The 81,644-nt window shown below is 66.9% G+C and carries 74 protein-coding genes, 4 tRNA genes and 4 pseudogenes; 43 read left to right on the top strand and 39 right to left on the bottom strand.

Going from position 1 to position 81,644, the window contains the following annotated elements; all coding sequences use genetic code 11:
• The 3 genes from NV1_RS36570 to NV1_RS36560 all read left to right on the top strand — a co-directional run.
• On the top strand, positions 1-2,138 hold a 2,138-nt coding region (locus NV1_RS36570; protein ID WP_157117609.1), incomplete at its 5' end, for an enoyl-CoA hydratase-related protein.
• Positions 2,139-2,552: 414 nt separating this feature from the next.
• Complete coding sequence (locus tag NV1_RS36565; RefSeq protein WP_245714107.1) at positions 2,553-3,656, top strand: terpene synthase family protein; 1,104 nt, start codon at positions 2,553-2,555, stop codon at positions 3,654-3,656.
• A 133-nt stretch (positions 3,657-3,789) separates the two neighbouring features.
• Positions 3,790-5,064, top strand: a complete 1,275-nt coding sequence (locus NV1_RS36560) for a sensor domain-containing diguanylate cyclase (protein ID WP_067902437.1) — start codon at positions 3,790-3,792, stop codon at positions 5,062-5,064.
• Between the two features lie 6 nt (positions 5,065-5,070).
• Here NV1_RS36560 and NV1_RS36555 read toward each other — a convergent pair.
• Positions 5,071-5,824 (bottom strand): annotated as a pseudogene (locus tag NV1_RS36555) (SDR family oxidoreductase).
• Between the two features lie 231 nt (positions 5,825-6,055).
• Between NV1_RS36555 and NV1_RS36550 the strand changes: the two are divergent.
• Positions 6,056-6,922 carry an oxygenase MpaB family protein gene (locus tag NV1_RS36550; RefSeq protein ID WP_067902384.1) on the top strand — a complete coding sequence of 289 codons (867 nt, stop codon included), beginning with the start codon at positions 6,056-6,058 and terminating at the stop codon, positions 6,920-6,922.
• A gap of 5 nt (positions 6,923-6,927) precedes the next feature.
• On the opposite strand, the gene NV1_RS36545 is transcribed toward NV1_RS36550, so the two are convergent.
• On the bottom strand, positions 6,928-8,724 hold the full coding sequence (locus tag NV1_RS36545; protein WP_067902380.1) for a hydroxysqualene dehydroxylase: 1,797 nt from the start codon (positions 8,722-8,724) through the stop codon (positions 6,928-6,930).
• A gap of 573 nt (positions 8,725-9,297) precedes the next feature.
• Positions 9,298-9,723 (bottom strand): MerR family transcriptional regulator, encoded by a 426-nt coding sequence (locus NV1_RS36535; protein WP_067902369.1) that lies wholly within the window; start codon positions 9,721-9,723, stop codon positions 9,298-9,300.
• A gap of 72 nt (positions 9,724-9,795) precedes the next feature.
• On the opposite strand from NV1_RS36535, the gene NV1_RS36530 reads away from it, so the two are divergent.
• Positions 9,796-10,410: a class I SAM-dependent methyltransferase gene (locus NV1_RS36530; RefSeq protein ID WP_067902368.1), complete on the top strand. Its 615-nt coding sequence runs from the start codon at positions 9,796-9,798 to the stop codon at positions 10,408-10,410.
• A 29-nt stretch (positions 10,411-10,439) separates the two neighbouring features.
• Here NV1_RS36530 and NV1_RS36525 read toward each other — a convergent pair whose 3' ends face one another.
• The gene (locus NV1_RS36525) at positions 10,440-10,883 is read right to left on the bottom strand and encodes a response regulator transcription factor (protein ID WP_067902367.1); all 444 of its coding nucleotides are present in this window, start codon (positions 10,881-10,883) and stop codon (positions 10,440-10,442) included.
• 446 nt (positions 10,884-11,329) lie between these two features.
• Positions 11,330-11,947, bottom strand: coding sequence for a TetR/AcrR family transcriptional regulator (locus tag NV1_RS36520; protein ID WP_067902365.1), 618 nt, complete (start codon positions 11,945-11,947; stop codon positions 11,330-11,332).
• A gap of 364 nt (positions 11,948-12,311) precedes the next feature.
• Here NV1_RS36520 and NV1_RS36515 point away from each other — a divergent pair, with 364 nt between their 5' ends.
• From NV1_RS36515 to NV1_RS36475, 9 genes are all read left to right on the top strand, one after another.
• The gene (locus tag NV1_RS36515) at positions 12,312-13,118 is read left to right on the top strand and encodes an SDR family NAD(P)-dependent oxidoreductase (RefSeq protein ID WP_084526355.1); all 807 of its coding nucleotides are present in this window, start codon (positions 12,312-12,314) and stop codon (positions 13,116-13,118) included.
• Positions 13,115-13,729 (top strand): carboxymuconolactone decarboxylase family protein, encoded by a 615-nt coding sequence (locus NV1_RS36510; RefSeq protein WP_067902361.1) that lies wholly within the window; start codon positions 13,115-13,117, stop codon positions 13,727-13,729. The genes NV1_RS36515 and NV1_RS36510 overlap by 4 nt, the downstream gene beginning before the upstream one ends.
• Before the next feature lie 2 nt (positions 13,730-13,731).
• Positions 13,732-15,015 carry an aromatic ring-hydroxylating oxygenase subunit alpha gene (locus tag NV1_RS36505; RefSeq protein WP_067902358.1) on the top strand — a complete coding sequence of 428 codons (1,284 nt, stop codon included), beginning with the start codon at positions 13,732-13,734 and terminating at the stop codon, positions 15,013-15,015.
• Positions 15,016-15,020: 5 nt separating this feature from the next.
• Entirely contained in the window at positions 15,021-15,356 is a 336-nt protein-coding gene (locus NV1_RS36500; protein ID WP_067902432.1) for a hypothetical protein, read from the top strand.
• 15 nt (positions 15,357-15,371) lie between these two features.
• Positions 15,372-16,211, top strand: coding sequence for a TauD/TfdA dioxygenase family protein (locus tag NV1_RS36495; RefSeq protein WP_067902345.1), 840 nt, complete (start codon positions 15,372-15,374; stop codon positions 16,209-16,211).
• A gap of 48 nt (positions 16,212-16,259) precedes the next feature.
• Positions 16,260-17,531, top strand: a complete 1,272-nt coding sequence (locus NV1_RS36490; RefSeq protein ID WP_067902343.1) for an aromatic ring-hydroxylating oxygenase subunit alpha — start codon at positions 16,260-16,262, stop codon at positions 17,529-17,531.
• Positions 17,528-17,863 (top strand): hypothetical protein, encoded by a 336-nt coding sequence (locus NV1_RS36485; RefSeq protein WP_067902342.1) that lies wholly within the window; start codon positions 17,528-17,530, stop codon positions 17,861-17,863. The genes NV1_RS36490 and NV1_RS36485 overlap by 4 nt, the downstream gene beginning before the upstream one ends.
• Positions 17,860-19,104, top strand: a complete 1,245-nt coding sequence (locus NV1_RS36480; protein WP_067902341.1) for a metal-dependent hydrolase family protein — start codon at positions 17,860-17,862, stop codon at positions 19,102-19,104. The genes NV1_RS36485 and NV1_RS36480 overlap by 4 nt, the downstream gene beginning before the upstream one ends.
• Positions 19,105-19,244: 140 nt before the next feature.
• A complete protein-coding gene (locus NV1_RS36475) occupies positions 19,245-20,717 on the top strand; it encodes an aldehyde dehydrogenase (protein WP_084526354.1) in 1,473 nt (490 codons plus the stop codon).
• A gap of 188 nt (positions 20,718-20,905) precedes the next feature.
• On the opposite strand, the gene NV1_RS47255 is transcribed toward NV1_RS36475, so the two are convergent.
• From NV1_RS47255 to NV1_RS44145, 5 genes and pseudogenes are all read right to left on the bottom strand, one after another.
• Positions 20,906-21,205, bottom strand: a complete 300-nt coding sequence (locus NV1_RS47255; protein ID WP_067902338.1) for a zinc-binding metallopeptidase family protein — start codon at positions 21,203-21,205, stop codon at positions 20,906-20,908.
• Between the two features lie 53 nt (positions 21,206-21,258).
• Positions 21,259-21,528: pseudogene (locus NV1_RS47250) on the bottom strand (amidohydrolase); the annotation flags it as partial.
• A gap of 99 nt (positions 21,529-21,627) precedes the next feature.
• On the bottom strand, positions 21,628-22,752 hold the full coding sequence (locus NV1_RS46140) for a DUF4913 domain-containing protein (RefSeq protein WP_245714106.1): 1,125 nt from the start codon (positions 22,750-22,752) through the stop codon (positions 21,628-21,630).
• 428 nt (positions 22,753-23,180) lie between these two features.
• Positions 23,181-24,422: a type VII secretion-associated serine protease mycosin gene (gene mycP / locus NV1_RS36455; protein ID WP_245714105.1), complete on the bottom strand. Its 1,242-nt coding sequence runs from the start codon at positions 24,420-24,422 to the stop codon at positions 23,181-23,183.
• Between the two features lie 580 nt (positions 24,423-25,002).
• A complete protein-coding gene (locus NV1_RS44145) occupies positions 25,003-25,185 on the bottom strand; it encodes a hypothetical protein (RefSeq protein ID WP_157117608.1) in 183 nt (60 codons plus the stop codon).
• Here NV1_RS44145 and NV1_RS36445 point away from each other — a divergent pair.
• The 6 genes and pseudogenes from NV1_RS36445 to NV1_RS36420 all read left to right on the top strand — a co-directional run.
• A pseudogene (locus NV1_RS36445) lies at positions 25,184-26,080 on the top strand (helix-turn-helix domain-containing protein); the annotation flags it as partial. The gene NV1_RS44145 and the pseudogene NV1_RS36445 sit on opposite strands and share 2 nt — an antisense overlap.
• A gap of 19 nt (positions 26,081-26,099) precedes the next feature.
• Complete coding sequence (locus tag NV1_RS46135) at positions 26,100-26,348, top strand: Scr1 family TA system antitoxin-like transcriptional regulator (protein WP_307631050.1); 249 nt, start codon at positions 26,100-26,102, stop codon at positions 26,346-26,348.
• Complete coding sequence (locus tag NV1_RS36440) at positions 26,338-26,544, top strand: DUF397 domain-containing protein (protein ID WP_067902323.1); 207 nt, start codon at positions 26,338-26,340, stop codon at positions 26,542-26,544. Before NV1_RS46135 ends, NV1_RS36440 begins: the two co-directional genes overlap by 11 nt.
• Before the next feature lie 667 nt (positions 26,545-27,211).
• The gene (locus NV1_RS36430) at positions 27,212-27,817 is read left to right on the top strand and encodes a hypothetical protein (protein ID WP_157117607.1); all 606 of its coding nucleotides are present in this window, start codon (positions 27,212-27,214) and stop codon (positions 27,815-27,817) included.
• Between the two features lie 124 nt (positions 27,818-27,941).
• A complete protein-coding gene (locus tag NV1_RS36425; RefSeq protein WP_067902314.1) occupies positions 27,942-30,965 on the top strand; it encodes an alpha-mannosidase in 3,024 nt (1,007 codons plus the stop codon).
• Positions 30,966-31,265: 300 nt separating this feature from the next.
• Positions 31,266-32,888 (top strand): class I adenylate-forming enzyme family protein, encoded by a 1,623-nt coding sequence (locus tag NV1_RS36420; RefSeq protein ID WP_067902423.1) that lies wholly within the window; start codon positions 31,266-31,268, stop codon positions 32,886-32,888.
• Between the two features lie 17 nt (positions 32,889-32,905).
• On the opposite strand, the gene NV1_RS36415 is transcribed toward NV1_RS36420, so the two are convergent.
• Complete coding sequence (locus tag NV1_RS36415; RefSeq protein ID WP_067902312.1) at positions 32,906-33,691, bottom strand: acyl-CoA thioesterase domain-containing protein; 786 nt, start codon at positions 33,689-33,691, stop codon at positions 32,906-32,908.
• Positions 33,692-33,814: 123 nt separating this feature from the next.
• On the opposite strand from NV1_RS36415, the gene NV1_RS36410 reads away from it, so the two are divergent.
• Together NV1_RS36410 and NV1_RS36405 are read left to right on the top strand one after the other, a co-directional pair.
• Positions 33,815-34,252 carry a MarR family winged helix-turn-helix transcriptional regulator gene (locus NV1_RS36410; protein WP_245714103.1) on the top strand — a complete coding sequence of 146 codons (438 nt, stop codon included), beginning with the start codon at positions 33,815-33,817 and terminating at the stop codon, positions 34,250-34,252.
• 55 nt (positions 34,253-34,307) lie between these two features.
• Positions 34,308-35,723 carry an MFS transporter gene (locus NV1_RS36405; RefSeq protein ID WP_218027320.1) on the top strand — a complete coding sequence of 472 codons (1,416 nt, stop codon included), beginning with the start codon at positions 34,308-34,310 and terminating at the stop codon, positions 35,721-35,723.
• On the opposite strand, the gene NV1_RS36400 is transcribed toward NV1_RS36405, so the two are convergent.
• Genes NV1_RS36400 through NV1_RS36390 form a run of 3 tightly spaced genes read right to left on the bottom strand, consistent with a single transcriptional unit; the run spans position 35,639 to position 38,360 of the window.
• Positions 35,639-36,874 carry an alkaline phosphatase family protein gene (locus NV1_RS36400; protein ID WP_307631044.1) on the bottom strand — a complete coding sequence of 412 codons (1,236 nt, stop codon included), beginning with the start codon at positions 36,872-36,874 and terminating at the stop codon, positions 35,639-35,641. The two genes, NV1_RS36405 and NV1_RS36400, sit on opposite strands and share 85 nt — an antisense overlap.
• Positions 36,871-37,701, bottom strand: coding sequence for an aminoglycoside adenylyltransferase domain-containing protein (locus tag NV1_RS36395; RefSeq protein WP_067902307.1), 831 nt, complete (start codon positions 37,699-37,701; stop codon positions 36,871-36,873). Before NV1_RS36395 ends, NV1_RS36400 begins: the two co-directional genes overlap by 4 nt.
• On the bottom strand, positions 37,701-38,360 hold the full coding sequence (locus NV1_RS36390; RefSeq protein ID WP_067902304.1) for a hypothetical protein: 660 nt from the start codon (positions 38,358-38,360) through the stop codon (positions 37,701-37,703). Before NV1_RS36390 ends, NV1_RS36395 begins: the two co-directional genes overlap by 1 nt.
• Positions 38,361-38,378: 18 nt before the next feature.
• On the opposite strand from NV1_RS36390, the gene NV1_RS36385 reads away from it, so the two are divergent.
• A complete protein-coding gene (locus tag NV1_RS36385) occupies positions 38,379-38,558 on the top strand; it encodes a hypothetical protein (protein ID WP_067902302.1) in 180 nt (59 codons plus the stop codon).
• On the opposite strand, the gene NV1_RS36380 is transcribed toward NV1_RS36385, so the two are convergent.
• Together NV1_RS36380 and NV1_RS36375 are read right to left on the bottom strand one after the other, a co-directional pair.
• Positions 38,546-39,229 (bottom strand): arsenate reductase/protein-tyrosine-phosphatase family protein, encoded by a 684-nt coding sequence (locus NV1_RS36380; protein ID WP_067902418.1) that lies wholly within the window; start codon positions 39,227-39,229, stop codon positions 38,546-38,548. The genes NV1_RS36385 and NV1_RS36380 overlap by 13 nt on opposite strands.
• A gap of 88 nt (positions 39,230-39,317) precedes the next feature.
• Positions 39,318-40,220, bottom strand: a complete 903-nt coding sequence (locus tag NV1_RS36375; RefSeq protein ID WP_067902415.1) for an alpha/beta fold hydrolase — start codon at positions 40,218-40,220, stop codon at positions 39,318-39,320.
• A gap of 194 nt (positions 40,221-40,414) precedes the next feature.
• Between NV1_RS36375 and NV1_RS36370 the strand changes: the two genes are divergently transcribed.
• On the top strand, positions 40,415-41,617 hold the full coding sequence (locus tag NV1_RS36370) for a DUF5005 domain-containing protein (protein ID WP_157117606.1): 1,203 nt from the start codon (positions 40,415-40,417) through the stop codon (positions 41,615-41,617).
• A gap of 23 nt (positions 41,618-41,640) precedes the next feature.
• On the opposite strand, the gene NV1_RS36365 is transcribed toward NV1_RS36370, so the two are convergent.
• Positions 41,641-42,165, bottom strand: a complete 525-nt coding sequence (locus NV1_RS36365; protein ID WP_067902300.1) for a hypothetical protein — start codon at positions 42,163-42,165, stop codon at positions 41,641-41,643.
• A gap of 93 nt (positions 42,166-42,258) precedes the next feature.
• Here NV1_RS36365 and NV1_RS36360 point away from each other — a divergent pair, with 93 nt between their 5' ends.
• Positions 42,259-42,867 (top strand): TetR/AcrR family transcriptional regulator, encoded by a 609-nt coding sequence (locus tag NV1_RS36360; RefSeq protein WP_067902297.1) that lies wholly within the window; start codon positions 42,259-42,261, stop codon positions 42,865-42,867.
• 412 nt (positions 42,868-43,279) lie between these two features.
• Here the strand turns inward: NV1_RS36360 and NV1_RS46130 are convergent, their stop codons facing one another.
• From NV1_RS46130 to NV1_RS36330, 7 genes are all read right to left on the bottom strand, one after another.
• Positions 43,280-43,396, bottom strand: coding sequence for a hypothetical protein (locus tag NV1_RS46130; protein WP_245714108.1), 117 nt, complete (start codon positions 43,394-43,396; stop codon positions 43,280-43,282).
• A complete protein-coding gene (locus tag NV1_RS36355; protein ID WP_067902295.1) occupies positions 43,383-44,594 on the bottom strand; it encodes an NADH-ubiquinone oxidoreductase-F iron-sulfur binding region domain-containing protein in 1,212 nt (403 codons plus the stop codon). The genes NV1_RS46130 and NV1_RS36355 overlap by 14 nt, the downstream gene beginning before the upstream one ends.
• The gene (locus NV1_RS36350; RefSeq protein WP_067902410.1) at positions 44,591-45,157 is read right to left on the bottom strand and encodes a ferric reductase-like transmembrane domain-containing protein; all 567 of its coding nucleotides are present in this window, start codon (positions 45,155-45,157) and stop codon (positions 44,591-44,593) included. Before NV1_RS36350 ends, NV1_RS36355 begins: the two co-directional genes overlap by 4 nt.
• Positions 45,154-46,137, bottom strand: a complete 984-nt coding sequence (locus tag NV1_RS36345; protein ID WP_067902292.1) for an FAD:protein FMN transferase — start codon at positions 46,135-46,137, stop codon at positions 45,154-45,156. Before NV1_RS36345 ends, NV1_RS36350 begins: the two co-directional genes overlap by 4 nt.
• On the bottom strand, positions 46,134-46,457 hold the full coding sequence (locus NV1_RS36340) for a hypothetical protein (protein ID WP_067902290.1): 324 nt from the start codon (positions 46,455-46,457) through the stop codon (positions 46,134-46,136). Before NV1_RS36340 ends, NV1_RS36345 begins: the two co-directional genes overlap by 4 nt.
• A gap of 174 nt (positions 46,458-46,631) precedes the next feature.
• On the bottom strand, positions 46,632-47,855 hold the full coding sequence (locus NV1_RS36335; protein ID WP_067902288.1) for an oxygenase MpaB family protein: 1,224 nt from the start codon (positions 47,853-47,855) through the stop codon (positions 46,632-46,634).
• A 113-nt stretch (positions 47,856-47,968) separates the two neighbouring features.
• Positions 47,969-48,829 carry an oxygenase MpaB family protein gene (locus tag NV1_RS36330; RefSeq protein ID WP_067902287.1) on the bottom strand — a complete coding sequence of 287 codons (861 nt, stop codon included), beginning with the start codon at positions 48,827-48,829 and terminating at the stop codon, positions 47,969-47,971.
• Positions 48,830-49,175: 346 nt separating this feature from the next.
• On the opposite strand from NV1_RS36330, the gene NV1_RS36325 reads away from it, so the two are divergent.
• Together NV1_RS36325 and NV1_RS36320 are read left to right on the top strand one after the other, a co-directional pair.
• The gene (locus NV1_RS36325; protein WP_218027319.1) at positions 49,176-50,702 is read left to right on the top strand and encodes an acyl-CoA synthetase; all 1,527 of its coding nucleotides are present in this window, start codon (positions 49,176-49,178) and stop codon (positions 50,700-50,702) included.
• Positions 50,703-50,919: 217 nt separating this feature from the next.
• The gene (locus NV1_RS36320; protein ID WP_067902284.1) at positions 50,920-51,585 is read left to right on the top strand and encodes a TetR/AcrR family transcriptional regulator; all 666 of its coding nucleotides are present in this window, start codon (positions 50,920-50,922) and stop codon (positions 51,583-51,585) included.
• Positions 51,586-51,622: 37 nt separating this feature from the next.
• Here the strand turns inward: NV1_RS36320 and NV1_RS36315 are convergent, their stop codons facing one another.
• Positions 51,623-52,435 carry an SAM-dependent methyltransferase gene (locus NV1_RS36315; protein WP_245714102.1) on the bottom strand — a complete coding sequence of 271 codons (813 nt, stop codon included), beginning with the start codon at positions 52,433-52,435 and terminating at the stop codon, positions 51,623-51,625.
• Positions 52,436-53,120: 685 nt separating this feature from the next.
• On the opposite strand from NV1_RS36315, the gene NV1_RS36305 reads away from it, so the two are divergent.
• Together NV1_RS36305 and NV1_RS36300 are read left to right on the top strand one after the other, a co-directional pair.
• Complete coding sequence (locus NV1_RS36305) at positions 53,121-54,194, top strand: FO synthase (RefSeq protein ID WP_218027318.1); 1,074 nt, start codon at positions 53,121-53,123, stop codon at positions 54,192-54,194.
• A complete protein-coding gene (locus NV1_RS36300) occupies positions 54,187-55,656 on the top strand; it encodes a flavin-containing monooxygenase (RefSeq protein WP_067902280.1) in 1,470 nt (489 codons plus the stop codon). Before NV1_RS36305 ends, NV1_RS36300 begins: the two co-directional genes overlap by 8 nt.
• Positions 55,657-55,823: 167 nt before the next feature.
• Here NV1_RS36300 and NV1_RS36295 read toward each other — a convergent pair whose 3' ends face one another.
• Together NV1_RS36295 and NV1_RS36290 are read right to left on the bottom strand one after the other, a co-directional pair.
• A complete protein-coding gene (locus tag NV1_RS36295; protein WP_373864696.1) occupies positions 55,824-56,834 on the bottom strand; it encodes an oxygenase MpaB family protein in 1,011 nt (336 codons plus the stop codon).
• Between the two features lie 361 nt (positions 56,835-57,195).
• Positions 57,196-58,564: pseudogene (locus tag NV1_RS36290) on the bottom strand (MFS transporter).
• A 133-nt stretch (positions 58,565-58,697) separates the two neighbouring features.
• Between NV1_RS36290 and NV1_RS36285 the strand changes: the two are divergent.
• From NV1_RS36285 to NV1_RS36270, 3 genes are all read left to right on the top strand, one after another.
• Positions 58,698-59,636, top strand: a complete 939-nt coding sequence (locus NV1_RS36285) for a LysR family transcriptional regulator (RefSeq protein WP_157117605.1) — start codon at positions 58,698-58,700, stop codon at positions 59,634-59,636.
• A gap of 174 nt (positions 59,637-59,810) precedes the next feature.
• Complete coding sequence (locus NV1_RS36275) at positions 59,811-60,584, top strand: 3-hydroxybutyrate dehydrogenase (RefSeq protein ID WP_245714101.1); 774 nt, start codon at positions 59,811-59,813, stop codon at positions 60,582-60,584.
• A 102-nt stretch (positions 60,585-60,686) separates the two neighbouring features.
• Positions 60,687-61,193, top strand: coding sequence for a hypothetical protein (locus NV1_RS36270; RefSeq protein WP_067902399.1), 507 nt, complete (start codon positions 60,687-60,689; stop codon positions 61,191-61,193).
• 56 nt (positions 61,194-61,249) lie between these two features.
• Here the strand turns inward: NV1_RS36270 and NV1_RS46125 are convergent, their stop codons facing one another.
• On the bottom strand, positions 61,250-61,405 hold the full coding sequence (locus NV1_RS46125) for a DUF6131 family protein (RefSeq protein ID WP_245714100.1): 156 nt from the start codon (positions 61,403-61,405) through the stop codon (positions 61,250-61,252).
• Between the two features lie 428 nt (positions 61,406-61,833).
• Positions 61,834-62,061: an alpha/beta hydrolase family protein gene (locus tag NV1_RS44140; protein ID WP_067902272.1), complete on the bottom strand. Its 228-nt coding sequence runs from the start codon at positions 62,059-62,061 to the stop codon at positions 61,834-61,836.
• 461 nt (positions 62,062-62,522) lie between these two features.
• On the opposite strand from NV1_RS44140, the gene NV1_RS36260 reads away from it, so the two are divergent.
• A complete protein-coding gene (locus tag NV1_RS36260) occupies positions 62,523-64,145 on the top strand; it encodes an alpha/beta hydrolase (RefSeq protein ID WP_067902269.1) in 1,623 nt (540 codons plus the stop codon).
• 108 nt (positions 64,146-64,253) lie between these two features.
• Positions 64,254-64,403, top strand: a complete 150-nt coding sequence (locus NV1_RS44135) for a hypothetical protein (RefSeq protein ID WP_157117604.1) — start codon at positions 64,254-64,256, stop codon at positions 64,401-64,403.
• Positions 64,404-64,843: 440 nt separating this feature from the next.
• On the opposite strand, the gene dmpG is transcribed toward NV1_RS44135, so the two are convergent.
• The 3 genes from dmpG to NV1_RS36245 are packed head-to-tail and all read right to left on the bottom strand — an operon-like array spanning position 64,844 to position 67,657.
• Positions 64,844-65,893: a 4-hydroxy-2-oxovalerate aldolase gene (dmpG, locus tag NV1_RS36255; RefSeq protein ID WP_067902266.1), complete on the bottom strand. Its 1,050-nt coding sequence runs from the start codon at positions 65,891-65,893 to the stop codon at positions 64,844-64,846.
• Positions 65,890-66,837 carry an acetaldehyde dehydrogenase (acetylating) gene (locus NV1_RS36250; protein ID WP_067902264.1) on the bottom strand — a complete coding sequence of 316 codons (948 nt, stop codon included), beginning with the start codon at positions 66,835-66,837 and terminating at the stop codon, positions 65,890-65,892. Before NV1_RS36250 ends, dmpG begins: the two co-directional genes overlap by 4 nt.
• A 28-nt stretch (positions 66,838-66,865) precedes the next feature.
• On the bottom strand, positions 66,866-67,657 hold the full coding sequence (locus NV1_RS36245) for a 2-keto-4-pentenoate hydratase (RefSeq protein ID WP_067902262.1): 792 nt from the start codon (positions 67,655-67,657) through the stop codon (positions 66,866-66,868).
• 47 nt (positions 67,658-67,704) lie between these two features.
• On the opposite strand from NV1_RS36245, the gene NV1_RS36240 reads away from it, so the two are divergent.
• The gene (locus tag NV1_RS36240; RefSeq protein WP_084526341.1) at positions 67,705-68,478 is read left to right on the top strand and encodes an IclR family transcriptional regulator; all 774 of its coding nucleotides are present in this window, start codon (positions 67,705-67,707) and stop codon (positions 68,476-68,478) included.
• A gap of 224 nt (positions 68,479-68,702) precedes the next feature.
• On the opposite strand, the gene NV1_RS36235 is transcribed toward NV1_RS36240, so the two are convergent.
• The 6 genes from NV1_RS36235 to NV1_RS36210 form a co-directional block, all read right to left on the bottom strand.
• Positions 68,703-69,455 (bottom strand): slipin family protein, encoded by a 753-nt coding sequence (locus NV1_RS36235; RefSeq protein ID WP_067902393.1) that lies wholly within the window; start codon positions 69,453-69,455, stop codon positions 68,703-68,705.
• A 2-nt stretch (positions 69,456-69,457) separates the two neighbouring features.
• A complete protein-coding gene (locus NV1_RS36230; protein ID WP_067902260.1) occupies positions 69,458-70,018 on the bottom strand; it encodes a hypothetical protein in 561 nt (186 codons plus the stop codon).
• Entirely contained in the window at positions 70,015-72,243 is a 2,229-nt protein-coding gene (locus NV1_RS36225) for a nitric-oxide reductase large subunit (RefSeq protein WP_084526356.1), read from the bottom strand. Before NV1_RS36225 ends, NV1_RS36230 begins: the two co-directional genes overlap by 4 nt.
• A gap of 785 nt (positions 72,244-73,028) precedes the next feature.
• Positions 73,029-73,100: transfer RNA gene (locus tag NV1_RS36220), tRNA-Val, on the bottom strand.
• A 17-nt stretch (positions 73,101-73,117) separates the two neighbouring features.
• Positions 73,118-73,188, bottom strand: a tRNA-Cys gene (locus NV1_RS36215).
• A gap of 23 nt (positions 73,189-73,211) precedes the next feature.
• Positions 73,212-73,284, bottom strand: a tRNA-Gly gene (locus NV1_RS36210).
• Positions 73,285-73,788: 504 nt separating this feature from the next.
• Here NV1_RS36210 and NV1_RS36205 point away from each other — a divergent pair.
• From NV1_RS36205 to NV1_RS36170, 7 genes are all read left to right on the top strand, one after another.
• Positions 73,789-73,860 (top strand) — tRNA-Val (locus NV1_RS36205).
• A 573-nt stretch (positions 73,861-74,433) separates the two neighbouring features.
• Positions 74,434-75,828 carry a TrpB-like pyridoxal phosphate-dependent enzyme gene (locus NV1_RS36200; protein ID WP_067902254.1) on the top strand — a complete coding sequence of 465 codons (1,395 nt, stop codon included), beginning with the start codon at positions 74,434-74,436 and terminating at the stop codon, positions 75,826-75,828.
• Positions 75,829-75,865: 37 nt separating this feature from the next.
• Entirely contained in the window at positions 75,866-76,501 is a 636-nt protein-coding gene (locus NV1_RS36195; RefSeq protein ID WP_067902251.1) for an AAA family ATPase, read from the top strand.
• Positions 76,502-76,730: 229 nt separating this feature from the next.
• On the top strand, positions 76,731-77,315 hold the full coding sequence (locus tag NV1_RS36190; RefSeq protein ID WP_245714099.1) for a DUF4291 domain-containing protein: 585 nt from the start codon (positions 76,731-76,733) through the stop codon (positions 77,313-77,315).
• Between the two features lie 999 nt (positions 77,316-78,314).
• Complete coding sequence (locus NV1_RS36180; RefSeq protein WP_157117603.1) at positions 78,315-78,554, top strand: WD40 repeat domain-containing protein; 240 nt, start codon at positions 78,315-78,317, stop codon at positions 78,552-78,554.
• Between the two features lie 221 nt (positions 78,555-78,775).
• The gene (locus NV1_RS36175) at positions 78,776-80,029 is read left to right on the top strand and encodes an alpha/beta hydrolase (protein WP_169813496.1); all 1,254 of its coding nucleotides are present in this window, start codon (positions 78,776-78,778) and stop codon (positions 80,027-80,029) included.
• Positions 80,030-80,082: 53 nt separating this feature from the next.
• Positions 80,083-80,640, top strand: a complete 558-nt coding sequence (locus NV1_RS36170; protein WP_067902233.1) for a hypothetical protein — start codon at positions 80,083-80,085, stop codon at positions 80,638-80,640.
• 13 nt (positions 80,641-80,653) lie between these two features.
• Here the strand turns inward: NV1_RS36170 and NV1_RS36165 are convergent, their stop codons facing one another.
• On the bottom strand, positions 80,654-81,445 hold the full coding sequence (locus NV1_RS36165; protein ID WP_218027317.1) for an SMP-30/gluconolactonase/LRE family protein: 792 nt from the start codon (positions 81,443-81,445) through the stop codon (positions 80,654-80,656).
• 7 nt (positions 81,446-81,452) lie between these two features.
• On the opposite strand from NV1_RS36165, the gene NV1_RS45280 reads away from it, so the two are divergent.
• A partial coding sequence (locus NV1_RS45280; RefSeq protein ID WP_218027316.1) for a hypothetical protein occupies positions 81,453-81,644 on the top strand: 192 nt, incomplete at its 3' end.

Below are 81,644 nucleotides of genomic sequence, written 5' to 3'. Positions count from 1 at the left end.
GCGCGCCCGACAACGTGCCGCGGGCCGTCGCGCGGCGGATCGGCGCCGACCCGGCCCGGGCGATCCTCGGCCCGACCGGTGGGCAGAGCCCACAGCAGCTGCTCAACGAGTTGTGCGGACAGATCGCCGAGGGCCGCTGCGGCGCCGCGGTACTCGTCGGTGCGGAGGCGATCTCGACCGTCCGGCATCTGACGAGCCTGCCGCCCGCCGAACGCCCCGACTTCACCGAGTCCGACAGCGGCCCACTCGAGGATCGCGGATACGCCATCCAGGGCATGACCCCGTTCTACGCGGTACGCCATCACCTCGTCGAACCCGCGGTCACCTACGCGATGCTGGAGAATGCCCGCCGCGCCCGGACCGGGGCTTCCCGAGCGGAATACGCGCAGGCGATGGGTGAGCTGTTCAGCCGGTTCAGCGCGGTCGCCGCGGCCAATCCGCATGCGGCGGCCCCGACCGAACGCGATGCCGCCGAACTGGCGCGCGTGGACGAGCGCAACCGTCTCATCACGGATATCTACCCGCGTTTCATGGTCGCCCGCGACCAGGTCAACCAGGCCGCCGCGGTCCTGGTCACCTCCACGCGAACCGCCGACCGGCTCGGGATTCCGCAATCGCGGCGGGTCTATCTGCACGGATACGCCGACCTCGCCGAACGGGAAGTGCTGGCACGACCCGATCTCGATCGCAGTCCGGCCGCCGTCGCGGCGGTGCGGCACGCACTGGACATGGCCGCCATCGGCCTCGACGATCTGACCACCCTGGACCTGTACAGCTGCTTCCCGATCGCGGTGTTCAATCTGTGCGACGGCCTGGGCCTGGACCCGGCTGATCCGCGCGGCCTCACCGTCACCGGCGGGTTGCCGTTCTTCGGTGGTCCGGGCAATGACTACACCACCCACGCCATCGCCGAAACCGTTGCGCGACTGCGCGATCGGCCCGGCAGCTACGGTCTGGTGTCCGCGAACGGCGGTGTGCTGAGCAAACATTCGGCGGGCGTCTACTCGACCACGCCGGCTCCCTGGCGCGTGCGGCCCACCACGGCCCTGCAGGCCGAGCTGAACGACGCGCCGAGCGTGCCGGTCGCTTATCACCCGGACGGCTGGGGAACGATCGAAAGTTTCGTTCTCCGTTACGGTTCCGGCGGGGGTGCCCCCGCCACCGTGGTGGGCCGGCTGGACGACGGCCGCCGCTTCCTCGCCACGCCCGCGGATCAGGAGACCACCGCTATCCTGACCGATACCGAACAGCCGGTCGGGAGACGGGTGTTCGTCCGCTCCGGCGTTGCGGGCAATCATGTCGCGTCGAGCCGCGAGGCGATGGATACCGCACTGGCACAAGGTAATCCAACCTTGCGACCGGAATACGGCACGGTCTCGGTCACGACCTCCGGACATATTCTGGAGGTGACGATCGACCGGGCCGCGCACGGCAACACCCTCGACGGCGACACCTACCGCGAACTCGGCGAAATCCTCACCGCCTTCGCCCACGACGACGACCTGTGGGTCGCCGTACTCACCGGCGCGGGGAACGAGGCGTTCTCGCTCGGCGCGGATCTGCGCGGCGTCCGGTCACCACTACAACTGATGCTCCAGCCGCACAATGGGTTCGACGCCTCGCCGCTGGACGCCACACCGGCCAAACCGGTGATCGCCGCGATCAACGGCCGCGCGGACGGCGACGGTCTGGCCCTCGCGCTGGCCTGCCATCTCAGCGTCGCGGACGAGACCGCGACCTTCGCCGTCCCGGAAACCGCCCTGGGCATGCCGCCGGGAACCGGAATCCTGCTGCGGCTACCGCATCTGGTCGGCCGGGCGATCGCCTACGACATGATCCTCACCGGACGCCGCATCGACAGCGCGGAGGCGCTCTCGGCCGGGCTGATCACTCGCACCGCACCGCAGGGTAAGGCTCTGGATCTGGCCCGGGAGATGGCCGCGGATATCGTGACCCGCTCCCCCGTCGCCACCCGCGCCGCGCTGACCTTCCTGGCCCGGACCGAAACCCTGCCCGATTCCGAGACCACCGCGCCGCACACCGCCGTCCTGGCCGACGCACTCGTCGCACACCGCGACCCGGTCGAAGGAATGACCGCTTATCATGAAGGGCGAGAACCGCATTGGCGGAACCGATGATCGTTCGCCCGGTACCCGACGACCAGCGCTGAACGGTGCCGCCGCGGCGGGCCGGGCCCGAATGCGGCCCGTACCATGCGGCCGTTCTGGGCGGTACAACGACCGCCCGCATGTCGCCCCTGAACACCGCGAAGATTGCTGTAAGGTTGCCGCACTGTCGATTTGCGCATGGTCACCGCGGTCGAGGTCCGCTCTCTTCGTCCCGCCCGAGTGATACTCAGCACACTCGAGATCGACGATGCGACCGTCGACCGGCGGTCCGCCCGGCTACCCCCACCAGCACGAAGATCTGACAGGCTGTTCGATTCGTCCTTATTGCTTACTCTTTAAGCACCGACTGGAATGTGTATCACCAGTCGGTCCGACCGTCTCGAGGGATGGTTGGTGGATCGGATGGGCCGGGGAGGCAATCCCGTGGTGAATGAACAAACGATGGTGGAAACGGCGCTGGTCGCAATGCGATCGGAGTACGACGCACTGGTGGAAAAGGGCGAGCGATGGTCGTTGCGAGCGCTGCTCAGCACACCGGATCGTGACATCGAGGACTACTGCCGGGAGTTTCGGCCCAACAGATTCGGCGAGTACGCGCTCGCCGAGGTGGAGCGCTTCTGTCGCAAACATCAGATCTGGCTGGAATCCGGAGGCGCACACTACAACAGCATGACGCCCTATCTGCATCCGAACGCGGTTACCGCCGATCGGATGACGATCATCGGGATCTTCAACGCAATCCTGTTCTGGCTCAACGACACCGTCGGCCGGGAGAAGTTCGCGCATCTGTCCGAGGCCGAGCGCTTACGTGCCTCGCACACCGCGGAACGATTACGCGACATGCTCGAATCCCGAAACCCGGCGGCGGATCCGACCCCGGAGGAGGTCGCCACCGCCGAATTCCTCGAACTGCTGGCCCGCGATGCCGAACCGGACTGGCTGGAGCGGTTCCTCCGCTCGACGGCCGAACATCTGCGCACCGCGATCCGCGACCAGAACACCGACGCCCGTGGCGGATTGCTGAGCGTCGCGGACTACATCGATCTGCGGTCGGAGGTTTCCGGCATGTACCCGGCCATCGCGATGTGCGAATTCGGCCGCGACGAGTATCTGCCCTGGCACCTCATTCCGGCCGAGGAAGCGGCCGCCGAACTGCGCAGACTGCAACAACTGACCGCCGAGATCGGCGCTCTGATGAACGATATGTTCTCCTTCGAGAAAGAGTGCATCGCCGACGGCGCCGACTTCAATCTGATTCCGGTGTGGCTGTTGAACACACCGGGAGCCACGCTCGCCGACGCCGTACACGGCTCCGCGGCGATCGTGCGTGAGCGGCTCACCGAATTCCACGTCCTGCGCGAGCGGGTCCTGGATCGATACGCCGGCTCCCCCGATCGACGAGCCGCCGAATCGGTCGCCGCGCACGTACGGGACCTGGACGGATGCGTGCAGGCGACGTGGGCCTGGCAGATCGTCACCCCGCGATACAAGGGGGTCTCGATTTTCGACGAGAACCATGCCGCATGATCGTTCCCACCAGCCGGAAATATTCCGCGCGACAGCTTCTCCCGGCTTTGATCTAGTGTGAGAGACAAGACTGCGCCCGAACGGTGAGGGGTATGCCGATCGGTCGCCGGACATCGAGGGGGTGCTGGAGGGTATGGAACCGAACGCCCTGGTTACAGCCTGGTGGCGGGAACTGTCCGCCACGGGCGAGGGCCCGGTGGAGCCGGCGGCGTGCCGTGGGCTTCTGACCGAACTGTTCCATAACCTCCGGTCCGCACTCGCGGCGCGGGGATTCGACCCGGACGCGGGTGCCTCGGTCGGCGCGGCACTGGCGGAGGCGGGATGGATCGATACCGCCGTCCCGATTCGCACCGTCCAGGCGCTGCAGCCTCTGATCGACGACTCCGATCGCCCCGATGCCGGTGCCCGGTTCGCCGTTCTGGCTGCGACTCTGACGCAGGGCCACCAGATGTTTCTGACCCGGCAGCAGCTCCGGCGGGATCAGAACGCGCGGTTTCGGGTCGTCTTCGACAGCACCGATATCGCCATCGCCATCGGCGATACCGACGGGACCCTGGTCGACGCCAATCGTGGCCTCGCGGACATGATCGGCGTTCCGGTCGAACAGCTTCGCGGAATCTCGGTCTACGACTTCGCCCACCCGGAGGATCGGGCCGAGATCCGCGCTCTGGTCTACGACAGACTGGTACCCGCCGGGGAGGGCTCGGTCAAAATGGAACGCCGCCTGCTGCGTTCGGACGGCAGCGTGGGCTGGGTGGCGTTCTCCATCACCTATGTCAGAGGCACCAGGGAGCACGGTGACTATCTGCTCGCCGTCGGTGAGGACGTGACCGAGCGGTATCGACTGCAGCAGGAACTGCACTGGCAGGCCCGGCACGATCCGCTCACCGGCCTGCCGAACCGCCGCAGTCTGCTCGAACGCATCGAGACCGTGTCGTCGGGTAGCGGCAGCGACGACCATGTCGGTCTGTGCTTCGTCGACCTGGACAGATTCAAGCCCATCAACGACATGTACGGTCACGGCACCGGCGACCGCGTGCTCACCGAGGTCGCGACGCGTTTCGGAGACAGTGTGCGCGAACAGGATTGCCTCATCGCCCGCATCGGGGGCGACGAATTCGTCGCCCTGATCCCGCCGCCGGCCGAGAACGACGTGGTCACCACGATCGTCGACCGCCTGCAGTCGGCCCTGGTCGAGCCGATCGCCGTCGACGGCCACCAGTTGCACGTCTCCGCCAGTATCGGAGCCATCGTCACCCCGCTGGCCGGCTCCGACGCCGAATCACTGCTCGATTCGGCCGACACCGTCCTGTACCTGGCCAAGGCCAACCACAAGGGCCGCTCGGTGCTGCGTACCTCGCACCGGACCACCGAGCGGCACAGCCACCCCCTGACTCCCCCGTCGTGATCCGGGCTACCCGCTGATTGCCGCGACCACCCGCAGCGGCAGCCAACGCAGCGCCGCGCCGATCGGAATCCACGGCCAGGCAGGCACTTTCGCCGACGCCACCTCACGCTCGATGGCGCGAACCATGGACCGCACGCCCTTCTCGGTGGACACCTGCAACGGGGCGCGACCGCTCGCGGCGGTCATATCGGATGCGATGAATCCGGGGAACAGCGTGGTCACCGCGATCGGGGTGCGCAGTGTATCGGCCCGGATCCCCTCGGCCAGGGTGGCGGCCCCCGCCTTGGACGCGGCATAGGCGGTCCGGTTGCCGGGCATTCCGCGCATTGCGCTGATCGAGGAGACGACCACCAGATGTCCGGCATCGCGCGCGGAAGATCTCCATCGCCGCCTCGCACTGGGCCAGTACGGCAAGGAAGTTGGTGGCGGCGGTCTGGGCGTTCGCATGGAACCGCCCGGACCCGATCGGCTGTCCCTTGCCGAGACCGGCGTTGACCACGACTCGATCCAATCCGCCCAGCTCATCGGCGAATTCGCGGAACACCGTGAATACCCGATCGTGGTCGTTGACGTCGAGTTGCGCGATCGACACGGTGATCCCGGGGTGTGCCGCCAGCAGTTCGGCGCGCAATTGCCCGAGACGATCCAGACGACGCGCACACAGGGCGAGATTTCTTCCGCGGGCGGCGAATTCGCGTGCCATCTGCGCGCCCAGGCCCGAACTCGCCCCGGTGATCAGGATATTTCTGCGCTCCGGCATCGGCCGCATTCCTTCCGTTCGCACGATGGTTCGCCCCGGCGCGCACGGGTGTGCGACGGCGGCCCGAATCTACCTGAAGCGCGCGACACTCGGGGTGGGTGGCGCCGTCCGTCGTGACCGGCCACAACGGCCGCGCAGGATCGTCGCGACGGGTGCGTCGCGCGCCCTCTGAGAAGGTGGGTAATATTTCCTCTCACGATATCTTTTTCTCGGCAAGGAGGCTGCGGAATCGTGGATCCGGACAACCAGACTGCCGTCGCGACCGCCGAGGAGCCGGCCCTTCCCGGTGCGCCGATCGGCCCCGGCTCGCTCACCTGGAAGTATGCGGGCGACTGGCGGAATATGCTGTTTCTCGGTCGCACGGGCATCCTGCAGAATATGCATCCTGCGGTGGGCGCCGCGCTGCAACAGCATTCGAACTTCTTTGACAATCCGTGGGATCGGCTGGTGCGGTCGGTGCCGCAGATCCAGGGCATGATCTACGACGCCGACAACCGGGCCCAGGCCGAGCGGGTCCGCGATTATCACAAGCCGCTCAAGGGAATCGACTCGCGCGGGGAGCGGTATCACGCCCTGAACCCCGAGGTGTACTGGTGGACGCATGCCACGTTCATCGAGCTGAACATCGCGATCAACGAGTACTTCGGCACACCGCTGAGCGATGCGGAGAAGGATCAGCTCATCGCCGAGGGCGTCACCTGGTGGCGGATGTACGGACTGTCCGATCGCGTGCTGGTCTCGAATTACGCCGAGTTCCAAGAGTATTGGAACAGAACCATCGACGAGGTGCTCGAGCGCAACGCGACCACCGATTTCGCGCTGGACCTGAACCGCACCCGGATTCCGGCGCTGCCAGGCATCCCGGAACCGCTGTGGTCGGTGATCTGGCGGCCGGTGATGGCGTTCAACCTGTGGCTGGCCAACGGACTGATGCCCGAGCGCGCCCGGCAGATCCTGGGCATGCGGTGGCGGGGCGCGGACCAGGTCGCGTTCGGCGCGGTCTGCACGGCGATCCGCTGGACCTGGCCGCTGCTGCCGGATCGGCTGCGGTACATGCCCCGCGCCTATGCGGGCGTCGCGCGCGAGCGCGGGGCCTGACCGCCTCACGCCAGGACGTGCGGTAGACCGGCGCGATAGCGGGCCGCGTCGACCTGTTTGAACGGCTCGAATTCGGGCGGTTCGACCATCGGGAAGATCCCGGCCCGCGGGCCGGGATCGCCCGCGGCGTCCATGATCGCGTTCGCGGCGGCGCGCCCGGATTCGTTCGCACCCTCCATCGTCGCCAGGTCGATGTGACTGCGCACGTGGTCGCCACCGAAGAACAGATTCCCGATCGCGCAGTGCGCCTCGGGCCGATGGTTGTACGAGCCGATCGTGTTGACCAGCAACGGCGTTTCGTTGTGGGTGGTACCGCCCGACCACGTCAGGCCCGGGTCCAGGTGCCAGGACGCGAGATCCTCGTCGCGCAGCCAGTCGGTGGAGGTGTTCAGCCACGTCTTCAGTTGCGCCCAACACTCTTTCGCCACCTCGTCGGCGGTGCACTGCCGGGCCGGTTTGCCGTACAGGATGCCGGGCGAATCCCAGTCCGAGATATCGGCACTGAGACATTCCACGATCCGGCCGTCACCGTATTTCGCCGCGAAGTTCCCACGCCACATGGGCGCCTGCCGCAGCGCGGTGATCGCCCACGGCGTGCCGAGCGCGGCGACATGGCCCTCGGGCAGTTCGGTGGGCCGGGTCAGATAGAACTGGATGCCGATCATCCAGTCGGTCATCAGCTCCCGCATCCCCGCCAGGGATGGATCCGCCTCCAGCACAGGCCCGTTCAACAGCGCGGTCGCCTTGTCGACCGGCATCGCGCAGACGTACCAATCGGCCGTGACGGTCCCGTCCGCCCCGCCCCCGGCGACCCGAACACCGGTGATCCGGCGATCCGCGATGTTCAAACGTGTTGCGCGAGCGCCCATCACGAACCGCACGCCGAGCGAACGCAGATACGCGACCCACGGATCTATCCACGCCTCGTTGGTGGGACCGCTCAGGATGCGGTCCGCCCCGCCCTGATACTGCGGGAACAATCCGGTGCCCGCGAGCACGAGCCCCTGACCGATGGTGCCGATCGTGCGCGCGGAGCTCAGATGCGGTTTGGCCGCGACGGTGATGCGGGTCAGCGCGGCGACGAGATATTCCCGGTACGCCTCGGATTTACCCTGCGCCTGCAGCATGTCCTCCCACGAGATGTACTCGAACTGCCCGAATCGCCGCTCGGTGCAGCTGGTGAACCACATGGCGACCTGTTTGCCGAAGAACGCCAGTTCGACGGGCGGCAATGCGGGAATGAACGAGAATGCCGACACCACAGAGGATTCCACCAGCTGCGGGGTGAGCTGGGTCAGGCCACGGAATCCGACCGGCGAGAAGATCGGCGGGCGGTCCTTGAACCCGACGACCGCGGATTCGACGCGAATCAGGTTGTCCCGGACGCCATTCGGGTTCCCCGGAAACGGAATCCGGGCCATCGTGTCGGGGACGTGCTGATAGCAGCCGGGGAAGAACCGGAACCCGTGTTCGCCGGGCAGATCCAGGCGTCCGCCCCGGCCGGTGCCGGGCACGCCCATACTGCGCGCCTTACCGCCCAGATAGGACGGCTCGTAGACGGTCACCCGATATCCGCGTTCGGCGAGTTCGTGCGCGGCCGACAATCCCGACATCCCGCCGCCGAAGATCGCCACCTCCCGCCCCGGTGTACTCGCCCGCGCGGCGATCGGACGAGCCGAGGCGCGCGGCGGATGTGCGCCCACGGCGGTGGCGGCCAGCGTGGCCCCGGCCAGGGCCGCGCCGCGCAGCACGGTGCGGCGGCCCACGCCTGTCGAATCGGAAGGGTCGCGATCGTCTTTCATGCCAAACTCCGGTGTTCGGTACAGCCCGAGGCCGCGGGAGTGCGAAGCAGTCGGATCAGCCGGCGGCGATGCGCGCCGACGAGCCGAGAGATGTCCGCGTGGACGGCGAGGGACACGATCGGATGCCCCGTCCGCACGCGAGCGCCGATGCGCCATCGAGGAGAGCGGTGGCGGCGACACCCACATGCTGGGCTGCGGCTGCGGAGTCCATCGAACTCTCCCCGGTCACTATGTCTCGGACACTATGTCCGATGTTGGGATGGTAAGCCGTACGGGCCGGTCGTGTCCGGGAAATCGCGACGCCGGGCACACCGGCCAAAAGCTTCGGACCGAACCCGGCGACTCGGCGGCGCAACAACCCCGGTATCACCCGGTCGACCGGCCGCCGACGCTTGCTGGTCGCAAACCGGCCGCTGATCCGGATGCCGGCCCGGTCGGCCGAGACCTGTTCCGATGCCGCCACGTCCCCCGATATCGGAGCATGGGCACCGCGGGCTCCTGAGCGGAGCTCGGACTCAGGGTCTGCGGTTCTCGGACCGCCGAAGTCCGAGCGGCGTGCGAATCTTCACGCGCTCAATGGTTTTCGTCCATGAGCTCGGTTACCGGCGTTCCGGCGAGGAGTTCGTCGAGGCCGCCGATCATCGTCGGGCACTCGCGGGCGGGATGTTCGGACGGACACCGCACGGCGTGCGCCAGAAAGGCCTGGGCGATGCGGGCCCGCGCGATGACCTCTTCGAGTTCGGCGATCTGCCGCTCGAGCGCCTCGCGCCACCGCGAACTCGGCGAGTCCAGCACTGCCGCCGCGGTATCCAGCGGCAGTCCCAGACTCTGCGCCACTTTGATGAAGGCGAGCCGACGCAGCTGTTCCCGGTCGTACATCCGCTTGCCACCACGCCGCGCGGCCGGGCGCACCAGGCCGCGCTCGTCGTAGTACCGCAGCGCGGAGGTCGCCATGCCCAGTTTCGCCGCGGCCTCCCCGATCGGGATCAGGTCGTCCATGGCGACATTTGACCTCCAGTCGGCTTGAACTTGCAAGGTGGTGGCACCAACCGTTCGTGAGAAGGACGTCCGATGAATCAGCCGCAGACCCTGCCCGTCAATCACCACGCCGACCACCCCGGATTCTCCGGCCTCACCGGGCTCGCAGCGGGCGCGTTGATGTTCGCCGCCGGGCGGCGGCGCGCCCGCAGGGTGATCACGGCGGCCGCGGTGAGCGAATCCGATCGGGTCGTCGATATCGGATGTGGTTCCGGTGCGGCGGTGCGGGCGGCTGCCCGGCGCGGCGCCCGGGTGACCGGAGTCGACCCGTCGCCGGTGATGTTGCGGCTGGCCCGCCTGCTCGTGCGCGGCCGCTCGATCCATTGGGCCGAGGGCGCCGCGGAGCGACTGCCGCTACCGGACGAGGCGGCCACCGTGGCGCTGGCCGTAGCGACGGTGCATCATTGGCCGGATGTCACGGCCGCCCTGGCCGAGGTGGCGCGGGTGCTGGTCCCACACGGCCGGTTCGTCGCGGTTGAGCGCTGGTCACCAGTGGGCGCCACCGGCGTGGCGGCGCACGGCTGGACCGAGGAGCAGGCGCGCTCGTTCGCCGAGCTGTGCCGCACCGCGGGATTTGCGGAGCCGCGCATCGAGCGAAACACCTTGGGGCGGAACGATTTCTGGATCGTCTACACCAGTCGCGGCTGATCCGTCAGGTCCGGTGAGCCGGGCCCGGATCAGCCGCGCAACACATTGCCCGCCAGACGCGATTCGATCCGGGCGAGCAGGTCCACCGTTCGGAACGGCTTGCGCACGTAATCCGACGCACCGCAGGCCATGGCCAGCTCGGCGGCCTCCGGATCGGATTCGGTCGATACGGCCAGGATCGGGGCCGACACCATCTCCCGCAAACGTCGGCAAACGTCCGGGCCGGGCAGGTCCGGCAGGTCCAGATCCAGGAGCACCAGATCCGGATGCCACTGTGGGGCGGCGGCGAGCACCTGGCGGCCGGTGACGGTGCGCAGGGATTGATAACCGGCGTGTTCGAGAACCAGGACGACCATCTCCGCCGCGGCCGGATTACCCTCGGCGACAAGCACTTTGGCCGTCGCGAGGTTGTCGTCGCCCAGCTGGACGGCGGTATTGGGCACTGTGGACATCGGATGCGGATATCGGTTCATGGCACAGTCCTCGCTTGCGGGATCCCCCGACCCCTCTGCTGCCCCGCGTCGTGATCGACCTCGCTGCGGCGCGAGCCTCGCGATGCCGGTTGTTCGATCGTCGGACCTCGACGCTATTCCTGGTAGCAATCGTTCAGCAATGAAAGTGCGAAGAAATTTCGCCCGGAAGGTCGATTGCGACCGTTTCGTGACCTTTCATAGATCTGTCGTTAACCGAAGTAGCGGCGCCATACCCAGCCGAGACGTCCGTAATCGACCGGCGACGAGCGAACTCGGCCGTGATCGGAGCGTATGCGACCACGCGAGTTGCTGTCGGGAAACTCCGCAAAGAGGGGGTGAGCCGGTTGCCGCCGCCCGCCATCGGATCGCTCTCATCCGTCGAGCCGAGACGATCATTCCGGCCGTCGGCTCGGTCTCAGCCCATTTCCCGGACGAACGGGCCGTGATCACCCGGATTCCCCGGGACCGGCCGTCCGGGCGACGAGTTGCGGCTCGCCCTCGAGTTCCCGCAGCAGCGTCTCGAGCAGCGCGGTCACGTCGCGGTGACCCGCATCCACGCCGAACGCCTCCTCCATTCGCAGGAAACGGGAGACGCTGGACATCAGCAGCACCACCGCGGCCGGGGTGTAGACCTCCGAGCGATAGCCGTAGCCGTCCAGAACCCTGGTGACCTCGTCGAGCTGCAGGGCGCGAAATCGCTTGGAGGAGTTGGCGATTTCGGCGCGAATGGTTTTGCGATGGTTGGCCAGGGCGACGAATTCCATGGTCAGCGCGGTGTGCGATTGGTCGTGGATCGCCTCCCACAACGCCCACAGCGGCTGCGGGGAGTTCAGCGCCTCGCTCTGTCGCTGGTAGCTGCGCTCGGCGCCCCGCCGGAACAGCTCGATGAACAGATTGTCCATGGTGCCGAAGTAGTAGTACACGAGCGCGGAATTGGCTCCGGCCCGAGCCGCGAGCCGACGGGTGCTCACCGCGGCGTAGCCCTCCTCGAGCATGATCTGCTCCGCCGCGTCCAATAGCGCGGCGCGAGTCGGGGAGCCTTCGGGCCCCGTGCCCGGCTTCATTCGATGACCTCCTGCGGGCGCGCGACGCGCCGTCGTCGGTGGGTGCGGCGGCGAACGCCCGGCAACGGCCGGGCTGTTCGCCCAGTGTACGACCGCCGAGACCGGGCGCCCGCAGCGGAAGCGCCTCCCCCCGAAGACTATTGACAGCCCTGACGGCCCTGCCGTATATCTTAGTCACTCGCCTAATTAGGCAGTCGATTAATCGTCGGGAGCCTCTGGTCCCGCAGTGATCCGAAAGCCTCGCGACGGGCCCGATCCGCCGCGGCCGATCCGAGAATGTGGTGCTGCGCATGGCATTGACCCCGGCCTTCGACCGATCACCCGCCCGATCCGCCCGTGAGCGCGGTCTACGAACGGAGCTGCGATGAGCGATACGAACGATGCCGGTCAGGGCAGGTCGCCCGATTCGGGCACGTCGCCCCCGCGTGGCGGCCGGGTGGCAGTGGTGACCGGCGGCGCATCCGGAATGGGCCTGTCCATCTGCGAATCCTTCGCCGCGCACGGTTATCGGACCGTGGTCCTGGACATCGACGGCACCGCCGCGCACGAGGTCGCCGAGAAGCTCCGGGCCGGGGGCGCGATGGCGCTGGCGCACACGGTGGACGTCACCGATCGCGAGGCGGTTTTCGCCGCGATGCGGCAGGTCCGCGCCGAATTCGGACCGATCGACATCCTCGTCACCAGCGCGGGACTGGTCGGATTCGCCCCGTTCACGCAGATCACGCCGGCGGACTGGAACCGGATCATCGAGGTCAACCTGACCGGGACCTACCACTGCGCACAGGCCGTGATCCCGGATATGCTCGCCGCCGGCTGGGGCCGGATCGTGACGATCTCCTCCTCCAGCGCGCAGCGCGGCTCACCCGGCATGGTGCACTACACCGCGTCCAAGGGCGCGGTCGTCGCGATGACCAAGGCACTGGCCCGCGAATACGCGGCGCACGGCATCACCGTCAACACCATTCCGCCCTCGGGCATCGATACGCCGATGTCCCGCAAATCGCAGGCAGCCGGGAACCTCCCCGACAACGCCACCATGGCCGAGGCGATCCCGGTCGGCCACCTCGGCGCGGGCGAGGATATCGCCGCGGCCTGTCTGTTCCTGTGCTCCGAGCAGGCCGGATACATCACCGGCCAGGTACTCGGCGTGAACGGCGGATCGGTCATATGACCACGACCGACACTCCGCGGCTGGCCCCGCTGCCGCCCGAGCAGTGGGACGCCCGGGCGCGCGAGATGTTGCGCGGGCGAGTGGGCCTCGCGGACCGCTATCTGTCCGGCGCGCCCGACGCGCCTCCCATGCCGAACGTGCTCGGAATTCTGGGGCATCACATCGAACTGGGCTCGGCCTGGCTGGCCTACAACGGCGCGCTGCTCGAGCGGCCCGCCATCGAGCCGCGGTATCGAGAACTGCTGATCCTGCGGGTGGCCTGGCGCAGCCGCGCGGTCTACGAGTGGACCCAGCACGCGCGGCTGGCCCTGGACTGCGGCCTCACCGCCGCGCAGGTCGAGGCGGTCGCCGATGGCCCCGAGGACCCGATCTGGTCACCGGTGGAGCGGTTGCTGTTGTCCGCGGCCGATCAGTTGCTGGACCGGTACCGCGTCGAGGACGAGACCTGGGCGGGACTGGCACACCATTTCGACGCCCGTCAGCTCATCGAGATCCTGTTCGTGGCCGGGTCGTATCTGTGCCTGGCACTCGTATTCAACAGCGTTGGCCTGCAACCGGATTCGGATGTGGATCGGCGCGCGCCGTTCACATCCCCGGAAATCAAGGAGTAACCGTGACCGCGACCGCGACCGTCAGGCAATGGCGCAAACCCGACGAGGGCAGCTGGACCCAGCACTACCCCGACCTGGGCACCGGAGCGATCTCGTTCGAGGATTCGGTGTCCCCGGAGTTCTTCGAACTCGAGCGTGCGGCGATCTTCCAGCGCGCCTGGCTCAATGTCGGCCGGGTAGAACAACTTCGGCGCACCGGCAGCTATTTCACCAAGGAGATCGACGCCGCCCGCGCATCGGTCATCGTGGTGCGCGACCGCGACGGCAACATCAACGCCTTCCACAACGTCTGCCGCCACCGCGGCAACAAACTCGTCTGGACCGACGATCCGCGTGCCGAGACCTCCGGTGTCTGTAGGCAGTTCACCTGCAAGTACCACGGCTGGCGGTACGGGCTCGGCGGGCAACTGGAATTCGTGCAGCAGCCGGAGGAATTCTTCGACCTCGACACGCAGAATTCCGGACTCGTCCGGGTTCATTGCGATGTCTGGAACGGGTTCATCTTCATCAACCTGGCCGACGAGCCCCGCCAGACGTTGCGAGAATTCCTCGGCCCCATGGTGACCGCGTTGGACGGCTACCCGTTCGACCGGATGACCGAGTGGTACGAGTTCACCGCGGACAACCGCAGCAACTGGAAGCTGTTCGCCGACGCGTTCCAGGAGTACTACCACGTCCCCGGACTGCATCCGCAGCAGATCCCGAATCCGGTGCGCACCGGAAAAGGCTTCGAGTGCGCGCACTTTCAGCTCGACGGCCCGCACCGGATGGTCAGCACCGGCGGCGCGCGCCGCTGGACGCTCCCGGCGGAGTTCATGTACCCGATCGAGCGGATCACCCGCAGCGGCCTGGTCGGCCCCTGGGAATCGCCCGACCTCGGCGAGATGCCGCCGGGCCTGAATCCCGGGAAGGTCGAGCCGTGGGGCATCGACAACTTCCAGATCTTCCCCAATATCGAGATCCTGATCTACCGCGGCTGGTACCTGCTGTACCGCTACTGGCCGACCTCCTACAACACCCACCGCTTCGAGGGCATGCTGTGCTACCAGCCCGCCAAGACCGTGCGGGAGCGCGTGGAGCACGAGGTGGCCTCGGTGGTGTTCAAGGAATTCGCCCTCCAGGACGCGGGCATGCTCACCGGCACCCAGACCGCGTTGGAACAGGCATACCGCAGCGCCGGAATCACCAGCTTCCCGGTCAACGATCAGGAAATCCTGGTGCGGCACTTCCACAAAGCGGTCGCCGACTGGGTCGAGGAATACCAGCGCGAAACGGCGAGGGCGTGAGCGCCGTGGCCGAGAATCTATTGCCGCCCGAATTCGCCGAATTCGAGGCGTACGCACCAATCTGGTGCCTGCCCACCGAATCCGAACGATGGGATCGCCGAATGGCCACTCCCATGCCGGATCTGGTGAAATTCCACGACGCATTCCTACCGCGCCTGGAAGAGGCGATCGAGCACTGCGACAAATATCGTCTCGACGATCTGCCCGATGACGCGCTGAACCTGCTGTACCTGGTGTATTCGCTGGTGATGGTCGCCATGGCGGTGGAGATCTTCCAGCAGCACGCGCCCACCGACAGCGCCGACGCGGAGTTGTACCGCGTCGCCGAGCCGACGCCGTAAGCCGAGGAACATCCCATGACGATCACCATCGAGCCACTCGGCACGGAGGTCGGCGCACAGGTGACCGGCGTCGAGCGGGAACAACTGCTCGACGACGACACCCTCGCCTACTCCGTGCTGCGCGCTCTCGAGGAGTACGGGGTGCTGGTCTTCCGCGGCCTGCATCTCGACCCGGAGACCCAGGTGGCGTTCTGCCGCACGCTCGGGCAGATCGACACCGAACCGGGGCACCACCCGGTTGAGGGCATCTACCGCGTCAGTCTCGACACCCGCAAGAATTCCTCGGCGAACTATCTGCGCGCGACGTTCGACTGGCATATCGACGGCTGCACTCCCCAGGACGACGCCTACCCGCAGAAGGCCACCGTGCTCACCGCCGAAGCGGTGGCCACGTCCGGCGGTGAGACCGAATTCGCCTCCACCTACAAGGCTTTCGACAATCTCACCGAGTCCGAGCGCACTCGGCTGGCGCCGCTGCGGGTGGTGCACTCGCTCGAGGCCTCACAACGCCCGGTCACTCCGGACCCCACCCCCGAGCAGCTGGCCGCCTGGCGGCGTCGCCCGACCCGCGAGCATCCGCTGATCTGGACGCACAGGTCCGGCCGCCGTTCGATGGTCCTGGGCGCGTCGGCCGATCACGTGGTGGGCATGGACCCGCACCAGAGCCGCGCACTGCTGGACGATCTGCTGCGACGGTGCACCGCGCCCGAACGCGTCTACCGGCACGAGTGGTCGGTCGGCGACACCGTGATCTGGGACAACCGCGGGGTCATCCACCGCGCGGCCCCGTACGAATCCGGCTCGCCGCGAGAAATGCTGCGCACCACCGTACTCGGCGACGAACCGATCCGATGACGCAGTCATCCCGATACCGCAGCCACACCACATCTCAGGAGTAACGCCATGCCCCGTTGGCCCAAGCCCGCCGAGGGCAGCTGGACCGAGCACTACCCGGAACTCGGCACCGCGCCGATGTCCTACGAGGATTCGATCTCGCCGGAATTCTTCGAACTCGAGCGCGAGGCGATCTTCAAGCGCGCCTGGCTCAATGTCGGCCGGATCGAACAACTTCCGCGCACCGGCAGCTATTTCACCAAGGAGATCCACGCCGCGCATTCCTCGATCATCATCGTGCGAGACCGTGACGGACAGATCAACGCCTTCCACAACGTCTGCCGGCACCGCGGCAACAAGCTGGTGTGGGACACCATCCCCGCCGACGAGGTCTCGGGCACCTGTCGCCAGTTCACCTGCAAATATCACGGCTGGCGTTACGGTCTGGACGGCGCGTTGAATTTCGTTCAGCAGCCGGAGGAATTCTTCGACCTGGATCAGAGCCAATACGGGCTGGTGCCGGTGCACTGCGAGGTGTGGTCCGGATTCATCTTCGTCAATCTCGCCCCGGAGCCGCGGCAGTCGCTGCGAGAATTCCTGGGCCCCATGGTCACAGCGCTCGAGGGGTACCCGTTCGGCGCGCTCACCGAGCGGTTCTGCTACCGCTCCGAGGTCGCGGCGAACTGGAAGCTGTACATGGACGCGTTCCAGGAGTTCTATCACGCGCCGGTCCTGCACGGAAAGCAGACGCCGGACAACTACTCCAACGCCGCGCAGCAGGCCGGTTTCCAGGCGCCGCACTATCAGCTGGACGGGCCGCACCGGCTGGTCAGCACCTCGGGCGTGGTCACCTGGGAGCTCGACCCGTCGATGCGCAAACCTATGGAGGACATCACCCGCAGCGGACTGTTCGGGCCTTGGGACACACCGGATCTCGGGCCGCTGCCCGCCGGGGTCAATCCCGCGAAATGCGATCCGTGGGGCCTGGACTCGTTCCAGCTGTGGCCCAACTTCGTGATCCTGATCTGGTCCGGTGGCTGGTATCTGACCTATCACTACTGGCCGACCTCGCACAACACCCACATCTTCGAGGGCAATCTGTATTTCCCGCCGTCCCGGACCACGCGGGAGCGAGTCGCGCACGAGATGGCCGCGGTGACGTTCAAGGAATACGGACTGCAGGACTGCAGCACGCTGGAGGCGACACAGATGATGCTCGAATCGCGTGCGGTGACCGCGTTTCCGTTGAACGACCAGGAAATACTGCTGCGTCATCTGCACAAGGTGGCCGGCGACTGGGTCGAGGACTACAAGCGCGAGCAGGCGGGAGCGGCACGATGAGCGAGACGCTGTTGCCCGCGGAATTCGCCGACCTCGAGCCCTTTGCCGAAACCTGGTGCCTGCCAACCGAATCCGAACGATACGCGAGACGCCTGGCCAGTACGGTCCCGCAGATGCAGGAGTTCTACGACGCGATCACTCCACGCGCCGAGGCGGTGATCGCCTACTGCGACCGCTTCCCCCTGGACGATCTGCCCGAACAGGTGCGAAACCTGCTGTATCTGCTGTATTCGATGATCAATGTGTCCTTCCCCGTGGAGGTTTGGAGCCAGCCGTGGGTGCCCGACAGCGGCACGACGAGTCTGGACTGCGTGGTGGAGCCGATACCGTGAGCCAACAGAGCACAGTGCTGCGCGCGGCCCGCCGCGTCGACGTCGAGACCGGAAAAGTGCACTCCCCCGCGACCGTCGTGGTGGACGGCACCACGATCACGGCGGTCGATCCGCCGCAGGAGCCCGCGGGCGCACGCGTGGTCGACCTGGGCGATCTCACGCTGCTTCCCGGTCTGATGGATATGGAGATCAACCTGCTCATCGGCGGGCCCGACACCCCCACCGGACTGCCGAACCCGATGCACGGCGTACAGGACGACCCGGTCTACCGCACGTTGCGTGGCACCGTGAACGCCCGCACCACCCTGCACGCCGGATTCACCACCGTCCGCAATCTGGGGCTGATGGTCAAGTCCGGGGGCTATCTGCTGGATGTCGACCTGGGCCGCGCCATCGAGCAGGGCTGGGTGGAGGGGCCGCGCATCGTCGGGGCCGGGCACGCGATCACCCCGACCGGCGGCCACCTCGATCCCACGATGTTCCAGCGCCTCGCTCCGCACATCATGCCGGTCAGCCTCGAGGAGGGCCGCGCCAACGGCGTGCCGCAGGTGCGCGAATGCGTGCGCTACCAGATCAAGTACGGTGCGGGCGTGATCAAGATCTCCGCCTCGGGCGGGGTGATGTCGCACGGGACAGTCGCAGGCGCGCAACAGTATTCGGACGAGGAACTCGAAGCGATCGTGGACGAGGCGCATCGGGCCGGAATCCGGGTCGCCGCACATGCCCACGGCGACGCCGGAATTCGCGCCTGCATCCGCGCGGGCGTGGACTGTATCGAGCACGGGTCGCTGGCCAGTGACGACACCATCGAGATGATGGTCGAGCACGGCACGTTCCTGGTGCCGACGAGTTATCTGTCCGAGGGCCTGGACATCTCCAAAGCCGCTCCCGCACTACAGAAGAAGGCCGCCGAGGTGTTCCCCCGGGCACGCGAGACGCTGCGCAAGGCGATCGCGGCGGGCGTCAAGATCGCTTGTGGCACAGACGCTCCCGCTGTCCCGCACGGCGATAACGCCAAAGAACTGTGGGCACTGGTGGATCGGGGTATGACACCCGCTCAGGCACTGCGCGCCGCCATCATCACCAGCGCCGAACTCATCGACGTCGACGACCGGGGACGACTGGAGGCCGGCCTGCTCGCCGATATCATCGCCGTACCGGGCGACCCCACCGCCGACATCACCACACTGCAGGATGTGCGCTTCGTGATGAAGGACGGGCGCATCGTCAAGCATCAGTGATCCCCGCACCGCCGCTACCACGGACAGGACAGCAGACCGATGGCCGAGAGCTTTCGCGACAGCCCGAACCCGCCCGAAAAGCCTGCCGTACACCATGATCGGCACCGCATCCGGGCCATCGGACTCACGAGGAGGTAACCGTGCCCGCTCATCGACATCTGTTCATCGGCGGCGAATGGGTCGCGCCCACCGGCGGCGACACGTTCGAGGTGATCTCCCCGCATACCGGGCAACCGGTAGCCGAAGTGCCCGCGCCGACCCTGGCCGACGTCGATCGCGCGGTCTCGGCCGCGCGCAACGCGTTCGACGAGGGCCCGTGGCCACGGCTGGACCCGGCCGAGCGGATCGCGGTGATCCGGGAGTTGGCCGCCCGGTATCAGCCGCGGCAGGAGGAACTCGCCCGCTTGATCAGCACCGAGATGGGCGCGCCGATCACGTTCTCCCGCTCGGCGCACGCCCGCCTGCCCGGCGCGATGATCGGCGCGTTCGCCGACGTCGCGGCCCGGCATCCGTGGCACGAGGTCCGCGCGGGCGCGTTCGGGGGCGAGGTCGCCGTGCACCGTACGCCCGTCGGCGTGGTCGCCGCGATCATCCCGTGGAATATGCCGATGTTCCTGACCGTCGCGAAACTCGTTCCGGCGCTTCTCGCCGGATGTGCGGTCGTGCTCAAACCGTCCCCGGAGACAGCGCTGGACGCGTATTTCACCGCGGAGTTGCTGACCGGGCTGGGCCTGCCGCCCGGGCTGGTCAGCATCCTGCCCGGTGATCGCGAGATCGGCCGGTATCTGGTCTCGCATCCGGGCGTGGACAAGGTCTCCTTCACCGGTTCCACCGCCGCGGGCAGGCAGGTCGCCGCGGCATGCGGTGCCGCGCTGCGACGGGTGAGCCTGGAGCTCGGCGGCAAATCCGCCGCGGTCGTCCTGGACGATGCCGATCCGGAGACGGTCGCCGAGGGCATGACCGTGGCGGGCTTGATGAACAGCGGGCAGGCATGCGTCGCTCAGACGCGAGTCCTGCTGCCGCGCAACAGATATCGCGAGTTTGCCGAGGCACTGGTGAGTACCGTGGAAGGCCTCCGCGTGGGCGATCCGTTCGACCCCTCCACCCGGATCGGCCCGATGGTCTCCCAGCGCCAGCAGCAGCGCGTACACGGCTATATCGACCAGGGCGTCCGGGAGGGGGCGCGCCTGCTCGTCGGCGGGCCCGGACTGCCGGCGGGGATCGACCGCGGCTGGTACGTGCGCCCGACACTGTTCACCGACGCCGACAACGCCATGCGCATCGCCCAGGAGGAGATCTTCGGCCCGGTGCTCACGCTCATCGCGCACGACGGCGACGATGACGCGATCCGCATCGCGAATGCCACCGAATACGGCCTCTCCGGCTCGATCTGGACCCCCGACATCACCCGCGGAACCGCCGTGGCCCACCGAATCCGAAGCGGCACACTGGGAATCAACGCGGCCTACAGCATGGACCCGGCCGCGCCGTTCGGCGGCGTCAAGGCCAGCGGCATCGGCCGCGAATTCGGCCCCGAAGGATTGGACGGCTTCCTCGAGACCACCTCGGTGTCGATCGCTCCGACGCCCCCAGCCGGCCCGCACCGGCCCTGACCGAGGGCCGATTCGGGCTCGGCCGCGCACCAAGCCATCTCGACCCCATCGACGGCAAACCTGCCGCGCCCCTGCATACATCCGGCGCATGACCAAGAGTCGAGGCGTAGCGGCAACACCGCATCGCCGCCCGACGCCACAGCGATGACCTGGCCTCCCGAATCATGTTGCCGGGCAAGGTTTTCAGGTCAGCTGGTTTCACCCAGCCAGGTGCGAGCCGCGATCACCAGCGCCTCGACGCCCGCGCTGAGGGTGGGTTCGATCTGCGGCGCGAATTCGGGGGAATGGTTGGCGGGTACCTCGTCGAGGTCTCGGCCGGCGAGATCTATTCCGCCCCAGAACCAATACACGCTCGGCACGCCTGCGGACGTGCCGAGGACGCCCGCGTCCTCGCTCGCGTTGACCTGGGGCATGAGCAGGATGCGCTGATCGCCGAAGTGCTCGGTCAGGGCGGAGACCGTGCTCGCGGTCGCCGCCGGGTCGTTCACCAGGACCGGTGCGCTGAGATTCCAGTCGAATTCCGGCTCGCGCTCGGCCCCGACGGCAGCCCGGTCTTCTCCTCGACCGGCAGCGCGTCGAAATCGGCGCGCAGCAACACCACCGGCCCGGCCCCGTTCCGCAGCACCCCGACCACCCCGGTTCCCCCGACTTCCGTGGTCACCTCGAACCCCGCCGGCCCCAACGCCTCGGCCACCCGCTGCGCGGTCCGGAACTCCTGCAACGACAACTCCGGATGCCGATGCAAGTCACGATAGAAATCGGCGAGTTGCTCACGCAGTCCCGGACTGCGGTCCCACGGTAACGCAGCCATTCCGGACTCCTTTCGACAGGGTCGTTATGCCGACTGTACCGAGGAGGACACCCGCGGCCCCTGATTGCCGAAGTACCGGCACAGGCGATCGTGCAGATGTCACCGTGTCTTTTCGTCGGGCGACTCCGAGAATCCGGGCGAGTTCGGAGGCCGGAGCGGAAGGGGAGCGATACCGTCTCGATGTCCGTTGCGGGCACTACAGTATGCGAACGGGCCGCGGTGATCGAACAGTTCGTTCATATGCGGGTCGGCGTGGTCGAGAAACCATACGCTCATACCTTTCCCACTATCCCGTCCGAGAACTTCCCAGGTTCGCCACAGGGAATCCAGGCGTATAACCGCTTCGGAGTGCCTCCACCATTCAGGGCACCATACGGCGTTGTTCAGATCGATGACCTGCCGTCGATAGAGCGGGCTCAAATAGTCTTCGACGAACCGAACGAGACTTCCGAAATGACTGCCACCGCTTGTTGCGATACTTTCAGCGGCGGTCTCAGCGAACAGGCCATCGGGCGGTGGAATCACGGGCAGCGGTTCGAGAACATCCCGGTGACCGTTCCGGGCGCTGCAATACATGAAGGGTCCACGCGGGCCGAAAAGCCTGTTCATCTGACGGTCGGCATGGTCGATGAACCACAGACTCATACCTGTCCTGCCGTCCTGTCTGAAATATTCCCAGGCCCGCCACAGGGCTTCCAGACGTAGAACCGCCTCGGCATGCTTCCACCACTGGGGGCACCAGACCGTATCGTTCACATCACTCACCTGTCGTCGATAGACAGGGCTCACATAATTCTCGACGAACTGACCCACATCGGCATGAACCCGAGGAGCGGCGTCGCCTCGAGCTGGTTCGGCGAAGCCGGGTGAATCCACCGACAACGTCTCGGGAGATTCAACAGGTAACGGCGCCAAGAGTTCTCGGTGCCCTTTCTGAGCACCGCAATAACGGAAGGGGCCCCGCGGGTCGAACAACCGGTACATATGCGGGTCGGCATGTTCGAGAAGCCATGTACTCATGCCCGCGGTGCCATTCATTCGTGAATGTTCCCAGGCCCGCCACACGGCTTCCAAGCGTATGGCCGCCTCGGCATGTCTCCACCATTCAGGGCACCACACAGTGTCACTGCGATCTTCCACCTGTCGCGCATAGACGAAGCCCAGATAGTGCTCCACGAACTCGCCGACGCTGCCATAGACCGTCGAGGCCGACCGCTCGTCCAACGTGGTACCTCCCCCTGACTGATTCCGCGACCGCCACGGAACCGATTGGGGCAAGCGTACTCGCGTCGGCGGACCGCTACGGGCCCTGCGCGAACGAAGGGCCGGATACCGCACGCAGGCGCAGACGCGCCCTCGGTTCAGAATTCGTATCGGGCGACGCGCATCGCATCGCAGTGCCGAGATTCGGTTGAGCAGACGGCTGCGGCGATATGCCTTGTCCACCTTGACCATTGCGGGCAGCGCCAGTTATCTGACAGACACGCCTGCCGGCGCGAAGGGTTCCCGCGCGGGAAGCGTGACCGCGCCGGCCGGTGGTTTCGCCGGGCGGCGTCCGGTGCCGGTAATCGTAACCGGCGCGCGCTGGTGATCCGGTTCGAAAATTGTTGCCACACTCGGATTCTGTGGTCGTCGGCCTCTCGATACCTCGCTCACGCCGGCCGGGAACGCCGACGGCGGAAAGGAATCCGGACGGCGAGCCCGATGACCAGTGCTGCCAGCACCGAAATGACCGTTATGGCAACGACATTCGTCGTGTTCGCGGGAGAGTGCGAGCCGAGTGCGGCGATCGGGTCGACGGCGCCGTATCCGACGGCATCGTCGCGACCGGAGCCGGGGTGCTTCGCCGTCTTCTCGATTCGCTCGATCACTTGCGCGGCGGTCAGTCCGGGGAACCGGGCGCGCACGAGTGCGGCGAGTCCGGCGACATATGCGCTCGAGAAGCCGGTGCCCTCGATCGGAGCTTGTCCCCCGGCGGTCTGCGCGGTATTCACCAACCCGGTGGCGCCCGGTGCGCTGTCCAAGGAGACGACGTTCTGTCCGGGAGCCGCGACACCGACCCAGGGGCCGTGGAGTGAGTGGGGCGACACCGAGCCGTTCGCATCGGTCGACGCGACGGTCAGGACGTTCGCCCCGAACCATGCGGGGCTTGCGACGGTCCGCACAGCCTTCCATCCTGTTCCGTCGTTCTGGACCGCACAGTGGCCTTCGGCCTGCACGTCGCCCGCGGCGGTCACGACGACGACGTTCCGATCGAAGGCGTACCGGACCGCCGCGCCCAGGGCTCCGTCCGTGAATGGACCGTCGGCAGCTGCGCAAGCCGGCTCGGGAATATCGATCACCGTTGCGCCCATGTCGACAGCGCGCACCACGGACGCCGCCAGCGTCAGCACACTGCCGTAGCCGCCGTCGTACATCTGCCCGGGCGTCGCGCCGGTACCGTTCGCCGCCTGGTATGCGAGGCTGAGCTGCCGGATCGACAGGATCGTCGCATCGGGGGCGATACCGGCGAACGAATCTTTCGAACTCGGTTGTGCGGCGATGATTCCGGCGATGAGCGTGCCGTGAGCGTCGCAGTCGGAGGTGCCGTCGGAGTTCGCGACGAAGTCGCCGCCGGCCTGGAGCTTCGGCAATCGGGGATGCCGGTTCACCCCGGTATCGATCACGGCGACCTTCTGTCCCGCACCGCGGCTGAGCCGCCACAGCGCGGGCAGATCCCGGGTCTCCTGCGGCGGCGTACCCGACAGTCCCAATTCGGCGCACATCAGTCGCTGCACGGTCGGGTCGGGTGGCCCGCCCTTGGCGTTCAGCGCGATCGCCGCGTTCAGTGCGCCCGGATCGATACCCGGCGGCTCGATGGCTTGCGCCGGTACCGGCATGGTGAGCCCACTCATCCCCACCACGATCGCCGCGCTCATCGAACGCAGTGCCATCCAACCGGATCTGCGCACACCGCGCGACCGTGACGAGGACGAGGACGGATGGTGAAGGGTGTCGAGCGGCGGCATCGCGGTTCCCATACTCTTGTGGTGCTTGTTCTCCGACACCCTCGCCGCCGGTCCTTGACAACTCCTTGGCATCCACCCGGCGGGCGTGGCTCTCCGGAATCCTCATCCACGTACGGGGAGATCGATGACGTCCGAGCCGCCTGCCTGCGATCGGTATCGCCGAAGACACGCGAAGCTACAGAACACGCGGTCGTCGTGTCGCAGGACGACCTGATTGGGGCCCCCGCACCAGTCGCACCACAGATCGTCCTCGCGGCTCATCTGGTCGGCCTCACATTCCGAAGTGGGGTTGATCCGCGGGGACTATCCGATGCGCCTGCATCAATCTCGCCTTCGCCTGCCGCTTGACCGCGCAGACCGTCACCGGACAGTCGATGTGCCACTGCATGATCCAATGCGCAAGCTCGATCGACATCACCGCCAAAGGTGTGTGATCGGTCGGCGGAAGCATCTCGGCCACCGCTCATCACCCGACCGAGGTATCGGTAGAAACCCACGTGCGCAACGCATCTCGAACACGCAGCAGGAGATCCGTGGTGGGTTCGTCCACCTCCGCCAGATCACGCACATCCGGACAGATCGCGAACCGGACCCGGGAGGCGGCGGGTACTCGCCGCGGCAACTCACCCTCCGGAGCAAATCTCAACATGGTTCCGCCCCTTCATATTTCATGGTATTCAATGAGGATTCCGCCGAACCGAGCGGCGGGATCAGCGCCCGACCGAGAGCGGGGATCGCGACGTGATCCCTTCGGGCGCTGGGTATATGATACACCCGCGCTACCCTCGAGTCACGCCGAAACGGAGTCTCCGAAGGAATCTCTCCGAAGCGCCTGCGCTGTCTCCGCACTGGACGAGAACATTCCCCCGATCCGGAGATTCACACATCCCCGAAACGGAGATCACATGCCAGAGATACCCAACGTCGGCTCGACGCTGCCGAGGCGGCAACTCGGGCGTTATCTCGTGGACTGGCGCACCCGCGCCGGTTACACACAGGTCAAGGCGGCACAGCTCCTGGAGATGGGCGCCACCAGCCTGAACCGTCTGGAGAAGGGCGAAACGGGCCGGATCAAGAATATGGTCATACAGGCCATCTGCGACTTGTACAACGTCCCACCGGATCTCGCGGAGGCGTTCAAGGGACTCGCACAGCAGGCCAATGTGAAGTCATGGTGGCATCAGTACGGCGATCTCATCCCGAAGAACTTCGACGTCTACGTCGGATTGGAAACGGCCGCAACTCAAATCATCACGTACCAACCGGATCTCATTCCGGGATTGCTCCAAACCGTCGACTACAACCGGTCTTTGGTCGAATTGGCCTGGCCCGATGAGACGTTCGAGCAGTGGGAGCAGCGCGTCCAGATCAAAACGCAGCGCCAGAGAATCGTCACCAGGAAGACTCAACCTGTCCAGTTGAATGTCGTAATCGGCGAAGCCGCTCTGCATCGCGTCGCGCGAAGCCGAGCGATCATGGCTGACCAGCTTCGCCATCTCGCCGACGTCAGTACGAGGGACAATGTGACCGTGCGAGTGCTGCCGTTCGAGGCCGGTTTTCCGGATGGGGCATCGGGCATCCATGCCGCCCTACGTCATCCTGAGCTTCGGGCACGACCAAGGCGGCGCTCACGTCGAACCACCGGTGGTCTTCCTCGAAGGAGTCGTCGGCGATATGTATCTGGAGAAGGAAGACGACGTCCTGCACTACTATCGTCGGCACGAGAGTATCGGGGCGGCAGCCTTGGACGAGACAACGAGCAGAGGCCTGCTTCGGCGGGTGGCAAGGGAGCATGAGCAACGTGAGCGCTGATCTGTCCGGGGCGAAGTGGCTCAAGAGCAGCCGCAGCCAAGCAGGTAAAGAGTGTGTCGAGGTGGCCTTCCTGGATCGCGATGGCGTCGGTGTTCGCGACTCCAAGAACCCAACCGGCCCAGCGCTGATCTTCACCCCAAGTGAATGGGACGCGTTCACCGCAAGCCTCGAAAGCGGCGAGTTCGACCAAGCTTGACCACTGATCGTCCGTGACGGCCCGGGCTTCGACATCCCGAAACCGGGCCGTTCGTGTACGCCTCTCCGCCACAATCTCGTTCGGCACCAAGGCCCGATCCGAACCATCACCGCGATCGCGTACATGCGCTGATGGCCGAACAACGCGTACTCGCCGTCCTTCTGTTCCGCAGGACGGCACATCTCTCCGCTCCGAGACCCGCCCGGCTATCTGCTGGGAATTATCGGCCCTTGACACAGCACCTATCACAGATTTGACTTACCGCAAGCTTGTGTTACCTCATCCGACAGCGCTTCGAGAGGTCGACATATGCACTTCACGTGGTCAGCGGGCGCAAGATATCGGCCCGGATCGTCCGGCCGCTGCGGAACGATATCGATACCGGCAGTGATCGGTACGTGCCCGCTCGCCTCGGCGGCCAGCCGGACGGCCAACGGCGAACCGGTGGCGAATACCGCTGACACCGGGTGCGCTGTCCCGTTCACCGGCGCGCCCGCCTGCGAACAGGCCGCGCCGACGCAGAGGACGGCCCGGAACCAACTCGATCAAATCTCCTTCGGCAACTACGCGTCCTACTTCCGGTGAGGCCCGTCGTTCCGCCGCGCGTGTTCGATAACCGATCGCCAGAAAGCTGTTCCCAGTCGAATCCAGCGAGAGGGTGTTCCGCATGACTCGTCGGTCCAGAGACTCCCACACCAGTGCGTTGCGTCGCGCCATGCTGCCGATCGTCGGCGCGATACCGGTGGCCATCGTGGTGACCTGCGCCGCGGGCAACGCCGCGGCACAACCGAGCGTCCCGGCTCCCGCGCCCGTCGGGCAGCACTGGACCGCCCCGGTGCGGCACGGCATCACTCCGCGCAACCCCCACATCGGACCCGTGCCGATCGGCGGGCTGCACCCCGTGGACGACAACTACTCGGACAGGGTCACCCAGCAGACACTGAATGGCGGAACTGCCGGCGCCATCATCGGCACAGCTGCGACGGCGATCCCCGCCGCGGCGTTCGGGGCGGTGCCGGGAGCGCTCATCGGAGGTGCGATCGGTGCGACTATCGGTGGGATCGCGGGCGGTGTCGCCCTGGCCGTTCCGACCGTGGGGATCGGCGCGCCCGTGGGAGTCCTGGGGGGCGCCCTCGTGGGGGCGGGCGTCGGCGCCGCGGCAGGCGCAGTGGTCGGCGCGGTGGCTGCCGCTGTTCCCACCGGCATCGCGGGCGGAGTCTTCGGTTACGAACTCGGCGCGGCTACCGGGAACGGCAACGGTCAGCAGGGCTGAGCAAAAGCACCGGAACTCACTGGCGCTCAACGGAATTCACCATGTGACACGGGAAATTCACCATCCCGCCGGACAATGAGGACGCACGGTTCGTCACGTCCTCGGTCCGATGGGAGCCAGCGCCATGCACGATGACCGCCTGCTGATCGAGGGCCGCCTCGCGCGCGTCCTCACCGAACGGATCGTCCCGGCGATCCATCCGGCGTCGACGCCGCTCACCGCGAGCATCTGGGTGGCACCCGATGAACCCGTTCCGGTCGCCGAGGGTTTGGCCGCACCCCGCACGCCGGTCGAGTCCGGCGCTCGGTGGGGCGCGCCGTGGGGAACCAGCTGGCTCACCGTCGAGGGGACGGTGCCCGGCGCATGGGCCGGGCGAACCGTCGAGGCGATCATCGATCTCGGCTTCGACTCGGGCATGACGGGCTTCCAGTGCGAGGGGCTGGTCTATCGGCCGGACGGTTCGCCGGTGAAAGGGCTACACCCACAGAACAACTGGGTTCGCGTGGCAGCGCCCGCGGTCGGCGGGGAGCGTGTCCTGCTGCATGTCGAGGCGGCCTCGAATCCGGTCGTCCCGTTTCCGGGGCCGACGCCACTCGGCGACCGGACCACCTCCGGCGACGAGCCGCAGTACCGGCTGGGGCGGCTGGATCTGGTGGTCTTCGACGAGGAGGTCTGGCAACTGGTCCAGGATCTCGAGGTGCTCGGCGAGCTGATGCACGAGATGCCCGACAATCCTGCCCGGCGCTACGACATCGTCCAGGCCATCGAACGGGCATTGGACGCAATCGATCTGCAAGACGTCAACGCCACGGCAGCCGCGGCCCGGACCTGCCTGACCCAGGCGCTCGCCGCCCCGGCCGTGCCCTCGGCGCACACCGTCTGCGCCGTCGGGCACGCGCATATCGACACCGCGTGGCTGTGGCCGCTGCGCGAGACGGTGCGCAAGATCGCCCGCACCGCCGCGAACATGTCCGCGCTGCTGGCCGACGAACCCGAGTTCATCTACACGATGTCCCAGGCCGCGCAGTACGACCTGCTCGCCCGGCACCGGCCCGAGGTCTACGAGAAGGTGCGCGCGGCCGTCGCGGAGGGGCGGTTCGTGCCGACCGGCGGCATGTGGGTCGAGGCCGATACGAATATGCCGGGCTCGGAAGCGATGGCGCGACAGTTCGTGTACGGCAAGCGATTCTTCCTCGACGAGTTCGGCATCGAGAGCCGGGAGGTGTGGTTACCGGACACGTTCGGATTCGCGGCCGGGCTGCCGCAGATCATTCGCGCGGCCGGATGTACGCGGCTGCTCACACAGAAGATCTCCTGGAGCCGGACCAATCAGTTTCCGCACCACACCTTTTCGTGGGAGGGGATCGACGGCACCCGGATCTTCACCCATTTCCCGCCGGTCGACACCTACAACTGTGCCATGACGGGACGCGAACTCGCCCATGCCGCAAGGAATTTCAAGGAGAAGGGCCGCGCGTCGACATCACTCGCACCGACCGGCTGGGGCGACGGCGGCGGCGGGACGACGCGCGAGATGGTCGCCAAGGCCGCTCGCATGCGCGATCTCGAGGGTGCGCCGAAGGTCGTGTGGACCGAACCCGCCGCCTTCTTCGACCGCGCCGAGGCCGAATACGCCGATCCCCCGGTGTGGGTCGGCGAGTTGTATCTCGAGCTGCACCGCGGCACGTTGACCAGTCAGGCCGGGACCAAACAGGGGAATCGGCGCAGTGAACATCTGTTGCGCGAGGCCGAACTGTGGGCCGCCACGGCAGCGGTCCGCGCCGGTGCGGCCTACCCGTACGAGGAGCTCGAGCGGATCTGGAAGACGTTGCTGCTGCACCAATTTCACGACATCCTGCCGGGATCGTCCATCGCGTGGGTGCATCGCGAGACCGAAGCCGCGCACGCACGGGTGGCACGGGAACTGTCGGCGATCATCGAGCAGGCGCAGTGGACGCTCGGGGGCCGGGAGGCCGGTCCGAATCTCTTCAATCCCACTCCGCACGAATGGTTTTCGATACCGGCGGGGGCGGCGGGCCCGGTGCGGCAGCACCCGCCGTGCGCGGTGACCAAGCGCGCCGAGGGCGGATACGTCCTGAACGACGGCTTGCTCCGGGTCGAGGTGGATGCGCGCGGGCTCGTGATCTCGGCATACGATCTCGCAGGTCAGCGCGAGACGATCCCGCCCGGCGCGGCCGCGAATCTGCTGCAACTGCACCCGGACCTGCCCAACGCCTGGGACGCCTGGGATGTCGATGTGTTCCACCGCAACCGCGTCACCGATCTGACCGACGTGGATTTTCTTGCGGTACAGCCGGATTCGCGGGTGGGCACGGTGGTGCGGATCGGTCGTTCGTTCGGTTCCTCCACCGTCGAGCAGACCCTGTCATTGCGTGACGGCGCCCTGCACATCGAGACCCACGTCGAATGGCACGAGACCGAGAAATTCCTGAAACTGGCTTTCCCACTGGACATTCACGCCGACCGCTACGCCTCGGAGACCCAGTTCGGGCATATGTTCCGGCCGACCCACACCAACACCAGCTGGGAGTACGCGAGATTCGAGGCGTGCAATCACCGTTTCGTCCATCTCACCGAACCGGGCTGGGGCGTCGCCCTGGTCAACGACGGCACCTACGGTCACGACGTCACTCGCACGGTCCGGCCCGATTCCGGGACCACCACGACCGTACGAGCCTCGCTGCTGCGCGCGCCCCGCTTCCCGGATCCCGACGCCGATAAGGGCCCACATCGCTTCGCGCACAGGCTGATTCCCGGTGCGACGATCGGCGATGCGGTGCGCGAGGGCTACCGCGTCAATCTCACCGCACCGCGTCGCGGTGTGGCCGAGCCCGTGGCTCCGCTGTTCAGCATCGATAACGACGCCGTCGTCACCAGCGCGGTGAAACTCGCCGACGACCGGAGCGGCGATATCGTGCTCAGGGTCTACGAAGCGCACGGCGGCCGCAGCACAGCCCTGCTGACGCCCGGCTTCGAGTCCCCGGGATTCCAGATCTGCGACCTGCTCGAGCGGCCCGTCGTCGACGAGACCTCGGCAGCCGCCGAAGATACCCGAGTCCGCCTGCGGCTCAGACCATTCCAGATGATCACGCTTCGCTTCCACCGATCGCCGAACGCCACCGACTGAGCGAACGACTGCGCCGGAACACCCGCCGCCCGACGTCACCCGACGAGGAGCTGTTCCGGCGAACCATCCGCTACTTGCCCGACCACCGAGTCCGGCAGGGCGCGCGGCGGGCCCTGATATCGCAAGCGACAGGATGACCGCGACTACACAACCCCGATGCGACAACGTGCGCCTCGGGCGGCCGGCAAGGTCAGCGGTATCGTGCTGGACGGTGATCGTTCGGCATCCGAACGGATCGCGGCGGCCCCGGCGGAATGCTCCAGGAGGGCGGTGCGGCGCTGATGGAGTGAGGTGATCGTGATGACCGACGGCGAAGTACGGGCGGATTCGCTCCGTCCGGGCGGGTTCGCGCGCACACCCGAGCTGTACGCGGATCTGTCCGTCAGCGAACTCGTACACGCGTGGGCACGCCAGATCCCGGACGCCGCCGCATTCGTGACCGCGGAACGATCGATGTCGTGGCGCGAATACGACCGGTTCGCCGAGGGCATCGCCGCGCGACTCCGGGAGACCGGTGTGCCGAACTCGCGCGTGGCCGTGCTGCTGCCCGACACCGGCGTCATCCATGCCGCACTGTGCGGGGCATACCGGGCGAACCGGATCGCGGCGGCGATCGCGATCCGCTCCGGAGTGCGCGAGATCGCGCACGTCATGGGCCGGGCGGGAGCCTCGACACTGGTCACCGTCGATTCGATTCGCGGACGTTCGTGGCGTGAATTACTCGCCGAACTACGGGAATACGAGATCGCGCCGACGAATGTCGTGGTGCTCGAGGAGGAGTCGGCCGGCATCACCCGATACCGGCTCGCCGGCAACGAGGCTCCGCACCAACCCGCCGAACCTTTCACCACCTCGGACGTCACGATCCTCAACTCCACATCCGGCACGACCGGACTACCGAAGGTGGTCACCCACACCGAACGCCGCTGGGTGGCGTTCGCCCGGGAAGCCATGTCGGGCGGGCGGATCGGCCCCGAAGACGTGATCTGCTCGGTCGTCCCGGCTCCGTACGGATTCGGACTGTGGTCGGCCCACTTCCTGCCCGCACTGCTCGGCCTCCCGGTCGTGCTCACCGCCCGGTTCGACGCGGCCGAGACCGCGATGCTGATCGAACGCGAACAAGCCACCGTATTATGTTGCGTCAGCACGCAATTCAAGATGCTGCTGCGCTCCGAGGCCGCGGGTGAGCACGACCTGTCCAGTCTGCGAGTCCTCTATACCGGCGGCGAGCCGGTCCCCTATCACGACGCGCTCGCCTTCGAACAGCGCACGGGCGCGAGGGTGCTGCAATTCTACGGATCCAACGAGTCCGGCGCGGTCAGCCGAACCACACTGAACGACGATGTCGACACCCGCCTGCGCACCTGCGGTCACATCCTGCGCTCGATGGACGTGCGAATCCTGAACGACACCGGAACGGATGCCACCGGCAGCCCACGCCGCGGCCGACCGGCGGTGCGCGGGCCGCTCGTCTCGCCCGGCTACTGGGACGATCCGGCCGCGAATGCGGAGCTGTTCACCGACGACGGCTGGATGCTGCTCGGCGATATCGTGGAGGTCGACGACACCGACCGGCTCCGAGTGGTAGGCCGCACAGCGGATTTCGTCATCCGCGGCGGGAAGAACGTCTCGATCGTGGAGATCGAACAGCTGGTGCGCGCGCACCCGGCGGTGTCCGATGTCGCGGTCGTCGGCGTGCCCGACCCGATCTTCGGCGAACGCGTCTGCGCGGTAGTCGTTCTCGGCAACGGCGCCGACCTCACCACCGAAACGCTGGCGAGCTGGCTCCGCGCCGAGGGCGTCGGCGCGGAGTACCTACCCGAGTACGTCGTCCCGGTCGATCAGCTCGAGCTGGGGCCGGGCGGCAAAACCGACCGCCGGGCCGCCCGGGACGCCGCCTCCCGGATGCTGCGCCTCGGGTAGAGCACCGGAAACTGCTCCTATTTGTCTCCCGAGAAGTCGATCTGCGCCGCCGCGTTCGACACCGCGGTCACCATCCCGGTGCCGATCGGCCCGGTCGAATCGAACAGCGTGGCCGTGCCGACGGACAGGCCATTGGCCGTCAGATGCGTCTCGGCGCGCAGGCCGATCCGATCTCCCACCGGGAGCCGATCGAGCCCGACCGTCAGATCCGCGTTGATGTACCCGACGCCCTGGGAACCCCAGTTGGTCGCCAGGCTGGTGGACTCCGCGGCGGTCACCGCCTGTACGAACGGACTGCGCGCCTCGCCCTCGACCGCGTTCAACGGCACGATCCACAGCCTCTTGCGCCCGGCGTTCTGATGGTCCGCCATGCTCGTCGACCAGTCGTGGTCACTGCGATGCCACCAGTCCAGGCCCGCATCGGCCGGCGGATCGAACGAATGGTCCGGATGCCACTCCTTCCCGGGAGGCGCGTCGGCGGCGCGCAACTGCACCAGCCGTGCCTCCGCGACCTCGACTTCGCCCTGCAACACCGTGGCCGCGGCGACGTGGACCCGGCGGCCCGCGCGCACCACCTCGGTCCGCACCTCGAGCGGCTGCCCCTTGGCCGCCTTGAACAGATCGATGGTGAATCGGGCCGGGATGAAACCGTCCAGACCGTGTGCTCGCTCGAGCGACCGCGCCGCCGCGGCACAGATCGCCGGGCCGTTGAGCATGTCCGCTCCCCAGCGGCCGTACGCCCATTTCTGCGGGACGTAGCGCCCGTCATCGTCAACGGTGAACAGGGCGGGCATATCACTCATGCGTCCCATATTCCCGTATCGCCGAATCACGCCGCGCACTGACCGTGCCCCGATTCGGTCCGAGACCATCGTCACCCGCCACCGGAATCAACTTAGACACCCTAATGAGGTAAACTAATAACTGTGGGTGGAAGGACTTCCGAGGGCGATCTCGCCACGGTGACCACGCTTCGAGCGTCGGTCATGCGGCTCGCTCGCCGCCTGCGTCATCAACGGGTCGAACACTCCCTGAGCTCGACCGAGATGCAGGTACTCGCAACGCTTTCCCGCACCGGCCCGGCTACCCCGGGCGAGCTGGCCCGCCAAGAGCACGTCCAGCCGCCGTCGATGACCAGGATCATCGCGCTGCTGGAGGACAAGGGGCTGGTCCGGCGCGAACCACATCCGCAGGACCGGCGGCAGGTGCTCGTCATCGCCACCGAACCCGCGGCGGAGATCTTGGAGCAGAGCCGCCGACTGCGGGACGCCTGGCTGGCGGACCTGGTCGGCGAGCTCACGGATGAGGAGTGGGCGCTGGTGCGTTCGGCCGCTCCGGTGCTGGAACGTCTCGCGCAGCTGTGACTGCCCGAACTTCCGGCACCGCGAGCGAGCGCATCGCGCCCCGGAGAGGCAGTACGTGACATCGAGCGACCCCGACGAGAAGGACCTCACCGACAACACCCGCACCCCTGATCCGGCCCACACCGAGCTCGTGCCGCCCTCCCGCTCCCGGGTGGGCATGTTCACCTCGCTCCGAGTCCGCAACTACCGCTACTTCTTCCTCGGACAGGTGGTCTCCAATACCGGCACCTGGATGCAGCGCATCGCTCAGGACTGGCTGGTGCTCAGCCTCACTGGAAGCGCTTTCGACGTCGGCATCACCACCGCGATGCAGTTCCTGCCGATGCTGCTGTTCGGCCTCTACGGCGGGGTCATCGCGGACCGCTTCCGCAAACGCCGGCTGCTCATCCTCACCCAGGCCGTGATGGGCCTGCTCGCCGCAATCCTCGCGATCCTCACCCTGACCGGCGCGGTGCACGTGTGGCACGTATATCTGCTGGCCCTGCTGCTGGGCATGGTCACGGTGGTGGACAATCCGACCCGGCAGACCTTCGTCTCGGAGATGGTTTCGCGCGGGCAGCTGCGCAACGCGGTCAGCCTCAACGCCGCCAACTTCCAGACCGCCCGGCTGATCGGGCCCGCGGTGGCCGGTGCGGTCATCGCCGCGGTCGGCTCGGGCTGGGCCTTCGCGATCAACGCCCTGTCCTTCGCGGCCGTGATCGGCGGGCTGTTGCTCATGCGACCCGCCGAACTGCACGTCATGCCGCGGGTGCCGCGAGAGAAAGGCCAACTGCTCGAGGGCCTGCGCTATGTGCGGGCGCGGCCGGAACTGATCTGGCCGATCGTGCTGGTGGGCTTCATCGGGACGTTCGGATTCAACTTCCCCACCGTGCTGTCCGGGTTCGCGTACAACATCTTCCACATCGATGCCGGGCGATACGGACTGCTCAACACGGCTCTCGCGGCCGGTTCCCTGGTCGGCGCGCTGCTGGCGTCCCGGCGTACCAAGACGCGACTGCGGATGATCGTGCTCACCGCGGTCGCCTTCGGCATGCTCGAGGCGGTCACCGCGTTCGCACCGGAGTACTGGGTGTTCGCCGCGGGCCTGACGATCGTCGGCCTGATCGGGATGACGTTCAACACCTCGAGCAATTCGATGGTGCAACTGGCCACCGAGGCGTCGATGCGCGGGCGGGTGATGTCGCTGTACATGATGGTGTTCACCGGCGGCAGCCCGATCGGCGGACCGATCGTCGGCTGGGTCACCGAACGGTACGGACCCCGGATGGGCCTGTTCGCCTGCGGTGCGGTCTCCGCGCTCGCCGCACTCGTCGTCGCGCGAATCCTGTCCCGCCGCAGCGGTTTGCGCCTCCAGGTCTCGCGGCGCGGCGTCGCGTTCGTCCCCCGTCAGCTCGTGGTCGTGCGCCCGGACACAGCGCCCGCTGTGGTGATGAGGGGCACCAGCTGCTCATCGGCGGTCCAGGCTCCGTGATGTCCCAGTAGCGTCGACTCGAGCGGCTCGGATCCGGGACGCACCAGCACGGCGCCGCCCTGCGCGACGGCGATCAGATCGCCGATGCGCGCGGTGATGACGTCGTCGGGCGGAGTCGGGCCGAACCAGTGCTCGTCCAACGCCTGTTCCCGGCCGACCACCTGTGCGTGCGTCGACAACTCACCCGCCCACCGGTCCCGCACGTCGGCCAGCGCCGCGGGCCGGTCCAGGTAGATGTGCCGCACCCGCGCCTCGCCGCCGATCAGCCGCACGTCGCGGTGCAGTTGCTCGCGGGAGTCCAAGTCGATCACGTTGTCCGCCAGAATCATTCCGTGATCGCCGGTGATCAGCAGCGAGCACGTCGGGGGGAGATCGCTCAGCAGTTCGGCGACGCGGGCGTCGATACGGCCCAGCACCTCCAGCCACTGCGCCGATTCGGGGCCGTGCAGATGTCCGGTCGCGTCGAGATCGGCGAAATACGCGTAGGCGAACCGGGATTCGGCGCCGGAATGATCGGCGACCGCGAAGATTCCGGTCCGCAGCTCGTCCAGTGTCGCGGCCGGGTGCACCGTTCCGGCGGCGCGGAAGGCGGCCCTGGTGAGACCCGAATCGCGCTGGTACCCGGGAACCACGTAGTGCACCTCGACGCCGTGCGCCGCGAGCTCCTGCAGCCGACTGGGCCGCTGTTGCACGGTCTCGGGCGGGTGGGTGTGCAGCGCGTCGTCTCCGGTGGCGGTATCGAGCCGCCAGCGCAGCGAATTGAGCAGGCGGGGACCATCGGTGTCCGGCACGGCGAAGCTGTAGCCGATGACGCCGTGGGTGGCGCAGGGCGCGCCGATCGCCAGGCTGGTGAGGCTGGTCGAGGTCGTCGCGGGAAATCCGGCGGTCAGGGTCGCGGCGACGTGATCGGCGAGCGTGGGCGCCACATCGCGGTGCCGCGCAAGCAATTCGGCCCCCAGACCATCGATCAGCAGCACCACGACATCGCGATGCGGGACCAGCTCCAACGGGGCGGCGGCCAGCCCGAAAGACGCTGCGACGGACGGCAGAATATCGGCGAGGGTGTACGGCATCGACGTCCATGCTGCCCGATCGCCCCGGCCGACGCTCGTATCCGCCTGTCCCGCAGCCGGATACCGATGCGCGGTCATGCCGGGTCGCCGTCGTGCGTGGTGACGGTCCCGCGTCCGCCTGCCGGGCGGGCCGTTCGTTCGACGATTGCGCGGACCCGGTCCAGAAAAGCGCGCACCTCGTCCGGGGGCAGGTCGAATGCCTCCGAGCGAGGGCGCTCGAAACTGCGCAACGCGCGGTCGACGAGCGGCCGGAAGCTAGGCTCGGCGTTGGCGAACTCCTGTCCGGCATCATATTTCGCGACCCATCGACCGGTCCGGCAGAACACGACTGCCCGGCAGCCGTTCAGAACCCGGTTGTCGGCCAGATGCCCCTCGCCCCGCGAGTGGTCGCGGACCGACTCCAGCACCGCGGCCAGCTGATCCTCGCGCGACGGCGCGGCGAGCACCTCTCGCACCGGCCTGCCGAACAGCAGCCGCCCGGACTGATATCCGATCGCCCGATCGATGACGAACCAGAACGCCGGTGACCCCGATGCCTCGTAGGCCGCCTGATAGCGCAGCAGCGGCCCGGTGTTCAGATTCAACCGGAATCCCGCCGCGGCGGAAGGCCGAGCGGCGAAATCGGCGTCGTACAGGACCAGTTCCAGGCCCGCGGCCGGGCAGGTCGAATCCGTGAGCGCAGCCGCCAGATCCCGCACCGCCGGTTCCGGCAACGACGGATCCGCCACGACGGTGACATCGACATCGCTACGGCCGTGCCGGTAGTCTCCCAGGGCGATCGACCCCACGGCGAACACGCTCACCAGATGTGGTCCGCACACCTCGGCCGTTCGCCGCACGAGTTCGGCGAGATACGAACGCACCTCGGCGGGCACGGACTCCGGATCGGCGAGAACACCGCTCATCAGCTCTCCGGAACGTCGATCGGGATTTCGCCGCCGAGGTGATACCCCTGCTCGAGCCGCAGCGTATCGCCACTCCAGAACCGGCCCGGGTCATACCAATTCGCGCGGCGCTCGGGCAGCAGGCCCATGGACTGATAGGTCAGAGCGACGATCTCGGCACAGTAGGCGCTGCTCAGATCCTGTCCCGGCACCGAATCGCTCTGCGCCACACGCCTTCTCCCCCGGACCCTGGCCAACCGGCCGCCGAACCAGCGCGCGGCCAGTGTGGAGGTCGACGGGAACGGCAGCCCGTCCAGGCGGGCCACCGTGCGCAATGCGGCATCCTCCATCTCGCGCGTCACCGGGCGGTCCAGCTGACGCAGCCAGGCGCGCTGACCGTACCGATTCGCCCAGACCAGCACCGCATCTCGCAGATCGTGCAACTGCGCGCCGCGCTGATGGTGGCCGGACCACATGTCCGGCAACGATCTACCGAGTTCGGCATGCCAGATCAGCACCGGTAGATCGTCCGCCGCGATCACCATGCCGACGTGATTCACCGGACTGTTCGTGGTCATCCGAATCGCCCGGTCCGCCGCCGAACGTCCCCGGAACAACCACAGATCGCCGGTCCCGGTGAGTTCGAGTGCCCGGTCCAGGTCGATGCTCTTACCCGCCATACGCAGTAGCCTAGGCACATGCGCTGGTGGAAGGTACTCGGTTTGGCGGGGGCGGCGGGCGTCGCCGCCACGGGAGTGGTGATCGTCCGGGCCGAACGCAAACGACGGTCCTACACACCGGATCAGATCCGCAGCCGGTTGCACGAGCGAGTCGCCGAACTCGAATCCGGTGGCGACAGTGCCGATCAGGCTACGTGAAGATCCAGCCTCGACAGCAGATCGCGCACGCGGCGGCCGATCTCGTCGCGAATCGGGAGCACCTCGGCGACCGACAGCCCGGCCGGATCGTCCACGATCCAGTCCTCGTACCGGATGCCCGGCACCAGCGGGCACATATCCCCGCAGCCCATGGTCACGATGACGTCGGCGGCGCGGATGATCTCATCGGTCCAGCGCTTGGGGAATTCGTGGGAGATATCGATGCCCGCCTCGGCCATGGCCGCGACGGCCGCGACGTTCAGACCGCCGCTCGGCTCGGCTCCGCCGGACCAGGCCAGTGCGCGTCCCCGCGCGTAGCGTTCGAAGAAGCCCAGCGCCATCTGTGAACGTCCGGCGTTGAACGTGCACAGGAACAGCACCACCGGAATCGCGTGTTCGATTCGTCCCTCGACGCGGGCCCGCGCGTACAGCCGCTGTCGGGCGAAACGCTCGGCCAGCACCGGCAGATACAACTTCACCGAGGCCTGCGTCCCGAGTTCGGCGTAGGAGTCGAAGAGATATTCGTGAATCGTATTGGCCTCGAACAGAATCGTGAACTCACAACACAGGCGCCGTTCGGCGCGCGCCAGCGCCGTACTCTGGACGATGTCCAATAGCCGGTAGGCCGGGGTGATTTCGGCGTATCCGGCCCCATGAGTCCGCTCGGGCATGGCCACGATATTCACGATCGCACCGGCAACCGAACTCGTGATGAATCCGGTTGAACCTTCCAGCAACGAACGGCCGTATCTCCGACTGCTACGTCCCCGCCGCGCCGATGTACTCGGCGATCAGGTCGCCCACCAGCACGGGTTGTTCGAGGTGCAGGAAGTGCCCCGCTCCGGATACCGGGACGGTGCGGCTGCCGCTCGCCAGCCTGCCCCGGGCGATATCGAACAACTGCGGTCGCAGACATCCGTCGGAAAGCCCGTGCAGTTGCAGGGTCGGCTGCCGCGGTGCGGCCATCACGTAATTCTGGAAGGCGGCGTGCCGATCCGAGAGGCGGTGCGGCCGAACGAAACTCCGATAATAGCCGATGACCGCGCTGCGTTGCGCCGAGTCCTGTACGGATTCGGCCAGGTACCGCAGATCCTCGCTCGCGTCGTAACCCGGCGACCAGGTCCGCCACAGGAATGCGGTCATCCGCTCGAACACCTTCTCCGGCAACACCGGCAGCTGATTGACCATGATGTACCAGCTGTTCACGGACTGCAGCAGGATCTGCGGAAGCTGCGCGGCGCGCCGGCCGCGTTCGGGGGTGAGCGAGCCCAGCGGCGGCACTGCCAGCGCGACGATCCGGCGGAACGGCGAATCACGCATCGCCGCAATGGTGTTGGCGGTGATCGCGCCCCAGTCGTGGCCGATCAGAACCGCATCCGCCGAGCCCGCGAGCGAGGCCAGATCCAACGCGTCGGCGACGAGTGCGCCCACCGAGAGATCGCCGGTGCGGGGGATCGTGGACGGCCCGTAGCCACGGGTGAACGGTGCGAGAACGTAGTACCCCTCCCCCGCCAGCCGCGGCGCCAGATGCCGCCACGTCCACGCCGTGTCCGGATAGCCGTGCAGGCACAGGACCAGCGGCGCACCGGGATCACCCCAGGTGAGCGCATGGATACGGACGTCATCGAGGTCGAAGGTCCGCCGCCCGGACACCGCGCTCACGACAGGGCCGCCGCGGTGTGGCGGGGGAACCCGCACAGCCGTAGTCTCGCCACTGGTTTCGACAAACTTCGGCCTCGATTCGGGAGGAAGTGAACTGTGTTCACCGACACCGTAATTTCGGCCGGCGGGCACTGGCAACCTCCCACCCGGCCGGAACTCCGGTGCGGCCGGCTGACGTCCCCGGTTCCGGCCCCGTGACCGCGTCCGGACACATGCCGGTTGGGCCGCGCACGGCGACAGTGGCTCGACTACTCGTCCTCCTCATCGTCACGGCCGCGGGACTCGGCGTGTTCGTGTCCTGGCCGGCTCGCCCCGAAATCGCGCCGGTGCTGGTCGGCGCGCGACCACTCGTCTGCCTCGACGATTCCCTCACCGCCTACGGCGACGCGGGCCGCGGCTGGACCGGCGGGGATTCGACCTGGTCGGCAGCGCTGCCCGGCGGCCGGGAGGTGTTCGCTTTCTCCGATACGTTCCTGCCGCCGATCACCCCGCCCGCACGTCCCGCGGACGCCGGATTCGTGCACAATTCCCTCGTCCTGCGTGATGCCCGCGGAAACCTGTCCACTATCGTGGGAGGTACCGTGGCGCAACCGGATTCACTGCTGTCCCCACCCGATCCAGCGCACTGGTACTGGCTGGGCGCGGCGACGTACCTCGATGGCGCGCTGCAGATTCCGCTCACCGAATGGCGTACGGCCGGGCCGGAGGCGCTCGATGTCACATTCGTCGGCTCGGCACTGGCCCGCCTCGACCCCGGCAACCTGCATGAACCCGCATCGATCACGCCGTGGCCCCGCGCACGCGGAATCCAGTGGGGGCAGTGGGTACAGCCGCAGGGCGCGTGGACGTACATCTACGGCATCGAACAGGTCGCGGACGGTAAATACCTGCACATCGCACGCATCGCGGGAACCGATCTGCGGCAACGTTTCTCGTACTGGACCGGCCACAGCTGGTCGAATTCGGAAACCGATTCGGCGCGGATCACCGGCCGCGTCTCCGCCGAATTCTCGGTCCATCGGCTCAGCTCGGGCGTGTACCAGTTGGTCACCATGCAGGACGGCGCACTCGGCAATCGACTCACCGCGCGCTACGGGCCTACACCGATGGGCCCGTTCGGTGCGGCGAGCACGCTGTACATCGCACCCGAAGCGGGCGTTTCAGGCTCCTATCACGACCCCGCGGTCTACGCCTACAACCCGCACCTCCATACCGAATTATCCACTCCCACAAGCCTTGTGGTCTCCTACAACGTCAACAGCCTGAACACCGCCCCCGGCAGCGCGGTATACCGGCAAGCGAGCATCTACCGCCCCCGCTTCATCGTCGTCACCCTCGGGGACGAGGGTCGACCTCACCCCCGGCCCGATGGCTCCCCACGTCCGGCCTGTCCATGACATCGAAAGTGACGCACCGCATCTCACCCACGGTCCAACGTGACGCGCTGCGTATCGTGGGTGTCGAGGAGACGAAGGCCGTACAGGACCGCGACGTCCGGGTCGAGATCGCCGGACCACCAGGTCGCGGATCGGACCGGGAGGCCGCGGGATCGGTATTTGTTCATGATCTCGGTGTGGTCGGGCAGCTGCATGAACGCCCCCAGTCCGGCGGGGTCGGCCCAGACCGACAACGATCCGGTCTGCCGGGCGCGGGCCGGGCGGATGTAGGTCGTCACGCCGACCGCGTGCTCGAGCCGGACGAGCTGGGTGGCCAAGCTCGTCGCGGCGAACCAGATCGCCGGTATGTCCGTGATCCGGGACGGACTGAACTGGGTGAGGCTGAACATGTACGGTCCGGGCACACTCGCCGCCGAACCCGGCCGCCAGCCCAAGGTCAGCGTGAAATCGGGCGCCCGGGCTCCGACGGACCGATGCCGCTCGAGGCTATGCCGCGTGAGCTGCGGCAAGTGGCCGATGTCGGTCCACGGTATCTGTCGTACAGCCATCGTGAAGTTCCTCTCGATCGTCGGATTCAGCCCGACGTCAGTATGCGAGGAACAAGTATGTGATTACCAGCAGGAATGTTACATACTCAGAGTATGGACCCACGCGTGATGTCCCGCCGGGAAGAGAACGCCGCCGAGACCAGGCGAGCGCTCGTCGAGAACGCGGCGAAGCTCTTCGCCGGCCAAGGCTACGCGAAAACCTCGCTGGATCAGGTCGCCGTCCTCGCCCGCGTCACGAAAGGCGCTGTATACCACCACTTCACGAATAAACAGGCGCTGTTCGGCGCAGTCCTCGAACTCGTCGATGAACGAACCGTGGCCGCCATCGCCACCACCGCGAGTTCGGCGAACTCCCCTTGGGATGCCGCACTCGCGGGCCTGGACGCCTTCCTGGACCGTTGCCTCGATCCGGACTACCAGCAGATCTGTTTCCGTGACGGCCCCACCGCACTGGGCTTCGTGCAGTGGTGGGAACACGGCGAACGCCACGTCGAAGGTGTGCTGACCGCAGCCCTGACGGCCCTTCGTGCGGACCGATCGATCGTCACCGCCGACGTCGATGCCCTCGGCACCGCCCTGTATGGCGCGCTGACCGCCGCCGCTCTCACCATCGCCCGCGCCGAGGACGCGCGGGAAGCACGAAATACCATGGGCCGCACGATGCTCGAACTGCTCGCGGGCCTGCGTCCGGCTGCCTCGTAATCGATCACCACGGACTTCTTCACGCAGAGGACGCCGCCCACCGATCCCCCTCTCGACTCCTCGTCGATGTTTCCGGAACATCCGACGACTCGTTCGCCGATGGGCAGCGCACCGCGGGCCCGGCAAATACGACACCACCCGACACGCGCAGCGGCACAGGCGGTTCGGGTGCCTCCGGGCCCGGTTTCGGACCGGACAATGACATCCGGTCCGAAACTTGCGCGCTCACTCCAGGTTTCGAGAACCCGTGAACGTCATCGGTGCGGCGCTGCCGATTCCGGCGGACCCCAGGTCCAATTGGTTGAGCAGGTTCTGAATCGCGACCCAGATGTCCATCGTTCACTCCTTGTCTTCGCGGCCTGCTGTCGGCCGGAATCTGTTCACTACGTTGCCGCGCCGATCGGCGCGGAATTCATCGCCGCTGCCAGCGCAGCGCGCGGGACGGGCAGAGTTTGATCGCCTCCGCGGCGAGCCCCGGATCGGGGGCGGCGGTGCGGAGGATCGGATAACCCCAGTCATCGAGATCGATTGCGCCGGAAAGAATGTGGGCGCAAATCCCGTGCCCGGTGCAGGCGATGCGATCGACGGCGAGAACGCTCGAATCCGAGGGTGCGGCGGTGCCGAGGAGGCGGTTCATCGGTGACATGGGGGCGTCCTGTGGAGGTGGTGGGCAGCGATCTTCCGGCGGGTTGCGAAGCGGTGCCGAACACCTCGAGCGCCGAGGTGAGGAATCCGGCGATCCCGTCGGGAAAACCGCACGCACCCCGGCCGGTCACCTGCGCGAGCCTGCGGGCGAGGCGATCGGCCGCGCCGACGGGCGGGCGCGGGCGCAGGGCACTGGTCAGATCCTCGAACACTCCGGGCAAACCGAACATGCACGGCCCGCACTGCCCGGCCGATTCCCCGACCGCGTAGGCCAGAACCTCCAGCAGACCGGCCCACGGGTCGGTCCCGGACTCGATGATCCGCAGAGTCGCGACGGCGGGGCGAATCCCATACCGCGCCAAACTCTCCCGCGACCACAGGGCGTCCTCGGCATCGGCGGCGGACAGGAATCCGCCGCCGAGCCCGCCGAGCCACACCGCCCGCATCGGCGCGGTGAGTCCCCCTGCGCGATCGAGGATCTCGTGCAGCGGCAGCCCCGCCTCGACCGGGTGAACACCGGGCGAGCCCACCCCGTTGGCGAGTGTGATCAGCTGCGGTCCCGGCTCCTGCGCGGTCCCGTACGAGCGGAACCACTCCGGGCCGTTCTCGATGATCTGCTGTACGCGCCACACGGTTTCGGCATTCAGCACGAGCGTCGGCGGCAACCGCCGGCCGTGCGGATCGCGGCTGCCCGCGGCGACGGGCTCCGAGCGCATGAGTGGTCGCGCCGGGCCGCCGTACGCCAGCCGGGTCAGCGCCGACTCCTCCGACGAGACGTACCGGCGCGGCGCGACCACGGTGTCCACCCGCGCGGCCCGCAACACCGCGAGGGTGGCCGAATCCCGGTGCGCCGCAATCCTGATATGCCTGCGCGTGAGATGCCGCGCCCCTTCCAGCACCTCGGGCAGATGATGGGCGATCACCCAGGCGTCCTTCTCCGAATCGAGTTCGCCGTCGCAGGCGTTGACGATCAATTCGGCGTTGTGCCGTTCGGCCAGTTCGAGTTTCACGCCGGTGGAAAACCCCGCGCCGCCTCGCCCGGTGAGTCCGGCATCGAGCAGTAGTTCGGACAGTGCGCTCATGACCACTCCTGTGCGGCGATCTCCGCGCGGCGGCGGGTGTCGGGATTGCGTCCGAGCCAGCGCCATGCCGCGACGGCCGACATGGCCGCGGCGCAGGTGGCGGCGACCCCGAGCAGCACCGGATTGTCGGGAGCGGCCGTGGTCAGCGCATGCACGACCGCGATGGGCGCCATCGCGTAGGACAGATAGTGCACCGCCCGCCACGCCCGCACCGGCAACCGATGCCGCAGCAGCGAGGTCAGGTTCAGGGTGAGGACGATGTCGAATGCGATGGCGCCCAACGCCACCCACTCGCGACGATAGCCCGAGGCGAACGGCACGATCGCGGACGCCCAGCCCAGATGTACATAGGTGTCCGTGATCGCGGTCAGGATGTGCACCGCGAGAAATACGACCGTGCCGAGTGCGAGCGTGCGGTGCACCCCCATCGCCACGGCCGTCACCGCGCTGTGCGGGCGCGGACGCGCGGTGGTCAGCATCCCCAGCAGGACCACGAGTGTGAGCAGAATGAGGGCGATCACACCGGCCGCTCGCGACAGATACCACAGCCACGGACTGGTCATGACGCCCACCGCCGCACCCGCCGGGCCGGTGCGGGCCACCCCGGCGTCGTCACGATCTCGTGCTCACCGGTGGAAAGCCTTGCCGGAACGCCACGTTCGGTCAACCACTGCGGCGCCTGGTCGTCCAGGACGATCGCGGCGGTCGAAGCGGCGTTCGCCTGTACCGCGTCCGGACCGGCACAGGTCACCTGGGCCCACCGGGTGCGCGCCGGTCGCCCGGTGCGCGGATCGATGATGTGATGCTGCACGCTGCCCCGATGCGTCCAGGTGCGCAGCCGAGTCGAGGAGGTGGCGAAGGCCTGCCCGGTCGAGCGGACCACCTGCTGTACACCGCCTTCCCAATCCTGCACTCCCACAGCCCATCCGCCCGGCGGCGGCGTGCCCGCGCACGCGATGTCACCGCCCAGGTTGACCAGGAATCCGCCCGAATAGCGCGCGGCCAACTCCGCGGCCAGCGCATCGGCCGCCCACGCCTTGGCGCTCGCCCCGAGATCGAGCATCGTCCCCGCCGGGACGACGACCTGCCAACGCTCCTCGTCGAAGGTCGCCGTCGCCCAGGGTCCCGGATCGACCGCGGCCGGGCCCGGTGTGCCCGTCGCGCCGCGAGCGCGGACCGCATCCAGGTCGTCGTCGTAACCGCACGCCGCCAGCATCGCACCGAGCGAGGCGCACACCAGGCCATCGGTCGATCGTTCGACGTGCATCGCCGCGCGCAGACACGAACCGAGGGTCCAGCCGACCGGAATCCGCAACCGGGCACACTCGCCGGTGCGCGCCGATTCCGCACTGCGCACGTTGATCCGCCATAGTTCCGAATCGCGCCGGAACCGCGAGGCGGCCCGGTCGAGTTCGTCCAGCCGAGCGCGGACCAGCCGGGTCGCGAAGGCGAGTTCGCGGGCGTCGGTGCACACGATCACGACGGTGGTTCCGATGGCGGACAACGTCGTCGACGCGCTGACGGCCGCCCGCGCGCGGGTCATGACCCGGCCGTCGTCGCATGCGGCGGCCGATGTGTGTTCCGGACCGGCGGTGTCGGCGTCCAGGACGGCGGCGCGGTCTGCTCGCCGACGGTCGAGGACTGGCTCAGCTGTTGCGGGACAACAGTATTCGCCAACGCGACCGTCGCCGGAGCGATGAACGGCGCCGTCCGCGAGATCCCGGCCGCCTCGGTGGATCTCGGATTGAAAGCGCCTTCCTCCCAGGCGGTTTCGACGGTCAGTCCGGCGACCGCAAGACTCGCGGCAACGGAGATCCCGGCCGCGACTCGGCGGATGCGCCGCAGATTCGGACTGTTGTTCATGGCTGTGTCCTTCTCCAGAGTCCTTCTCCAGAGCCTCGGCCGCGAGCCGCGCGGGCCCGGCGGTCGCCACTGGCAGGGTGCACCGGCACGAGGCGACGATGACGTCGAACCCCGTGCGCTGCTTGGTATTTCGAATCCGCCCGAACCGGTTCACCGCTCCGGGCGGATCGTTTCTCATCGGTTGGTTTGCGGGATCTCGATACTCAGCGGCATCCGGAGTTCGGACAGGTACCACATCGCGAACTGGCGCAGGAACTCGTCGAACATCCAGTAGGCATCCTTGGCCGGCGGCACGGCGCCGACGATGCCCTCCCGCACGGCCAGGAACGGACCCCAGCTGAACTGCAGCAGCGGTCCCCAGACCGGTTCACGCGCGATGTACAGCTCATCGGCGATCTTGTCGCCCAGGATGTATCGGGTGAACGCGCCCAGGATTCCCCTGCTGAGCAGGGTCAGATCCAGGTCCGCGCCCAGATTCAACAGCTCGTTGGCCAGCCATCGGCCCTCCGGCGTGGGCTCGAGGATCGGGTCCAGCACCTGCGCGGCCTGGGCGTTGGCCTGGTCCCACGACACCGGGATGTATTCGTCCCGGATGCCGAGCAGATGACCCGCCAACTGCCAACTGTGCAGGTAGCCAATCGATTCGTCGGCCGGAATGGGAATCTTCCATGAGGTCAGGACCCGCATGATGGTGGTGCCCAGGCTGTGCCAGGTGACCATCAGATCGTCCTGGCTGATCGGGACGTGCCCCTTGGGCCAGACCGGTGCGGTCGGCAGCAAATGCCGCACGGCGGCATGGATGATCCTGGTCTTGACGCAGGTCACGATCATTTCCCCGCCGGGACCGTAGGCGTTGACCGCACCGATGTCGTAGCCGAATTTCGCGGTCTTGGCGATCCGTTCCTTGAGGTGCGATCCACCGCGGGAGTAGTACACCGCGAGCGCCTCGTGCGGGATGACGTTCGACATCATGCCGCTGGCGAACGCGTAGAGCACACCGAGATAGGTTCCACGCTTCTGCTGGAACTGAAATGAACTGGCCAGCTTGCCCTGATCGGCCCACGACGGCAGTTGCCGCGCGTACTCCATGAAGTCGGCCAGATTCTTCGGCAGTCCGGCGGGAATGGGCTGGTCGTTCTTGATCCAGGTCGCCAACAGCCGATTGACCTGGTGCACATCGCCGTTGTCCATGATATCGGCCACGACCGGATCGGCCTCGGAGTCCCACACCGTCATCGGGTCCGCCCCCTGACCACTGCCGAGGATCGACCCACTGGGCGACCAGGTCCAGGGTTGCGCCCTGGCCGTTCGCGCCCCTAGCGCGAGTGCGCCCGCGGCTCCCACGAAGCCGCCGCCCACGCGCAACGCGTCACGTCTGTTGAGTCCGAGTCCATCCATGCCACGTTCCTCTTCGTCGAGTCACTGATACAGAGATACAAAGTCTGCATCTGCGTATCTCCATATCAGCACACTGTGTCTGCCATCACAAGCGGAGGAACCGAATTTTCCTGCTAGACGAGCGGTTTGCCCTGAGCGTGCCGCGCTCGCATCTCGCGCAGATACGTCTCGAACGGGTACAACCGGAAGCGCTCGGGCAGGACGGTGCAGACCGCGCCGATCGTCCGCATCACCAGTTCGAAAGCCCGCTGTCTGCCCGGGCCCCAGCCCAGCCCCAGCTCGTCCCGGAACTGCTGGGGCAGATAGCCCGTGGTGAAGAACCGGTTGACCCGCCGGAGCAGGGTCCGCTCGAGAACCGTATAGGGTCCGAGATCGACGACCTGCTCGAGCAGATACCGGCGCACCTCGTCGTCGAAGGACATCGCGCGCACGTGCGTATCCCAGTACTCCGCGAACGCGGCCCGATCCGGCGGCCACATCTGCGGGCGCACCTGCAGCGTGGTGCCGAACCGCGCGGCCTCGCGATAGAGCTCGTCGGCGGATTCGTCGTCGATACCGCCGTAGAGGAAGATCAGCGAATCCACCGTGCCGCGATACAGGCATGCGGCCACCCAGAGCTGCAGTTCGGGGTCGAAAGCGTTGTAGGACACCGGACTGGCCGCATCGGAGCGGACCTGGCGGTGCGAGGTGTTCACCGCCGCGCGGTAGATCGCGCGATCCTCCTCGGTGCCGAGCATCGCCACAGCCAGGTAGGTCAGGGTCGTGCGGCCGCGTTTGCGCGGGTGCAGATCGAAGCGGCCGCTGTCGACCTTGCTCTCGATCACGCCCCGGCCCACCGGCGGCAGACCCAATTGCATGATCACGTTCGCCGGGCCACCGAGCAGCGCCGCGGGACCGGCCATGAACCGGGTCCGATCGGCCGGTGAATCGGCTGCCGGACCGTGCCGGCGCAGGAAGCGAGCGGGAAGGGACATGGGTACTCCACGAGTCGATGAGACGCTTTTCACAACATCATGTCAGCGCCGATGTCGGCTGACAATGCGCCCGAGGCCGTCTTCGCACCCCGGCACCGAATGTTGTATGTTACTCACCATTCTTATTCACCTGTTGCGGCCCGCACAATGCGGTAGCGTCAGTAATATACTGATCCAATAGGTGAATTCACTCATGCCGACGATCGATCAGGAGTGGTAAGTGAGTGCACCATCGAGCTCTTTGCGAGCAGCGGCGAAGGCGATCACGGAACCGTTCGCGGCCTTGTCGGTGCTTTTCAGGCGCGGCGTCATCGAGCCCCAGCACCCGATCGAACTGATACGGACGATGCATGACTCGGACATCTACGGTCCCTTCGTCACCGTACTGCGGCACGCCCGGCGCACCCGCGGCGCATCGGACGCGCTGATCGACGAGCGCGGCACACTCACCTTCGACCAACTCGACGAGCAGTCCGACGCGCTGGCCCGCGGCCTGGCCGCATCCGGCATCGCCCCGGGAACCGTCGCCGCGTTGCTGTGCCGCGACCATCGCGGCATGATGCTGTCGCTGCTCGCCGCCGGTAAGATCGGTGTGCGAATCGTGTTGATGAACACCGGATTCGGCGGTCCGCAACTCGCCGCGGTCGCCGACCGTGAGAATGTCGGCGCGATCCTGCTCGACGAGGAATTCCTGGGCCTGCTCGACGACGTCCCCGACGCCGTCCCCCGATTCCTCACCTGGGTCGAGGATCCGGACGCCGCACCCGGTGAGATCAGCACGGTCGACGCCCTGATCGAGGCGCATCCCACCGGCGCGATGCGGGCACCGAAACGTCCGGGCGGCATCGTCATTCTCACCAGCGGGACCACCGGAACACCCAAAGGCGCCCCGCGCGACAAGGTTTCACCCCTGCAGTCCGCGCAATTCCTCGATCGGATCCCGCTGCCGCGCGATTCGGTCATGATCATGGCCGCGCCGACGTTCCACGGCACGGGCCTGTCCCAGCTGACGCTCGGCTGGGCGCTGGGCAATGCGATCGTCTGTCGGCAGCGGCGCTTCGACGCCGAGCGCACGCTCGCCGATATCGCGAAATACGGTGCGGCGGCGCTGGTTCTGGTACCGACCATGTTGCAGCGGATCGTCGATCTCGGCGAGGAGGTGCTGTCCCGATACGACACCTCCACACTGCGCGTCGTCTTCGCCGCCGGATCCTCGCTGTCTCCCGACCTGAGCCGGCGCACCGAACAGATCTTCGGCGAGGTCCTGTACAACCTCTACGCCTCCACGGAGGTCGCGGTCGCCGCGGTGGCCACTCCCGAGGACATGCGCCTGGCTCCCGGAACCGTCGGGCGTCCGCCGGTGGGATGCCGGGTCGCGATCTACGACGCGCAACGTCGCCTCGTCACCGAACCGGGTGTGATCGGCACGATCTTCGTCTCCAGCGGCCTGAGCTTCTCCGGCTATACCGACGGCAGGCACAAGGAGATCGTCGACGGTCTGCTCTGCAGCGGCGACCTGGGCCATTTCGATTCCGCCGGAAGGCTTTTCATCGACGGCCGCGAGGACGACATGATCGTCTCCGGCGGCGAGAACGTCTATCCGCTCGAGGTCGAGAATCTGCTCGTCGACCGGGCCGACGTACTCGAGGCCGCAGTCGTTGCCGTGGACGACCACGATTTCGGCAAGCGGCTGCGCGCATTCGTCGTCCCCGCCCCCGGGGCACGCGGCGACGCGCAGGTGATGATGACCTACGTCAAAACCCATCTGGCCAGGCACAAGGTGCCGCGCGAGGTGATCTTCGTCGAGGAACTGCCGCGCAACGCCACCGGCAAACTGCTGCGCCGCGAACTCGAACAGCTCGACATCGGCTGATCGCGGGTCGCCTTCCCCGCAATCCGGCGATCACCGCCGCGGTCCGCGCCGCTCCGGCATATTCTCTCGCACCGAGTCGGGCAAACCGGGTGATACGCTGAATCGAACGTCGTATCTCGGTACCACTCGACGAGCACCGTCGGCATACGTCACATATCTTGTCGTCTCACTCTTGTCGTTTCATCGTGTGCGGAGATCGCGCGGGTAGGAGGAGATCGTGGCAGATGCGGGATCGCGAACGGCCTCGGGCGCGGAGCGGCTGATCGCCCGCGCCTACATCGAGGCGCTCGAGCAGGTCGACGAGGTGGACGAAATCCGTTTGCGCCTATTGGATTCGGCCTACGAACAGTTCTGCCGGATGGGCATCCAGCGCTCGACCATGGAGGACGTCGCCCGCCGCGCCGAGGTCTCGCGGATCACCGTCTACCGCCGCTTCGCCACCAAGGACACCCTGGTCGAACAGGTGATCCTGCGGGAATTCCGGCGCTATTTCGACCAATTCCTGCTGGATATCCGCCAGGCGCACACCGTCAGCGACCGCGTGGTGATGGGCTTCGTCAGCTCGCTGCGGGCAATTCGCAGCAATCCGCTCATCGGCGGCCTGCTGGCCACCGACCCGGACCTGCTGGTCAGCATTCTGATGCGCGACGAGGGCCGCACCGTGGCCGCGGTCCGCCAGTTCGTCGCCGGTCAGCTGCGCCGCGAACAAGGCGCGGGCAATATCGGCCCGGCGGTCGACACCGATATGGTCGCCGAACTGATGGTGCGCGTCTGCGCATCCTTCCTGGCCATCCCCAGCCGGCTCCTCGACCTGGACGACGACGCCCAGCTCACCAGCCTGGCCCAGCGCTTTCTGGTGCCGATGCTGCAGGCGCCGGACTGATCGCCACCAGCCGGTCAGGGCAAGGTGGCGATACCGCTCAGGCCTTGCGGCCGATCGCGCCCCACAGCGAAACCTGCTTGTCGTGGCTCGGCGGGTGCTCGATGCCGTCGTTACGCCAGCGATGGATCACCTCGACGCCGGGCTCGAGCAGTTCCAGGCCGTCGAAGAAGCGGGACACCTCGGCGCGGCTGCGCGGGCGTACCGGAATGCCGCGGTCGATATAGACCTGAAGCAGCCGCATCATCCCGTCCGGATCGTCCGGCCCGTTGTCGAAATCCGTTGTTACATGGGACATCGCGAGATACGAGCCCGGGGCGAGCGGTGCCATCAGCGCCTTGACGATCTCATAGACGTCGCCCGGCACGAAGTGCAGCAGCGCCATCAGCGAGACCGCCACCGGCTGAGTCAGATCCAGCGTCTCGGTCAGCTCGGGGGCGGCCAGAATCGCGGCCGGATCAGCGGCATCGGCCTGGACGTAGGCGGTGCGGCCCTCCTCGCTGCTCACCAGCAGCGCCCGCGCGTGCGCCAACACGATCGGATCGTTGTCCACGTACACCACCCGCGCGTCCGGCGCGCCCTCCTGGGCGACCTGATGCAGATTGGGCTCGGTCGGGATGCCCGTACCGATGTCGAGGAACTGCCGCACGCCTAGGCCGACCAGGAAACGCGTGGCATGCCGCATGAAATCGCGATTGGTGCGAGCGGTCACCCGGACCGCCGGGAAATCCTGTAGCGCCTGCTCCGCCGCGGCCCGGTCGGCGTCGTAGAAATCCTTGCCGCCGAGGAAGTAGTCGTACATCCGGGCGGGATGCGCTACATCGGTGCGCAGATCGATCGGGCCGTCGGCCACGGCGAACTCCTTGTCAGGTCGAATCTTTACCAAGCGGTTGTACCCACCGCAGATATACCCCATGCGGGCAAGTAGCCCAACATATTCGGCATACCGACCCCGAGTCGATGCCTACCGGCCACCCGGCGCTCGCCTCGCGCTCGTGACCGGACCGTTTCCACGCCCTGACCGGAACCGTTGCGCACCTTGGAAGTTCACCTGACGACCGGCCGGTACGCGGATCACTGTCCGGTTGCCGCTCGCGTGCGAGCCAGTCCGGCGCGGCGACGGTGGGCGCGTGCACAACCGCATCCAACCCGGGTCGCGGCACGGGCGCGCAGCGGGGACTGCGTTTGACCGGAATGCACTGTGGCGCAGTTACTTTCGCATGCTTCCCGGGCATACAGGGTCGGGATCGGTTCCGTCGGCGCCCCGGGTCTGCGGCCGGTCCACCGCCATCGTGGCCATCACCACCGGAGATCGCGGCCTGTGGCGCGGAGCCGTGCGCACCGGGTCCGCGCGGCATGATCTCGGGACCGTTCGCGGCGGACCGGAACGGTCCGGCGCGGATGCCGTCCGATAACCGTCGCACTCGTGGTCATGACGAGATCCTTCCCCGCGACGGAGCCGGTGGACGAAGAGCCGGTACAGCGTCTCGCCGGCTACGGCCCGAGGCATGTCGGCGCGCGGCGGTATGGTTGGGCTCGTGGGTGATGTTGTTGTCGCCGGATCCGGTTTGCCCGATGCGGGCTTGGTGCGCAAGTGGCTCGACGAGGCGTCCGGCGCCCCGGCTGCCCTGCCCGACGAGGGATATATCGCGCTGCTGGGCGCCGACGGGCCGGAACTGGACGAACTGTGTCGAGTGGCCGATCTACTACGTCACCAGGCCACCGGTGACATCCTGACCTACGCGGTGAATCGCAACCTGGACACCGCGGCGGTATCCGGCACCGGCGCCGCCGCCCGCTCCCGCCTCGCCGCCCTGGTGGCCGAGGCGCGCGAGCTCGGCGCGACCGAGATCTGCATGCAGGGGCCGCTTCCGGCCGACAGCGATGACGACTATCTGGCGTTGATCGCCGCCATCGCCGAGGCCGGGCCGATCCACCTGCACGCGTTGCGCGTACCCGAACTGCTCGACGGCGCCGCGCGACGGCAGATGCCGCTGGCCGACTTCCTGGCCGCGGCCCGCGAAGCCGGCCTCGGCTCGGTCCCCGGCACGGCCGCGCGCATCCTCGACGATGAGGTGCGCGCTCGCCTGCTCGGCGCCCCGGACCTGCCGGTGAGCAGCTGGACGGAGGCGATCGAGACCGCGCACCGCGCGGGCCTGTTCTCCACCTCCACGATGGTCTACGGCCACATCGAGACGCCCGCACAACAGGTCGCCCATCTGCGGCTCATCGCCGAGATCCAGGACCGCACCGGCGGTTTCAGCGAATTCATCGCGATGCCCTTCACCCCCGGCCCGGTGTCACCCGGCATCGGTTCGCTGCCCGGCCCATCCTGGCGGCAGACACGCGCGGTACATGCCGTGGCGCGCCTGGCGCTGCACGGCCGGATCGCGAATATCCAGGCCGCCTGGCCGAAATTCGGATTCGACGCGTCGATCGCGCTACTGCGCGGCGGGGCCAACGACCTCGGCGGCCTGCTGCTGGACGGACGCCTGGCACCCGATTCCTTCGCCGAGGCGGGGCTGACCCTGACCGCACGCGAGGTCGAACGGGCGGCCGCCGCCCTGGGCCGGACCGCCAAGCAGCGCACCACCGGATACGCCGATGTCTGAACTCACCCCCATCGACGTGCTCATCGTCGGCGCCGGTTTCGCGGGAATCGGCATGGGCGCGCAGCTGGCCCGGCGCGGGCGCGAATCGTTCGTGATCATCGAGCAGGCCGACGATGTCGGCGGCACCTGGCGGGACAATCGCTATCCCGGTGTGGCATGCGATATTCCGGCCCATCTGTACTCGTTCTCCTTCCTGCCGAATCCGCGCTGGAAGCGAATCTTCGCCGAGGGCGCGGAGATTCACGAATATCTGCGATCCTGCGTGCGGCAGGAGGGCCTGGAACCGCATCTGCTGCTGAATTGCACCCTGCGCCAAGCGCATTGGCGCGAGTCCGACGGCCGGTGGATCGTGCACACCAGTCGTGGCAGCTTCTCGGCCGCCAGCCTGGTCGTGGCCACCGGACGACTCACCGAACCGAAAATTCCGGAGGTGCGGAATCTGCGCGAATTCCGCGGCAGGCGTTGGCATTCCGCACGCTGGAATCCGCGGGTGTCGCTGGTCGGCAAGCGGGTCGGGCTGGTGGGTACCGGCGCCTCGGCGATCCAGATCCTGCCGCGGCTGGCCGGCGAGGCCAGCGAGGTCGTGGTCTTCCAACGTTCGGCGCCCTACGTCCTCCCGCGCGGCGACCGCCTGTACAGCCACGAGGAAATGCTTCAGTTCGCCGCCGATCCCGCCGCCATCACGACACTGCGGGACGAGTTGTTCGCCGAGGCCGAACGCAGCATCCCCGCCCGCAAACGACGTCATCCCGAGATCGACCTGCTGCAGCAGCGAGCGCTGGACCACCTGTCGAGCCAGGTGCGCGACCCGGAGCTGCGCCGGGCGCTGACACCCGACTACGAGATCGGCTGCAAGCGAATCCTGTTCTCCGACGACTACTACGCCACCCTGCAACTCGAGCACGTCCGGCTCGAGCCGACCGAACTGGTGCGGGTGACCAGCGAGGGCGTCCAGGCCGCGAGCGGAAACGTCTACGATCCCGAGATACTCGTGTTCGCAACGGGTTTCGACACCACGCGGCTGCCGATCGCCCAGCAGATCCTGGGCCGTGGGGCATTGCCGCTGGCCGAGCGGTGGAGCGACGGCATGGTCGCGCACGCCTCCACGACCGTCGACGGTTTCCCGAACATGTACGTCCTGGACGGGCCGAACGCCGCACTGGGGCACAATTCGGCGATCTACGTCATCGAGACGCAGATCGACTACGTCCTGGGCGCTCTGGACCATCTGGCCTCCACCACCGATACGGTCCTGGAAGTCACTCCCGAGGCGGTGCAATCCTCCACCCGGCTGATCGACGAGTTGGCCCGCGACACCGTCTGGACCCGCGGCGGCTGCACGAACTGGTACCGCGACGAGCGCACCGGCCGCCTCACACTGCTGTGGCCGGATTCCGCGACGTCGTTCCGCCGGCAGAACGCGACGTTCGACATCACCGCCTACCGGGCGTCGGCGAGCTGAACCGCGCGCCTGCCGCTGGTCAGCGCGGGCACGAGCGTGGACGGCTGCCGCACCGGCCCGAACCTCGTGCGCGAAGGGTCGCGGCGTCGAGCTGGACGGCATGGTCACGACTGTGCTCGCGGTAGCCGCGTGGTCGCCGGTCGGTCACTCGGCGACCGTCGTTGCGTTCACTTCGGATTCGATGTGGTCGCGGCCGGACGCAGCGCTTGTTTCGGGCGGACCCGGTAGGCGGCCGACTTGTCCTCCCGGCGCTTCATCGCCTGAATGCATTCGTGGTGTTTGCGAGCGTGATACGCGAGGGGGAAGTAGGTGAGCCGGTCGGGCAGGATTCGGTAGGCGGTCCGCACAGCACCGAAAATCAAACGCACCTGGGCCTTTTCGCGTGCGCTCGGCTCGACGCCGAGCATCGCGCGCACCCGCGGGTCCATGGCGGCGATCATCGCCAGATACGTCATCCGCAGGGCCGGGCGCGCGGTGAGCGCCACCAGCGGACGCAGCAGGGCCGGCACCTTTTCCAGGGCTTCGGGCTGGGGCCGGCCGCTGCGTAGCTGGCCGACCGACTCCAGCACGTCCGGGCTCGCCTGCAATGTCGTATCGATCATCCGGGTGAAATAGTCGTCGAACTCCTCCCGGGTGATCGGGTAGCCCTTCATCGGCACGCGTAGCAGGCGGGCGAGACGGCAATTGTCGCGCAGCAACTCCTGCTGTTCGGCGTCGGTGAATTCACGGCCGATCAGCAGCGGTCCGGCGTTGACGGTGGTGATGTACGCGGTGGCGATCACCCACTGGTATGCACCCGGATCGAGGGCGCTGATGTGTTTACCCTCGGCGTTGCGCATGGTCAACGGCTGATGCAGCGACCGCAGCCGCCGCCCTTCCTCGACGGCCTCGATCCCGCCGTAGGTCCAGCGCAGCACGGAGTCCACCGAACGGATGGCGCGCCCGCCCGGGTCGGTCCGCGCGATCGAATACTCGCCGGTGACATCGGCGATGACCGGATGCATGCCCTGCATCAGGAATGCGGCCGCCTCCAGGATCAGGTAGGTCCAGTGCCCCACCATCTCGGCGGTCAGCGAGTCGGGTGAGATGAGCTCGACCGGTTCACCGTCGACGGTCAGCTCCGGCTCGGGCGCGAGACCCGTTGGGGGACGGCCGGATTCGTGCGGGGCGATGGTCACGATCTGTTCCTCCGAAAGCTGACGATGCCGAACCAAGTTGCTCTCGGTTCTGCCTTCTGGACGGACATTCCGACTTCTCTCCCCGAATCGATCGAGCGGTTCGAGGTGATAGAAGTGCACTGGTTCAACTATCACAAAGTGTGCCACAGCTCGCGACAGTTTGATAGAGAACACATGAATTTCTCTCGTATCCGCGGCTTTTGAGCACGACCTATCGATATCCGTGCCCACCCGCCAGGCATACGACCATCAGCCGTTGGACCCGGAAACGTGCTCGATCAGCTACACCACAGCCGAGCAGCGGGTGCGAACCATCACCAAGAAGTGACCGCGCGTTCTTCTACCGTCGATTTTCCGGCGATCATGCGTGCTGCCGCTCGGCCGCAGTCGGCCGCAACGCATCCGCCTCGTCGATCGATCGCAGGTCGAGGCCGCGGGTTTCCCGGGTGAACGCGACAGCCACCAGCGTGATCGCCGCCGCACCGGCGAGATACCAGGCGATCGGCACCGATGATCCGTAGCTGTGCAGCAGACGTACCGCGATGATCGGCGCGAGCGACCCGGCGACGATCGAGGTCGCCTGATAGCCCAGTGACACACCGGAATACCGCATCCGAGTGGGGAACATCTCGCGGCTGCGGAGCGTACATGAACGCGTGGAACACCAGTCCGACGACGATGGCGGACATGATGACCGCGTCGTGGCCGCTGTCCATCATCGGGAAGGCGAAGAATCCCCACGTCGCCGTCGCCAGCGCGCCGATCAGATAGACCGGGCGCCGCCCGATGCAGTCGCTGAGCCGACCGACCTGCGGGATGATCACGAAGTGCACCGCGTGCGCGGCCAACAGCCACCACAGGATCACCTGGGTGTCCGCCTTGACGTGCACTTTCAGATAGGTGATGGAGAAGGTGACGACCAGGTAGTACATCACGTTCTCGCCGAACCGCAGTCCCATGGCGGTGAACACTCCGCGCGGATACCCGCGCAACACCTCGACCACACTGTAGGAGGCCGCCTTCGCCCGCTCCGCTTCCTGCTGCGCCGCAAGGAAAATCGGCGCGTCGGTGACCTTCGTGCGCACGTAGTAGCCGATCAGCACGATCAACGCCGACAACCAGAACGCCACGCGCCAGCCCCAACTCAGAAACGCCGCGTCGGACAGGGTCGAAGTCAGCACCAGCAACACCACGGTCGCGAGCATGTTGCCCGCCGGCACTCCGGCCTGCGGCCAGCTGGCCCAGAAGCCCCGGCCGCGACTCGGACTGTGCTCGGCCACGAGCAGAACCGCCCCGCCCCATTCCCCACCGACCGCGAAACCCTGCACGAACCGCAGCGCGACGAGCAGGGCCGGCGCCCAGTATCCGGCCTGGTGGAACGTGGGCAGACACCCCATCCCGAAGGTGGACAGGCCCACCAGAAGCAGACTCGTCTGCAGCAATTTCTTGCGACCGAATTTATCGCCGTAATGCCCGAACACGATGCCGCCCAAGGGCCGCGCCGCGAACCCCACCGCATAGGTGATGAACGCGTCCAGCACGCCGTCGAGATCGCTACCGCCCGCGGCGAAGAACACCTTGCCGAACACCAGCGTCGCGGCCGTGCCGTACAGGAAGAATTCGTACCACTCCACGACGGTGCCGGCCATCGACGCGGCCCCCACCCGCCGCAGCCCACCGGCGACCGTGCCCGTGGCGACACCGCCCGGCGGCGTGTTGCGTACCCTCATCGCATTGCTCCTTCATAACCGCAACATCGGCCGTGTGACGACCAACACACCTTTCGTGACGAATGAGTATTGGCGCAGATATTCGCGGGGAGCAATGCCCAGTTGCGCAGTCCGGTTCTGCGATGATGCAGATATGCCCGATGGTCCAGTGAGCCGGCGTCCCAGTGCGGACGACCTGTTGGTGCTGCTGGCGGTCGCCCGATCGGGGCGGTTCGTCAGCGCCGCAGAGGAACTCGGCCTCAACCACACCACGATCTCGCGCCGGATCGCCGCCCTCGAACAGACGCTCGGGGGCCGCGTGCTGACCCGGGTAGCCGGTGGATGGGAGCTCACCGAGTTGGGCCGCGAGGCGCTCGCCGCGGCGGAAGCGGTGGACTCGGCGGTCCGGTCCCTGTCCGCCGACGCGGACGGCGACCGCATTCTCGAAGGGGTGGTACGGCTTTCGGCGACAGACGGGTTCAGCGCCTACATCGCCGCCCCGTCGGCCGCACGTGTACAACGCCGTCACCCGAAGATCGCCGTCGAGATCATCGCGACCACGCGCAGGGCGTCCATCCAGCGGTCCGGGCTCGATATCGAGGTCGTGGTCGGACGGCCGAATGTGCGGCGCGCCGAGGCCATCCCCCTGGGCGACTACTGCCTGGGCCTTTACGGTTCCCGAGATTACCTTGCGGCACACGGCATCCCACGGACACTCGATGATCTGACGAACTACTCGCTGGTGTACTTCATCGACTCGATGTTGCAGGTCGACGATTTGGACCTGGCCTCCAGCTTCGCGCCCACGATGCGCGAATCGGTCACCTCCACCAACGTTTTCGTCCACGTCGAGGCAACCCGGGCGTCGGCCGGACTGGGGCTGCTGCCGTGCTTCATGGCGGACCGGCACTCCGACCTCGTCCGGGTCCTGCCCGACAAGGCCGACGTACGCCTCACCTACTGGCTCGTCGCCCGCGCCGAAACCCTTCGCCGTCCGGAGGTTTCCGCCGTCCTGCAAGCCCTCCGGGCCACCGTCGCCGAACAGCGCGACCGGATGCTGGGCTCGAACGCGACAGGATCCAGCGGTACCTGACCCCAGATCTGCATACATGCAGATCTGGGGTGCGGAACTCGCCATTGATTCGCCGGTCGATGTGCACGAATACTCTTTTCGATCGTATTCGTCTGCCGGGCCCGTCGAACCGGGCCCGATGGTCATCGTTTCGGTGGTCCCGACGCTGCCGTCCGGGCCGAAAGTGAGTGCCGCGTGCGTACCTCGACCCCTGCTGTGGCCGACCCCGCCGGTCGCGGGCGTTCGGCGCTGGTGACCGGTGCCGCCAGTGGTATCGGCGCGGCCTGCGCCCGCGAATTGGCCGCCGCGAACATCTCGGTCACCGTGGCCGACATCGACGGCGCCGGCGCGAGGCGGGTCGCCGACGAGATCGGCGGAACCGCCTGGGAAGTCGATCTCTGCGATGTCGACGCACTCGACTCACTGCGACTGGACTGCGACATTCTGATCAACAACGCCGGCGTGCAAACGGTCCACCCGATTCCCGACTTCCCGCTCCGGCGATTCCGCACCATGCTGACCCTGATGGTCGAGGCTCCGTTCCTGCTCATCCGTGCCGCGCTGCCGCAGATGTACGAGCGCGGCTACGGGCGCATCATCAACATCTCCTCCGTCCACGGCCTGCGCGCCTCGCCCTACAAATCCGCCTATGTGACCGCCAAACACGCTCTGGAAGGCCTGTCCAAAGTCACCGCGCTCGAAGGCGCCGAACACGGCGTGACCAGCAACTGCGTCAGTCCGGGATACGTGCGAACTCCACTGGTCGACCGGCAGATCGCCGAACAGGCCCTGGCGCACGGCATTCCCGAACAGGACGTCGAGCAGCGGATCTTGCTGAGCGAATCCGCGGTGAAACATCTGATCGAGCCCGACGAGGTCGCCTCCCTGGTCGGATGGCTGTGCACCGATTCGGCCCGGTCGGTGACCGGCGCCAGCTATTCCATGGACGGCGGGTGGAGCGCCCGATGACCGCACGCGCCACCCGCAACGCGGACGAGGCGCATGCATCCGGTTATCTCGAAATTTGCTGAATAACGCGTGGTGAATGTCGGGCCGGACGACGATGGGGTGATGACCGATCGAGAGTCGCGCCGCGCCCTGGCTACCGCGCAGCATCGGGTCCGCGAGGTGCGGCGGGCGTGGACGGAGACACTGGGCCCCGGCGAGCGGTCGGCGGTATGGGCGTGGGCGGCGTTCACGACGACTTTCGGGGTCACACGGGTGCTCACGCATTGGATCCGCGCCGGACACGGACCCACCGGTGGTGGATTCAGGCTGGGGGGCAGGCATTTTCACCACTACAACATCGGCATCGCGATGCTCGCCGCGGTGGGATTGGTGGCATTGCGAGGAACCGAGCGGGCCCGCCGCCACCCGGTGGTGGCCACCTCATACGGCGCCGCTTCCGCGCTGATCATCGACGAGCTGGCACTGTTGCTGGATCTCGAGGACGTCTACTGGGCGCGTGAAGGGCGCACCAGCGTCGACGCGGCGATCGTGGTGATCGGCACGGGCGGCGTCGCGACCGCCGGCTTCGAATTCTGGCCGCGCGCACATCACGCCCTGTGGGGACGTTGACCCGAGCGCGGGAGTCGCACGCTTATCGCGCCCGTGCGGCCGGTTCCGGGACCGCGTCAGAAGTAGTGCCGTCGCCCGCCGACGGCGCGACCCATCGACCCCAGGGCCAGCAACACCAGGCCGATCACGAGGACCGCGATGCCGATGATCCAGAGGATCTGGCTTTTCAACAGAAAACCCACGACGAGAAGAATGATTCCGAGAATGATCATGATCGATACCCGATTCGCCGAATGAAGCGACCGGCCTGTGTGATGGAATTCCGACGGCCGGCGAAAGTATCTGCTGGCAACAATCCTGCGAATTCACTCAACCACCGCGCACCGACCGTGTCAACGGGTGTGGCAGCGGCGGCGGCCCGCCCCGGCAGTGAGCGCGCGCCCCCTCGGCGCCGACGCATCGTGCGCCGACGCGGTCGGCCCCGGTCATTGCCGGGGCCGACCCGTGTTGCCGTGTCGGCTCCGGACCCTACTTGGTCGCGCTGAAGGGCTGGTTGATGGTGCTGAAGTACTGGATCGCGGCGCCGATCGCCACCGGGGCGGTGATCAGGATCTGGCCCGCGAGGGTACCGATCGCGACGACTCGATTTCGTGGCTCGCGGCCGGCCGGCCGGTCACTGGGCGAATTCGGCGCGCCGAAGCTACGGGGTTGCCAGGTACTGTCCGAAGAATTCGATGGCCGCGCCTGATGCCTTGTCGAACTCGTCGTGGTACGGCGCGTAGTGATCACCGGGCATGAGCACCAACTGCTTGGGCTGCCGCGCGCTTTCGAACGCGTCGAGAGCGATCGCCGTGAGCGTCAGCGTGTCGTCCTCGGCAACGATCATGAGCAGCGGTGTCGGGCTGATGCGCTCGACAAAGGAGGTCACGTCATAGTCGAGCGCCCAACCGAGCGAGCGCAGCGTGATCTCGTTGCTCCAGTCCGGGGACTTGCCGCTATTGGGGCTGTGATTGAGATATCAGTGCGTCCGCGCACCGGGAAGGGCATGTGGTTGGGCGGGGTCCTCGCTCGAGACCGGCATCGTCGCCGGCGCTACGCCGCCGAACCTTGCCCTCTTTCGAGGTCGAGTTGGCCCTGCAGCGCGGTCAGCCCGTCAGCCGGCAACAGTGCGGCGAAGTTCCTGAACCCGCTGACCATCGGAACCTGGGACACTACGCAGCGTTCGTGCGGTCGGAGCTGAAGTAAGCCACCACGCCGATCGGTCGGCGTAACCCGGCATTTGCTCAGTGATCGGCTACGGTGGGCGAAGTTTTCTTGCAGCACAGCCACGCACTGTCCCCGTGACGATAGCGAGGATCCGTGTCGAACCGCCCGCATCCCCCTCGACGTGTGCTGACCTCCATCATGGTGGCCGCAATCGTGGCCTGCGGCGCCGCACCTGCCACGGCCCAGCCGCCGGACCCGACACCCGTGGTGCCGCCCACTCCGGTCTGGACCGAGTGCCCCCGCGCCGCCGGTTTCGAATGCGCCACCGTGACCGCACCGTTGGACTATCGGCATCCGGAACTGCGCACGATCGAGCTGGCGGTCATCCGGCACCGAGCAACCGACCCGGCGCATCGGATCGGCAGCCTGCTGTTCAACCCCGGCGGGCCGGGACCAGCGATCGACCTATTTCCCATCGCATATCGGTTCATTCCCCGGGAGATGCGGGAACGGTTCGACATTGTCAGCTGGGACCCGCGGGGGTTCGGGCGCTCGACCGCCGTCCAGTGCTTCGCGCGTTCCGCGCAGTACGCAGCCTGGTCCGCGCAGTTGCCCACAGGGTTTCCGGTCGGCCGCGAGCAAGAGCAGCAGTGGATCGAACGCAATGCCGAACTGGGTCGGCATTGCGAGCAGCGTGACCCGGAATTGCTGCGGTTCGTCTCGACCACAGACCAGGCACACGACTTGGATCTGCTGCGCGCGGTCCTTGGCGACGAGCGGTTGACCTACCTGGGGGTCTCCTATGGGTCGCTGCTGGGCGCCACTTACGCCAACCTCTTCCCCGACCGGGTGCGGGCGATGGTGCTCGACGGCAATATCGATCCCACCGCCTGGTACGACGACAACCCGGCGCTGCCCACCTTCCTGCGCGAAAACTCCGACCTGGGGACGGCCGAGACACTGACACAGTTCCTCGACCTGTGCGGCCGAGCCGGCCGCAGCGGCTGCCCCTTCGCGGCCGACAACGCGTCGGCGACGCGCGACAAGTACGAACTGCTGCTGGACCGCCTGCGCACCCACCCGCAGGGCATATTCACCTACGCCGTCACCGCCTCCGCCGTTCGCGCGGCCCTGTACCTCGTCCAATTCTTCATGGTCGGAGCTGCGAACTGGTTGGCGCTGGCCGAGCTGCTGCAGGCCCTGTGGCAGGGCAAGTCCCCGCAGAGCACCACACGGTTGGCCATGCTCCCGACGATGCCGAGCGAGGTCATTCCCTACCCGCTGGCCCACTCGTCGCCACCTGCCCCCGAGCGGGAGCAGCACTACCTGGGCATCGAGCAGTTCTATGCGCTGGTGTGCAGCGAGAGTCCCAACCCACGCGATCCATACTTCTACGACGACCTGGCCGAATCCAGCACCCTTCGAGCCGGGACCATCGGGCCTACCTGGTCATGGACGACCGAAGCGTGTTCCACCTGGCCGGGAAGAGCAGCCCACCGCTACACCGGTCCCTGGAACCGGTCCACGACACCGATCCTCACCCTCAACAACACCTACGATCCCGCCACCCCGTATCGAGACGGCCAGGCCATGACAGCCGAGCTGGGCAACGCTCGACTGCTCACCGTCGCCGGATACGGGCACACCACACTGATCAACCCGAACAATTGCGCGATTGCCCACGAAAACAACTACCTCGTGCGCGGCGTGCTGCCCCCGCCCGACACAGTCTGTCAGCCGGACACCCCACCATTCACCCGGCTCGTTTCCGACGAATCCACCCTGGCGTCCGCCCCGCCGGGCTGAAGACGCAAAGCCGGTCTGCAGGCGGCCAACAACTATGTCACCGGCACCCGCGGCCGCTCACTCGCCGGGCTCGCCTTGTTCCTGATCTCCCCACTACGGTCAGCGCGAATGTTCGAAGCCGCCGGACTGATGGGCGTTCGGCTGCTGCCGATCACCGCCGCGCACGTGAGACTCGCCGATCAGGCAGCCGCGGTCGAACCAGGCAGTCATACCTCGATCTTGATCTCCGAGAGCTCGGCTGTGCTCGGGACTGTCTGAGATTCCGACACTCCCCTGTGCTGCTCTGCGCGGGCCCGGCGAAGAGCGTCGGCGGAAGGTCTGGCCTTCCTGATCGAAGTTCCCGGATCAGGCGGCCATCTGCCTGCCGATGACACCTTCCAGGCGCACGGAGTTCAGGGTCCGCGCAATCACCCTGCACGTTGCTGCTTTGTGGATGTAGGGGAAACGACGGATTCTCGGGCGGAGCGCCGCAGCGTAAGCCGCCCGAGAAGCATTGTCTCACTTGCCCTGGTCGGGCATCGGCGAGTTGATGGTGCTGAAGTACTGGATCGCGGCGCCGATCACCACCGGGGCGGCGATCAGGGTCTGGCCCGCGAGAATGCCCAGCGTGGCGCCCATGGTTCCGCAAGGTTCCGTCAGCGACGTCCACGATCGGCGCGACCGATCGGTCACCAGGGCGATGCGCCGTGCGATGGACCTCAGCGCTGCTTCGCCGCCCGCAGGTCGAGTGCGATATCGGTGATCAGATCCTCTTGGCCACCGACCAGTTTGCGCTCGCCGACGGCCAGCAGAATTTCGCGCGTATCCAACCCGTACTGCTTCGCCGCCGCTTCGGCGTGCCGCAGGAAACTGGAGTACACACCGGCGAATCCCAGGGTCAACGTCTCGCGGTCGACCTGGACCGGACGGTCCTGCAGCGGGCGCACGATGTCGTCGGCGGCATCCTGCAGCGCGAACAGATCGCAGTTGTGCTTCCAGCCGGAGTGGTCCGCCACCGCGACGAACGGCTCGATCGGGCAGTTTCCCGCGCCCGCACCGTGTCCGGCCAGCGAGGCGTCGACCCGGGTCACCCCTTCCTCGACCGCGACCACCGAGTTCGCCACCGACAGTGACAGATTCTGGTGCGCGTGGATCCCGATCTGGGTACCCGGATCGAGCAGGTCGCGGTAGGCGCGCACTCGATCCCGGACACCGTTCATGGTCAGCCGCCCCCCAGAGTCGGTGACGTAAACGCAGTGCGCCCCATACGATTCCATCAATTTCGCTTGCCGGGCCAGCTCGGCGGGTTCGGACAGGTGCGACATCATCAGGAAGCCGCTGACGTCCATGCCGAGTTCCCGGGCGGTGCCGATGTGCTGGGCGGCCACGTCGGCCTCGGTGCAGTGGGTCGCCACCCGCACGGAGGTCACCCCGAGTTCGAAGGCTTGTTTCAGCTCGGCGACGGTGCCGACGCCCGGCAGTAGCAGCGTGGTCAGTTTCGCGCGGTGGACCACCGCGGCGGCCGCCTCGATCCACTCTCGATCGGTATTGCTGCCCGGCCCGTAGGTGAGGCTGTGACCTGCCAATCCGTCGCCGTGGGTGACCTCGATGGCGTCGACGCCGGCGGCATCGAGCGCGGCGGCGATCGCTGCCACGTTCTCCGGGCTGATCCGGTGCCGCATGGCGTGCATGCCGTCGCGCAGGGTGACGTCCTGGATGTAGAGCGGGGCGCCGTCGGTGACGTTCGGGCGGGTGGTCGTCTCGGTCATCGGGCCATCTCCAAGAGCATGTTGTCGGCGATCCGTTCGGCGACCTGCAGGGCCGCGGAGGTCATGATGTCGAGGTTGCCGGCGTAGGCGGGCAGGTAGTGCGCGGCGCCCTCGACCTCGAGGAAGACCGACACCTTCCACAATCCGGGCCCCCGGTCGACGCCGCCGGTGAGAGTGGCGACCGACTCGGCATCGTCCAGCTTCGTGATCTGCACGTCCTGCTTGAGCCGGTATCCCGGGACATAGGCGGAGACCGCGGCGACCATGTCCTGCACGGACTTCCGGATCGCGGCCTGGTCCGGATCGGTGACCAGGGCGAGTACGGTGTCGCGCATGATCAGCGGCGGCTCGGCGGGATTGAGCACGATGATGGCCTTGCCGTAGTCGGCTCCGCCGACCCGCACGATCGCGTCGGAGGTGGTCTCGGTGAATTCGTCGATATTCGCCCTGGTTCCCGGCCCCGCCGATTTCGAGGCGATGGAGGCCACGATTTCCGCGTAGTGCACGTGAGCGACCGCCGACACGGCCGCGACGATCGGAATCGTCGCCTGGCCGCCACAGGTCACCATGTTCACAATCGGGGCGTTTCGGTGCTCGTCCAGGTTGACGGCCGGCACCACGAACGGGCCGATGGCCGCGGGGGTGAGGTCGATGATGCGTTTGTCGTAGGGCCGCAGCGCCGCCACGTTGGCCCGGTGCGCCTTGGCCGAGGTGGAGTCGAAGACGATGCGGATGTCGTCGAAGTCCGGATGCTCGATGAGTCCCTGGACGCCGGTGTCGACGGTGCTGATGCCCAGCCTGCGGGCACGGGCGAGCCCGTCCGAGTCGGGGTCGATGCCCACCAGCACGGCGATCTCGACGTGCTCGGCGACGCGGAGGAGTTTGATGAGGAGGTCGGTGCCGATATTGCCCGACCCGATGACCGCGGCCTTGATCCGGCTCATGCTGTCCTGCTTTCGGGTGAGGTGCTGGTCATGCCGTGAAAGATGCTGTGACGGAACCAATTCCGGATATCTGGGCCTGATAGGTAGCGCCCGGGGTGACCGCGACCATCGGCCCCAGCGCACCGGACAGAATGATCTCGCCCGCATGCAGCGGAGATCCGAAGGCGCGGCTGGTGTTGGCCAGCCAGGCCAGGGCCTCCCAGGGGCTGCCCAGACAGTCCGAACCGCGGCCGGTGGAGACCTGTTCGCCCCCGGTGGTCGCGGTCATGGTGACCGCGACCAGGTCGGGGGCCTGCGCGATCGGCAGCGAGTCGCCGAGCACGTACAGCCCGGAGGAGGCGTTGTCGGCGACGGTGTCGGCGAACGTGATGTCCCAGTTCGCGATTCGGCTGTCGACGATCTCGAAGGCCGCGTGCACCCGGCTCACGAATCGCGGCGCTTCGGCCGCGGTGATCGGGTCGGGGATGTCGTCGCACAGGGTGAAGGCGATCTCGGCTTCGATCTTGGGCTGGAGCAGCCTGCCGATATCGATCCTGTCGTCGTGCGTGCAGTCGAAATCGTCGAGCAAGACCCCGAAATCGGGCTGATCCACGCCCAGTTGGCGCTGCACGGCCGGAGAGGTCAGGCCGGTCTTGCGACCGACCAGGGTCCGGCCGGTCGCGAGCCGCGCGTCGATGTTGCGCTTCTGGACGGCATAGGCCGCCTCGAGATCGTCCGGGCCGATCAGGTCGCGAATCGGCGCGCACGGCGTTCCGGTCGCCGCGGCCGCCGCAAGTCGTTCGGCAGCCTCGCCGATCGTGTCGTTCTGCACCGTTGTCATGCCACGCAGGCTATTGCCGACGATCGCGCATGAATAGGATATGTCCCATGAAACGGGACAACTTATCGCTGCTGCAGCGCTCGGCGCTGGTGCTGGACGCCTTTCCCGGCGGCACCGCACTGTCTCTGGCCGAGGTCGCCGCCCGCACCGGGCTGCCCCGCTCGACCACGCATCGGGTGCTGACCGCGCTGGTCGAACTGGGGTGGCTGACCCGCACCGGCAGCAAGTTCGAACTCGGTCTGGCCCTGTTCGAGCTCGGCGAGCGAGTCGGCCTGAAGTACCGATTGCGCTCGGCGGCACTGCCGTTCATGCAGGACCTCTACGCGGTGACCGGCGAGACCGTGCACTTGGCGATCCGCGATGGCAGCGAGGCCGTCTACGTCGAGAAGATCCACGGGCATGCCGCACTTCCCCTACCGTCGCAGATCGGCGGCCGGCTCCCGCTGACGTGCACCGCGGTCGGCAAAGCGCTGCTGGCACTCGAGCAAGCGGACGTCCGCGCCCATGTGCTCGGCCTGCCGCTGCGCAGCTACACCCGCAACTCCATCACCGACCCGGCTCGGCTGGCGCGTGAACTCGACGCCGTGCGGCGCACCGGCGTCGCTGTCGAACGGGAAGAGGCCGCCCCCGGCGGCTGCTGCCTGGCCGCCCCGGTGCTGTCGGCCGGCGACCCGATCGCGGCACTGTCGGTATCGGTGCCCACGGACAGCTTCAAGCCCGAACTGCTCGCACCCGCCGTCCGCACCGCGGCTCTCGCCCTGAGCCGCACGCTCTCGCGCACCCCGGCCGGACACCCGAACGCCGCCGCGACATCGACCTGAACCCGGAAGCCCGCGCTGGGAAGCCGGCGTGCGCACCGGTAGGAGTTCTCCGTTCGGCGGGCAAGGCATCCCATCAGCGGTACTACTCCCGGACCACCCCACCGGCAGCTATCGGCGCCGAGATCGCCTCATCGGCTCGCCCGGTAGCTCCCGCCAGGTGAAACAGATCGCGTCCGAACCAGACCCGACAGCACACCGCATACACGCGTGTCGCCCCCGCTGGATCATTGCTCGGAACGCAGCATGCGTTTGAGTGGTTCGGTGAGGTCGACGGGCATCGGGAAGACGACCGTGGAACGGCCTTCGGCGCCCAATTCTCCGAGTGCTTGCAGGTAGCGCAGTTGCAGGCCGGCCGAGGTTCCGGCGAGCAGTTCTGCTGCGTCGCGAGTGTTTTCGGCGGCTTCGACCTCGCCGCGGGAGTGGATGACGCGGGCGCGGCGTTCGCGCTCGGCCTCCGCCTGGCGGGCGATGGCACGCTGCATGGCCTCCGGGATCTCGACATCCTTGATCTCGACCAGGGCGACCTTCACACCCCACGGTTCGGTCTGCTCGTCGATGATCTTCTGCAGATTGGCGTTGAGCTGGTCACGCTCGGACAGCAGAGTGTCGAGGTCCTCACGGCCGAGCACGGAACGCAGTGTGGTCTGGGCGATCTGCGAGGTTGCCACCGCGTGATTCTCCACCTCGACGACGCTGCGCACCGGGTCGATGACGCGAAAGTATGCGACGGCGTTGACCCGGACCGGCACATTGTCGCGGCTGATGGCCTCCTGCGGCGGGATGGTGAGTGTGATGGTGCGCAGGTCGACCCGGACCATGCGATCGATCAGGGGAATCAACGTCACCATGCCCGGGCCGCGCAGCGGGCGCAGCCGGCCCAGCCGGAACACCACGGCCCGTTCGTATTCGCGCAGAATGCGCACGGTGGCCACCGTGAGCAGCGCAGCGGCGACGACGGTCGCGGCGACGACGATCATGATCACCGGGAACTCCTTTCGGCCACCGGAACTCCGGTGGGGAAGTCGGCGGGCGTATGACGGAAGTGGGCGGTCAGCACCCAGGCGCCGCATACCCAGCCGAGTGCGATCGGCGCCAGCACGATCAGATCCGCCGACGTGGGATGCACGGCCGCGGCGATGATCAGGAACGCGGCGGCCAGCACGATCAGCACCAGCGCGATCCCCCGATGGAAACGCCCGGCCTCCGAATGCGGCCAGGGGTCGACGGCCCTGGTGATCTCCCGGCCCGCGGCGGAGTCGGTACAGCCGCGTTTCTCCGGACAGGCGTTGCACACCGACGGACGCGCCCGATAGCGGATCAGGCGAGCCTGGTCGTCGACGCTGTGCGGCCACAAAGGCTCGTTCGCCGGGCATACCCAGTAATCGTGGTCGGGGAGATACCGGAATCCGGCGTTCCGGTGCCGATCGGAGCGCCGGTGGATCTGCCGGGCCAGCAGATCCAGGCCGAATGCGGTGGCGATGAGCAGCACCGCGTACCCGCCCATCAGCAGCGTCTCGACTGCCGGATGCACCGCCGTCACTCGCTCTCGCTACCGGTCAGGTGCACCAGTTCGTCGGCGGGCACCTCGCGGTCCGCGGCCGTGATCTTCGTATCCTCCGGCCGCGGCGTGCCGCCCGTGCCGCGGTACTTCAGCGCCAGCCACATGATCCATACCAGCGGCGCGATACCACCGACGATGAACACGATGTCGCCGGGCATGCGCAACCACTCCAGCACCGAATTCGCGTGACTCTGCAGGTAATTCAGCTCGCGCGCCTCGTAGTAACCGCTGTCGACGGCCTTGTAGAGCTGCAAGAGTCCGATCGGCAGCAGGGTGGCGAACACCATCCATGCCAGCCCGATGTTCAGCGACCAGAACGAGATTTTCGCCAGCCTGTCCGGCCACTTGTCGGCCGGGATCGTATAGCGCACGCAGAACAGCGCGAAGGCGCACGCGAGCATGCCGTACACGCCCATCATCGCGGCGTGCGAGTGGTTGGCGGTGAGCGCGGTGCCGATCTCGTAGTAGGACACGATCGGCAGGTTGATCAGGAACCCGAAGATGCCCGCGCCCAAGAAGTTCCAGAATCCGACCGCGACCAGGAACATCACTGCCCATCGGTGCGGGAACACCGTGGCCGACCGCGACTCCTGCTTCGACCCCAGTTGCAGGAAGCTCCACGCCTCCACGGTGAGGAAGGTCAGCGGGACCACCTCCAGCGCGGAGAACACCGCCCCGAGTGCCATGTGCTCCACCGGAGTTCCGCTGAAGTACACGTGATGCATGGTACCGATCACTCCGCCCGCGGAATACAGGATGATGTCGAGATAGATGACGATCATGCCGACCCGCTCGCGCACCACGCCGAGTAGGACGAACATGTAGGCGACCATCACGGTGGTGAACAGTTCCAGGAAGTCCTCCACCCACAGGTGCACCACCCAGAACCGCCAGAACTCGGTGTGGGTGAAGTTGTCGCCGGGCCGCGCCAGCAGCCCCACCGCGTAGACCACCGGAATGGCAAGTGCGGCAAGGAAGAACAGCCACGGCATATTGCCCTTGTGCTCGCCCGCCAGCCGCCCGCGCAGCCCGCGCCACAGAATCACCACCCAGACGGCCAGGCCGACCACCAACAGGATCTGCCAGACGCGGGCCAGGTCGAGGAAGGTGAATTGCTGTGTGGCGAAGAAGTTTCGGTACGACACCTTGCCGTGGATACTGAGCGCCTCGCAGATCAGGCTGCCGAACACCACCACAGCCACCGCCCCGAGCAGGATGTACGACAACCTGGCCTGCCCGCGCGGTTCGCGCCGGGCGATCAAGGGCGCCAAGAAGATTCCCGCGGCGAGGAACGCCGCCACCACCCAGAACAGCGCCAGTTGCAGATGCCAGGTGCGAGTCAGGTTGTAGGGCAGGAGTTTCGCCAGATCGATACCGAAGAAACTGGTCACATCGGCGCGATAGTGTTCGGTGGCCGCACCGAGCAGGCTCTGCGCGCCGAACAGGATGACCATGACCGCGAAATACCAACGGGTGGATCGTTGTCCGGGCGTCAGGGCCACGTCGCCGGGCTCCCGGAACGACAGCGTGGCCGCCTCGCGCCCTTTCCATCCGATCCGCGCCCCCCAGCGACCGAAGGCCGCGAACAGCAGGCCGATGCCGCCCAGCAGCGCGATGAGCGAGATGACGCTCCACACCATCACATTGGCGGTGGGGGCGTTGCCGACCCGAGGTTCGGCCGGCCAGGAATTGGTGTAGGAGTAGTCGTGCCCCGGCCGATGCGCCGCCGACATCCACGCCGTCCACGAGAAGAACGCGGTCAGATCGTGGATCTGCGACCGATCGCGCAGGACCTCCGGCCGCAACCCCAGCCCGGTGCCGGTGCGGCCGAACACGTCGGCGTAATGGTCGACGAGATGCGCGAACGCCTGCGCCTGCGCGGCGCTGTAGACCAGGACACCGGTGTTCTCGTTGTACCGGTTGGCCTGGAAATCAGCGAGAACACGGGCGCGCGCCCGATCGTCGTTGCCCTGCTGCGCCAGCGCGAAGTCCGCGGATCGGCGCAGATAGTCGGCGGTGTAATCCGGCCCCAGCCAGGCCCCGTGGCCGAGGATCGACCCGTACTGCATGATCCCCGCCCCCAAGAAGATCTGTTGACCGTGCTTGACATCACCGGCGGTGAACAGCGTCTGCCCCGTCGGCGACTGCGTCCGTTCGGGAATCGGGGCCGCACCGGAATACGTGCGATAGGCCAGCAGCCCCATCACGAAGAACCCCAATACCGCGACCAGCGCGCACGCCTGGATCCATCCCTTACCGACGAGCAATTGCCGTTTCTTACCGCTGCCGACCACGTCGCTACCCACCCTCGATCCTCCGTTCGATAAGAACTCGCTGATCGCAGAACCTGCGCCACTGGCGCCCCGTCGATCATGGAGGCATCGCGCCACTACACGCAGCAACTCTCCAGCGTGTCGCACAAACAGGCGATCTGCCCGGGTCTCGCCGCGAGCGAACGGTTTCGGACCCCGACATCGGGCCACCTGGTCGTCATCGGGTCATCAGCGCGGCAACCACCGACGGAGACGTGCCGACCGGACCGCTGAGAGGGCCCGCGACCGAGGAGCCAGAGGGCGGGTCGGCCTCGTCGATCTTGTCGGCGGGAGCCAGAAAGAATGGTTCTCGTGCATCTCGCGCAGGCTGGGTAGCGTCCAGGTGCCGATCTCCCGGCGGGGCGTGAAGTCAGGCACTCGCGCACCAACCCCAGCGCGCCTGACTCCTTCGCGGCAAACAGCGACGCAACCAGATACACGGATATGGGTCGATCCTCGACAACCCGTGCCTGCACCGCCTGTGCCCAAGGCGAATTCGCAACACACGTCAGGGACGTACACCGCTGTGCCTCAAAGGAAATCGTGCAGTGAGCAAGCGCCGTGCCGACCCCATCGACATGCGCACTCACAGTCCGTTGACACAGCGAACGGTGTCAACTCCCAAACGAAGAAAGCCAGCCCCGGTGAAAACCGGAGCTGGCTTGCCTTTTCTTCGGTGCGCGATACTGGGATTGAACCAGTGACCTCTTCCGTGTCAGGGAAGCGCTCTCCCGCTGAGCTAATCGCGCGTGGTTCGCCTACTAAGAGGCGGCGACGGGAATCGAACCCGTGTGCACGGCTTTGCAGGCCGTTGCCTCACCACTCGGCCACACCGCCAACCAAGGCCGGGTTGGCCTTCGAGCGGATGACGGGATTCGAACCCGCGACCCTCACCTTGGCAAGGTGATGCGCTACCAGCTGCGCTACATCCGCATGCACTGTAATGTGCAGTGTGCCTCCGTCCGGCTCTTTCCTGCCTTCCGGCTGCGAGAGAGAACATTAGCCCACCACCTGCGCCATCAACAAATCCCCTGGTAAGAGTGGGTAAATCGGAATTACACCGATGTCGTTTCGCAGGCTGGACCGGCGATCCGACCCCGTGATGTCAGCGCCCGTTCACATTTCGCGCCCGGCGGTGCCGCCGCTCCTCCGGCGTTCCACCTCATCCATCCGACACCGGTCGGCGGATCGCCCAGACATCTTGTCCGGCAGCCGAGTTCGAGCCCGCGTCACCAACCGCCCGTCGCCGATCCACACCACGCGCAACTCCGGCAGCTCGGTCGAATCCGAGCCCGAACGACCACTGCCGACCCGCTCGTCACCTCACCGAGAACCACAACGCAGAGCCGCGATTTGGTGTCACCCGGGTGCCGCGTGTTAAGGTTCCATCTCGTCCGGAACGGAGCCCCCGCTCCCCCGGAACACCCCGCACCACCTGGTCCTATAGCTCAGCGGGAGAGCGCTCGCCTCACACGCGAGAGGTCGCTGGTTCGAAACCAGCTAGGACCACTTCTTCACGCAGGTCAGGATCGGTACTGAATCGCTCCTGACCTTATCTGTTTGCCCGGCCCCGCGGAATCCCCACGGTTCGGGTTCGATAATTCGTTGAGGGCGGGTATCGGCATCGGCCGCCCCGGCTTCTGCTGACTACGCGTGCGGCTTCATCGACAACGGATTCTCCGGCGCCACCCGCCGCAACCGCACCGGCCTGGACGGCGCGTACTCACCCCAGCCGCAGCGCTCGCCACCGGGTGGAGATCGTGCTGACCACGACGAATTCGACCGGGTCGCCGGCAAATGACCGACGTTGGCGAAATACTGAACTGGGTTGCACCGTTTCAGTGTGCCAACTGTGTTCGAGTGTGCGGGATTTCGAGGTTGTCGCCTCGGCGGTAAGGGCGACGGCGAGCCGGTGAAACGATGGTCGGGTGGGCTTCGTTCACGTCGCGGGGTTGTGGAACACAGGTCGCGTTCGCAGGTCTGTTCTCGACATGGGGAATGATTGTTATCATCTCTGGCACAAGCATTTGGCAGCCCTGCGTGCCCCGGGTCGGGCACCCCATTTCGAGCAGAGGTACAGCCATGAAAAAGTTTGTCCTGCCCGAGTCGCAATTGCCCCAGCAGTGGTACAACGTCGTGCCGGACCTGCCTGCGCCACTCGAACCGTACCTGCATCCTGCGACCTTGGCGCCGCTCGTCCCGGGCGATCTGGCCGACCTGCTGCCCGACGCCGTGATCGAGCAGGAGTTCTCCCAGGACCGATGGATAGACATACCCGGCGAGGTGCTCGATGCTTACCGGATATGGCGCCCGTCACCGCTATATCGCGCCGACCGGCTCGAACGCGCACTCGGGACCCCCGCGCGCATCTATTTCAAATACGAAGGAGTGTCGCCCGCCGGTTCACACAAGCCGAATACCGCCATCCCTCAAGCGTTCTACAACGCTCGGGAAGGGGTGCGGCGGTTGACGACCGAAACCGGCGCGGGCCAATGGGGATCGGCCCTGGCCTTCGCCGGGTCACTGTTCGGTCTGGAAGTCGTGGTGTACATGGTGCGGACCTCCTACGATCAGAAGCCTTACCGCCGACTGCTGATGCAGACCTGGGGTGCGACGGTGCATTCCTCGCCGTCGACAGTCACCGCGGCTGGGCGCAAAATATCGAGCGAGGACGCGAATTCGCCCGGAAGTCTCGGCATCGCCATCTCCGAGGCCATCGAGGACGCACTCGGCCGCGGCGACACCAAGTACGCGCTCGGGTCGGTCATGAATCACGTGGTACTGCATCAGAGCGTCGTCGGGCTGGAGGCCCGGCGCCAGTTCGAGGCCGCCGAGGACTACCCGGACATCATCGTCGGATGCGTCGGGGGCGGATCGAACTTCGGCGGACTGGCCTTTCCGTTCCTGCCCGAACACCTCGCCGGCCACCGCAGTACTCGTTTCGTGGCCGCGGAGCCGTCCGCCTGCCCGACCCTGACCAGAGGAGTCTACGGATACGACTATCCCGATGCCGCCGCGCTGGGACCGCTGCTGCCGATGCGAACCGTGGGCCACGGCTTCGTCCCCGCCCCGATCCACGCCGGCGGGCTGCGCTTCCACGGGGATGCTCCGACACTGTGCCTGCTGCATGAGCAGGGCATTGTCGAAGCCCGCGCGTACCAGCAGAACGAGGTTTTCGCCGAGGCTATCCGCTTCGCCCGCAGCGAGGGATTGGTGATCGCGCCGGAGTCCGCCTACGCGCTGCGCGGCGCCGTGACGGAGGCGCTGGCGGCGCGGGAGGAGGGCCGGCAGCGGGTCATCCTGTTCGGCCTGTCCGGTCACGGGCACTTCGATCTGACCGCGTTCGACGCCTTCTTGGCGGGCCAACTGGAGGACTACGACATCACGGCCGCCGAGCTGGAACAGGCACTCGCTGGGGTGCCCGCGGTCACGCCCCGAGGCCGGTCCGAGGACACTGTCGCCGACGGCACGGTGTAGGCGTCGGACGGCGATGCCCGTCGATAGGGTCGTGTCCATGCTGCTTTGGATCAACGGCCCCTTCGGTGGGGGCAAGACCCAGACTGCGTGCGAGCTGCGTCGACGGCTTGCCGGCAGTGTCGTCTGCGACCCGGAGGAGGTCGGTTTCGGACTGCATCGGATGATGCCGTCGGCGTTGCGTGCGGACTTCCAGGGCTATCCAAGTTGGCGGCAGGGCGTGTTCGAGGTCCTGGACCACGTGCTCGGTCATCACGATGGCGTGGTGATCGCGCCGATGACGGTCGTCGAGCCCCGATACTTCGCTGAGACGGTGGGGCGGCTGCGCGAGGCAGGACACGACGTGCGTCATTTCGCGTTGCTGGCGAGCAGGGAAACGGTACTGAATCGTCTCCGTGACCGCGGTCTGGGGCTTGCGCCGGTCCTGCGTTTCGTCGGCCGGGCCGATCTGCTGCTGCGCCGAGAGCAGTTCGCTGTGGACAAGCTCGACTATTGCCTCGAGCAGCTGAGCAAACCCGAATTCGCCGAACACATTTGGACCGACACGACCGCGGTGACGGCAGTAGCCGACCGTATCGCCGAGAGTGCCGGGTTGGCGCTGGCGCCTGACACCGACAGCCGTTTGCGCGGCAGGCTTCGCCGGATGGCTGTCACGGTCCATCACGCTCGCAGATGAACCACCAGTTTCCGGTGCGAGGAGCCCCCGTTCGGCGTATTCGGGATCGGGGTCCGTTGCCGCGGCAGCGTCTTTGTCGTTGCCGGTAGGACTCGCCCTCGACGACGGGTTCGTAGAAGCCGATCGGAGTCGGTCCATCGTGGATGGGCCACACGAGACGGCACTGTATGGGTAAATCCGTTGCGTACCAGGCTCCGAGGGGAGCACGATTCGCCGTGTGGATGTTCCGGTGAGACAGGTTCGGGCGGTGTACACGGAGGAGACCATCACCGTGTATCAGGCGTACAACCCGGATCTGGGCGACTTCGCCGCACGGCACGGACGGTTTCCCGACACCTACAACCGGGGCCGGATGACGTGGATCAAGCCGTCATTTCTGTGGATGATGTATCGGTCGGGTTGGGCCACCAAGGTCCGTCAGGAACGCGTCTTGGCGATCACGATCACGCGCGAGGGGTTCGAGTGGGCCTTGGACAATGCGGCCATGAGTCACTACCAGACCGAGGTCCATGCGTCCCGACAGGAGTGGGCGGCGGGCCTTCGCAAGCCGGTGCGAGTGCAGTGGGATCCGGAGCGGTCGTTGACGATGCGGCCCTTGGAATACCGGTCGCTTCAGGTCGGATTGTCCGGGGAGGCCGTCGCACGATACGTGGACGAGTGGATCACCACCATCGTGGATGTCACGGATCTGGCCCACGACATCCACCGACATGTTCGCGGTGGGTCGCTGGACGACGCCTCGGTACTGCTGCCGGCCGAGCGGCCGTATCCCTTGCCCGTGCGGATAGCGACGTCCTTGCGAGCTTCGAATTGACATGACTGCCACTTGCGAGATCGTCGCCCTACATGCGTGGGGTTGCCTCGCCGTCGGTAGTGGCCGAGGCGGGCTCGGTGTTGTCAGCGGCATCGCCCGGTCGACCATGTCCAGATGTGGTCGGGCGAGTTGATATGTCGCACAACGAGTTCAACGATGAGTCGGCGAATCTCGGATAGCGTGGCCTGCCGAAGCGTGACCCCGGACCGCGACGCCCAGGCCATGACCGCCCAACTGGGCAACGCCCGGCTGCTCACCGTTGCCGGATAGGGGCACACCGCACTGGGCAATCCCAGCAGTTGCGCGGCGACCCGGGAAAGCGGCTACGTCATCGGTGGCGTGCTGCCTCCGCCCGGCACCCGCTGCCCGCAGGACATCCCACCGTTCACCGAAACGAGCGCCCCGAGCACATTCGCCCCGGTAGGTTGAACACCTTTCGGCGAGATCACCTTCCGCTGCGATGTCACAATCTCTCGAGTCCCGTCAACGAGGTAGGGCCGAGGTAATTGCTCCTTCGGCCTGGGACTTCATGCCGCGCAGTGGGATTCGCGCCGAGATGCCGTACGATCCGGCCACCGGCGCAGACTGTTGCCACAGCGTGCGTGGATCAGCAACGGCCGGATCCGATGGCGAGACGCCGAATCGCGGTATCGCGCGGAGTGCGACAGAACCCCGTTCTGCGACCACCGCACAGCCCTTGATCACGTTGCTCGAGACGGTCTTTCGAGTCCGATGTGTTTCGCCGCGCGCTCGGTGGCCGATATCGATACAATGCCGTCCGCTCGTATGTGTGGCGTGTGAAGTTCGATGATGTGCTCGTATCGGTGTCACCCGAAGGCGTGGAGACGATCGACACCGAGCTGCCGAACTGGCGGTGGCCGAAACCAATTGGTCGTGCGGGCGAATCGGACTTCGGTCTCGCGCGCTGATCAGCCAGCGGAGCCGGCCGGTACTTGCCGCCGCGGTGAAGTGGGCGGGTATCAGCTCCATGAGCGGCCGGTGGATCCGGTTCGACAACTCGGTGCGGGTGCGGCCGAGTTCGTCACGCCGATCGCATTCAGCCCGGACGGCAAAACACTCGCCACCGCCGGTGGCGACAAAACGGTGCGATTGATCGACACCAGCTATCTGACCGATGTGGTCTCACGACTATGCGCCGACACCGCCACTACACCGTTCACCCGCAGCGAATGGGCACACTACGTACCCGGTCCCGGCTACACAAGGCTCTGCCCATAATGACTGCGTCTTCCTGGATCCCGATCGACCGAACTCCGTTCATCGGACACTTCGCTCAGCTCGGACCACAGCATTGCCGCAGGGCCGCCGGACTCCGTCCCCGTGGTGGTGACTATTCCCGTCCGGCATGATCTGACACACTCGTTTCATGGCCGTTTCGCCCGCCTACCGTGATGGGGCCGGTCGCCGACCGGGTCATTTCACGATTGCCGGGTGAGAGTGTGAGCGAGTTCGATCCAGCGGCGATCGATTCCGCGCTCGAGCTGTACCCGGGTATTCGACGCGCGAATATGATCGCGCGGCGGTTGGAGTCGATGATCCGGGAGGCCGGGGAAGGCATCGCCGAGAATCTCTATCGCAAGACCCGGGACGCGGTGGTGCGTGGGGACGGGGATCTTCTCGCCGATGACGAGCATTTCGCCCGCATCATCGGGGAGGCGGCGCGGTCCGAGCGATTACCCGAGGTTGCCAGGCCGCGTGTGCCGGACATCGGCATACCGGAGGATCCGAGGGTGCTGCACGAGTTCTGGCCCAGTCTGACCGAATCGGATAAGCGCGAGCTGCTCCGTGCCGATCCCCTCCTCGGGAATCGGGACGGCATTCCGAGGGCGGAGCGATACGAGTTCAACAAGCTCACTGTGGACACGCTGCAGGAACAGGCTCGGCGTTCGGGCGACCACATGCGTGCGGATACCTACAACGACCTGCAGTCCATGATCTATCGAACGCGGCGCGGTGAGCCGGAGTTCAATATCGCGTACGTCGACGATCGGGGGCGGTTCGCGATCGATCTCGACAACCCGGATTTTGCCGACAACACCGTCATCGTATTGAATCCCGCCGGAGCCGCGGATGCTCCCACCGCCTATGCCGACGAAACCATGAGTCAGATGCGGCAGATAGCAACGACGATCGAACCCGCCAAAAATACCTCGATAACGCTCTGGGGAGCGTACGACAATCCCCATTCCATGACGGAGTCGATGTTTCCGCAGTTCGCCGAGGACGGTGCGGCCATGGCGCGGGAGTATCACGAGGGGCTGCGGATCACACATGTGGGAGACCCGTCGCACAACACCACCATCGGTCATTCGTACGGAAGTGTTCTGGCTGGTCATGCCGCCGGCCACGGCGCCGTGCTGAACACCGACGATCTGGTCCTGATCGGCAGCTGGGGCATGGGCGTGCGAAGCGTCGGGGAGTTGCGGCTCGCCGGCGTCGAGGCCGAGGACATCGGCAACCATGTGTTCGCGACCATGGCTCGACGCGATTTCGTCCAGTTGATGCCGAAAACGCACGGCCCGGCACCCACCTCCCCGGGATTCGGCGCCAGGGTTTTCGCTTCGAGCTCCAATCCCGGTGAGCCGCGCTGGATTTCGGACGAGCACTTCGCCTCGCACTATCTCGACTCCAGAAATCCGGCCGCAGGAAAGCTCGGACTGATCATGACCGGACTCGGTCATATGGTGAGGTGACCGTGGCCCCTGGTCGGGCCTGATGTGATGACGAATCGGACGAGGACGGCGGTATGCGATCGGAGTTGACCCGGGCACAGGCACAGGACCGGTTGTATCGGTATTTCGTGCAGACGCTGCGCGCCCTTCCAGCCGAGCTGGCCCTGTCGCTCGTGCATCCCAAGCTCCCGAAGGCACGATTCCACAACGGTGTCGTACTACCCTTCGACGAGAACGACCCGGATGTCGATCTGGAGTTCTTCGATATCGCGTATTGGGTCATCGGAACCACGTCGGACTCCGCCGACGAGTCTTTCGACCTCGTCGTGCGGGTGTGGCAGGAATTCGGCCGGCCGATCAGAACGGATCGCAGTTCCCGGCCGAGGGCGGCGTACACATATACAGCCGACGGCTACGGGCTTTCCGTACGGCAGAGCGTCGACGGCTCGGTGAGTCTCGCCGGTTCGACCCCGCCGTTCCCGGCTCATCCGCGCGAAGGACGTCCGCTTCCGGAGAGTATCGAACACCCCGGCGCAGCCGCGGAGTCCGGACCCGCAGTGCTCCCACCGGATACCGAGCACCGGTCGACGCCCTGGGGCCGGAACGATCCTCGACCTCGAGGGCGCGCCTGAGAGGACTGTGGTTTCAGTGTCCGAGCCGGGCACGCAGTAGATCGCCGCTTTCGGTGCCGAGAATCAAACTCCCGGGCAGCCGCGGATCGGCGGCGACCGAGGTCGAAGGCTGAATCGACAGCAGTGTGCACACCTGCCCGGTGCCTGGGTCCACTCGCAGCAGACGGCCCGTGCCCGTGGCGAGATACAAGAGGCCGTCCGCACCGGCGGCCATGTCGTCGGGCAACGGCGGAAAGCCACCGGAGCCCAGTTCGGCGACGACCCCGGCATTCTCCGGCGCGGACGGCGGAATCCGGAGAATGCGACCGGTGGGACCGAATATCTCGGTGGCATAGATGTTGTCGCCGATGATGACCAGGCCGTCCAGACCCGGGATACGTGCTCGAGCACTCCACCGCGTGTCGACGGAGCCATCGGGCCGGATCCGAACGACGCCGGTCGACGTATCGGCCACATACAGATCACCAGCCGCGTCGAACGACATTCCATTGGCCATACCCAGCCCGGACGTGAAAACTTGCGCTCCGGCCGCCGGATGGTCCGGATCGAAACGAACTACACCGCCCCCGCGAGATCCCGGCAGCAGATTGGCCGACGAATTGCCGAAGGTTGCGTACATCATGTTGTCGCGCCCCAACCGCACTGCCCCGGGTGACTGGACCGCCACACTCGCCGTCGTGCGCCCGGTCTCGTCCACGCGCTCGACGACGCCGCGCCACAGACGCGAAACCCACAGTGCGCCATGCCGATCGAAGCCGATGTTCTCCGACCAGTCCAGCCCGGGCGTCCCCGCAGCCGCGAACACGGTAGCCGTGGCCGGCGCACAGATCGCCACGGCCGCGGCCGGCGGCGGCATCGTCGCTGCCGAAGTCGTCAGAGCCGCTGCTGTGGCCACAATCGCGATGGTCCGAATATTCACGCCCGTCTCCTCGTCGATGATCATCGGCCGCGCACGATCGCAGATCGGATGTAACCAGCTTCGCACGACGCAACGTGAGCATTTC

Origin of the sequence: Nocardia vaccinii NBRC 15922 (assembly GCF_001613305.1) — a bacterium.
GTDB lineage: Bacteria > Actinomycetota > Actinomycetes > Mycobacteriales > Mycobacteriaceae > Nocardia > Nocardia vaccinii.
Note: the sequence above shows the minus strand (reverse complement) of the source record. Positions and strands in the feature narration are given on the sequence as shown.

Bases quoted from the DNA above. Each gene is read 5' to 3' on its own strand.
- NV1_RS36415 (WP_067902312.1), bottom strand. From the start codon at position 33,691: ATGAGTGATATGCCCGCCCTGTTCACCGTTGACGATGACGGGCGCTAC.
- NV1_RS36560 (WP_067902437.1), top strand. From the start codon at position 3,790: ATGGAACCGAACGCCCTGGTTACAGCCTGGTGGCGGGAACTGTCCGCC.
- NV1_RS36325 (WP_218027319.1), top strand. From the start codon at position 49,176: ATGCATGACTCGGACATCTACGGTCCCTTCGTCACCGTACTGCGGCAC.
- NV1_RS36390 (WP_067902304.1), bottom strand. From the start codon at position 38,360: ATGGCGGGTAAGAGCATCGACCTGGACCGGGCACTCGAACTCACCGGG.
- NV1_RS36245 (WP_067902262.1), bottom strand. From the start codon at position 67,657: ATGACAACGGTGCAGAACGACACGATCGGCGAGGCTGCCGAACGACTT.
- NV1_RS36195 (WP_067902251.1), top strand. From the start codon at position 75,866: ATGCTGCTTTGGATCAACGGCCCCTTCGGTGGGGGCAAGACCCAGACT.
- NV1_RS36300 (WP_067902280.1), top strand. From the start codon at position 54,187: ATGTCTGAACTCACCCCCATCGACGTGCTCATCGTCGGCGCCGGTTTC.
- NV1_RS36335 (WP_067902288.1), bottom strand. From the start codon at position 47,855: ATGGATGGACTCGGACTCAACAGACGTGACGCGTTGCGCGTGGGCGGC.
- NV1_RS36330 (WP_067902287.1), bottom strand. From the start codon at position 48,829: ATGTCCCTTCCCGCTCGCTTCCTGCGCCGGCACGGTCCGGCAGCCGAT.
- NV1_RS36495 (WP_067902345.1), top strand. From the start codon at position 15,372: ATGACGATCACCATCGAGCCACTCGGCACGGAGGTCGGCGCACAGGTG.
- NV1_RS36490 (WP_067902343.1), top strand. From the start codon at position 16,260: ATGCCCCGTTGGCCCAAGCCCGCCGAGGGCAGCTGGACCGAGCACTAC.
- NV1_RS36365 (WP_067902300.1), bottom strand. From the start codon at position 42,165: ATGGCTGTACGACAGATACCGTGGACCGACATCGGCCACTTGCCGCAG.
- NV1_RS36485 (WP_067902342.1), top strand. From the start codon at position 17,528: ATGAGCGAGACGCTGTTGCCCGCGGAATTCGCCGACCTCGAGCCCTTT.
- NV1_RS36355 (WP_067902295.1), bottom strand. From the start codon at position 44,594: ATGAGCGCACTGTCCGAACTACTGCTCGATGCCGGACTCACCGGGCGA.
- NV1_RS36240 (WP_084526341.1), top strand. From the start codon at position 67,705: ATGAAACGGGACAACTTATCGCTGCTGCAGCGCTCGGCGCTGGTGCTG.
- NV1_RS36400 (WP_307631044.1), bottom strand. From the start codon at position 36,874: ATGACCGCGCATCGGTATCCGGCTGCGGGACAGGCGGATACGAGCGTC.
- NV1_RS36520 (WP_067902365.1), bottom strand. From the start codon at position 11,947: ATGAAGCCGGGCACGGGGCCCGAAGGCTCCCCGACTCGCGCCGCGCTA.
- NV1_RS36395 (WP_067902307.1), bottom strand. From the start codon at position 37,701: ATGAGCGGTGTTCTCGCCGATCCGGAGTCCGTGCCCGCCGAGGTGCGT.
- NV1_RS44135 (WP_157117604.1), top strand. From the start codon at position 64,254: ATGTTCGAAGCCGCCGGACTGATGGGCGTTCGGCTGCTGCCGATCACC.
- NV1_RS36345 (WP_067902292.1), bottom strand. From the start codon at position 46,137: ATGACCCGCGCGCGGGCGGCCGTCAGCGCGTCGACGACGTTGTCCGCC.
- NV1_RS36270 (WP_067902399.1), top strand. From the start codon at position 60,687: ATGACCGATCGAGAGTCGCGCCGCGCCCTGGCTACCGCGCAGCATCGG.
- NV1_RS36525 (WP_067902367.1), bottom strand. From the start codon at position 10,883: ATGAACCGATATCCGCATCCGATGTCCACAGTGCCCAATACCGCCGTC.
- NV1_RS36545 (WP_067902380.1), bottom strand. From the start codon at position 8,724: ATGAAAGACGATCGCGACCCTTCCGATTCGACAGGCGTGGGCCGCCGC.
- NV1_RS44145 (WP_157117608.1), bottom strand. From the start codon at position 25,185: ATGTTGAGATTTGCTCCGGAGGGTGAGTTGCCGCGGCGAGTACCCGCC.
- NV1_RS36235 (WP_067902393.1), bottom strand. From the start codon at position 69,455: ATGATCGTCGTCGCCGCGACCGTCGTCGCCGCTGCGCTGCTCACGGTG.
- NV1_RS36385 (WP_067902302.1), top strand. From the start codon at position 38,379: ATGCGCTGGTGGAAGGTACTCGGTTTGGCGGGGGCGGCGGGCGTCGCC.
- NV1_RS36360 (WP_067902297.1), top strand. From the start codon at position 42,259: ATGGACCCACGCGTGATGTCCCGCCGGGAAGAGAACGCCGCCGAGACC.
- NV1_RS36225 (WP_084526356.1), bottom strand. From the start codon at position 72,243: ATGGGGCTGCTGGCCTATCGCACGTATTCCGGTGCGGCCCCGATTCCC.
- mycP (WP_245714105.1), bottom strand. From the start codon at position 24,422: ATGAGTGGGCTCACCATGCCGGTACCGGCGCAAGCCATCGAGCCGCCG.
- dmpG (WP_067902266.1), bottom strand. From the start codon at position 65,893: ATGACCGAGACGACCACCCGCCCGAACGTCACCGACGGCGCCCCGCTC.
- NV1_RS36535 (WP_067902369.1), bottom strand. From the start codon at position 9,723: ATGGACGACCTGATCCCGATCGGGGAGGCCGCGGCGAAACTGGGCATG.
- NV1_RS36285 (WP_157117605.1), top strand. From the start codon at position 58,698: ATGCCCGATGGTCCAGTGAGCCGGCGTCCCAGTGCGGACGACCTGTTG.
- NV1_RS36515 (WP_084526355.1), top strand. From the start codon at position 12,312: ATGAGCGATACGAACGATGCCGGTCAGGGCAGGTCGCCCGATTCGGGC.
- NV1_RS36350 (WP_067902410.1), bottom strand. From the start codon at position 45,157: ATGACCAGTCCGTGGCTGTGGTATCTGTCGCGAGCGGCCGGTGTGATC.
- NV1_RS36340 (WP_067902290.1), bottom strand. From the start codon at position 46,457: ATGAACAACAGTCCGAATCTGCGGCGCATCCGCCGAGTCGCGGCCGGG.
- NV1_RS36200 (WP_067902254.1), top strand. From the start codon at position 74,434: ATGAAAAAGTTTGTCCTGCCCGAGTCGCAATTGCCCCAGCAGTGGTAC.
- NV1_RS36170 (WP_067902233.1), top strand. From the start codon at position 80,083: ATGCGATCGGAGTTGACCCGGGCACAGGCACAGGACCGGTTGTATCGG.
- NV1_RS36250 (WP_067902264.1), bottom strand. From the start codon at position 66,837: ATGAGCCGGATCAAGGCCGCGGTCATCGGGTCGGGCAATATCGGCACC.
- NV1_RS36425 (WP_067902314.1), top strand. From the start codon at position 27,942: ATGCACGATGACCGCCTGCTGATCGAGGGCCGCCTCGCGCGCGTCCTC.
- NV1_RS36530 (WP_067902368.1), top strand. From the start codon at position 9,796: ATGAATCAGCCGCAGACCCTGCCCGTCAATCACCACGCCGACCACCCC.
- NV1_RS46125 (WP_245714100.1), bottom strand. From the start codon at position 61,405: ATGATCATTCTCGGAATCATTCTTCTCGTCGTGGGTTTTCTGTTGAAA.
- NV1_RS46135 (WP_307631050.1), top strand. From the start codon at position 26,100: ATGGGGCATCGGGCATCCATGCCGCCCTACGTCATCCTGAGCTTCGGG.
- NV1_RS36510 (WP_067902361.1), top strand. From the start codon at position 13,115: ATGACCACGACCGACACTCCGCGGCTGGCCCCGCTGCCGCCCGAGCAG.
- NV1_RS36430 (WP_157117607.1), top strand. From the start codon at position 27,212: ATGACTCGTCGGTCCAGAGACTCCCACACCAGTGCGTTGCGTCGCGCC.
- NV1_RS36420 (WP_067902423.1), top strand. From the start codon at position 31,266: ATGACCGACGGCGAAGTACGGGCGGATTCGCTCCGTCCGGGCGGGTTC.
- NV1_RS36380 (WP_067902418.1), bottom strand. From the start codon at position 39,229: ATGCCCGAGCGGACTCATGGGGCCGGATACGCCGAAATCACCCCGGCC.